109 protein-coding genes, 1 tRNA gene and 2 pseudogenes (2 of these 112 cut by a window edge) are annotated in these 114,573 nt (G+C 66.0%); 43 read left to right on the forward strand and 69 right to left on the reverse strand.

All coding sequences use genetic code 11. From position 1 onward, the window contains the following. Positions 1-157: the 3' end of an alcohol dehydrogenase gene (locus S58_RS20400; protein ID WP_015667265.1), read on the forward strand. It extends 902 nt beyond the left edge of the window; only the last 157 of its 1,059 coding nucleotides appear in the window; the start codon falls outside the window, past its left edge; the stop codon is at positions 155-157. Positions 158-665: 508 nt separating this feature from the next. Beyond that, on the forward strand, positions 666-3,140 hold the full coding sequence (locus tag S58_RS20405) for a hypothetical protein (protein WP_015667266.1): 2,475 nt from the start codon (positions 666-668) through the stop codon (positions 3,138-3,140). 10 nt (positions 3,141-3,150) lie between these two features. Here the strand turns inward: S58_RS20405 and gmk are convergent, their stop codons facing one another. The 7 genes from gmk to fabD all read right to left on the reverse strand — a co-directional run bounded on the left by gmk (position 3,151) and on the right by fabD (position 10,275). Then, entirely contained in the window at positions 3,151-3,810 is a 660-nt protein-coding gene (gmk, locus tag S58_RS20410) for a guanylate kinase (RefSeq protein WP_015667267.1), read from the reverse strand. A 3-nt stretch (positions 3,811-3,813) separates the two neighbouring features. Beyond that, entirely contained in the window at positions 3,814-4,701 is an 888-nt protein-coding gene (locus S58_RS20415; RefSeq protein WP_015667268.1) for a YicC/YloC family endoribonuclease, read from the reverse strand. 125 nt (positions 4,702-4,826) lie between these two features. Continuing rightward, complete coding sequence (gene mltG, locus S58_RS20420; protein ID WP_015667269.1) at positions 4,827-6,119, reverse strand: endolytic transglycosylase MltG; 1,293 nt, start codon at positions 6,117-6,119, stop codon at positions 4,827-4,829. Between the two features lie 267 nt (positions 6,120-6,386). Beyond that, entirely contained in the window at positions 6,387-7,652 is a 1,266-nt protein-coding gene (gene fabF, locus S58_RS20425; RefSeq protein ID WP_015667270.1) for a beta-ketoacyl-ACP synthase II, read from the reverse strand. A gap of 218 nt (positions 7,653-7,870) precedes the next feature. After that, the gene (locus tag S58_RS20430; RefSeq protein WP_006610957.1) at positions 7,871-8,110 is read right to left on the reverse strand and encodes an acyl carrier protein; all 240 of its coding nucleotides are present in this window, start codon (positions 8,108-8,110) and stop codon (positions 7,871-7,873) included. A gap of 436 nt (positions 8,111-8,546) precedes the next feature. Then, positions 8,547-9,284, reverse strand: a complete 738-nt coding sequence (gene fabG, locus S58_RS20435) for a 3-oxoacyl-[acyl-carrier-protein] reductase (RefSeq protein WP_015667271.1) — start codon at positions 9,282-9,284, stop codon at positions 8,547-8,549. Between the two features lie 34 nt (positions 9,285-9,318). Continuing rightward, positions 9,319-10,275, reverse strand: coding sequence for an ACP S-malonyltransferase (gene fabD / locus S58_RS20440; RefSeq protein ID WP_015667272.1), 957 nt, complete (start codon positions 10,273-10,275; stop codon positions 9,319-9,321). A 368-nt stretch (positions 10,276-10,643) separates the two neighbouring features. On the opposite strand from fabD, the gene rpsF reads away from it, so the two are divergent. From rpsF to rplI, 4 genes are all read left to right on the forward strand, one after another. Beyond that, positions 10,644-11,111 (forward strand): 30S ribosomal protein S6, encoded by a 468-nt coding sequence (gene rpsF / locus S58_RS20445; RefSeq protein WP_015667273.1) that lies wholly within the window; start codon positions 10,644-10,646, stop codon positions 11,109-11,111. 5 nt (positions 11,112-11,116) lie between these two features. Beyond that, the gene (rpsR, locus tag S58_RS20450) at positions 11,117-11,356 is read left to right on the forward strand and encodes a 30S ribosomal protein S18 (RefSeq protein WP_006610961.1); all 240 of its coding nucleotides are present in this window, start codon (positions 11,117-11,119) and stop codon (positions 11,354-11,356) included. Between the two features lie 132 nt (positions 11,357-11,488). Then, a complete protein-coding gene (locus tag S58_RS20455) occupies positions 11,489-12,439 on the forward strand; it encodes a DUF2232 domain-containing protein (protein ID WP_015667274.1) in 951 nt (316 codons plus the stop codon). A 48-nt stretch (positions 12,440-12,487) separates the two neighbouring features. After that, positions 12,488-13,081, forward strand: a complete 594-nt coding sequence (rplI, locus tag S58_RS20460) for a 50S ribosomal protein L9 (protein ID WP_015667275.1) — start codon at positions 12,488-12,490, stop codon at positions 13,079-13,081. A 58-nt stretch (positions 13,082-13,139) separates the two neighbouring features. On the opposite strand, the gene S58_RS20465 is transcribed toward rplI, so the two are convergent. Continuing rightward, positions 13,140-13,979 (reverse strand): hypothetical protein, encoded by an 840-nt coding sequence (locus S58_RS20465; protein ID WP_015667276.1) that lies wholly within the window; start codon positions 13,977-13,979, stop codon positions 13,140-13,142. A 211-nt stretch (positions 13,980-14,190) separates the two neighbouring features. Then, positions 14,191-14,610, reverse strand: a complete 420-nt coding sequence (locus S58_RS39055; protein ID WP_015667277.1) for a hypothetical protein — start codon at positions 14,608-14,610, stop codon at positions 14,191-14,193. Here S58_RS39055 and S58_RS20470 point away from each other — a divergent pair. The 3 genes and pseudogenes from S58_RS20470 (at position 14,542) to alr (ending at position 19,041) form a co-directional block, all read left to right on the forward strand. Beyond that, positions 14,542-15,544, forward strand: a pseudogene (locus S58_RS20470) (class I SAM-dependent methyltransferase). The gene S58_RS39055 and the pseudogene S58_RS20470 overlap by 69 nt on opposite strands. Before the next feature lie 743 nt (positions 15,545-16,287). Next, positions 16,288-17,793 carry a replicative DNA helicase gene (locus S58_RS20475; protein WP_015667279.1) on the forward strand — a complete coding sequence of 502 codons (1,506 nt, stop codon included), beginning with the start codon at positions 16,288-16,290 and terminating at the stop codon, positions 17,791-17,793. 45 nt (positions 17,794-17,838) lie between these two features. Beyond that, positions 17,839-19,041: an alanine racemase gene (gene alr / locus S58_RS20480; RefSeq protein WP_015667280.1), complete on the forward strand. Its 1,203-nt coding sequence runs from the start codon at positions 17,839-17,841 to the stop codon at positions 19,039-19,041. An 835-nt stretch (positions 19,042-19,876) separates the two neighbouring features. Here alr and S58_RS20485 read toward each other — a convergent pair. Beyond that, the gene (locus S58_RS20485; RefSeq protein ID WP_015667281.1) at positions 19,877-20,080 is read right to left on the reverse strand and encodes a hypothetical protein; all 204 of its coding nucleotides are present in this window, start codon (positions 20,078-20,080) and stop codon (positions 19,877-19,879) included. A gap of 566 nt (positions 20,081-20,646) precedes the next feature. Here S58_RS20485 and S58_RS20500 point away from each other — a divergent pair. Then, the gene (locus tag S58_RS20500) at positions 20,647-21,462 is read left to right on the forward strand and encodes a hypothetical protein (RefSeq protein WP_144058357.1); all 816 of its coding nucleotides are present in this window, start codon (positions 20,647-20,649) and stop codon (positions 21,460-21,462) included. A 279-nt stretch (positions 21,463-21,741) separates the two neighbouring features. Here S58_RS20500 and S58_RS20505 read toward each other — a convergent pair whose 3' ends face one another. Continuing rightward, positions 21,742-21,975, reverse strand: coding sequence for a cysteine rich repeat-containing protein (locus S58_RS20505; RefSeq protein ID WP_015667283.1), 234 nt, complete (start codon positions 21,973-21,975; stop codon positions 21,742-21,744). A 27-nt stretch (positions 21,976-22,002) separates the two neighbouring features. Between S58_RS20505 and S58_RS20510 the strand changes: the two genes are divergently transcribed. Next, positions 22,003-22,773 (forward strand): exodeoxyribonuclease III, encoded by a 771-nt coding sequence (locus tag S58_RS20510; protein WP_042340829.1) that lies wholly within the window; start codon positions 22,003-22,005, stop codon positions 22,771-22,773. A 60-nt stretch (positions 22,774-22,833) separates the two neighbouring features. On the opposite strand, the gene S58_RS20515 is transcribed toward S58_RS20510, so the two are convergent. Together S58_RS20515 and S58_RS20520 are read right to left on the reverse strand one after the other, a co-directional pair. Beyond that, on the reverse strand, positions 22,834-23,358 hold the full coding sequence (locus S58_RS20515; RefSeq protein WP_015667285.1) for a hypothetical protein: 525 nt from the start codon (positions 23,356-23,358) through the stop codon (positions 22,834-22,836). 166 nt (positions 23,359-23,524) lie between these two features. Further along, the gene (locus S58_RS20520) at positions 23,525-24,250 is read right to left on the reverse strand and encodes an alpha/beta hydrolase (RefSeq protein WP_015667286.1); all 726 of its coding nucleotides are present in this window, start codon (positions 24,248-24,250) and stop codon (positions 23,525-23,527) included. Positions 24,251-24,354: 104 nt separating this feature from the next. Here S58_RS20520 and S58_RS20525 point away from each other — a divergent pair, with 104 nt between their 5' ends. Next, the gene (locus tag S58_RS20525) at positions 24,355-25,341 is read left to right on the forward strand and encodes a helix-turn-helix domain-containing protein (RefSeq protein WP_015667287.1); all 987 of its coding nucleotides are present in this window, start codon (positions 24,355-24,357) and stop codon (positions 25,339-25,341) included. On the opposite strand, the gene S58_RS20530 is transcribed toward S58_RS20525, so the two are convergent. After that, positions 25,333-25,632 carry a hypothetical protein gene (locus tag S58_RS20530; protein WP_015667288.1) on the reverse strand — a complete coding sequence of 100 codons (300 nt, stop codon included), beginning with the start codon at positions 25,630-25,632 and terminating at the stop codon, positions 25,333-25,335. The two genes, S58_RS20525 and S58_RS20530, sit on opposite strands and share 9 nt — an antisense overlap. Before the next feature lie 246 nt (positions 25,633-25,878). Here S58_RS20530 and S58_RS20535 point away from each other — a divergent pair, with 246 nt between their 5' ends. The 5 genes from S58_RS20535 to S58_RS20555 all read left to right on the forward strand — a co-directional run bounded on the left by S58_RS20535 (position 25,879) and on the right by S58_RS20555 (position 31,485). After that, positions 25,879-26,604: a sulfite exporter TauE/SafE family protein gene (locus tag S58_RS20535; protein ID WP_015667289.1), complete on the forward strand. Its 726-nt coding sequence runs from the start codon at positions 25,879-25,881 to the stop codon at positions 26,602-26,604. A gap of 19 nt (positions 26,605-26,623) precedes the next feature. Further along, positions 26,624-28,123 carry a DNA repair protein RadA gene (gene radA / locus S58_RS20540; protein ID WP_015667290.1) on the forward strand — a complete coding sequence of 500 codons (1,500 nt, stop codon included), beginning with the start codon at positions 26,624-26,626 and terminating at the stop codon, positions 28,121-28,123. A 175-nt stretch (positions 28,124-28,298) separates the two neighbouring features. Continuing rightward, positions 28,299-28,925, forward strand: a complete 627-nt coding sequence (locus tag S58_RS20545; RefSeq protein WP_015667291.1) for a CvpA family protein — start codon at positions 28,299-28,301, stop codon at positions 28,923-28,925. 23 nt (positions 28,926-28,948) lie between these two features. After that, positions 28,949-30,472: an amidophosphoribosyltransferase gene (gene purF / locus S58_RS20550; RefSeq protein WP_015667292.1), complete on the forward strand. Its 1,524-nt coding sequence runs from the start codon at positions 28,949-28,951 to the stop codon at positions 30,470-30,472. A gap of 269 nt (positions 30,473-30,741) precedes the next feature. After that, complete coding sequence (locus S58_RS20555) at positions 30,742-31,485, forward strand: SDR family NAD(P)-dependent oxidoreductase (RefSeq protein WP_015667293.1); 744 nt, start codon at positions 30,742-30,744, stop codon at positions 31,483-31,485. 8 nt (positions 31,486-31,493) lie between these two features. On the opposite strand, the gene S58_RS20560 is transcribed toward S58_RS20555, so the two are convergent. From S58_RS20560 to S58_RS20580, 5 genes are all read right to left on the reverse strand, one after another. Then, positions 31,494-33,122: a hypothetical protein gene (locus tag S58_RS20560; RefSeq protein ID WP_042340012.1), complete on the reverse strand. Its 1,629-nt coding sequence runs from the start codon at positions 33,120-33,122 to the stop codon at positions 31,494-31,496. A gap of 204 nt (positions 33,123-33,326) precedes the next feature. Beyond that, a complete protein-coding gene (locus S58_RS20565) occupies positions 33,327-33,719 on the reverse strand; it encodes an ATP-binding protein (RefSeq protein WP_015667295.1) in 393 nt (130 codons plus the stop codon). Between the two features lie 343 nt (positions 33,720-34,062). Continuing rightward, a complete protein-coding gene (locus S58_RS20570) occupies positions 34,063-34,377 on the reverse strand; it encodes a hypothetical protein (protein ID WP_244440610.1) in 315 nt (104 codons plus the stop codon). A gap of 35 nt (positions 34,378-34,412) precedes the next feature. Continuing rightward, positions 34,413-35,654 (reverse strand): patatin-like phospholipase family protein, encoded by a 1,242-nt coding sequence (locus tag S58_RS20575; RefSeq protein ID WP_015667297.1) that lies wholly within the window; start codon positions 35,652-35,654, stop codon positions 34,413-34,415. Continuing rightward, positions 35,651-36,547 carry a DUF3313 family protein gene (locus tag S58_RS20580; protein WP_244440611.1) on the reverse strand — a complete coding sequence of 299 codons (897 nt, stop codon included), beginning with the start codon at positions 36,545-36,547 and terminating at the stop codon, positions 35,651-35,653. Before S58_RS20580 ends, S58_RS20575 begins: the two co-directional genes overlap by 4 nt. A 194-nt stretch (positions 36,548-36,741) precedes the next feature. Here S58_RS20580 and S58_RS20585 point away from each other — a divergent pair, with 194 nt between their 5' ends. The 3 genes from S58_RS20585 (at position 36,742) to S58_RS20595 (ending at position 39,945) form a co-directional block, all read left to right on the forward strand. Further along, positions 36,742-37,368, forward strand: a complete 627-nt coding sequence (locus S58_RS20585) for a TetR/AcrR family transcriptional regulator (RefSeq protein WP_042340014.1) — start codon at positions 36,742-36,744, stop codon at positions 37,366-37,368. Positions 37,369-37,436: 68 nt separating this feature from the next. After that, on the forward strand, positions 37,437-38,573 hold the full coding sequence (locus tag S58_RS20590) for an NHL repeat-containing protein (RefSeq protein WP_015667300.1): 1,137 nt from the start codon (positions 37,437-37,439) through the stop codon (positions 38,571-38,573). A 145-nt stretch (positions 38,574-38,718) separates the two neighbouring features. Next, positions 38,719-39,945, forward strand: coding sequence for an ABC transporter substrate-binding protein (locus S58_RS20595; protein ID WP_015667301.1), 1,227 nt, complete (start codon positions 38,719-38,721; stop codon positions 39,943-39,945). Between the two features lie 66 nt (positions 39,946-40,011). Here S58_RS20595 and S58_RS20600 read toward each other — a convergent pair whose 3' ends face one another. The 3 genes from S58_RS20600 to S58_RS20610 form a co-directional block, all read right to left on the reverse strand. Next, positions 40,012-41,280 carry a TCR/Tet family MFS transporter gene (locus tag S58_RS20600; protein WP_042340832.1) on the reverse strand — a complete coding sequence of 423 codons (1,269 nt, stop codon included), beginning with the start codon at positions 41,278-41,280 and terminating at the stop codon, positions 40,012-40,014. 82 nt (positions 41,281-41,362) lie between these two features. After that, positions 41,363-42,496: a helix-turn-helix transcriptional regulator gene (locus S58_RS20605; RefSeq protein ID WP_015667303.1), complete on the reverse strand. Its 1,134-nt coding sequence runs from the start codon at positions 42,494-42,496 to the stop codon at positions 41,363-41,365. Between the two features lie 232 nt (positions 42,497-42,728). Next, a complete protein-coding gene (locus S58_RS20610) occupies positions 42,729-44,477 on the reverse strand; it encodes a bifunctional protein-serine/threonine kinase/phosphatase (RefSeq protein WP_244440612.1) in 1,749 nt (582 codons plus the stop codon). A gap of 116 nt (positions 44,478-44,593) precedes the next feature. On the opposite strand from S58_RS20610, the gene S58_RS20615 reads away from it, so the two are divergent. Beyond that, positions 44,594-45,841, forward strand: coding sequence for a nitrate/nitrite transporter (locus S58_RS20615; RefSeq protein ID WP_015667305.1), 1,248 nt, complete (start codon positions 44,594-44,596; stop codon positions 45,839-45,841). Positions 45,842-45,901: 60 nt separating this feature from the next. On the opposite strand, the gene der is transcribed toward S58_RS20615, so the two are convergent. The 7 genes from der to S58_RS20650 form a co-directional block, all read right to left on the reverse strand. Next, positions 45,902-47,272, reverse strand: coding sequence for a ribosome biogenesis GTPase Der (gene der, locus S58_RS20620; RefSeq protein WP_015667306.1), 1,371 nt, complete (start codon positions 47,270-47,272; stop codon positions 45,902-45,904). 83 nt (positions 47,273-47,355) lie between these two features. Further along, a complete protein-coding gene (locus S58_RS20625) occupies positions 47,356-47,883 on the reverse strand; it encodes a hypothetical protein (RefSeq protein ID WP_015667307.1) in 528 nt (175 codons plus the stop codon). 59 nt (positions 47,884-47,942) lie between these two features. After that, complete coding sequence (locus S58_RS20630; RefSeq protein WP_015667308.1) at positions 47,943-48,596, reverse strand: tetratricopeptide repeat protein; 654 nt, start codon at positions 48,594-48,596, stop codon at positions 47,943-47,945. Positions 48,597-48,773: 177 nt separating this feature from the next. Beyond that, positions 48,774-50,366 (reverse strand): class I adenylate-forming enzyme family protein, encoded by a 1,593-nt coding sequence (locus S58_RS20635; RefSeq protein WP_015667309.1) that lies wholly within the window; start codon positions 50,364-50,366, stop codon positions 48,774-48,776. 154 nt (positions 50,367-50,520) lie between these two features. Continuing rightward, on the reverse strand, positions 50,521-51,345 hold the full coding sequence (panB, locus tag S58_RS20640) for a 3-methyl-2-oxobutanoate hydroxymethyltransferase (RefSeq protein WP_015667310.1): 825 nt from the start codon (positions 51,343-51,345) through the stop codon (positions 50,521-50,523). A 2-nt stretch (positions 51,346-51,347) separates the two neighbouring features. Continuing rightward, positions 51,348-51,935, reverse strand: a complete 588-nt coding sequence (locus S58_RS20645; protein WP_015667311.1) for an NnrU family protein — start codon at positions 51,933-51,935, stop codon at positions 51,348-51,350. A 202-nt stretch (positions 51,936-52,137) separates the two neighbouring features. Continuing rightward, a complete protein-coding gene (locus S58_RS20650) occupies positions 52,138-52,731 on the reverse strand; it encodes a hypothetical protein (protein ID WP_042340834.1) in 594 nt (197 codons plus the stop codon). Positions 52,732-52,892: 161 nt separating this feature from the next. Here S58_RS20650 and S58_RS20655 point away from each other — a divergent pair, with 161 nt between their 5' ends. From S58_RS20655 to S58_RS20665, 3 genes are all read left to right on the forward strand, one after another. Continuing rightward, positions 52,893-53,624 carry an aspartate/glutamate racemase family protein gene (locus S58_RS20655; RefSeq protein ID WP_015667313.1) on the forward strand — a complete coding sequence of 244 codons (732 nt, stop codon included), beginning with the start codon at positions 52,893-52,895 and terminating at the stop codon, positions 53,622-53,624. A 170-nt stretch (positions 53,625-53,794) separates the two neighbouring features. Continuing rightward, complete coding sequence (locus tag S58_RS20660; protein WP_042340835.1) at positions 53,795-54,652, forward strand: S1C family serine protease; 858 nt, start codon at positions 53,795-53,797, stop codon at positions 54,650-54,652. Beyond that, positions 54,649-55,026, forward strand: coding sequence for a response regulator transcription factor (locus tag S58_RS20665; protein WP_015667315.1), 378 nt, complete (start codon positions 54,649-54,651; stop codon positions 55,024-55,026). Before S58_RS20660 ends, S58_RS20665 begins: the two co-directional genes overlap by 4 nt. 45 nt (positions 55,027-55,071) lie before the next feature. On the opposite strand, the gene S58_RS20670 is transcribed toward S58_RS20665, so the two are convergent. From S58_RS20670 to S58_RS20740, 15 genes are all read right to left on the reverse strand, one after another. Further along, positions 55,072-55,602 (reverse strand): GDSL-type esterase/lipase family protein, encoded by a 531-nt coding sequence (locus S58_RS20670; RefSeq protein WP_042340018.1) that lies wholly within the window; start codon positions 55,600-55,602, stop codon positions 55,072-55,074. Positions 55,603-55,844: 242 nt separating this feature from the next. Beyond that, positions 55,845-57,464, reverse strand: a complete 1,620-nt coding sequence (locus S58_RS20675; RefSeq protein WP_015667317.1) for a peptide chain release factor 3 — start codon at positions 57,462-57,464, stop codon at positions 55,845-55,847. A gap of 136 nt (positions 57,465-57,600) precedes the next feature. After that, the gene (locus S58_RS20680) at positions 57,601-58,608 is read right to left on the reverse strand and encodes an inorganic phosphate transporter (RefSeq protein WP_015667318.1); all 1,008 of its coding nucleotides are present in this window, start codon (positions 58,606-58,608) and stop codon (positions 57,601-57,603) included. Between the two features lie 10 nt (positions 58,609-58,618). Then, positions 58,619-59,263, reverse strand: a complete 645-nt coding sequence (locus S58_RS20685) for a DUF47 domain-containing protein (RefSeq protein ID WP_015667319.1) — start codon at positions 59,261-59,263, stop codon at positions 58,619-58,621. Positions 59,264-59,407: 144 nt separating this feature from the next. Next, positions 59,408-60,376 (reverse strand): branched-chain amino acid ABC transporter permease, encoded by a 969-nt coding sequence (locus tag S58_RS20690; RefSeq protein WP_015667320.1) that lies wholly within the window; start codon positions 60,374-60,376, stop codon positions 59,408-59,410. A gap of 1 nt (position 60,377) precedes the next feature. After that, positions 60,378-61,241 (reverse strand): branched-chain amino acid ABC transporter permease, encoded by an 864-nt coding sequence (locus S58_RS20695; RefSeq protein WP_015667321.1) that lies wholly within the window; start codon positions 61,239-61,241, stop codon positions 60,378-60,380. Between the two features lie 77 nt (positions 61,242-61,318). Further along, positions 61,319-62,542 carry an ABC transporter substrate-binding protein gene (locus tag S58_RS20700; protein ID WP_015667322.1) on the reverse strand — a complete coding sequence of 408 codons (1,224 nt, stop codon included), beginning with the start codon at positions 62,540-62,542 and terminating at the stop codon, positions 61,319-61,321. A 45-nt stretch (positions 62,543-62,587) separates the two neighbouring features. Next, a complete protein-coding gene (locus tag S58_RS20705; RefSeq protein ID WP_015667323.1) occupies positions 62,588-63,334 on the reverse strand; it encodes an ABC transporter ATP-binding protein in 747 nt (248 codons plus the stop codon). Continuing rightward, positions 63,327-64,082, reverse strand: a complete 756-nt coding sequence (locus S58_RS20710; RefSeq protein WP_015667324.1) for an ABC transporter ATP-binding protein — start codon at positions 64,080-64,082, stop codon at positions 63,327-63,329. The genes S58_RS20705 and S58_RS20710 overlap by 8 nt, the downstream gene beginning before the upstream one ends. A 271-nt stretch (positions 64,083-64,353) precedes the next feature. Beyond that, positions 64,354-66,312 carry a S9 family peptidase gene (locus S58_RS20715; RefSeq protein WP_015667325.1) on the reverse strand — a complete coding sequence of 653 codons (1,959 nt, stop codon included), beginning with the start codon at positions 66,310-66,312 and terminating at the stop codon, positions 64,354-64,356. Positions 66,313-66,397: 85 nt separating this feature from the next. Beyond that, positions 66,398-67,645 carry a DUF1501 domain-containing protein gene (locus tag S58_RS20720; RefSeq protein ID WP_042340021.1) on the reverse strand — a complete coding sequence of 416 codons (1,248 nt, stop codon included), beginning with the start codon at positions 67,643-67,645 and terminating at the stop codon, positions 66,398-66,400. A gap of 2 nt (positions 67,646-67,647) precedes the next feature. Beyond that, positions 67,648-69,093, reverse strand: a complete 1,446-nt coding sequence (locus tag S58_RS20725) for a DUF1800 domain-containing protein (RefSeq protein ID WP_042340024.1) — start codon at positions 69,091-69,093, stop codon at positions 67,648-67,650. A gap of 140 nt (positions 69,094-69,233) precedes the next feature. Further along, positions 69,234-71,759 carry a M56 family metallopeptidase gene (locus S58_RS20730; protein WP_015667328.1) on the reverse strand — a complete coding sequence of 842 codons (2,526 nt, stop codon included), beginning with the start codon at positions 71,757-71,759 and terminating at the stop codon, positions 69,234-69,236. After that, complete coding sequence (locus S58_RS20735; RefSeq protein WP_015667329.1) at positions 71,759-72,202, reverse strand: BlaI/MecI/CopY family transcriptional regulator; 444 nt, start codon at positions 72,200-72,202, stop codon at positions 71,759-71,761. The genes S58_RS20730 and S58_RS20735 overlap by 1 nt, the downstream gene beginning before the upstream one ends. A 117-nt stretch (positions 72,203-72,319) precedes the next feature. Next, a complete protein-coding gene (locus tag S58_RS20740) occupies positions 72,320-73,021 on the reverse strand; it encodes a TetR/AcrR family transcriptional regulator (protein ID WP_244440613.1) in 702 nt (233 codons plus the stop codon). Positions 73,022-73,059: 38 nt separating this feature from the next. Between S58_RS20740 and S58_RS20745 the strand changes: the two genes are divergently transcribed. After that, positions 73,060-74,196 (forward strand): FAD-dependent oxidoreductase, encoded by a 1,137-nt coding sequence (locus S58_RS20745; RefSeq protein ID WP_015667331.1) that lies wholly within the window; start codon positions 73,060-73,062, stop codon positions 74,194-74,196. 175 nt (positions 74,197-74,371) lie between these two features. Here S58_RS20745 and S58_RS20750 read toward each other — a convergent pair whose 3' ends face one another. After that, positions 74,372-74,722, reverse strand: a complete 351-nt coding sequence (locus S58_RS20750) for an ArsC family reductase (RefSeq protein ID WP_015667332.1) — start codon at positions 74,720-74,722, stop codon at positions 74,372-74,374. Between the two features lie 218 nt (positions 74,723-74,940). Here S58_RS20750 and S58_RS20755 point away from each other — a divergent pair, with 218 nt between their 5' ends. Next, positions 74,941-75,141: a hypothetical protein gene (locus S58_RS20755; RefSeq protein ID WP_042340836.1), complete on the forward strand. Its 201-nt coding sequence runs from the start codon at positions 74,941-74,943 to the stop codon at positions 75,139-75,141. Positions 75,142-75,212: 71 nt separating this feature from the next. Here S58_RS20755 and S58_RS20760 read toward each other — a convergent pair whose 3' ends face one another. Continuing rightward, entirely contained in the window at positions 75,213-78,515 is a 3,303-nt protein-coding gene (locus S58_RS20760) for a DEAD/DEAH box helicase (protein WP_015667334.1), read from the reverse strand. 132 nt (positions 78,516-78,647) lie between these two features. After that, entirely contained in the window at positions 78,648-79,238 is a 591-nt protein-coding gene (locus S58_RS20765) for a hypothetical protein (protein WP_015667335.1), read from the reverse strand. Between the two features lie 108 nt (positions 79,239-79,346). Here S58_RS20765 and S58_RS20770 point away from each other — a divergent pair, with 108 nt between their 5' ends. Further along, positions 79,347-80,975 (forward strand): tyrosinase family protein, encoded by a 1,629-nt coding sequence (locus S58_RS20770; protein ID WP_042340029.1) that lies wholly within the window; start codon positions 79,347-79,349, stop codon positions 80,973-80,975. 29 nt (positions 80,976-81,004) lie between these two features. After that, a complete protein-coding gene (locus S58_RS20775; RefSeq protein ID WP_244440614.1) occupies positions 81,005-81,376 on the forward strand; it encodes a hypothetical protein in 372 nt (123 codons plus the stop codon). 15 nt (positions 81,377-81,391) lie between these two features. Here the strand turns inward: S58_RS20775 and S58_RS20780 are convergent, their stop codons facing one another. Both S58_RS20780 and S58_RS20785 read right to left on the reverse strand, forming a co-directional pair. Further along, complete coding sequence (locus S58_RS20780; protein ID WP_015667338.1) at positions 81,392-82,369, reverse strand: oxygenase MpaB family protein; 978 nt, start codon at positions 82,367-82,369, stop codon at positions 81,392-81,394. After that, positions 82,366-83,070 (reverse strand): glutathione S-transferase family protein, encoded by a 705-nt coding sequence (locus tag S58_RS20785; RefSeq protein WP_015667339.1) that lies wholly within the window; start codon positions 83,068-83,070, stop codon positions 82,366-82,368. Before S58_RS20785 ends, S58_RS20780 begins: the two co-directional genes overlap by 4 nt. 125 nt (positions 83,071-83,195) lie before the next feature. On the opposite strand from S58_RS20785, the gene S58_RS20790 reads away from it, so the two are divergent. Further along, on the forward strand, positions 83,196-83,567 hold the full coding sequence (locus tag S58_RS20790) for a hypothetical protein (RefSeq protein ID WP_015667340.1): 372 nt from the start codon (positions 83,196-83,198) through the stop codon (positions 83,565-83,567). A 2-nt stretch (positions 83,568-83,569) separates the two neighbouring features. On the opposite strand, the gene S58_RS20795 is transcribed toward S58_RS20790, so the two are convergent. Together S58_RS20795 and S58_RS20800 are read right to left on the reverse strand one after the other, a co-directional pair. Next, a complete protein-coding gene (locus tag S58_RS20795) occupies positions 83,570-83,797 on the reverse strand; it encodes a hypothetical protein (RefSeq protein WP_042340837.1) in 228 nt (75 codons plus the stop codon). Between the two features lie 79 nt (positions 83,798-83,876). Beyond that, entirely contained in the window at positions 83,877-84,956 is a 1,080-nt protein-coding gene (locus S58_RS20800) for an Acg family FMN-binding oxidoreductase (RefSeq protein ID WP_015667342.1), read from the reverse strand. Between the two features lie 51 nt (positions 84,957-85,007). Between S58_RS20800 and S58_RS37660 the strand changes: the two genes are divergently transcribed. From S58_RS37660 to S58_RS20815, 3 genes are all read left to right on the forward strand, one after another. Then, positions 85,008-85,256, forward strand: coding sequence for a hypothetical protein (locus S58_RS37660; protein ID WP_144058360.1), 249 nt, complete (start codon positions 85,008-85,010; stop codon positions 85,254-85,256). 851 nt (positions 85,257-86,107) lie between these two features. Then, positions 86,108-86,182, forward strand: a tRNA-OTHER gene (locus S58_RS20810). A gap of 315 nt (positions 86,183-86,497) precedes the next feature. Beyond that, positions 86,498-87,838, forward strand: coding sequence for a TROVE domain-containing protein (locus S58_RS20815; protein WP_015667343.1), 1,341 nt, complete (start codon positions 86,498-86,500; stop codon positions 87,836-87,838). Between the two features lie 65 nt (positions 87,839-87,903). Here S58_RS20815 and S58_RS20820 read toward each other — a convergent pair whose 3' ends face one another. The 10 genes and pseudogenes from S58_RS20820 to S58_RS20860 form a co-directional block, all read right to left on the reverse strand. Next, a complete protein-coding gene (locus S58_RS20820; protein WP_015667344.1) occupies positions 87,904-88,902 on the reverse strand; it encodes a glycerophosphodiester phosphodiesterase family protein in 999 nt (332 codons plus the stop codon). Positions 88,903-88,971: 69 nt separating this feature from the next. Continuing rightward, positions 88,972-89,454 (reverse strand): annotated as a pseudogene (locus tag S58_RS20825) (NADAR family protein); the annotation flags it as partial. Positions 89,455-89,466: 12 nt separating this feature from the next. After that, a complete protein-coding gene (locus S58_RS39355; RefSeq protein WP_277996590.1) occupies positions 89,467-89,595 on the reverse strand; it encodes a hypothetical protein in 129 nt (42 codons plus the stop codon). 305 nt (positions 89,596-89,900) lie between these two features. Next, complete coding sequence (locus S58_RS20830) at positions 89,901-90,497, reverse strand: hypothetical protein (RefSeq protein WP_042340838.1); 597 nt, start codon at positions 90,495-90,497, stop codon at positions 89,901-89,903. A 114-nt stretch (positions 90,498-90,611) separates the two neighbouring features. Further along, a complete protein-coding gene (locus S58_RS20835; protein ID WP_015667348.1) occupies positions 90,612-91,043 on the reverse strand; it encodes a hypothetical protein in 432 nt (143 codons plus the stop codon). Between the two features lie 860 nt (positions 91,044-91,903). Further along, a complete protein-coding gene (locus S58_RS20840) occupies positions 91,904-92,248 on the reverse strand; it encodes a Lin0512 family protein (protein WP_015667349.1) in 345 nt (114 codons plus the stop codon). Positions 92,249-92,321: 73 nt separating this feature from the next. Beyond that, entirely contained in the window at positions 92,322-93,092 is a 771-nt protein-coding gene (locus tag S58_RS20845; protein ID WP_015667350.1) for a DeoR/GlpR family DNA-binding transcription regulator, read from the reverse strand. Beyond that, positions 93,092-94,780 (reverse strand): ABC transporter permease subunit, encoded by a 1,689-nt coding sequence (locus S58_RS20850; RefSeq protein WP_015667351.1) that lies wholly within the window; start codon positions 94,778-94,780, stop codon positions 93,092-93,094. The genes S58_RS20845 and S58_RS20850 overlap by 1 nt, the downstream gene beginning before the upstream one ends. Further along, positions 94,777-95,784 carry an ABC transporter ATP-binding protein gene (locus tag S58_RS20855; protein WP_015667352.1) on the reverse strand — a complete coding sequence of 336 codons (1,008 nt, stop codon included), beginning with the start codon at positions 95,782-95,784 and terminating at the stop codon, positions 94,777-94,779. The genes S58_RS20850 and S58_RS20855 overlap by 4 nt, the downstream gene beginning before the upstream one ends. 12 nt (positions 95,785-95,796) lie before the next feature. Then, positions 95,797-96,804, reverse strand: a complete 1,008-nt coding sequence (locus S58_RS20860; protein ID WP_015667353.1) for an ABC transporter substrate-binding protein — start codon at positions 96,802-96,804, stop codon at positions 95,797-95,799. A gap of 287 nt (positions 96,805-97,091) precedes the next feature. Here S58_RS20860 and S58_RS20865 point away from each other — a divergent pair, with 287 nt between their 5' ends. Then, the gene (locus S58_RS20865; protein ID WP_015667354.1) at positions 97,092-98,477 is read left to right on the forward strand and encodes an ethanolamine ammonia-lyase subunit EutB; all 1,386 of its coding nucleotides are present in this window, start codon (positions 97,092-97,094) and stop codon (positions 98,475-98,477) included. After that, positions 98,477-99,262 (forward strand): ethanolamine ammonia-lyase subunit EutC, encoded by a 786-nt coding sequence (gene eutC, locus S58_RS20870; protein ID WP_015667355.1) that lies wholly within the window; start codon positions 98,477-98,479, stop codon positions 99,260-99,262. Before S58_RS20865 ends, eutC begins: the two co-directional genes overlap by 1 nt. Before the next feature lie 23 nt (positions 99,263-99,285). Here the strand turns inward: eutC and S58_RS20875 are convergent, their stop codons facing one another. Genes S58_RS20875 through S58_RS20910 form a run of 8 tightly spaced genes read right to left on the reverse strand, consistent with a single transcriptional unit; the run spans position 99,286 to position 107,677 of the window. Further along, entirely contained in the window at positions 99,286-100,005 is a 720-nt protein-coding gene (locus S58_RS20875) for an ABC transporter ATP-binding protein (RefSeq protein WP_015667356.1), read from the reverse strand. Next, the gene (locus tag S58_RS20880) at positions 99,998-100,753 is read right to left on the reverse strand and encodes an ABC transporter ATP-binding protein (protein WP_015667357.1); all 756 of its coding nucleotides are present in this window, start codon (positions 100,751-100,753) and stop codon (positions 99,998-100,000) included. Before S58_RS20880 ends, S58_RS20875 begins: the two co-directional genes overlap by 8 nt. Continuing rightward, entirely contained in the window at positions 100,750-101,751 is a 1,002-nt protein-coding gene (locus S58_RS20885; RefSeq protein ID WP_015667358.1) for a branched-chain amino acid ABC transporter permease, read from the reverse strand. Before S58_RS20885 ends, S58_RS20880 begins: the two co-directional genes overlap by 4 nt. Continuing rightward, entirely contained in the window at positions 101,751-102,623 is an 873-nt protein-coding gene (locus S58_RS20890) for a branched-chain amino acid ABC transporter permease (RefSeq protein WP_015667359.1), read from the reverse strand. Before S58_RS20890 ends, S58_RS20885 begins: the two co-directional genes overlap by 1 nt. A 10-nt stretch (positions 102,624-102,633) precedes the next feature. After that, positions 102,634-103,884: an ABC transporter substrate-binding protein gene (locus S58_RS20895; protein ID WP_015667360.1), complete on the reverse strand. Its 1,251-nt coding sequence runs from the start codon at positions 103,882-103,884 to the stop codon at positions 102,634-102,636. Positions 103,885-103,908: 24 nt separating this feature from the next. Further along, positions 103,909-106,284 carry a xanthine dehydrogenase family protein molybdopterin-binding subunit gene (locus S58_RS20900; RefSeq protein WP_015667361.1) on the reverse strand — a complete coding sequence of 792 codons (2,376 nt, stop codon included), beginning with the start codon at positions 106,282-106,284 and terminating at the stop codon, positions 103,909-103,911. Beyond that, the gene (locus S58_RS20905; RefSeq protein ID WP_015667362.1) at positions 106,281-106,820 is read right to left on the reverse strand and encodes a (2Fe-2S)-binding protein; all 540 of its coding nucleotides are present in this window, start codon (positions 106,818-106,820) and stop codon (positions 106,281-106,283) included. The genes S58_RS20900 and S58_RS20905 overlap by 4 nt, the downstream gene beginning before the upstream one ends. After that, positions 106,817-107,677 carry an FAD binding domain-containing protein gene (locus S58_RS20910; protein ID WP_015667363.1) on the reverse strand — a complete coding sequence of 287 codons (861 nt, stop codon included), beginning with the start codon at positions 107,675-107,677 and terminating at the stop codon, positions 106,817-106,819. Before S58_RS20910 ends, S58_RS20905 begins: the two co-directional genes overlap by 4 nt. A 272-nt stretch (positions 107,678-107,949) precedes the next feature. Here S58_RS20910 and S58_RS20915 point away from each other — a divergent pair, with 272 nt between their 5' ends. From S58_RS20915 to S58_RS20950, 9 genes are all read left to right on the forward strand, one after another. Next, the gene (locus S58_RS20915) at positions 107,950-108,588 is read left to right on the forward strand and encodes a TetR/AcrR family transcriptional regulator (protein ID WP_015667364.1); all 639 of its coding nucleotides are present in this window, start codon (positions 107,950-107,952) and stop codon (positions 108,586-108,588) included. A 474-nt stretch (positions 108,589-109,062) separates the two neighbouring features. Then, complete coding sequence (locus S58_RS20920; RefSeq protein ID WP_244440616.1) at positions 109,063-109,647, forward strand: DUF4255 domain-containing protein; 585 nt, start codon at positions 109,063-109,065, stop codon at positions 109,645-109,647. Further along, positions 109,625-110,695: a hypothetical protein gene (locus tag S58_RS20925; protein ID WP_015667366.1), complete on the forward strand. Its 1,071-nt coding sequence runs from the start codon at positions 109,625-109,627 to the stop codon at positions 110,693-110,695. The genes S58_RS20920 and S58_RS20925 overlap by 23 nt, the downstream gene beginning before the upstream one ends. A gap of 42 nt (positions 110,696-110,737) precedes the next feature. Then, positions 110,738-112,426, forward strand: a complete 1,689-nt coding sequence (locus S58_RS20930) for a phage tail sheath family protein (RefSeq protein ID WP_015667367.1) — start codon at positions 110,738-110,740, stop codon at positions 112,424-112,426. Positions 112,427-112,457: 31 nt separating this feature from the next. Next, a complete protein-coding gene (locus S58_RS20935) occupies positions 112,458-112,931 on the forward strand; it encodes a phage tail protein (protein WP_015667368.1) in 474 nt (157 codons plus the stop codon). A gap of 8 nt (positions 112,932-112,939) precedes the next feature. Beyond that, on the forward strand, positions 112,940-113,389 hold the full coding sequence (locus S58_RS20940; protein ID WP_015667369.1) for a phage tail protein: 450 nt from the start codon (positions 112,940-112,942) through the stop codon (positions 113,387-113,389). Between the two features lies 1 nt (position 113,390). Further along, positions 113,391-113,843 (forward strand): phage tail protein, encoded by a 453-nt coding sequence (locus S58_RS20945; protein WP_015667370.1) that lies wholly within the window; start codon positions 113,391-113,393, stop codon positions 113,841-113,843. Positions 113,844-113,846: 3 nt separating this feature from the next. Further along, entirely contained in the window at positions 113,847-114,011 is a 165-nt protein-coding gene (locus S58_RS38675) for a DUF5908 family protein (RefSeq protein ID WP_015667371.1), read from the forward strand. A 2-nt stretch (positions 114,012-114,013) separates the two neighbouring features. After that, on the forward strand, positions 114,014-114,573 hold the 5' portion of the coding sequence (locus S58_RS20950; protein ID WP_015667372.1) for a CIS tube protein. 148 nt of this gene lie beyond the right edge of the window; only the first 560 of its 708 coding nucleotides appear in the window; its start codon is at positions 114,014-114,016; its stop codon lies off the right edge, out of view.

The following is a 114,573-nucleotide window of genomic DNA, read 5'->3' on the forward strand; positions in this document are numbered from 1 at the left end:
CGGCACGCTGACCGAAGCGCACGAGCTGATGACGCTGGCCCGGGCCGGCAAGATCAAGCCGCCGCCGATGCGCGAGGAGCCGATGGGCGACGTCCAGAAATGGATCGAGGCGCTGCGCGCCGGTCACGTGGTCGGACGGGTGGTGCTGACCAACTGATTAGTCTCTCCGCGGACATCGCGGGCGGCAGCAACTCTGTCCGAGATTGCCGCTCGCTGCTCCATCGCGCGAAGCACGTGGCGATGGTGTCGACGGTGATGCCGCGAAGCGCTTGATTGAGCTGCCTGCCGATCGCCGCATGTCGTGGAGCCGCGCCCCGCGCCGCGTTGCCGTTCGGCGACGTCTGGCCAAGTGCCCGGTCGAGCTGAACTGCCGGGATCAGCGTTGCGACGTCGTCGCAATCTCCGATCATTTGTCCACAAACGCAACGGTTGTTAGTGCACGCCCCTGAACGCCGAGGGTGAAATACACGCCCTGCCCGCACTGATGTGGCCGATTTGGCGCGGGATCGCGGCCAAAGTCGCAACGCGACGCGGATCCTCTTGTGTGAAAAAAGCCGCACCCGGAGACGAAAGATCCGAGCCAGAATTAATCCGGAATTGCGGCTCATTGCCACCCAACTTGTCTCCGAGAACGCGCCGTTGCGTAAGCGTATCCGGAGTCATCAATGGCAAGCCGAACGGCAGGAGTTGCATTTGCCATTGCAACCGGATTCCTCGGGACGGTCGTGGTCCTGCTGCCGCGCGTCGTCATCGCCGCGGAGGAATGCCTCACCGAGCCGACCGGAGAGAAATCCGATGCGCAACGTTGGTATTATCGCTTCGATCGCGGCACCAATCGGCGGTGTTGGTATCTGAAGGACGCCAACGGCGGCACCCGCGACACCGCGGCATTGGCCCGCTCCACCCAGCAGCCCGCTCCTTGGGACTTTGCCCAGCCCGCCCCGCCGAAGCTGACGCCCCGACGCGCGGATGGCCCGGCCCCTCGCGCTGCTGCAGATGCGATGGCCGAGGCGCCGCAACCTCGTTTGCGGACCGACCTCGCCGTCAGGGGGACGCCGAAACCGCAAAATGTGGCGGTTACGCCGACGACCTTGACGGCCTCCGACGCCAGCCTGTCGCGTGGCCTCGACGCCTCCTCACCCTGGCCATCCTCGCCCCCGCCACAACCGGAGACGACCGCGAGCGATACGGCGCCCGCAGCCATGGCCGATGACGGCAATGCCGATGCGGACGCCAATCCGGCGTCCACGGGCGACGGCCAGGGTGCTGCCCCGTCGAAGACGACCAAGCCCGAAGCGCCGATCCACGTGCTGATGCTGGTGGTGATCGGCGCGCTCGCGATTTCAGGCCTGCTGGCCAGCGCGCTGTACCGGCTCAGCCGCATGGGGCGACGACGGCGGCGCAACGGGAGCTGGCACGGAGACGCGACACAAATCCGGCGCGCCCGCACCAAGCCGAGGGCCAAGGCGCCGCCGCCCCCAGCGCTGCGCGCGGGCCGTGGCAGCATGCCGCCAGCGCCGTCTCACGTCGCCTCCAGCCGCGGCGCTCAGCCGGCTTCCGCGCTCGACCTCGCGAGCGCACGGCTGTCGGCGTCGCAGCCGGAGCACGCGGAGACCCGTGCCTATCGCCAGGCACAATCCCAGGCCCCCTCGCCACAGCACCAGGATCATCCGGCCGTCGCCGCGCGCCGACGCGACCATGACGCGGCTGCGGAGATGCCCCGGACGCAGGCTACCGACGCCGTGTGGCAAGCGGTGGATCAGCTCTCAGATCGCGCCGCGGTCCGCCGGGCCGCACCTGCGGATCAGATGATTGCGGCCGACGTTCAACCGTCTCCAGCCACTCCAAGCGCGCCGGCGCCAGCGGCGCCGACGGCACAGCAACAACAGCAGATGGCTGCGGCTCAAATGGCTGCTGCGCAGGCCGCTGCCGCCAAGATCGCCGCGGCCAAGGTCGCCGCAGCCAAGGCCAACGCGGCCGCGGCTCCGGCTGCCCGCCAGGCTCCGTCGAACCACGCCGCAGCGACCGAGCCCCAGCAGGCCCAGGCCTGGCCTGCAACGCAGAGACCCGCTGCCGCCAATCCCGCACCTGCCTCGATGGCCGCACCGCCACCACCGCCTGTGCCTCCGACCCAGGATGCCGCGGCTGCCGCACCGCCCGCTCCCGTCGACGTCGGCGAAATCGTTTCCGCCCTGCGCAAGGCCCGCGCCAGCGATGCGACGTCCGCAGCCGGCGGCGGCGCTCCGATCGACGCTGCCAAGGTGATTGCGGCGCTGCTGGTTTCGCGCGCGGCCAAGCGGCAGACGGCACAACCTGCAACGACCGAGAGCGGCGACGCTGCGGCTGCAGTCGTGCCGTCCCCTGCAGCTTCGCCGCCCGCGACCGAGCCAACCGCATCTCAGGCCGCGCAGCAGCTGATGAATCGTTTGCGCGGCGGCCAGCTGGACGCGCAACCCACTCGTGTCACATCCAATCAGCCGACAGCAGCGTCAGCCGATCCTGCGGCTGCACTTGTCGAGGCGCTTCGGGCGCACGCGGCGCGGCAGCCGGCCTATCCGGCGGACGACCAAACGGCTGCGACCGAAGCTGCAGCCATGTCGAAGGCGCCCACTGCCGCAGACGACGACGAGCTCGACGATCCCGCGGCGGCCCTGATCAATCTCCTGCAGTCGCGCTTTTCATTGCCTGAAGACGAGCTCGATGCAGAGCCGTTTGACGACGAACACGAGGAATCTTCAGCCGAAGCGCCGCAGATCGTCGGATCCATGCATGACGATCCCACGGCTCAGCTGATGAGTCTGCTGGAATCGCGCTCATCGATCCCGGCCGCGCCGCCGGTCCTCGACAGGCCGCAGCCGCAGCACCAACAGCAGCCGCAGCAACGGCGGCAGCCTCAACAGCAGCAGTATCAACAGCAGCCGCAGCGACCGCCTCAACAGCAGCAATATCAACAGCCCCCGCAGCGACCGCAGCAGCAGCGGTCCCCGTTCGTCCCGTCGCAATTCGAGGACCCGGCGACCCCGCCGCTCGACTTCATTCCACGGCCTCAGGCGCTGCGACCGCGACCGCACAGCATTCAGCACGATGAGTCGCTCGACGGCATCCAGGACATCCTGGCGCGCCTTGGTCGACGGGCGTAGCGGGAGACGTTCAGCTCTCGAGCTGGCGCTGCAGTTCGCGCACGAAGGTCGTCAGTCCGGTCCGGCGCTCGCGCTTCAGGCGTTCGGCCTTCAGGATCGACTGCACCTCGGCAAACGCATCGTCGATGTTGCGGTTGATGACGATGTAGTCGTACTCCGCCCAGTGGCTCATCTCATGGCTGGCGCGGCTCATGCGCCCGCGGATGACCTCGTCGGAGTCCTGCGCACGCGTGTGCAGACGCTTCTCCAGGTCGGCGGCCGAGGGCGGCAGGATGAACACGCTGACCACGTCCTGCCGGGCCTTCTCGCGCAGCTGCTGGGTGCCCTGCCAGTCGATGTCGAACAGCACGTCCTGGCCGGCGGAGAGCGCGGCTTCGACGGGCGCGCGCGGCGTGCCGTAGCGGTTGTCGAACACGGTCGCCCATTCGAGCAGCTCGTTGCGCTTGGCCATGTCCTCGAACCGCGCGCGGTCGACGAAGTGATAGTCGCGACCGTCGACCTCACCGGGCCGCATCGGGCGCGTCGTCGCCGACACCGACATCCGCAATCCCGGCATGCGCTCGATCAAGAGGCGGGACAGCGTCGTCTTGCCCGCCCCCGAAGGTGATGACAGCACGAACATCAGGCCGCGCCGTTCGACCCCATCGAAGCTTCCGTCGTGAGCCGCCATGGATCACTCCAGATTCTGGACCTGTTCGCGGAACTGCTCGACCACCGTCTTCAGCTCGAGACCGATATTCGTCAGCTCGATGTCGTTTGATTTCGAACAGGTAGTGTTGACCTCGCGGTGGAATTCCTGGGCGAGGAAATCCAGCCGGCGGCCGACCGGCCCACCCTTGCCGAGCATCTCGCGCGCCTGCGCGATGTGCGAGGCGATGCGATCGAGCTCCTCGCGGACATCGGCCTTGGCCGCAATCAGCAATGCTTCCTGCGCCAGACGATCCGGGTCGAAGCGATCGGACGTGTCGAGCAAGGCCGCGACCTGCTCGGCGAGCCGCGCCTTGACGGCTTCGGGCTTGCGGCCGGGCGAAGCCTCGGCCTTCTTCGCCAGCGCCTCGATCTCGTCGACGCGCTGGTTGAGGATCTGGCCGAGCGTGTCGCCTTCACGGCGGCGCATTTCGATCAGATGCGTCAGCGCGGTCTCGAAGGCTGCCGTCGCGGCCTCCTTGGCGGCCTTGTCCTCGGCCTCGTCGCTCTCCGGCTCCGCCACCTCGATCACGCCCTTGATCGACAGCAACCCGTCGATGCTCGGCGCAACCGCGTCGATCCTGCCGGCGAGCGAACTCGCCATCTTGACGACCGCAGCCAGGACCTCCTCGTTGATCCGCACACTCGCGCCGGTCTCGGTGCGCTTGACGGTGAGATTCGCGTAGACGGTGCCGCGGGACAGCACCTCCGTGGCGCGCTTCTTGGCGAAGGCCTCGACCTCGTCCCAGCCTTGCGGCAGCCGTACCCGGACGTCCAATCCCTTGGCGTTGACCGATTTCAATTCCCACTCGAACGAGTAGGGACCGCTCGCCCCGTGGCTACGGGCAAAGCCGGTCATGCTCGACAGCGCCATTTCGTCAATGTCTCCGGCACATCAGGGAACGGGCGACAGACTCAGCCCCACCAAAAGTGCGCGAACCTTACGGCCTTTTGGCCAAATGTTAAGCCCGGTTCTGCGCGGCCGGCATGCGTGGAAAATTATTGTTGAACGACCGGCTGGCCCGATTGCGCCGCGCCCTGTCGACCGGCGGGTAAGGCGCCGCCAGGCGCGGCAGCGCCGCCGGATGCACGATTGGCGGGCGGCTTCTTGGCCCCTGCGGGCGCCCGGGGCGCCGCGCCCGACGCCGCCGGGTCCGCGGCGCCGCCCGCCAGAGCTGGCGGTGCTTCCTCGGGCTCGACGGTGTCGTTCTGGGTCTGCCGTTCCATCGCCCTGAGCTTGGCGACGTTCTTCTGGTGCAGGTCGTAGGTCTCCGTGAAGGCGTGGCCTCCGGTCCCGTCGGCAACGAAATAGAGATCGCGCGTCCGCGCCGGGTTTGCCGTCGCTTCCAGCGACGCCCTGCCGGGATTGGAGATCGGCCCCGGCGGCAGCCCCTCGATCACATAGGTGTTGTAGGGCGAAGGCTGGGTGATCTCGCTGCGCTTGATCGGGCGCCCGAGCGTTCCCTTGCCACCGACCAGACCGTAGATGATGGTGGGATCGGACTGCAGCTTGATCCTCTGCCGCAGCCTGTTCACGAACACGGCGGCGACGCGGCTGCGTTCATCGGGCTTGCCGGTCTCCTTCTCGACGATCGAGGCGAGCGTGACCAACTGCTCCGGCGTCCGCACCGGGAGGTCCGGACTGCGCCGTTCCCAGATCTCGGCCAGAACACGCTTCTGCGCCTGCTGCATGCGCTGGATGACCTGATCGCGGCTGGTGCCGCGCGGAAACTTGTAGGTCTCGGGCAACAACGTTCCTTCGCGCGGAATCTCGCGCACGCTGCCGGTGAAGATCTCGTTGTCCGACAGGCGGGCTACGATCTGCTCCGAGGTCAGACCTTCGGGAATCGTGACCCCGTGCTGCACGACCTTGCCTTCGACGATCACACCGATCACTTCGCGGAGCGAGGCATTCTTCTGGAATGCATACTCGCCGGGTTTCAGGTCGGAGCTGGCCTTCAGCGCGTACACGCCGCCGATGAAGATCCAGGGATTGACGTCGATCACGCCCTCGCGCGCGAGCACATCGGCGATATCGCGCTTGCCGGCGCGCTGCGGAATGTTGACGATCTTGTCGTCCTGCAACGGTCCGGGCGTTTCCAGGATCTGACGGCCGTAGTAGTAGGCCCCCCCCGCACCGATCATGGCCAGGATGAGCAGGGTGATGATCGCGTTGCCGACCACGACAAAGGGATTGCGCGCCCGGTCCGAGCGACGCGGCGGTGGCGGCACGCGTTCGGGCTCGAGCGCTGCGCGCGGACTGCGGGGCGAGATGGGCGGCCGTTCACTCATCGATGCAACCTTCAGTGCTGTCGCTCTCGTCGTGGCCGTGCGCACCCCACGCAAGCGACCTGAAGTCTACGCCCATCCCAACGAATCGTCATCGAATACGGCGAAACGGTGTTTTCACCGGGTCTCGCCGCCAAGCGCTCCATCTACAATCAGCGCCTTCGGCCCATCTGCGAAAGACACGCGAACTGTTGGGTTCTAGTGTGGCTGCAGTCGGAAATCCGCGTGACGAAGTGGCAACACACGGCAGCGGTATTCCGTCCTTCCGCACTAGCTCACCACGCGCCGCAGGACCACCGACGCATTGGTGCCGCCGAAACCGAACGAGTTCGACAACGCAACATTTATCTCGCGTTGCCGAGGCGCGTGCGGCACCAGGTCGATCGCGGTCTCCACCGACGGGTTGTCCAGATTGATCGTCGGCGGCGCGATGTTATCGCGAATCGCGAGAATGCTGAAGATCGCTTCCACGGCGCCGGCAGCCCCCAGCAGATGACCGATGGAGGATTTGGTCGAGGACATCGAGATCTTCGATGCAGCATTGCCGAGCAGGCGCTCGACGGCGCCGAGCTCGATCTCGTCGCCGACCTGCGTCGACGTGCCATGGGCGTTGATGTAGTCGAGATCGGCAGCGGTGATGCCGGCGCGCTTCAATGCCGCGCTCATGCTGCGGAAGCCGCCATTGCCGTCCGGCGATGGCGAAGTGATGTGATAGGCGTCGCCGGACAATCCGTAGCCGCAGACCTCGGCATAGATCCGCGCGCCGCGCGCCTTCGCGTGCTCATATTCTTCGAGCACGACCACGCCGGCGCCCTCGCCCATGACGAAGCCATCGCGATCCTTATCGTAGGGACGCGACGCCCGCTCCGGCGTGTCGTTGAAGCCGGTGGACAGCGCGCGCGCTGCGCAGAACCCGGCCATGCCGATTCGGCAGATCGGAGACTCCGCACCGCCCGCGACCATGACGTCGGCATCGCCGAGCGCGATGAGCCGGCTGGCGTCGCCGATCGCATGGGCACCCGTCGAACAGGCCGTGACCACCGAGTGATTGGGGCCCTTCAGCCCGTGCTCGATCGAGACATAGCCCGACGCGAGATTGATCAGCCGCCCGGGGATGAAGAACGGCGACACCTTCCGCGGACCGCGCTCCTTCAATAGGATCGCGGTGTCGGCGATGCCCGACAGGCCGCCGATGCCGGAGCCGATCAGCGTACCGGTCGCGCAGCGATCGTCTTCGGTTGCGGGATGCCAGCCGGCATCATCGAGCGCCTGGCGTGCAGCGGCCATGGCGAAGATGATGAAGTCATCGACCTTGCGCTGGTCCTTCGGCTCCATCCATTGATCGGCATTGAACGTGCCATCGGTGCCGTCACCACGCGGCACCTGACACGCCACCTTGGCGGGCAGATCGGAAACGTCGAACGTCTCGATCCTGCGAGCGCCGCTCTTGCCTTGAAGGATGCGCTGCCAGGTCGTTTCCACACCACAGCCAAGCGGCGAAACCATGCCAAGGCCCGTGACGACAACCCGCCTCATATTCGTTTCTCCAGACCCAACCTTGAGCGCAACCGGTCGGCTTACGTCCGTCACTTGCACCTCAGGTCATTGTTTCGAGCAACAACTCCTAGGCGCTGACGGAGCTTCCGCATCGTGCGCCGGGGGCCGCAGGCGGCAGCTGCGACGCCGCCAACAGCAAGAAACCGGTCGACCGCACGTGACGGATCGGCCGGTTTCGCACAACTCCCGCCTGAGCGTCAGCTCTTGGCGTTCTTCTCGAGGAACTTGGTGGCGTCGCCGACGGTCAGGATCGTTTCGGCGGCGTCGTCCGGAATCTCGCACCCGAACTCTTCCTCGAAGGCCATGACGAGCTCGACCGTGTCGAGGCTGTCGGCACCGAGGTCGTCAATGAAGCTTGCGTTGTCGACCACTTTCTCGGGCTCGACACCAAGGTGTTCGACCACGATCTTCTTAACCCGCTCGCCAATCTCACTCATCGTTCAACCTCGTGCTTGTTCCTTTAAGACCCGACCCCCGGATGATCCGCGTCACCCCGGCCGTTAAACTTCCTTCGCGATCGCGCAAAACCAGATTTGCCCCGCAGCGCCCCTTTACCGAAATTTGGCGGACAACTTGCGGTCCGAAAACTTCGGAAACGGGGCCACTCACAAACTCCAATCCACACACTCCATAAGGCCGGTACGCCTCCGATCCAGAGCGCTCAAACAGGAACCCGGATCAGCAGCACCAGCCGACGGAGGCCCGGCGAACGATGGCAGCTTGCCCCGCCAATATACAGGGTTTGGAAATCCTGCAATGGCGTTCTTCGTGCCCCCATCAGCCGCCCGGTTACCATACACCCGAATCATTGACCACACGGCCCACGATGGTCGGCGCGACGTCTTTTCGCCGCATTCCGAGCCGCGCAGGCGCCTAGATCATTGCCATGCCGCCATTGACGTGGATGGTCTGCCCGGTGACGTAGGCCGCCTCGTTGGAGGCGAGGTACACCGCAGCTGCAGCAATATCCTCGGGCGTGCCGAGTCTCGCCGCCGGCACCTTGGCCAGGATGGTCTCGCGCTGCTTGTCGTTGAGGGCGTCCGTCATCGGCGTCTTGATGAAGCCGGGGGCGATACAGTTGGCGGTCACGCCGCGCTTGGCATATTCCGCGCCGAGCGTCTTGATCATGCCGATGATGCCGGCCTTCGAAGCCGTGTAATTGCCCTGCCCCGGATTGCCGGTGACTCCGACGATCGACGTGATCGCGATGATGCGGCCGAAGCGCTTGCGCATCATCAGCTTGGTGGCGGCCCGCGAGAGGCGGAATGTCGCGGTCAGGTTGACCTTGATCACCTCGTCCCAATCCTCGTCGCGCAGCTGCACGAACAGGTTGTCGCGCGTGATGCCGGCGTTGGCGACGAGAATGTCGACCTGCCCCATGGCCTTTTCCGCAGCCGGCACCAGCGCCTCGACCTCGGCCGCGTCCGAAAGGTTGCAAGGCAGCACGTGCGCGCGGCTGCCCAGCTCGCCCGCCAGGGTCTCCAGCACCTCGCGCCGGGTGCCGGACACGGCGACGGTCGCCCCCTGCGCGTGCAATGCCTTCGCGATTGCATTGCCGATGCCGCCGGTCGCGCCGGTGACCAGCGCGGTCCTGCCACTCAGATCGAACATTTGAACTCTCCTCACTGCCGCTACACGCAGCCCATTACGCCGTTGCGGCGGCCAAAGCATCCTTGGCGCCGGCGATATCCGCCGGGCCGCCGACGGCGACGCCGACGGCACCATCCGCGATCCGCTTGACCAGGCCGCTCAGCACCTTGCCGGCGCCGATCTCGAAGAAGCGCGTCACGCCCTGGCCAGCCATATAGGCGATCGATTCGCGCCAGCGCACCGTACCCGTGACCTGCTCGACCAGACGACGGCGAATCTCGTCGGGATCGCTGATCGGCGCAGCCAGAACGTTCGACACCAGCGGCGAGGCCGGGGCCTTGATGACGACCTTCGACAACGCCTCCGCCATCACGTCGGCGGCCGGCTGCATCAGCTTGCAATGGAACGGCGCGGAGACCGGCAGCAGCATGGCGCGCTTGGCGCCCTTGGCGCGGGCAATTTCAACGGCACGATCGACGGCAGCCTTGTTGCCCGAGACCACCACCTGGCCACCGCCATTGTCGTTCGCGGCCTGGCAGACCTCGCCCTGGGCAGCCTCTTCGGCCACGGCCATAGCTGCCTCGTAGTCCATCCCGAGCAGCGCGGCCATGGCGCCCACGCCTACCGGAACGGCCTTCTGCATCGCGCGCCCGCGCGTGCGCAGCAGGCGGGCGGTGTCGGCGATGGTCAGGCTGCCGGCGGCCGCCAGCGCCGAATATTCCCCGAGGGAGTGCCCGGCCACGAACGCCGCGTCACGTCCGACCGAGAATCCGGCCTCGGCTTCCAGGACCCGCAGCGTCGCCATCGATACCGCCATCAGGGCCGGCTGCGCATTCTCGGTAAGCTGCAGGGTCTCGGCAGGGCCTTCCCAGATGATGGCGGTGAGCTTCTCGCCCAGAGCGGCGTCGACTTCGTCGAACACGGCGCGCGCCGCCGGAAAAGCCTCTGCGAGTGCCTTGCCCATGCCGACGGCCTGGGACCCCTGCCCCGGAAAAGTGAATGCTGCCGTCATGGCCGCTCCTTGAACGTTCCAAAATCCCTGGAATTCGGTAACTTTGGCCGGAAAGACACTGGCCAGGGCCGTGATGTCAAGCGCGTGACAGGCGCAATTCGACCACTTTCCCTTGCCTTGGCCCCGAAAACCGGTATATAGTGCCCCATCCGTGGATCCCGAGCCGGGAGCTGAACGGACGGTCCCAGCAAATTCACCGTGCTACTCCTGGATCACCATCTCCGGGATTTCCAGGCGAGTTTGATGTGGCAGGGCCAGTCGGCCCGTCGTCCCGTGTTCCCGCCTTCTGAGCTGACGTCTGCGAGTCCTTTCCTTGAGGGCTCGAAGGGCTTGACGCCGGGGTTCGCGCCAACTTGGAAAGGACAGCCATGCCGCTTTACGAGCATGTTTTTCTCGCGCGTCAGGACGCGAGCACCCAGCAGGTGGAAGAACTGACGGCACAGGTGACGGGCATCGTCGAAGGTCTCGGCGGCAAGATCACCAAGACCGAGAATTGGGGCGTTCGCTCCCTCACCTACCGCATGAACAAGAACCGCAAGGCGCACTTCGTGCTGCTCAACATCGACGCGCCGTCCGCGGCGATCGCCGAGATCGAGCGCCAGGAGCGGATCAGCGAAGACGTGATCCGCTACCTCAGCGTCCGCGTCGACGAGCTCGAGGAAGGCCCCTCGGCGATGATGCGCAAGGCCGATCGCGACCGTGAGCGCGACGACCGCGGCGGCGGCTTCCGTGGCGAGCGCGATGGCGGCGGTTTCCGCGGTGATCGTGGCGACCGCGGTGATCGTGGTCCCCCGCGCCGTCCCCGTGACGAAGAAACTGCTGCGGACGAGGAGTAAGATCAATGGCTGAAGCCCCCGCACGTCGTCCGTTCTTCCGCCGCCGCAAGACCTGCCCGTTCACGGGTCCGAATGCGCCGAAGATCGACTACAAGGACTCCAAGCTGCTGATGCGTTACGTATCCGAGCGCGGCAAGATCGTGCCGAGCCGCATCACGGCCGTGTCCGCCAAGAAGCAGCGTGAGCTGGCGCGCGCCATCAAGCGCGCCCGCTTCCTGGGCCTGCTGCCCTACGTCATTCGCTGATTGTCGGCATTGGATCGGCGGCCTCGCGCCGCCGGTTCGTTCTCCTGAGTTTTCATAAGGCTCCCGGGTCATCCGGCTGCCGATGGTTGGGGCGAGTGCGCCTCTAACCGCTCGAAAGGAGCGGGACAGCTGATGATCGGACTGCTTCTCATCGCGCTCGCGGCAGGTGCTGCCTCCGCCGTCATGTTCGCCTCGACGGCGTCGGGCGCGATGATTTCGCTCGTCCTTGCGCTGCTCGCTCCCGTGCCGCTGATGGTCGCCAGCATCGCCTGGGGCCGCATCTGCGCTGCCATCGGCGGCCTCGCAGCAACGGCTTGCGTGCTGGCCATCTTCGGCTTCGAGCGCGGTCTGGTCTTTGCCACTTCGGTGACGTTGCCGGCCTGGTGGCTCGGCCACCTCGTGCTGCTCGGGCGGCCGACCACCGCCCCATCCGGCCCGGACGGCGTCGAATGGTACCCTGCCGGCAACATTCTGCTCTGGATCGCGGTGATCGCCGCGGTGATCGTCGCGTTCTCCTTCGGCACGGACATGTCGGCGACGAATCAGGGCATGAGGCGGCTGTTGACGCGCGTGCTCGCCAACACCGTCACCGCGCCCGACGTCGTCGACATTCCCCGGCTGGTCGAGATGCTGGTCTTCATGGCGCCCCCGATCGCGGCGATGATCATGACGACGATCCTCACGCTCAACCTGCTGACGGCGGCGAAGATCACGGCGATTTCCGGCCGGCTGATGCGCCCCTGGCCGCGCCTGAGGGATACCAAGCTGCCGCTGATGACCATTCCCGCGCTGTTCGCGATCATCGGCTTCTGCTTTCCGGACGGGCTGATCGGCATGCTGGCGCGGATCGCCGCCGCGACGCTCCTGACCGCCTATGCGCTCACCGGCCTTGCGGTTCTCCATACCCTGACCTTGCCGATGAGAACGCGCCCGCTCTGGCTCGGCCTCGCCTACGCCCTGCTGCTCACCTTCATCTGGCCGGTGCCGATGCTGGCGATGATCGCCCTCGGGCTCGCCGACGCCGCCTTCGACCTCCGCCGCCGTTTCGGCCCGCGGCAGCCGCCGCCGTTGCCGGTGCCGTAAGAGATTCACCTCAACCAACCGTATCCGAACATCACAAGGAGAACATCGATGGAAGTCATTCTGCTGGAACGTGTCGCCAAGCTCGGCCAGATGGGCGAGATCGTGAAGGTCAAGGACGGGTTCGCCCGCAACTTCCTGCTGAAGCGCAAGAAGGCGCTGCGGGCCACGGCCGAGAACAAGGCCAAGTATGAGGGCATGAAGGCAGACCTCGAGGCCAACAACATCAAGGCCAAGGGCGAGGCGGCCAAGGTCGCCGAGAAGATCGACGGCCGCGACATCGTCATCATCCGCCAGGCCTCCGAATCCGGCCAGCTGTTCGGCTCGGTCTCGGTCCGTGACATCGTCGTGGCGCTCGCCGCCGACGGCATCACCGTGAGCCGTCCGCAGGTCTGGCTCGACGCGCCGATCAAGGCGATCGGCAAGCAGAAGATCACCATCGCGATCCACCCGGAGGTCGAGACCTCGGTCACCGTGACGATCGCCCGCAGCGCCGACGAAGCCGAGCGCATCAAGCGCGGCGAGGACATCTCGACCCGCCAGGAAGACCGCGACGCGGCCGCCGAGGCGATCGCCGCCGCCGGCGAGTTCTTCGATCCGGAGGCCCAGGACGAGGGCACCGCCGACGAGGCCGCTCAGCAATAAGCGCCCCCGACCACAGGCAGAAAAGCCCGGCTCACCGAGCCGGGCTTTTTTTGTCGTCTCATCGCGACGGTGACGATGGCACCGAAGGATCATCAGCACTGCTCGAGGGCACCGACTGAGTGGTGGTCGGTGCCGGCGTGACCGGCGGAACCGGATCGGAGCGCAGCGCAGGAGCGGCGTCGCTCGATCGCGGCGGGTCGACCCGCGGCGGCTCGGAGCGCGCCGCATTGTCGTCGCGCGACGCCGCAGGCCGGGTCGCGCCGGTCGGCTCGCTGCTCGTGTCCTCCGAGGCCGCGCCCTCCTGGGCCGGCTTCTTGCGCTTGCCGTGTCTGCCCTTCGTTGCCGGCGCCCGGCCTTCGCCTTCCGCGGCCGGAGCCCCGCCATCCCTGGCCTCCGGCGCCGCCTCGGGCTTTGCTTCAGCCGGCGCGGACCGTTCGGATCGCTTGGAATGATGGCCCGAGCGGCGGCGCGGCTCGGACGGATTGGCAGCGTCATCAGCCTGGGCAGGCTTGGCCTCGGACGGCTTGGCCTCGGGCGGCTCGGTCGCGGCCGATCGCGCACGGCGCTCGGACCGCGTCTCCTTGCCGTCCTTCCCGTCTTTGCCGGAATGACCCATGTAGCGGGCATCGGCTGCGCCGTTGGAAACCAGATAGTTGGCGAGCACGTTCGCCATCTCGGGGCTCGTCGTATAATGCTGCCGCAAGAATCCGGGCAGCGAGCTTGCCGACGTGTTCTTGGCAAGACCGCGCGGCGACTTGTGGCAGACCACGCACGTCCCGTTATAGATCTGAGACGGTGACTTGCCCGCGTCGAGATTCTCCTGCGCCGCAGCCCCGCCTGCGAACATCACGCAGAACACGGCCACCGCCGTCGCCAAATTGAGCGCTCGGCCCACCATCCTCATTCTCCAGCTATGGTTTCGCCCACGCGGTGCCGTCTCTGCCCAACACGAGCTGCCGTGTTCCTCGCGACCGGCGGCCGCCTTTTTAGCGAATTGACGAGGGAATGAAAGCGCACAGATGTCCCTGCGCCGAGATGTCCATCGCTCAATCTCATTCGCGAAGTAACCGCTTTGTGTCCCACCGAGTGGCACCGCATATGCCCGCTGACTAACATAGATTGATGACGAATGGGAACCTATCGGTGCTCCACGCGTCGAATGCGACGTCCGGGAAAGTCAGCATCTCACGGGGATAGCTCGTCAGGTGGTGTGGATGGACCGTTTGCTGCGTCGTCTCTTGAGCCGCTTCATCCGTCGTGGATCGATCAGCTTCACGACCGCCGATGGCGCGACGTTCCGCTGCGGAGATGGCACCGGGATGCCGATCGCGGCGAGGTTCCTGACCCATGCGGCCGAGCGCCGGGTCCTGACCAACCCTGAGCTCGCGCTCGGCGAAATCTACATGGACGGCTCCTTCATCGTCCAACAAGGCTCGATTGCCGACCTCCTTGCCGTCGTGATGGACCAGCCCGCAATCGTGCCCGAATGGGCGAAGGCGCAGTGGTGGCTTCGCCGCGTGATCCGTCACCTGCGCCAGCTCAACATCAGGCGGCGCGCGCCAGAACGTCGCCCATCACTACGATCTCGACAGCCGGCTCTACACGCTGTTCCTCGACGCCGACTGGCAATATTCCTGCGCCTATTTCGAGCACGCCGGCGCGACGCTCGAGGACGCCCAGTCTGCCAAGAAGCGCCATGTCGCGGCCAAGCTGCTGATCGACCGCAACGACCGCGTGCTCGACATCGGCTGCGGCTGGGGCGGTCTCGGGCTCTATCTCGCCGAGATCCTCGGCGCCGAGGTCACCGGCGTGACGCTGTCGAGCGAGCAGTTGCAGGTCGCCAATGCCCGGGCCAGGGACAGACATCTCGCAGGCTCTGCTCGCTTCCTGTTGCAGGACTATCGCGACGTGCCCGGCACGTTCGACCGCATCGTCTCGGTCGGCATGTTCGAGCATGTCGGCGTCGCCTTCTACAAAGCCTTCTTCCGCCGCTGCGCCGAGCTGCTCGACGATAACGGCATCATGGTGCTGCATTCGATCGGACGCTCGGACGGACCCGACGCCACCAACCCCTGGATCACCAAATACATCTTTCCGGGCTGCTACCTCCCGGCGCTGTCCGAGGTGTTGCCGGCGATCGAGCAGGCCGGGCTGCTGGTGTGCGACATCGAGATCCTGCGGCTGCATTATGCGGAGACGCTGAAGGCGTGGCGCGAGCGCTTCATGGCCCGCCGCAGGGAGGCCATCCAGCTCTATGACGAGCGCTTCGCGCGGATGTGGGAATTCTATCTTGCGGCGTCGGAGATGGCATTCCGCAAGCAGAACCTGATGAACTTCCAGATCCAGCTGACCAAGCGCCAGGGTATCGTTCCGATGACGCGCGACTACATCCACCGCGAAGAAGCCCGGCTGCGCGGCATCGAACGTCGTACCCGTCCGGCGCTGCGGATGGCCGGCGAGTAGCGCGCGAGGCGGCTGTCGATGCGCCAAACTCGGCCAGCATCGTGCGCCACCACATCCCCTTGCCGTTATGGATCCAGGGTCGGCGCCGCGACGGCGCTCACGGGGCCTCCCGGCTTCCCCGGGGCCACAAGGGAATGTCGAGCGGCGACCGTGCAGGATCCGTCGAGCACTCTTCTTCAGTTCTGCTTCGGCCTCAATCTCAAGCTGATCGGACGACGATCTACATCTCAAACACGAAATGCTGGCCATTCGTCTCAAATTTTCAGACAGAATGTGCAGTCTGTGAACTGGCTCACAGACCCCGGGAGAGTCCGGCCGTAATCTCCCGGCATGTCCCAGAGCCCGACCCGAGCCATGTTGGAACCCAAGACCGACTTCAGCACCGACTACGCGCTGATTGCCGCCGGCGTTGGCGCTTCCATCATCGCCCTGCTCTATCTGCTGCTGGTCTGACGCATCGCGCAGATCCGTCGGCAGCAGCCGCACGCTTCGGCGCGCCGGCTTCTCCTCGCGTCTCGTGACATTATGCCAGCGCGCGGCAGGTCTCGCACCGTGATTGCACCGGAGTTCCGCTCCATGATGCGCGGTCGCGCGCACGCCTGCTCTCGTCAAGCACAGCATCTGGCGAGTCCGGATTCATCCACCAGATTTAGCGGACGGTGAATAGCGGCCAGCTTTTGCTTTCGCTCAGGCCGCGACTGGCGCTTTATCCCCTCCCAATCAAAACTGCTAAACACGCGGTCATGGCACTTACCGATTCGAACGTCCTCAAGCTGGCTCCCGATAATGCGGCGCCGGCCTATCGCAGCGCTCCTCACAACATCGAGGCGGAGCAGGGTCTGCTCGGCGCCATTCTGGTCAACAACGACGCGTTCTACCGCGTGTCGGACTTCCTCGAGCCGAAGCATTTCTTCGAGCCCCTGCATCAGACCGTGTTCGAGACCGCCTCCAGCCTGATCCGCATGGGCAAGGTCGCGACGCCCGTGACCTTGAAGACGTTCCTGCCGGCCGATGTCGACATCGGCGGCATGACGGTCGGCCAGTATCTGGCGCGACTCGCGGCCGAAGCGACCACGATCATCAACGCCCAGGACTATGGCCGCACCATCTACGACCTGTCGTTGCGCCGCGACCTGATCGGCATCGGCGAGGACATGGTCAACGTCGCCTATGACGCGCCGGTCGACTTCGCGCCGCGCAACCAGATCGAGGACGCCGAGCGCAGGCTGTACGAGCTCGCCGAGTCCGGCCGCTATGACGGCGGGTTCCAGAAATTCTCGCAGGCGCTGACGGTCGCGCTCGACATGGCCGCCAAGGCGTTCCAGCGCGACGGCAAGCTGTCCGGCATCTCGACCGGCCTGCGCGACCTCGACGCCAAGATGGGTGGCCTGCAGCATTCCGACTTGATCATCCTCGCCGGCCGTCCCGGCATGGGCAAGACCTCGCTCGCGACCAACATCGCCTACAACGTCGCCCAGGCCTATGTTCCCGAATTGCAGCCCGACGGCACCTACAAGGCCGCCCAGGGCGGCGTGGTCGGGTTCTTCTCGTGCGAAATGAGCGGCGAGCAGCTCGCCACCCGTATCGTTGCCGAGCGCAGCGGCATTCCGTCCAGCATGATCCGCCGCGGCGGCATCACCGAGGCCGATTTCGAGAAGCTGCGCGAGTGCTCGATCGAGCTGCAGTCGCTGCCGTTCTATGTCGACGAAACCGGCGGCATCTCGATCTCGCAGGTGATGGCGCGCGCCCGCCGCCTGAAGCGCCAGAAAGGCCTCGACCTGCTGGTGATCGACTACATCCAGCTGCTCGCCGGCTCCGGCAAGCGCGGCAACGACAACCGCGTCCAGGAAATCACCGAGATCACCACCAGCCTGAAGGCGCTGGCCAAGGAGCTCAGCGTCCCCATCATCGCGCTGTCGCAGCTGTCGCGCCAGGTCGAGAACCGCGAGGACAAGCGGCCGCAGCTGTCCGACCTGCGTGAATCCGGCTCGATCGAGCAGGACGCCGACGTGGTGCTGTTCGTCTTCCGCGGCGAGTATTACCTGGCCGCCAAGGAGCCGCGCCCCGGCACCGAGGAGCACCAGAAGTGGCAGATGGAAATGGATATGGCGCTCGGCAAGGCCGAAGTGATCATCGGCAAGCAGCGCCACGGCCCCACCGGCACGGTCGAGCTGCACTTCGACGCCTCGGTCACCCGCTTCGGCGATCTCGCCCATGACGGCATGGTGCAGCAGAACCACGACTATTGACCGTGTGCGGTTGAACGGCGACGCTGCGGCGCGTAAAAGCGCCACATGAGTGTTCCCGAAAAGAAACCCGCCGAGCAGCCCGCCGCCGAGCCCGCGGTGCCGGCGGTTGACGACAGCCAGGTGCCCGCCTCCGCGACCGGCGTGCTGACCATCGATCTCGATGCGCTCGCCGCCAATTGGCGCAAGCTGGAAAAAACCGCGGTGCCGGCCGAATGCGCCGGGGTCATCAAGGCCGACGCCTATGGCTGCGGCATCCCCCAGGTGGCGCGTACGCTCGCCGCCGCCGGCTGCAAGACCTTCTTCGTCGCAACGCTCGGCGAGGCCAAGGCCGCCCGCGCCGCTTTGCCCGACACGGCCGCACTCTACGTGCTCGACGGCTTCTTCCAGAACACCGGCGACGACTACGCCGCGATCAACTGCCGCCCCGTGATCGGCGATCTCAACGAGCTCGCCGAATGGGACATGTTCTGCCGCCGCACCGGCTGGAAGGGCGGCGCTGCCATTCACGTCGACACCGGCATGAACCGGCTCGGCCTCAGCCCGATCGAGGTTCAGGGCATGATCCCGCGCATCCAGACCGGCGACCACGGCATCACCCTGGTGATGAGCCATCTCGCCTCCGCCGAGCAGATCAACAGCCCCTCGAATGCGCGCCAGCTCGCGGCCTTCCGCGAGGTCGCGAGCGTCTTCACCGGCGTGCCGGCGGCGCTCGCCGCCTCCTCCGGCATCTTCCTCGGCGCCTCGTTCCAATTCGACATGGTCCGCCCCGGCGCCGCGCTCTACGGCGTCAATCCGACACCCGAGGCCGACAACCCGATGCAGCCGGTCGCCGAGATCAAGGCCCGCATCGTGCAGCTGCGCGACCTCGCGCGCGGCGACACGGTCGGCTATGGCGGCACCTGGAGCGCGCGCCGGCCGACGAAGATCGCGATCCTCTCCGCCGGCTATGCCGACGGCTATTTCCGCGCCGCCTCTTCCAACGACGGCACCCGCGGCGCCGACGTCATCATCGCCGGCCAGCGCTGCCCGATCGCCGGGCGCATCTCGATGGACCTGATCGCGGTCGACATCACCGACCTGCCGCCGAAGGCCGCCCGCCGCGGCCACTTCGCCACTTTGCTCGGCGAAGGCATCACCGTCGACGAGCTGGCACATCATTTCGGCACCATCGGCTATGAAGTCCTGACCAATCTGGGACGGCGCTATCACCGGATCTACAAGGGTGGTGCGGCGCCGGCGGAGAGCTGATCGTCTGCAGCGGCAACCAATCGCGGTGTTACTCGCGCTGCTGCCTCCTCGACGTCATTGCGAGCGCAGCGAAGCAACCCAGGGTGGTGTGCGGGACTCTGGATTGCTTCGCTGCGCTCGCAATGACGGGTGGAAAGATATCGGCACATAATTGCGAAGAACCCCGCTGCCGTAGCCCGGATGAGCGTAGCGACATCCGGGGTCCCAGGCGCCGTCTCGGAGAACCCGGATATTGCTGCGCTCATCCGGGCTACGATCGGCGCTGCGCTCGCAATCACGGTGTCCGCACATGCGCCCTCGTTCTCGCGGCTTGAATCGCCCGAGGCTTGCATCTCGATTTCACCCTCTTCGACAACGAGGGCGCAGGGAATGCCGGGTGCTGGCCGCAACCCATGGCCCGCCTGCGAAAAAAATGCAGGCGGCAGGAACCACAGGTCCAGCCGGTCAACCGGCATTCCCTGCGCGATGGCCTTACGTCTTATGCGTACTCTCCCCGGGGATCGGCTGTCTTGCCCCCGTGACCGGCGGTCATCATCACCACCGGCGTAGCATCAGCGTCGAGATGCCAGGACCATACGTTTTCGACGTGCGCCCCGAGCCGTTCGTCCGCACGACATCAAGCCATGCTGCGACCCGAAGCACCCACCGCATCCCACCCCGCGTGTCATGACGATCGCGATACGCCCCTCGTGCCGAGGCGGGACGGAGGGAGAGAACCACATTTTTCGGAAAAACGAAAGATGATTATTTTTCGCGGGGAGACTGGACAGGGTGAGTCGCGTTGAGATGACTGACGAATTCCGCGTTTCGGCGCGCCCGTTGGGCTACGCGCTGGCTACGGTGCCTGGTCATGACGGATGTCGTTGGCGCGCTTCATCTCTCGCGCCAGATCGTCAACGACCTGCGCCAGGGAGCGGCCATCGCCGGCCGTGAGCGACTTTCGTATCTGCCGTGAGCTCCACAGAATCGCAGCAATGAACATGATGAAGGGAAGCCAGGAGACAATCAGGCTTATATACCATGGCACATCATTGGTCATACCCGAATCCTTCCCTACAATGTCTTTGATACGGCCGCCTGATTCAGATCAGCCGCGCGACCGGCTACGATCCTCTATCATTCGCGCGCTTCATCTCATCCGCCAGATCGCCGACGAGCTGCGCCAGCGAGAGACCATCGCGGGCTGTCAGAGACCTCTGAATCCAACGGGTGCTCCATACAACGGCTGAGATGAACATGATCAACGGCAACCAGGCTATGATAAGACTTACGTACCAAGGCACATCGTCATTCACACCCAACCTCCACGCATGGTCTCCGCCTCGGCGGACCGGATCAAGGTTATGATCCAATCATTAAAAAGTAGGCTGGCCGACAACGACAATCTGCACAATGAGCACGCGCAGCTGGGATGTTATACTTTCGGGGAGAGCAAGCGCCACCTAAGGAGAAACAACCGCCTCCACGACGTCATTGCGAGCGAAGCGAAGCAATCCAGAGTCCCGCACACCACCCTGGATTGCTTCGCTTCGCTCGCAATGACGGATTGATGGATATCGGCATACAGTTGCAAAAGCGCCCGCTGCCGCAGCCCGGATGAGCGACTTGTCCGCCGAAGCCCAACGGGCGAAGGCGGAAGCGACACCCGGGATCGCACGCGGCGTCTCGGAGACCCCGGATATCGCTGCGCTCATCCGAGCTACGACCTACGAGATCGGGCCCGATCGAAAGCCGCACGCCGAAATGGCTGCAACCGATCCGATCACGAAGGAAGAGTTTGAAGCAATCGTCGAGCAGATGCTGGTGGCTAACTCCAACGAAAACGGCAATGACGACAATAGGAAATTCAATCCCCCTCCACGCTGCAATGGCAGCCATCGGATCGATGAGCCAATTGCGGGTCTGGAAGATACTGACCTTCGGAGCTGGGAAATGAGTGAAACGTATAAGACACTCACTGACGCGAACGGCCGGTATTTCGATTGGCTCGAGGAACTCTGGGCGATGGAAGCTGAACGGAGTGCGAGAGACGGAGATACCCAGGAGTCGCTCATGCAACCCGTGTCGGAGTTGCAGTTGCCCAGACTCAGCTTCCTCGTCGCGTGCCTGGAAGCGATCAGGGGGAATCCTGATCTGATGAGCAAGATCGCCGACATGGCACGGCTTCATCCGACGCCCGATCAACTGCCGCAAGACGAGTCGTACGAGTTAGCTCATCTCGTTCGGATGTTCTTGACCTGGTTTGAGCTCAAGAGATCGGGGCAGACCCGCTACACGCCGTCGCCTATGAACCCCACGGCTTCGGGCGCTCTCTACGGGATTCTGTACGATCAAGAGCGGGGACACCTGCGGTGCTCAGACGCCGAAGCGATCCGGCAGGAAGTTCTTCCCGGCTTGTTCGTCGACGATTTGAGCAGGTAGCACGAGTTGTCGCTCCGCGGCAGCCGTGAGCGGCGACCAGCAAGCGTAGCCCGGACGAGCGCAGCGACATCCGGGGTCTCAAGACCATCGGAAATTTGCGGCGCGAGCGGCCCCGCATGTCGCTTCCGCCTTCGCCCGTTGGGCTTCGGCGGACAAGTCGCTCATGAAGGCGACAGGCGGCGTTCCCACTCGCGAGGGTTCGTCTTCAACGAGTGAGTGGGCCGGCCGGGGTGCCACTCCCGCTGAACGTCACCCGGATGAGCGCGACGATCCCCGCTTCTATTCCTTCTTCGCGGCGTCCAGCACCTTCTTGCACGCGTCCACGAGCTGGGCATAGTTCCGCATCAGGCAGGCGATGATGCGGCCGCCGCCGGGCAGCGTGTCGCTGCAGAACTTTGCGTAATCGGCCTGGCAGGCGGCGCGCTGCTCGTCGGTCGGCAGCTGCTGCGCACGCGCGGCATCGGCGACACCCAGTGACAGCGTGAACAAAATGGCCATTGCGAGCTTTGACATCAGGCCTTCCCTCGATTGCCCGGCATCATGAAGATCGCGACCTTCAACATCAACAACGTCCGGCGGCGGCTCCCCAACCTGCTGCGCTGGCTGCGCGCGGCCAGGCCCGACATCGTCTGCCTGCAGGAGCTGAAATGCCCGCACGCCGACTTCCCGGCGGACGAGATCGCAAAGGCCGGCTATGGCGCAGTGTGGCAGGGGCAGAAGACCTGGAACGGCGTCGCGATCCTTGCGCGCAAGGCCGAGCCGGTGTTGACGCGCACCGCCTTGCCTGGGGATCCACGGGATCACGACGCCCGCTACATCGAGGCCGCGGTGCGCGGCATCGTCGTCGGCTGTCTCTATCTGCCGAACGGCAATCCGCAGCCGGGGCCGAAGTTCGACCACAAGCTCGCCTGGTTCAAGCGGCTGCACAAGCACGCGGCCAAGTTCATCAAGGATGATCTGCCGGTCGTGCTCGCGGGCGACTACAACGTGGCGCCGACGCCACTGGACATCTACCCGACGAAGTCATGGGACAAGGACGCGCTGATCCAACCGAAGAGCCGCGCCGCCTTCAAGGCGCTGGTCGATCAAGGCTGGTGCGATGCGATCCGCAGCCTGCATCCGGATCAGCCGATGTTCACGTTCTGGGACTACAAGCGCAACCGCTGGCCGCGCGATGCCGGCTTGCGGCTCGATCATCTGCTGCTGAGCCCGCAACTCGCGCCGCGACTGAAGAAGGCCGGCGTCGATCGCGCCATGCGCGGCGAGGACGGCGCCAGCGATCACGCGCCCGCCTGGATCGTGCTGAAATGAGGTCCAGGCCGATTGCCAATCGATCAAACGAAATCAAATCACGCGAGCATGACGATCTCGTCAGCCGCGATCCGGCCAGATCTGCTCCAGCGTGGTCGAGCGCTCCGGCAGCCCCTCGGTCAGCATGGCCGTGCCGCCGCAGACCGGCAGATGCACCACGAGGCTCGCCGCATCGGGGACATCAGGCCGCGGCGTCACGTTCCACAGCATGATCTCCTGGCGCGTCCGCCGGATCTCCTTGAACTCGTAGCTGAAGGTCTCCGAGCCGCGCGGATATTCGCGCCAGACATTGCCTTCCTTGCGGAAGCTGCTCTGCGTGCCGCCGAAGCGATCGGCGTAGGACAAACAGGCGGGCAGGTTCAGCGTGTCGAGCACGGCCGCGCCGATGTTCGACGCGGCGGGGATGACGCTGTTCACCGCGCCGATCGCCGCGAACACCGTCGTCAGCGCGCCGGCCGCCATCGCGAGCCAGCCGGTCTTGGATACGCCCGGCTTCGCGCCGATGGCCTCGTTGGCAAGAACCTTGGATGCAAGAACCTTAGATGCAAGAACCTTGGACGACGACGTCAGATGTAGCTGGGCCATGACTGCGTTCTCCGATGTTTCCGCAGGGGATTGCTGACCAACCGGGTCCGTTCATCGGAGATTAATCTTGCAGGTCCAGCCCGCCGCGAATGTGAGGCGGATCACAACCAGGAATTTTCATCCGTCGCCACCACACGGCCAACTAACGGTCAGCGATGCTGCCCTGTCAGTCCCTCCCCGCATCCATGATCGCCTGCGCGAGCCGCACCGGATCGGAGAAGCAGAGCTCGTGACTGCCGGGCACCTGGACCAGCCGGAACAGGCCAAGCTTGCTCGACAGCCGCGGATGCCACGGCAGGCTGTGCGGCAGCGCCGTGTCCTCGGTGCAGTTGATGTAGGATTTTGCGATGGTCATCTCGGCCGGATTGGTGCCCAGCTTGATCGCATCCGTGAAGGTCTTGTTCGGGTGCGGATTGAGCAGCTCATAGCTGCGCGTCGCGGTGGCGAGATCGGCATCGTTGATGAAGACCTCGCGCCAGATCGGAAATGGCAGCACCACCGAGCCGTCGCCGCGCTCGGCGCTGACCGCGTCGAACAGCGCGACGTAGTGCGGCGGCACCATGTCGTTCAGGCACTCGCCGTCGTTGGGCACGAACGCATTCCAGTAGATCAGCCTGCGGATGCGGGCCGGGATACGATCGGCGACACCGGTGATGACCATGCCGCCATAGGAGTGCCCCATCAGCACGGCGTCGGTGATGTCGTGCTCGGTGAAGTAGTCGCAGATCGACTGGATGGCCTCGGCGAGGCCGGTGGTCTTGACATCGCCGGGCCGGTTGCCGCGGATGGTCGGCAGATGCACGATGTGCCCCGCCGCGCGGATGGGCGCCGCGACCGGCTCGAGCTCGGCGCCGGTGTGCCAGGCGCCGTGGACCAGGACGTAGGTTGACATGATGGAGTTCCTTTGCACTGTTGATGGCGGTGCAAGGAATGATGGCCGGACGGCGCCCGCCGCGCTTGGCTGCAACTGAACCCAATTGGTCTCGGAGTGAACCGATGCCGGGCGCGGAGCCGGAACGCCTGCGAAGCTGGAATACGGCGGCGGTGCGTCCGGCCGAGCAGTTCTCGTACTACCGCGAGGCGATCTGCCAGGCCTTCATGAATCTCACGCCGGAGCCGGCGCGCGGCATCGGATTTCCGGCCGACGTGCAGAGCGTCGGCGTCGGTGGCGGCGTGATCAACCGCGTCACCTTTCCCGAGCACATCGTGCGCCGCTCGTGTGCCGATATCGCGGCGTCGAGCCAGCGCTGCTTCTACCTCAATCTCAAGCTCGCCGGCCGCTGCACCATCCTGCAGGACGACCACGAGGTCAGCCTGTCGTCCGGGCAGGTCGGCATCTTCGACAGCGACCGCACCTTCAGGCTGCAGCATGACCGCGGACCCGCGCTCGGTGTGATCTCGTTCCGGGTGCCGGCGGAGGCGCTGCTCAGCCGCCTGCCCGCCATTGCGAACGTCGCGCCGGCCCGCGTCTCCGATGATCCCACCGTGGGATCGCTGATCGTCGAGACCGCGCGGTCGCTCAACGCAAACGCGTTGCGCCTGTCGGCTGATGATGCGACCGCCTTGTTCGGCGTGCTGCTCGATCTGGTCGCGCTGAGCCTGTCGGGCAGCCACGGCAAGGAGACGCGGGCCGCCGCCTCCTTTGCCGATGCCACCGCGCTGGCGCTGCGCCGCGCCATCCACGAGCGGCTGCGTGAGCCTGGCCTGACGGTCGCGACCATCGCATCCACGGTCGGGATCAGCGAGCGCTACGTGCACAAGCTGCTGGCCCGTGCCGGCACCAGTTTTTCCGAGCTGGTCATGGAGCGACGGCTCGACGGCGTCGCGCGCGATCTGCGCGATCCCGGCTCGGCCGGCCGCGACATCGGCGCCATCGCCTTCGACTGGGGCTTCTCGGATCTGTCGCACTTCTCCCGCCGCTTCAAGCAGCGCTTCGGCATGCGCCCGCGCGACTGGCGGGCGGCCGGGACCGGCTCAGACTGACAGACGCCTGGCGTTTGCGGCGACGTGCTCGCGATAGCGATCGACGATGGACGCTGGCGACGCGCCGGCCATGAGCTTCGCGGTGGCCTCGAGCGCGGCGACGACCTTCTCGGTCACCATCAGCTCGGCCTCCTCGTTCGCGTCGGTCTCGCAACGGGCGAATTTCTCCAGCCGCAGCCGGATCACCTCGCTCGCCTCGACCACGAGCAGTGCGCTCGCAAGCCATGGGAAGCTGTCCGCAAGATGCGGTTGGCCGTCCTCAGCGGAAGATGTCTGTTCACTGACCGTCATGTCGTGCGGGCTCCTGAAACCGACACCACGAATACCCTTCAAATTCTAATGATGATGACGCAGGATCACCGTCCTTTTCGATTCCATCCGAACCACCGGTTAACCACACGACGCAGCTATCACCTCCGTCATTGCGAGGAGCGAAGCGACGAAGCAATCCAGGGCCGCGCGCGTCGCCCTGGATTGCTTCGCTGCGCTCGCAATGACGGATGGAAAGATCTCGTCCGCGTCGCGGGAGATGACATTTTGGGCTTCCTGTTCGTGCTCGCGGTCGGCCTCGTCGCCGGCACGTTGTCCGGCATCGTCGGCACCGGCTCGTCGATCATGCTGATGCCGGTACTCGTCTATGAGTATGGGCCGAAGGAGGCTGTGCCGATCATGGCGGTGGCCGCCGTGATGGCGAACCTGTCGCGCATCCTGGCGTGGTGGCGCGAGGTCGACTGGCGCGCTTGTGCGGCCTATTCGGTCACGGGCATTCCGGCGGCCGCGCTCGGCGCGCGCACGCTGCTGGTGCTACCGTCGCATACGGTGGACATCACCATCGGACTGTTCCTGATCGCGATGGTGCCGCTGCGCCACGTGCTGGCGCGGTATCACCTCAAGGCCAACCTCTGGCACCTCGCGCTCGGTGGTGCGGTGATCGGATTTCTGACCGGCATCGTGGTCTCGACCGGGCCGCTGAGCGTGCCGCTGTTCCTGTTCTATGGGCTGTCGAAGGGCGCCTTCCTCGCCACCGAGGCCGCGAGCTCGCTCGGGCTCTATGTCTCGAAATCCATCACCTTCCAGCGCTTCGGCGCGCTGACGCCGGACATCCTGCTCAAGGGCCTGATCGCCGGCGGCTCGCTGATGGCCGGTGCGTTCGTCGCCAAGCGCTTCGTGCTGCACATGAAGCCAGACGTGTTCCGCGTGGTGATGGATGGCATCATGCTGGCCGCGGGCCTAAGTATGTTATGGAACGCCACCCACTCCTGACCGCATCGATTCTCCTGACATGGCCAAGACCACGCTCTCCTTCGTCTGCCAGAATTGCGGCGCGGCCTATTCGCGCTGGCAGGGCAAGTGCGAGGCCTGCGGCGAGTGGAACACGCTGGCGGAGGAAGACACCACGGGCGCGACCTCGGCGCCGGTGTCGCTGCGCTCCAAGCGCAAGGGCCGCACCTTCCAGCTGGAATCGCTGACCGGCAAGAGCATCGACGCGCCGCGGCTGTCGTCGGGGATGACCGAGCTCGACCGCGTCACCGGCGGCGGTTTCGTCCGCGGCTCGGTGCTGCTGGTCGGCGGCGATCCCGGCATCGGCAAATCGACGCTCCTGACCCAGGCGACCTCGATGATGGCACGCGCCGGCCACCGCGCGGTCTACATCTCCGGCGAGGAAGCCGTGGCGCAGGTGCGGCTGCGCGCCGAGCGCCTCGGGCTTGCCGATGCCCCGGTGCAGCTGGCGGCTGAGACCTCGGTCGAGGACATCATCTCGACCCTGTCGGAAGGGACCGTGCCGCGGCTGATCGTGATCGATTCGATCCAGACGATGTGGACCGATACGGTCGAATCGGCGCCGGGCACGGTCACCCAGGTGCGCGCGTCGGCGCAGAAGCTCATTCGCTTCGCCAAGAAATCCGGCGCCGCAATCATCCTGGTCGGCCATGTGACCAAGGACGGCCAGATCGCGGGGCCGCGCGTGGTCGAGCACATGGTCGATGCGGTGCTGTCGTTCGAGGGCGAGGGATCGCAGCAGTTCCGCATCCTGCGCGCGGTCAAGAACCGCTTCGGTCCGACCGACGAGATCGGCGTGTTCGAAATGACCGGATTGGGTCTGCGCGAGGTCACCAACCCCTCGGAGCTGTTCCTGTCGGAGCGCGATCTCGGCAGCCCCGGCACGGCGGTGTTTGCCGGCATCGAGGGCACGCGGCCCGTATTGGTCGAAATCCAGGCCCTGGTGGCACCGACCTCGCTGGGCACACCGCGCCGGGCCGTGGTCGGCTGGGATCCGAGCCGGCTGTCGATGGTGCTGGCGGTGCTGGAGGCGCATTGCGGCGTCAAGCTGTCGGGCCATGACGTCTATCTCAACGTCGCCGGCGGCCTGCGCATCAACGAGCCGGCGGCGGATCTCGCCGCGGCCGCAGCCCTGGTCTCCTCGCTGGTCAATGCGCCGCTGCCGCCGGATGCGGTCTATTTCGGCGAAATCTCGCTGTCGGGCGCGGTTCGCCCGGTGGCGCAGACCTCGGCGCGGCTGAAGGAAGCCGTCAAACTCGGCTTTGGCCGCGTGGTGCTGCCGGAACGGGCCCGCGGCGAGGCCGGCGGCGAGGCCGGGCTCAGTCTCAATACCGTCGGCGGACTCACCAGCCTGGTGGCCGACATTGCCGCACGCGGCACGCCCCGTGCCCGCCATGATACAACCCGGCAGGACGATGATGGCGGCGACCAGGGCCGCCGTGGACCGCGCCCTGCCGAAAAAAATGCCACACCAGCGAGATTCCGCCGCCAGGACGGCTAGGCGGACCGTGACGTTCGCGTGACTCGCCGCTATACAACGCCGCAACCGGGCCCGCGCACGGGATCGTGCCGCATCCGGACTTGCCGGGGAACCTCGCTCTCCTCCATCTGGAGGATCGCTGCTCCCCGTCGATTCGAAGCGAACCTTGGACCAGTGAAGCGGACCTGATCAGCCGATGCCGATAACGATCCTCGATCTCATCCTGCTCGGTGTCATGCTGGTGTCTGGGCTGCTCGCGATGGTCCGCGGCTTCATGCGCGAGGTGCTGTCGATCGCAGCCTGGGGCGCGGCCGCCCTGGTCACGCTTTATTCATTCTCCAAGCTGCTGCCGACCGCAAAGACCTATTTCAACAATGATACCGTCGCGAGCGTCGTCGTCGTCGCCGGTACTTTCGTGGGCACCCTGCTAATCGTCTCGGTGATCACGGTCAAAATCTCCGACATGATCCTCGATTCGCGCATCGGCGCGCTCGACCGCACCCTCGGCTTCCTGTTCGGGCTCGGCCGGGGCCTCCTGATCGTGGTGGTCGCCTTCCTGTTCTTCAGCTGGCTGGTGCCGGACAAGCAGCGTCCGGACTGGGTCACCTCCGCCAAGTCCCGCGTCGTCCTGCAGGGAACCGGGGATTGGCTGATGTCGCTCTTGCCTGATGATCCCGAGAACACCATTTTAAAGAAATTCAAGAAGAACAAGCCGGACGACGACCAGACTGACACCGAGTCGCCCGGAGTGGGCGGCGATGGGTACAGCAAGCCTGCCCGCGACAGCTTGAAGAAGCTGATCGAGAAACCCGCGGCCAAGTGAGCCAAGCCCAGAAGAGAGGCGCGATGGACCAGCACCACGATTCTTCCGGCGAAGCCCAAACAGCGGATCTGGACTTCGGACCTCAAGCCTATCTCAGAGACGACGACCTGGACGGAGACACGCTGCGCGAAGAGTGCGGCGTGTTTGGCATTTATGGGCACAATGATGCCTCCGCGATCACCGCGCTCGGCCTGCATGCGCTCCAGCATCGCGGCCAGGAAGCGGCCGGCATCGTCTCCTATGACGGCTCGCGCTTTCACAGCGAACGCCGCCTCGGCCTGGTCGGCGACACCTTCTCCCGCCGCGAGGTGATCGAGCGGCTGCCCGGCAACGCCGCCGTCGGCCATGTGCGCTACGCCACGACAGGCGCGACCATCCTGCGCAACGTGCAGCCGCTGTTCGCCGAATTGAATGCCGGCGGCTTCGCGGTCGGCCACAACGGCAACCTCACCAACGGCCTCACTTTGCGCCGCGAGCTGGTGCGGGCCGGCGCCATCATGCAGTCGACCACCGACACCGAGGTCATCCTGCATCTGGTCGCGCATTCTCGCCGCAGCAACTTCATCGACCGCTTCATCGAGGCACTGCGCGCGCTCGAGGGCGCCTACTCGCTGGTCTGTCTCACCAACAAGAAGCTGATCGGCGCCCGCGATCCCCTCGGTATCCGGCCGCTGGTCTATGGCGAGCTCGAAGGCTGCCCGATCCTGGCCTCGGAGACCTGCGCGCTCGACATGATCGGCGCGCGCTACATCCGCGACATCGAGCCCGGCGAGGTCATCGTCTTCGACGAGCAGGGCGTGCACAGCCACAAGCCGTTCCCGCCCAAGCCGGCGCGCCCCTGCGTGTTCGAATACATCTACTTCGCCCGCCCCGACTCCGTCGTCGGCGGCCGCTCGGTCTACGAGGTGCGCAAGGCGTTTGGCGCGCAGCTCGCGCGCGAGAGCCATCCCGATGTCGATGTCGTCGTGCCGGTGCCCGACTCCGGCGTGCCGGCCGCGATCGGCTACAGCCAGCATTCCGGCGTGCCGTTCGAGCTCGGCATCATCCGCAACCACTATGTCGGCCGCACCTTCATCCAGCCGACCCAGGCGATCCGCGAATCCGGCGTGCGCATGAAGCACTCGGCCAATCGCGCCGCGATCGAAGGCAAGCGCATCATCCTGATCGACGATTCGCTGGTGCGCGGCACCACCTCGCGCAAGATCGTGCGCATGATGCGCGACGCCGGCGCCACCGAGGTGCACTTCCGCCTGGCTTCGCCGCCGATCCTCTACCCCGACTACTACGGCATCGACCTGCCGGATCGCGGCGGCCTGCTGGCGGCGACGCATTCGCTCGAGGAGATGCGCGAGCTGATCGGCGCGGATTCGCTGGCGTTCCTGTCGATCGACGGCATGTACCGCGCGATGGGCGAGCCGGCCCGCGACCCCGCCGCGCCGAAATATGCCGACCACTGCTTCACCGGCAGCTATCCCACCCACCTCACCGACCAGTCGCTGGTCGAGCCAACCCAGCACCAGCTCTCGCTGCTGGCCGAGGCGAGCTGAGGCGGAATCCGAGACAGGCCGTAGCCCGGATGAGCGACAGCGTGCGCCCGCAAGGGCGCAGGCGTCCGCTCATCCGGGCTACGATCCTGTTCATGATAGCCCTGCATGGGCCTCCGGGCCCCTCCTGGGGCATGCAGGACTAGCCACGACCATCCAACTCCATCATAACGGCCGCGAATTATGGGTCCCGCCGCCGGGCGCGCACCGGACAACGCTTCGCGTTGCCGGGAAAGCGCAAGGCCGGGACGACGTCTGAGAGATTTGCGGCCATGACCCTTCCCCTCGCCTCCCGTATCGCCCTGATCACCGGCGCCTCGCGCGGCATCGGCTATGCGACCGCGCGCGCGCTCGCCCGTGCCGGTGCCCATGTCGTTGCCGTCGCCCGCACCCAAGGCGGGCTCGAGGAGCTCGACGACGAGATCCGAAAAGAGACCGGCAGCGGCGCGACCCTGGTGCCACTCAGCATGACCGACACCGACGGCATTGCCCGGCTCGGCGCCGCGCTGCACGAGCGCCATGGCAAGCTCGACATCCTCGTCGGCAACGCCGCCGTGCCCGGCCCGTCCTCGCCGCTCGGCCATATCGACCTGAAGCCCTGGAACGACGCGGTCGCGGTCAACCTCACCGCCAACTTCCAGCTGATCCGCTGCATGGAGCCGCTGCTGAAGGTCTCCGACGCCGGCCGCGCGCTGTTCCTGACCTCGGGCGCCGCCACCAAGGCCCCGGCCTATCTCGGCCCCTATGCCGCGACCAAGGCGGCAATGGAGACCCTGGCCCGCGTCTGGGCACACGAGACCGAGCGCACGCCGCTGCGCGTGAATCTGTTCAGCCCCGGCCCGATCCGCACCCGCATGCGCGCCACGGTGTTTCCGGGCGAAGACCCTGACACGCTCGACACCCCCGAGCAGGTCGCCGAATTCATCGTGCCGATGTGCGCGCCCGCCTGGACCGAAACCGGCAAGCTCTACGACTACAAGACCCGCACCCTGAAGAGTTTTCAGCCGCCGGCCTGAGCCGGTCGCTACTTCGCGCTGTCCGCGATCGCCAAGCCAATGGCTGCAAGCTCGTCGATCTGGCGCTCGACCTCGGTCTGGCGATCGGCAAGCTGGACGGCGACGACAGGCGAGATCGGCGTCATCTTCTCGACCAGAAGATCGATGGCGCCGGGGTCATTGACGCCGAGCCGGTCCACGATCCCGAGCATGGCGCGTGGATCGCCATTCCCGTCGATGCGCCACGTCAGCTCGGCGGCAAGGCTGACGTCGTTTGCGTCCAGCGGCGTCTGACGCTCCCTGACCAGCTTCATCACCTCGTCAAGCTCGCGACGGGCTTCTTTCTCGTTGTCGACCTGAAACCAGGCATTGGCCGCCTGCAGCAGGAGACTGACGTCCTGCGCCGCGCGCGCCTGCTGCAGCAGCGCCTCGATCGCCGGAGCGGCCACCGGTCCATGGCCGTCGTCGATGGCGCGACGGACCACATAGGATGTCGCGCTGCGGATCTCTGCCTCGCTGCCTATCTTGGCTGCGACGTCGAGCGCGCCCTCGATGTCACCCCGGCCGGCGCGAGCGAGCGCCAGATTGTTCAGGGCCGCCTGATGCGCCCACTGCTGCTTGGGATCGCCGACGGGCGACGCGAGCGCCGATAACAGCGCCTCCCGATCGAACCTTGTCGCAATATCATTGCGGCCGAGGCGGACGTATTCCTCGGCAGCGATGCTCTGCAGTCGGCTGCGATCCGAAGCGCTGCTGGTCATGTGAGTTGCCTCGTCCACCTCCTTATCGCGCGCGAGTCCGGCCAGCACCGGAATGAGCGGCATGAGAATATTGTTTCGTTTGGTCTCGTCCCTTCCGTTCAGCCATTGCCGCCAAGGCTCAACCAGCCTGGCCGCCAGCTTCGCCGTTCCCGCGGTCCGCAGCACACGCGCCAGCCGAATCACCGGCTCGGAGCGGTCCGCATCGTTTCCAGCGAGACGCGTCGCGGCCCGTTCCGCGGCACGCGCCAGATCGGCCTGATCCCCGCGGCTGCTCGCATCCTCGATCAGTTGCTGCCATGCATAGGCTTCGTTGGCGCGCTCGGCCTCTCGCCATGCGAGATCGCGCAGGCTCACGGCCACTGGGTATTTATTCGCGATGTCCAACAGCTCGCTGACGGATGATACGCCGGGGCGGCTCAGCAGACGCGCCGCGCGATCGATCTGGCCCAGCCGGGCTCGGAGACGACCGGCCTCTTGAATCAGATTCGCATAGTCGTCACGGGTTTCGGGTTGCGCGGAGGCCAGCGCGCGTTCAACCTCGTCGACGATCTTGGTTGCGCGTGCCGTCTGGCCTTTGTCCAGAAGTTGCGTGGCTACAGCAAGCAGGCCGCCCAGACGTTCCACCGCTTCCGTTCGCTCGTTTGCGACTTGGATCGCCCGATCGAAGCGGCCTGCCCGTGCGATCCAGTCGATATCCTCCCAGGGAGGCGGGTCGGCCGGATCGGAATGCACATAGTCGAGCGCGAGCTTGACATCGCTCAATGCCAGTTCCTGCTCGGCAAAAGCGACATGCCGGCGAAAATAGCTGTCGTCGGGCAGCGTTTTCGCGAACTTGAAGATCGCCGAGGCCAGACATTTGGGTGTCGGTGCCGCGCCACAATCGATGGGCTGGCTCATGGCCGCTACTGACATGCTCGAGCACAACGCCATGGCCGCAAGGCCGCACAACCACCGGAGCATGCCACTCACCTCCTCTGCAACGTGCGGAATTCATACCGCAGCGGCACGGGCCGGACAACGCGCGACCGAATGGGGGCGATCCGCATCCGCCAACAGGGTTCGCGGATCGCACGTACAATCATCGCAGCGAGATCATGAGGTTCAGCGCCGTGTCGTCATGTTGCTGCCCGCGGCGACCTCGACGAGATTGATAGCGCGCTCGGGACAGGCGACGACGCAGAGGCCGCAGGCGAGGCAGCGATCGCTGTTCGGCGTGTAGGCCGTCTTCATGCCGTGGAAGCGGACGCGCATCCTGCCGAGGAATGACATGGCGCGGAAGTCGGGCTCGCTGATCGGCGCGACATCGAACACATCGTAGGGGCAGACCTCGACGCAGTCGCCTTTGGCCTCGCATTTGTTGCGGTCGACGACCGGCACGAAGGTGCCGGGCTCGGCCTTGCAGCCGAGCCCGGGCCGCTTCGGATGTTGCGCGGCCTTGCGGACCTTGTCGGGATTGGTGCGCTTGGAGAGTGTCGGCTTGGTCAGGTCGGTCACGTTGTTGGCTCCTGGTCCATGCGCGTCAGGCTGCGGCCGTGGGGACGGGCGCATTGCCGGCGGGATCGCGCAGCGACGGGCTTCGGCTTGATCATCCGCTGATCATGCCCGGCAACTTGCAACACCCACCGCCGTCGTCCCGGCGAACGCCGGGATCCATAACCACCGGCGGTCGTGTTTGCGAATGAAGGCAACACAGACTGTCTGTCCCAATAGACATCACGCGGTATGGGTCCCGGCGCCAAGCGCGCAATCGCGCGCTAGGCCGGGACGACGGCGGAGAATGTGGTCGGCACTGTGACTCTCACGCGCGACGCTCCGGTGATTGCCGCTGCATCGCCATCTATTTCGGAGCAGGACTCGCCGCCGCAGGCTTTGCGGCAGCAGGCTTTGCGGCAGCAGGCTTCGCAGGAGCGGGCTTCGCGGCAGCCGGCACCTGGCGGTCGCGCACGGTCATCAGCTCATTGCGGAGCTTCTCCTGCTGATCCACCGACAGCACCGGGCGCTGGTCGTCATGCGGCACGTCGTTCACGGGCAGATAGTTGTACGTGTTGCCGAACTGCGTCGTATCGGACGGCGGCGTGGTGCCCGATGTCGCGCAGCCGCCGAGCAGCAACGGCATCAGCAGCGCAGTCGCGAGCCACGCGCGCGTGCACACGATCCGGAGCCTTCCGGCACTGCTGCGGCAACGGGTCATCGCGCGGCCGCCGCCATGGTGCGCGCAGGCAGCTGCGCCGTGATGCCGGGCTCGTTGGACTGCAGGCCCGGCAGGCTCTTCACCCAGGGATAGCCGCGGCGCCCCATCTCCTGGCCGCGGTCGAACAAGGCGGTCATGTAGCTGCGGTCGAACGGGCCGTCGGCCTTGACCTGGAAATCCGCCGGCACGCTGGCGAGGTTGAAATCGATGCTGTTGAACTTCGCCACCGAGTAGATGCGATAGATGTCGCCGATGCCCTGGTTCTTGATCAGGGTCGAGAGCGAGCGCTGCGTCACCGAGAGCACGTCGGCGCCGACGCTGTCCCATTGCGGATCGATGCGGGCGTTGCGGATGACATAGAGATGCGCGCCGCTCACGCTCCGCCGCGGACCACGGCCGGCCACGAGCCGCAGCACCGACGGGCCAATGAAGACCTGCCGGGTCACGCCGCCATCGACATGCAGCTCGTCATAGTCCCTGTCGCCGATCCGCACCTTGATGCGCACCGGCGCGAAGGCGCCGGGCACGGTCGCTGACGCCAGCAGCACCTGGCGGAACAGGTCGATCGCCTCCGGCGTGTCGGCCGCTGCGATCCGCCCCATGTCCCACAGCACCGGGCGTTGCGCATCGAGATTGGTGGTGCCGATCAGCAGCACCCTGCCCTTGCTGCTCTCGCGCGCGACGTCGCGGAGAAAATCGCGGTCGACATATTTCTCGATCAGCCGCGACAGCGGCGTGTTGTCGGCGAGCGCCTTGCCCTGCAGCAGGCCGGGAATGTTGACCGTGAAGATGTCCTTGCGCTCATAGGCCGTGAACACCTCGCGCAGCTTGTCATCGTGCTCACGGCCGAGGAACACGAACGGCGCGATCAGCGCGCCGGAGCTCACGCCGGTCACCATGTCGAACGCCGGCCGGTTGCCAGCCTCGCTCCAGCCGACCAGCAGCCCGGCGCCGAACGCGCCGTTCTCAGCACCGCCTGATATCGCCAGGAAGTTCAGCGGACGCGAGGCGGGAATTTCGGCCGATGCACGCTGCATCGAGGCCTCGGCAAAGCGCGGCGCTGGCTCATCGCCCCAATAGCGAACGTCGCGGAAGCCGACCGGGCTGGCGCTGACAGCCGCCATCTCGGGCGGTGCATTGCGCGGCATGATCGCCGCGCAGGCCGCGAGCTGCAGCGACGCGGCCAGCACGAGCAGGATGCGCAGTGTGACGGCGCGGATGGAGGTGGCGGGCTTCATCGCGAGGATTGCTGCTCCATGCTCGCGACCTCCGGTGAAGGTTGCGTCGGCGGCGCGGGCCTGGCCTCGTCGGCCCCCTTGTCGGTCCAGTCAGGCGGCAGGCCGAGGCCGGCACCGACGAAGCCCTTGAGGCCCGGGAAGCGTCCATATTGCTCGCATGCGGCATATTTTGGGGCGCCCCCCAGCTTGGCCGGAACACTCGCGACAGTCGGCAGAGATGGCAGGCCGCCGAACGGCGACTCGCCGGTCGAGACCAGCCTGGCGAAGTCGGCGCCGAACTCGGAGGCGAGGTCGTAGGCGTCGCCATCATTGGCCATCCGCGCGGTGGACACAGAGGTGGCGCCGCGTGCCCAGACCATCGCGGCCTTCTGAAAGCCCGCGAAGTCGCGCGCCTCGGCCTCGACCGTCAAGGTGCCCAGCCCGACCGGCAGCCGCGGCACCGGGACCGGCACGCCTGGCAACGCGACGCTCTTGGCGATCGAGGCCGCCTGTGACGCGGCCGAGGCCGTCGCATTGGTTGCGGTGGCATGGGTCACGGTTGCCTTCACCGTCAGATCCGCCTCCTCGCCCGAGGAGACGATGCGAAACCGCTCGCTCAGGCGCAGGCACATCTCGCGGTTGATGACGTTGGCGACCAGCTTCCGTTCACCCTCGTCGAGGCCGACGTCGGCACGCGGCGGAAAGGCCGTCGGCTCGATCCTGATCGTCTTGGCCTCGAGCAGCTCTTTCCTGTTGGCCTTGATCTGCGCACGCGTCACCAGGCCATTGGCTTCGGCGAGATGGTCATAGTTCTTGAGCGAGCCTGCCCGCTCGAGCGGTGCGCTGGCACAGCCGGTGGTCGCCAATACCAGGGAAGCGAGCGCCGTCCAGTTCAACGGAGCAAGACGCGTCATGCCAAGGCTGTTCATTGACCGCGCCCCCATTGATAGATAGCTCACTCTAATTATCTTTCACACGCTGCAGCGCTTGTCCAACTAAACTAGATCAAATTCTCTAGATTAGAGCGGCGCGAAATATTATTTTATATTACAAAGGGTTGGCGGAGCCGTACAAATGGGGCGAGAGTTGGGCGAACGGGACTAGCGCGATGAGGAAGGTCGATCCGGTCAAGCACGAGCAGAAGCGCGGGGAGATTCTCCAGGCGGCATTGTCGTGTTTCGTCCGGAACGGTTTTCACGGCGCCAGCACCACGGACATCTGTGCCGCGGCCAAGATCAGCCCGGGCCACCTCTACCACTACTTCCCCAGCAAGGAGGCGATGATCGAGGCCCTCATGCAGCGGGGCCTCAGCCGCGCAGCGTCGCAGCTGGAGGCGATCCTGGCCTCCCCCGATGTGATCGAAGCTCTGCTGAACGAGATCGAGAATACCAGCATCCATCGGCCGGAAGCCCAGGTGCTGAGCACCGAGGGACTGGCGGAGGCCTGCCGCAATCCTGATTTCGCCCGGCTCGTCCACGAGCATGCGCGCGCGATGCGCGCGATGCTGGTCGAGTTCCTCACCCGGGCGCAGCGCCGCGGCGATATCGACCCCGGCCTCGACCCAGAAGCCACCGCAAACATCCTTCTCGCCATCGTCGATGGCGCCCGCGCGCTGCCGATCCGCAATCCGGGCGTCGACATCAGGCAGAACACCGCTCACCTGAAAATCATGCTGACCCGGTTCCTGAAGCCGCGCGCAGCCGAGTCCCTGCCGGACGCGCTGGCCTCTGATTGACACCCTGACCGGCTCGCGATTGACTGCGCTCATAAGCGGATGACCGCAGCACAGACCGGGAGGATGCCATGACGCGAGCACGACGCGGACGCGCGACAGGGCTTGCCCGGGTCATCCTGCTATTCATCATTGCAGCCGGCAGCGCCCTGCTCCCTCGCACCAGCAGCGCGGCCGAGGTCCCGACCTTCGCCGTCGAGCCGTCATGGCCCAAGCAGCTCCCCAACAACTGGATCCTCGGCCAAGTCGGCGGCATCACCGTGGATGGCCAGGGCCACATCTGGGTCATCCACCGGCCGCGGTCGCTGACCGACGACGAGAAGGGCGCGGCGCTCAATCCGCCGCGCTCGAAATGCTGCGTCTCCGCGCCGCCGGTGCTGGAGTTCGATACCGACGGCAATCTGCTGCGCGCCTGGGGCGACCCGGGTCCAGGCTATGAATGGGTCGGCCGCGAGCACGGCATCGAGGTCGACGAGCGCGGCTTCGTCTGGATCGGCGGCAACGCCGACAACGACAATGCGATCCTGAAATTTACGCTCGACGGCAAGTTCGTCGCGCAGATCGGAGCGATCGCGCCGAGCAAGGGCTCGAACGACACCACGCAGCTCGGCAAGCCGGCGGAGACCGCGATCGACAAGGAGGCGAACGAGATCTATGTCGCCGACGGCTATGGCAACCGCCGCGTCATCGTGTTCGACGCAACGACGCTGGCCTACAAGCGCCATTGGGGCGCCTATGGCCATGTCCCCGATGACAGCAAGCAGCCGCCCTACGATCCCAAGGCGCCGGTAGCCCAGCAATTCGGCAATCCCGTGCACTGCGTGAAGATCGCCGACGATGGCCTCGTCTATGTCTGCGACCGCATCAACGACCGCATCCAGGTATTCAAGAAGGACGGCACCTTCGTGAAGGAGTGGTTCTTCGAGAAAAACACGCTCGGCAATGGCGCGGTCTGGGACATCGCGATCTGGCCCGATCCGAAGCAGACCTACCTGCTCTCCGCCGACGGCGAGAATAACGAGATCCGCATCATCAGGCGGGATGATGGCAGCGTGGTCGGAAGCTTCGGCCACAATGGCCGCAATGCCGGCCAGTTTCACTGGGTGCACGCGATGGCCGTCGACAGACAGGGCAACGTTTATACCGCCGAGGTCGACACCGGGAAGCGCATCCAGAAATTCAGGCTGACCTCGGACGCTCTGCGTTAACGCTTAAACTGTCAGCACAAAGCTTGGGCGAGCCTCCCCCCTTTTGGCGCATTGCCGCAACTCACAAGACGGGCTATCCAGGGTGACTAGACGGCAAAGGGCGCTCAAGAAGCCCCGCCGCGACACGACACCAGGGAGGACTTTGATGACGACGTCTCATGCGCGGCGGATTGCCGCGTTGCTTGCTGCCACCACGCTCAGCTTTGCCGGCTCCGCCTTCGCCGACGACAAGGTCGTCAAGATCGGCGTGCTCAACGACATGTCCAGCCTCTATGCCGACATCGGCGGGCCCAACTCGGTTGCGGCCATCAACATGGCGGTCGAAGACTCTGGCATGAAGGCCAAGGGCTGGACCATCGAGGTCATCAGCGGCGACCACCAGAACAAGCCCGACGTCGGCGTCAGCATCGGCCGGCAGTGGCTCGACAACCAGAAGGTCGACGTGATCATGGACACGCCGAACTCCGGCGTGGCGCTCGCGGTATCCAATCTCGTCAAGGAGAAGAACGCGGTCCTGCTGAACTCCGGCGCCGCGACCGCCGACCTCACCGGCAAGGCCTGCAACGCCAACACCATCTCCTTCACCTACGACACCTACATGCTCGCCAACGGCACCGGCAAGGCGCTGACCAAGGCGGGCGGCGACAGCTGGTTCTTCCTGACTGCCGACTACGCGTTCGGCCATGCGCTGGAGCGCGACACTTCGGCGGTGGTCACCGCCAATGGCGGCAAGGTGCTCGGCTCGGTCAAGCACCCGATCAACACCGCCGACTTCTCGTCCTTCCTGCTGCAGGCGCAGTCGTCGAAGGCCAAGGTCATCGGCCTCGCCAATGCCGGCGGCGACACCACCAACGCGATCAAGCAGGCCTCGGAATTCGGCATCGTCCAGGGCGGCCAGAAGCTCGCCGCGTTGCTGCTGTTCGTCAACGACGTGCATGCGCTCGGCCTGAAGGTCGCGCAGGGCCTGACGTTCACCGAATCGTTCTACTGGGATCTGAACGAGCAGACCCGCGCCTGGTCCAACCGCTTCCAGAAGCTGTCACCGAAGGGCACGATGCCGTCGATGACGGTCGCCGGCAACTACGCCGGCACGCTGCATTACCTCAAGGCGCTGGAAGCGCTCGGCGGCAATCCGCATGACGGCGCCAAGGTCGTGGCCAAGATGAAGGAGATCCCGACCGACGATCCGCTGTTCGGCAAGGGCCCGCTGCGCGCCGACGGCCGCCGCCTGATCCCGGCCTATCTGTTCGAGGTCAAGAAGCCCGAAGAGTCCAAATATCCATGGGACTACTACAAGCTGATCGCGACCATCGCGCCCGAGGATGCCGCCAAGCCGCTCGAGGCGAGCGAGTGTCCGCTGGTGAAGAAGTAACAGCGTAGACCTGAGACGAGACGGCGCGCCGCGCCGTCTCGGCCTCAAAGCGAGACCCTCATCCGTTCAGGCTGAGGGTTTTTCTTTGCCCGCGCGCAGCGTCTGCATGGCAATCCCGATCGCTATGATCAGCAGCGCGGTTGCCAGCAGAAATGGCGCGCCGGGCAGATGCACCGGCGCGGCGGCACCGATGAAATAGGCGAAGGTCAGCGTGAACAGGAACGGGCCTGCGAGCTGGGCCATGCTCTGCACGCTCGACGTTGCGCCCTGCAGCTGGCCCTGCCGGTCCGACGGCACCAGCCGCGTCATCAGCGCCTGGATCGCCGCCCCCGACACGCCCCACAGCGCCATCGCGGGAATGCCGAGCCAGCTCAACGTCCCCGTCGGCGCCAGGCCGAAGATCAGAAATCCGATCGTCCCCGAGCACAGCCCGAGCATCAGCGCCCCGCGTTCGCCCAGCGAGCGCACGATCAGTCCGACTGCCCCGCCCTGCACGATCATGGCGCAGACACCGACGATCGCCAGCGTCAGGCCGACCGTGCGCGTATCCCAGCCGTAGCGATAGGTCGCATAGAGCACGAAGGTCGACGGCAGCACGACATGGGCGAGCTGGGTGATGAAGTTGACGACCGACAGGCCGGCGAGCATGCGATCGGAGCGCAGCAATTGCAGCGCGCCAAGCGGATTGGCGGTGCGCCAGCGGAACGGGCTGCGCCGTTCGGCCGGCAATGATTCCGGCAGCACCAACAGTCCGTACAGTGCATTGGCGAAGCTGAGCCCTGCGGCCGCCCAGAACGGCAGCCGGGGATCGATGTCGCCGAGCAGGCCGCCGGTGGCGGGGCCGAGCACGAAGCCGGCGCCGAACGCCGCACCGATGCGGCCGAAGACCGCGGCGCGGCGGTCCGGCGGCGTGAGGTCGGAGATGTAGGCGAAGGCAGTCGAGATGCTCGCCGAGGTGACGCCGGAGATCAGCCGGCCGACGAACAGCCAGGCGAGCGACGGCGCCAGCGCCATCAGCACGTAGTCGGCGGCGAGGCCGAAGTTCGACAGCAGGATCACGGGGCGCCGACCGAACCGGTCCGACAGGCTGCCGAGCACCGGCGAGAACACGAACTGCATCAGCGCCCAGGCGGTGCCGAACAGGCCGAAGATGCGCGCCGCCTGCGCCGTGTCATTGGCGACGAAGCTTTCGATCAGCTTGGGCAGGATCGGCATGATCAGCCCGAGCGCCAGCATGTCGAGCAGGATGGTGACGAAGATGAACGCGACGACGCCGCGGCGTGGCGCCTGCGGCGACGGCACGCCGTCGGAACTCGTGAGCTCGGTGTCGACCATCAGGGCCATCGGTTTGCCGCTGTCCGGCGGACGCGGGGGCCGACTTATACACGGGCCACCGGGGCCGGCAATCCGACCGCGATCAACGAGACAGAGGCATGGCAAATCCCGCCGCGAGCTTGATGAGATCAGCCTGCCGCTCGGCCCCGGTCTTGATGAAGATGCGGCGCAGATGGGTCTTGATGGTGGTCTCGGCGACGCGGAGCAGGTTTGCGACCTCCGGAACGCCGCCGATATCGACGATGCCGAGCAGCACGCGCAACTCGGTCGGCGTGAGACGGTAAGCCCTGGCGATCAGCTCAGGGGATTGCACGGGCTCGAGCCGGGTCCGACGCAGGAAGATCGCAGCGCTCGCTTCGTACAGCTGCCCCGTCTTGCGGCGCGCGTGCGATGTCAGCGGCAGCAGATGGGCGACGTGATGGGTGCCGTCCTGCGCCGTCAGCAGCAGCGCAGCGCCATCGGTGCCGAGCGTCGCATCGCGGGTCCCGGCCCTGGCGATGAGGTCCTGCAGCGCTTGATCCACCCGGCCGTCGCGCGCGGCCAGGCGGCCGTCCCGCGTGAACAGCGGATCGCCCGCATCGAGCAATTGCCGGCCGGCCGCATTGGCGTGAACGAGCCGCCCCAGCGCGTCGACCAGGCTGACGCCGCACGTCATCCGCTCCAATGTCTGCGCGAACGCCGACGCCTCCGCCGACCTCAGATCGATCAGCCGTCCGATCTGCACGGCGCGGCGGATATGCGGCGCGATCAGCTGCATGCGCATGCGCGCGGCCTCATCCGTCAGGCCGTCGGCTTCGTAGCGGAACACGCCGAACAAGGCGGCGGAGGTCGCGGACTTGTCGATCACGGTCGAGATGAAATCGACCATGCCCTGTGGCGCGGCCCACTCGCGATAGAAGCGCGTCTCGCGCAGTTCGTCCTGCGGCATCAGATCGGAGACCGCGATCGGCTGGCCGACCTCGGCGAAATACTGCCCGGTCGTGGCCGGATCGAGCTTCACATATTTCTCGAAATACAGCCGGCAATAATGCGGATCGATGCCGGACTGGCACAGGACATCGCCGCCGCCGGCGATCGGGCTCTTGGAAAAGATCGACGCGACCTGGCCGCCGACGAAACGGCCGGCGCGGCCGACGACCTCGGGCCATAGCGACGGCTCGAGCGCCGCGTCGTAGATGTCTCCGATCAGATCCTGCGTCTCGTCGGCATGCGCCATCGCACCTCTCCACGCCTTGCGCCCATGCGGCCCGACGCCCACCCCCGCACGACCCACGCATACGGGGGCAGATGGCGGCGATCTTGGACGGGCACGACGAAACGCAGGGCCAAAGCGAAATTTCCAGGACACGTCCCGACCACATGGCGAGACGGGTCCTGGCTACGCGATGGCCGCGGCGGTGGATGTGCGCGCGATCACGCGGCGACGCCGAAAGCGCGGGCGAACGACGTCAATGCCTGATCCCGGCATAGACGGACACCGCAAGCAACAGCGCCAGCAGCGTCGAGACCATCTTCCAAAACAGCAGCGGATTGCGGTCGTAGAACGATTTCCGCTCGACCAGGATCGGCGACGCCCTGTCGGCCCCGTTTTCGAGCTCGAAGATCAGCTCGAACACATCGTTGTAGCGGTCCTGCGGCACAGGCGCGATGGCGCGGCCGATGGCGCGATCGAGCCAGGCCGGCAGGTCCGGCCTGATGCTGGACAGCGGTGTGGGGCTGCGAAACCGCGGCCGGGAGAACGGCTCGATCTCGCCATAGGGATACTTGCCGGTAAACAGACGATAGATCGTGACGCCGAGCGAGAACTGATCCGAGGTTTCGTCGGCCGGCTTGCCCTGAAACAATTCGGGAGCCATGAAGCTCGGCGTTCCCGGCTCGCTGATCACAGAGCCATTGGCCTCGCGCAATCGCTTGGCAACGCCGAGATCGATCAGCTTCACCGCGGTGGGCTGTCCCGGCTGCGACAGCGAGACGATGATGTTCTCGGGCTTGATGTCGCGGTGGATGATCTCAGCGCGGTGCAGCGCCGCCACTCCGCGGGCGACCTTCAGCGCGATGTCGAGACCGGTCCGAAGCGAAAGGCCCGACTTCTCACGCAGCAGGCTCTCCAGCGTCACGCCGTCATAGAACGGCGTGGCGAGATACAGCCGGGTCTGCCGCAGCGCCTTGAGCTGCAGCGTCTCGCCGACATACGGGCTGCGGACATGCGATCCGATCCAGAGTTCGCGCAGGAACGCCTCGCGCATCGGCCGGTCGGCGCCCTCCAGCGGCTTCGGAAACTTCAACACCACCGATCGCTGATCGGTCATGTCGGTCGCCTTGAGGACGCGGACATAGCGGCTGTCGCTCAGCATCGTCTCGATGCGGAAATCATCGACGATCTCGCCTTCGGCGGGCAATGCGAGGATCGCGCTGTCCCTCACCAGACGGTCGATCTCGCCGAAGGCCGGCGGCGGCAGCTCGAGCAGGTCGAGAACGATCGCGGTCGCGTTGTCGCCGACGCTGGTCGCGAGCGCGCGCTCGATCAGATCCCGGCAGGTCTCGGTCGGCGTCGCCCGGTGCATCAGCACCTCGCGCAGCACGCGATCCGACATGCTCTTGTAGACGCCATCGGTGCACAGCAGGAAGCGATCATGCGCTTCGGCCGGCTCATTGACGTAGTCGATGCGGAGCTCGCCTTCGGCACCGACGGCGCGGGTCAGCATGTTCAGCTGACCGGGTCCGAGCGCATGGTCCGCGGTCATCTGCTGCAGCTGGTCCCCGCGCAACCGGTAGAGCCTGCTGTCTCCGACGTGGAGAATGTGGATCTCCCGGCCGCGGCTGATCATGGCCGTGAAGGTGCAGGACATGCCCTTCAGGTCGTCGTCGCGACTGCCGACCGCATGGATCCAGCGGTTGATGGCCTCGAGACTTCTCACCGCGGCATCGCGCGTATTGCCCGACCGCCATGTCCCGACCAGGCCTTCGAGGAAGCCGCGGACACAGAGCTCCGCGGCGACGCGCCCGCCGCTGTTTCCGCCGACGCCATCGGCGATCGCGGCAATGATGCCGGAGTTCGGCTCGCGCAACTCGACGAGGCCCGCGTAGTCCTGATTGTCGGGCCGCTGCCCCGTGGCGGTTTCGAACGCGTGCTGCGTCACCAGACGCATCGAACTGCTGATGAACTTATTGGCGGGGTTGGCCGAATTGCTGGACAAGGTAACCCGTTCAGTTTCCGTGGAATCTTGTTTCGTTGCCCAAACTTCGGGCTCTATGAGCGAAAACTATGAGCACCCGCGGCGGCGGCGTCCATGATTAAAGCAGTTCCGGACAGGTGAACCGCAAAGACGATGTGCAGGCATTCGCGATGATCGACAAGGGTTTCTTCAAGGCCGGTCACGCCCCTACGCTGCTTTCCGCGTTCCTGTACTTCGACATGAGCTTCATGGTCTGGGTGATGCTCGGACCGCTGGGCGTGCAGATCGCCAACGATCTCCACCTCGACGCCGGCCAAAAGGGACTCATGGTCGCCGTACCGCTGCTCGCCGGTGCGCTGTTGCGGGTCGTCAACGGCGTCCTGGTCGATCGCATCGGCCCGAGAACGACGGGCATGATCGGACAGACGATCGTCATCGTCGGCCTGCTGATCGCCTGGCATTTCGGCGTCAGCTCGTTTGTTCAGGTCCTGGTGCTCGGCATCGTCCTTGGCGTCGCCGGATCCTCGTTCGCGGTCGCCCTGCCGCTGGCCTCGCGATGGTATCCGCCCGAATATCAGGGCATCGCGCTCGGCATTGCCGGCGCCGGAAATTCAGGAACGGTGTTCTCGGCGCTGTTCGCACCGAGCCTTGCCGCGGCGTTCGGCTGGACCAACGTGCTGGGTCTGGCTGTGATCCCGCTCGCGATCGCCTTCATCGTCTACCTGATCTTCGCCAAGGACGCGCCGAATCCGCCGCCCGCCAAGGGGCTGATCGAGTACCTCAAGGTGCTTCGCATCGGTGACGCCTGGTGGTTCATGCTGTTCTACAGTGTCACCTTCGGCGGCTTCAGCGGGCTGGCGTCGTCGCTGACAATCTACTTCAACGTCGACTACGGGCTCACCCCGGTGACCGCCGGCTATTTCACCGCGGCAGCCGTGTTCGCCGGATCGCTGGTGCGCCCGATCGGCGGTGCGCTGGCCGACCGGATCGGCGGCATCCGCGCGCTGACGATCATGTATCTGGCGGCGGCCGCTGCATTGATCCTGGCCAGCTTCCACCTGCCGCAGGCCTGGATGGCGCTGCTGTCGTTCATCGCCGGCATGCTTGCATTCGGCATGGGCAATGGCGCGGTGTTCCAGCTCGTGCCGCAACGCTTCCGCAACGAGATTGGCGTGATGACCGGCCTCGTCGGCATGACCGGCGGCATCGGCGGCTTCTATCTCGCCTCCAGCCTCGGCTTCTCCAAGCAGATCACCGGATCGTTCCAGCTCGGGCTGCTGATCTTCGCCGCCCTCGCCATCATCGCCGTCGTCGGCCTGACCATGATCAAGCAGCGCTGGCGGACGACGTGGGGTGCGGCAAACGTCAGCATGGCCAAGATCTGAGCCGGATCTGAGCGATGTCGCCAAGCGGACGACGGCGACCCACCGTCCGCATCGCGAGCTCTAGTTCGGCCGCTTGCGCTTGTGCGCGAACGGGTTGGCCTTTTCGCGCAGCGTGATGCGCACGGGCGTGCCCGGCAGCTCGAAGGTCTCGCGCATCGAGTTGGTGAGATAGCGCAGATAGGATTGCGGGATCGCGTCGGCGCGCGAGCAGAACAGCACGAAGCTCGGCGGCCGCGCCTTGGTCTGGGTGATGTAGTTCAGCTTGAGGCGGCGGCCGGAGACCGCCGGTGGCGGATTGTTGGCGATCGCCTGCTCGAACCAGCGATTCAGCGCCGCGGTCGGCACGCGCCGGTTCCAGACCGCGTAGGACTCGACGATCGCCTGCATCAGCCGGTCGATGCCCTCGCCCATCAGGCCGGACACCGCGACGATCGGCGCGCCCGCAACCTGTGGCAGCCAATGGTCGGCATCCCTGCGCAGCGCGGAGATCTGGCCGGGATTGCTGTCCATCAGGTCCCATTTGTTGACGGCGATGACCAGAGCACGGCCCTCGCGCTCGATCAGGTCCGCGATGCGCAGGTCCTGCTCCTCGAAGCGGTTCTGCGCGTCCATCATCAGCACGACCACCTCGGCGAAGCGCACGGCACGCAGCGCGTCCGCTACCGACAGCTTCTCCAGCTTCTCCTCGATGCGCGAGCGCCGGCGCAGACCTGCGGTGTCGAAGATGCGGAAGCCGCGGCCCTTCCACTCGATCTCGACCGCGATCGAGTCGCGTGTGGTGCCGGCCTCGGGACTCGTGAGCAGCCGCTCCTCGCCGAGCAGATGATTGATCAGGGTCGACTTGCCGGCATTGGGACGGCCGACGATGGCGACGCGGATCGGCCTGGACGCGCGCTCCTCGTCGGTCTCCTCGCGCTCCTCGTCTTCGTCCTCAGTAGGAGGCACCAGCTTGCTGACGGCGTCGTAGAGCTCGCCCATGCCCTCGCCATGCTCGGCCGAGATCTGGATGGGGTCGCCGAGGCCGAGCGCGTAGGATTCCATGGCGCCGAGCTCGCCATGCTTGCCCTCGCTCTTGTTGGCGAGCAGCAGCACCGGCTTGTCGGCGCGGCGGGCGAAATCGGCGAAGGCGCGGTCGGAGGGCGTCAGCCCGATGCGGGCATCGATCACGAAGAACAGCGCATCGGCAAGCGCGATCGCGGTCTCCGTCTGCTCCTGCATGCGCGCGGTCAGCGAGCCCTTCGGGCCCTCGTCGAGGCCGGCGGTGTCGATGATCGTGAAGTTGAGATCATAGAGCTTGGCCTCGCCCTCGCGGCGGTCGCGGGTGACGCCCGGCATGTCGTCGACGAGCGCCAGCTTCTGTCCGACCAGGCGGTTGAACAGGGTCGATTTGCCGACATTGGGCCGGCCGATGATGGCGATGGTGAAAGGCATGATGATCCGTGCGCGTGAGCGCGCAGCTTTAGCGCATCCGGCCGCAAAACCGAAACGGGCGATCTCGTGATCGGCGGACGGGCTTAACGGTTGAAGGAGCCGCTCGGAACCGGGGCCGGGAATCGGCCGCCGGACTGCTGCGCCGGCGCTGCGTCATCCTGCGGCGGCGCCGTGGTCCGGCGACGAACGATCTTCTTCGGCTTCGGTGCCGGCGGGACGGCCGCAGCGCCCTCCTCGACCGCAGCGGCTTCGCCATCCTGCGGATCGGTGGGCGCAGGATTGCTCACGGCGGCCTGCTGCCGGCCCTTGGCGCCCTTCTTGCCCTTGGGCTCCTCGGCCGGCGGTGCCGGCGGCGGCGCGGCCGCCTGGGCGCCCGGATCGTTCATCTGCTGCTGCTGGGCGCCCTTGTAGAGGTCCTTTGGCACGCCCTGCTCGAGACCGGGCACGCCCTCGGGGAAGACCGGCTTGCGGTCACCCGGCAGCTTCTTCTTCGTATCCAGGAAGTCGAGCATATCCGAGGGATCGAAGCTGCCGCCGCTGGCACAGCCGCCGAGAACGCCCGTGAGGGCGGCGAGGACGGTCAGGGCGATGAGACGTTGGGGCCGGCGCATGGGCGTCATTTCCGATCGTAGTCAGTTTCGCCGTCGCGTCGTTTCGCGACGGCTCACCATCAGCTCTTGGCGACGGCAGGCAGCAGCGCCTGCAGCGCCTCGGCGCGCGAGCGCAGGCCCGGCGGCGTTTCACCATCCATCGCAATCATGTCGAGCCATTGGCGGGCCGCCGCGGCGTCGTTGACCCTCCACGCCGACAGCGCCAGCAGCTCGCGGGCCGCGTGCCGGAACGGTGCGCTGGCCGCGGTTTCGCCTTCGAGCCGCTGCTTGAGATCGGCATAGGGCGCGGTGTCCGCCAGCAGGCCGGCGGCGCGCAGGCGCGCCATCGACTGCTGCTCGGCGCCAATGCTGCGGTCGGCGCCGAGCTCGTCATAGAGCTTCACGGCCGCCGCCTTGTCGCGCACGGCCGCCTCGGCCGCCTGGTGGAACCGGGCCAGCATGCGGTAGCCGGAGGGAGCGGTGGCCGCGACCTCGGCAAAGGCCTTCTCGGCGTCGGCGTGCTTGTTCTGCTCGGACAGCTCGATAGCCTTGTTGAAGCCCGCACCGGCCTCGGCAGCCTTCTGGCCCTCGACATACTGGTACCAGCGCCAGCCACCCACGCCGGCGATCATCAGCACGGCGATGGCGACGATAAAGAGCGAGTAGCGGTCCCACAGCTTCTTGAGCTGTTCCCGACGGACCTCCTCGTCAACTTCATCAATGAATTCAGACACTTAATGACATCCCGTCAGGTTCGCTGCGAGCTCGCGCGAATGGGTTTGAAGTGCCGCGCGAGCCGCCCATTGCCCGCACGCCGGCGCCGATACCGCATCGGTATGGCGGTGGCAAGGCGAGTCCAGCCGAATCAAGGCGTTACTCCCGGGTTCTGCCACAGCGACCGAAGGCGGCTATCACGCCGTCAAGGTCTCGCGCAACTGCCGTTTCATCACCTTGCCGTTGGCGTTGCGCGGCAAAGGGTCCGAGGTCACGGTCAGGGTTTCCGGGACCTTATAATCCGAGACCCGCTCGGCGCACCAGCTGCGCAGGGCCTCGGCGCTCATCGGCTCGCGGGTGACGACGACCGCATGCACCCGCTCGCCGAGCACCGGGCATGGCCGGGCGATGATCGCGCTCTCGACCACTGCCGGGTGGCTTGCCAGCACCGATTCGACCTCGGCCGAGTAGATCTTCAGCCCGCCGCGGTTGATCATGTCCTTCTGCCGGTCGAACACCCGGACAAAATTGTCGGCATCGACGGAGCCGAGGTCGCCGGAATGCCAGTAGCCGGCCGTAAAACTCTCGGCCGTGGCGGTCGGATTGTTCCAGTAGCCCTTGATGACCTGGCCGCCGCCGATCCAGATCTCGCCGATCTCGCCGCGCGGCAGCTCCCGCCCCTGCCCGTCCATGACGAGGATGCTGGCGCCCGGACACGGCAGTCCGACGCTGTCGATGTGGCGCGCGGTGAGCTCCGACGGCATCAGCGTCGCAGGCGAGGTGGTCTCGGTCGAGCCATAGGCGTTGACCAGCCGGAGACCCGGGATCTTGGCGGCCAGCCGCTCGATGGTCGCGACCGGCATCGGCGCGCCGCCGAAGCCGCCGATGCGCCAGCACGACAGATCATGGCTGTCGAAGTCGCGCTGCAGCAGGCAGAGATTGTACATCGCGGGGACCATGACCGTGTAGGTCACGCGCTCCCTGGCGGCGAGCTTCAGATATTCGCCGGCCTTGAACTCCGGCATGATGATCAAGGTGCCGGCGCAGCGCGCCATGCTGGTGATGTTGGCGACGACGCCGGTGACGTGGCCGAGCGGCACGGCGGCGATCGAGCGGTCGGCCGGCGTCAGCCCCAGGCAGGCCTCGTAGATCATCGAGGAGTGGACGATGTTGCAATGGGCGAGCATTGCGCCCTTCGGCCGGCCGGTGGTGCCGGAGGTGTAGAGGATCATCGCGGTGTCCTCTTCGGCCACCTCGACCCGAGCTTCATGCGCGGCATGATCGGCCAGCGCTGCAAAGCTGGAGCGCTGCGGATGATCGTCGACGGCGATGCGCCCTTCCAGCTCTGGCGTGTCCGCAGCGGCCGGCAGGCGGTCCGCCAATGCGGCCTCGTGCAGCAGCAGCCTGGCGCCGCAATCCTTCAGCACATAGGCGATTTCCGGCGTCTGCTGCCGCGTCGACAACAGCACAGTGATCAGCCCGAGCTTCGCGGCAGCGAACAGCGTGAGCACGAATTCGATGCGGTTGCCGAGCAGCAGCGCCAGCCGGTCGCCCGGGCGCAGGCCCCGTGCCTGCAGCCCGCCGGCGATCCGCGCCGCGGTCTCGGCGACCTCGCGCCACGACAGCCGCACCGCTCCGCAGACCAGCGCCTCGCCGTCGCCGTTGCGCGCGGCCGCCTCCTCGACCATGGCCCAGATGCCGGCCGGCCGGTCCTTGAACAGCGGAACCACGCGGTCGCCGAAACGCGCCTCACGCCGCAACTGCGGCGTGACATAGGTCGACCAATCCATGGCATTTCCCCGAGCTTGGCTTCTTGTCGTTGTTCGCCGCGATGCGGACTGGCCCAAGCATAACCATCGGACGATGCGCTTGGCTATCTCCGGCGGAGCCAGAGATAGGTGTCGTGCCGCCGCACCACTGCGGCAACCAAGCGCGAGAGGCCGGTCAGGTCTTGGGCTTCATGCCATACACATGTTCCGCCGCCGGGAAGGCGCGGGTGCGCACGTCGGCCGCGTAGCGTTCGACGGCCTCGTCGATCGCCGGACCGAGATTGCCGTATCGGCGGACGAATTTCGGCGCGCGCGGCGACAGGCCGAGCATGTCTTCCAGCACCAGCACCTGCCCGTCACAGGCGGCGCTGGCGCCGATGCCGATGGTGGGGATGGCGATCTGCTGCGTGATCTTGCGCGCCAGCGGCTCGGCCACCGCCTCGATCACCACCGAGAACGCGCCGGCCTGTGCGATCGCCGCGGCGTCGCTCTCGATCGCGGCCCAATCCGCCTCGTCGCGGCCCTGCGCGCGGAACGAGCCGAGCGTGTTGATCGATTGTGGCGTCAGGCCGACATGGCCCATCACCGGAATGCCGCGCTCGCTGAGGAAGGCCACCGTCTCGGCCATCCGCACGCCGCCCTCGAGCTTGACCGCGCCGCACTGCGTCTCCTTCAGGATCCGCACCGCCGCGTGAAACGCCTGCTCCTTCGACGCCTCGTAACAGCCGAACGGCATGTCGACCACGACCAGCGCCTGGCGTGAGCCGCGCATCACGGCGCAGCCCTGCAGGATCATCATCTCCAGGGTCACCGGCACGGTGGTCTCGAAGCCGTGCATCACATTCCCGAGGGAATCGCCGACCAGGATCACATCGCAATGGCGATCGACCAGCGCCGCGGTATGGGCGTGGTAGGACGTCAGCATCACGATCGGCTCGCCGCCCTTGCGGGCGCGGATCTCGGGAGCCGTCTTGCGGCGGACGGTCGACTGCACCGACATCGCTAGCCTCCGATGACGGGAATGCCGAGCACGACGGGATGGAACGCGAAGGCCAGCGCGAGATAGACGACGATGCCGACCACCACTGCAATCACGTCGTTGCCGACGCCGCCGACCGGGATCGGCGGTCCGCCGGCATCGGTGCGGCGCTTCAGCGAGATGCGGTCGAACACCGCCCAGGCCAGGATCGAGCCGAACAGGATGATGCCGCCGAGATCGCCATTGGCGAGCAGATGGCCGAACGCCCACAGCTTCACGCCGGCCAGCATCGGATGCTTCAGCGCGGTGTAGATGCGGCCGCGGATGTAAGCGGCGACCACCATGATCACGGCCGGCAGCATCAGCGCGAGGTTGATGTGCTTGAGCGCCTTCGGCGGCGTCCACACCTGGATCCAGCCGCCGCCATTGCGGTACTCGGCAAAGCCCCAGACGATCAAGGCGAGGCCGGCAAGGGCGACCACCGTATAAGCGAGCTTGTAGGTGCCCTCACCCAGCCGCGCGATGACCTGCGCGCGCGCCTCGCGCCGGGTCGTGAACACATGGGCGCCGAGAAACAGCACCAGCCCCACCACCATCACCAGAAGTCCCACGGCGTCCCCCTTCGCTTGCACACGACCTGTGCGTGGGCATCGGTATCATTTCCGGGGGCGGCCTCGCAACGTCGCGGCAGTTCAAGATCGGGCGCCGCAGCCCGCTCGTGGTCATTCCGGGAGGCTCGAAGCCCGAAGTCGGAATGACGGCCCGGATTGACGGGCTATGCGTTTGGAAGATGTGGCACAGCGGACAAAGCGATCACCGCTCCGACGTATTCTTCAGATCCCGGTTGTCGACATAGCGGATCGCGATCGGCCGCCCCGCCAGCGCGCCGCCGAGCCCTTTCGTGAATTTCAGCGGCAGGCAGGCATCGAGCGAGGCATTGATGGTCTTCAGATAGGTCGCACGCGTGTCGGCCGGGGCGCCTGAGGTCACGAAGGTCACGCGTGGCGGCGCGATCATCTCGCCGGTCCGCTTGAAGCTGAAGCGCACCGTCATCTGCATCCCGGCGCGGGCGCTGTCCTCCGGCGGCGGCGTCCAGCACGAGCGCAGCGCCGCGAACAGGTCGGCGATCGTGTCGAGATCATGATCCGGCTTCTGATACTTGGACTCCTGGTCCTTGGCGGGCCGGCTCTCGATCGTCACCTGCAGGTTCTGGCCGTAGGGATAGTTCATCTCCGGAATGCACGGCCACGGCCCGTAGACACTGCAGAACGATGGCGTGCACGGCCCCTCGTCGAGCACGCTGCACGGCGTGTGCGCAAACGGCACCGGATTGATCTGCTGGCGGCGCGCGTCGGCCGTGACCGGAGCGGCCACCATCAGCAGGAGGAGCACGACGACGCGGAGCATCAGACTCTCCGGATAGGACAAATCTAAGCTGGATCCGATCGCAAAATTCGCAAGCTCAATCCCGTTCACGTCTGCGCGTTCCCGCAGCCCGAACGGCCCTCGACCGTAACAGCGGAACTCGGCTAGAACACGGCAGGATGCGACAACAGACGGACGCAACGATGAGCCGCCACAGCGAGACCGTGATCAACGTCATCAATCCGAACATGACGGTCACGATGACCGAGCTGATCGCCAAGGCGGCACAGGCCAGCGCGAGCCCGACGACCAGGATCGTCGGGCGCACCGCGCGGTTCGGCGCCGCCTCGATCGAGGGCCATTACGACGAGGCGATCGCCGCGGTCGGTATGCTCAGGGAGATCGAAGCCGGCAATGCCGAGGGTTGCCACGCCCATGTGATCGCCTGCTTCGGCGATCCCGGCTTGCTCGCGGCGCGGGAATTATCGGCCGTGCCGGTGCTAGGCATCGCCGAAGCCGCGATGCATGCGGCGAGCTTCGTCGCCACCCATTTCAGCGTCGTCACGACCTTGTCGCGCACCAAGGTGATCGCCGAGCACCTCGTGCGCAACTACGGCATGGAGCAGCATTGCCGCAAGGTGCGGGCGGTCGACGTCGCCGTGCTCGATCTCGACAAGCCCGAGGCCAATGTGCGCGGCACGCTGCTCGGAGAATGCCAGGCGGCCCTGCGCGAGGACGGCATCGGCGCCATCGTGCTCGGCTGCGCCGGCATGGCCGATCTCGCGCACGATCTCTCGACCGAGCTCGGCATTCCCGTGATCGACGGCGTCGCCGCCGCCGTGCGTTTCGCCGAGGCGCTGGTCGGGCTGCGGCTGAAGACCTCCAAGCACGGCGACCTCGCCTTTCCGCTGCCGAAGATGCGGACGACGCTCTGAGTTCAACTGTAGCCCGGATGAGCGCAGCGACATCCGGGTTCAAACGCGCAGCTCGTGAGACCCCGGACATCGCTGCGCTCATCCGGGCTACGAGGGCGCAGCCTGCCCATCCGGGGAGTTCCGAAACGCCGACCGACGCTCCACATTGGGATCAACCAATGGAGCCGTTCATGTCCGATCTCTCTGCGCTATCCTCGGCGCTAGCCGCGACCGCGGCCGCCGCCGCGCCGTCTCTCGTTTCCGTTCATTCGCACCGGTCGCGCGCGTCGGGATTCGTGTGGAAATCCGACCTCGTCGTCACCGCCGATGAGGCGCTGGCCGATGAAGGCGAGGTCATCATTGCCTTCGCCGACGGCACCACGCGTCCGGCCACGATCGCCGGGCGCGACCACACCACCGATGTCGCGCTGCTGCGCTTCGACGGCAGGGACGTTTCCTCCACGCCGCTTGCCCGCGACGTGCCGCCGCTCGGATCTCTCGCCATCATCGTCGCTGCCGATCAGGGCACGCCGGTCGCGGCGCTCGCGATGGTCTCGAAGTCCGCCGGCCCATGGCGCAGCCTGCGCGGCGGCGACATCGATGCGCGGATCGAGCTCGACACCGGGCTGCGCCGCAGCTCCGAGGGCAGCCTCGTGCTCGACGCTAGCGGGCGCGCGGTCGGCATGGCCGTGCGTGGTCCCGGTCGAACGCTCGTGATTCCGGCCGCGACCATCGAGCGGGTCGCATCGAAGCTCGAGACTCACGGCCGCATCGCCCGCGGCTATCTCGGTGCCGGCCTGCAGCCGGTGAAGCTCGACGAGGGCGTCGGGGCCATGGTGATGTCGCTCGACAAGAACGGCCCTGCCGCTGCCGCAGGCTTGCGCCAGGGCGACGTGATCACCGCGCTCAACAATGCGCCGTTCAGCAGCATGCGCGGGCTGATGCGCGAGCTCGGCCCCGACAGTGTCGGCGCCGTGGTCGACGTGGCGGCATTGCGCGGCGGCGAGCCGATGCGGGTCGCGCTGACGATCGGCGAGAGGCCGGCGTGAGCGACACAGAACCAGCGCCGCTCACGATCGCTGTCGCGGTCGACGATCCCGTCCTGGCCGACCGGCTGGCGGCGCTGCTCGGCAGCGTCGCCGGTGTTCGCCTCGTGGTGGCCGGCGAGACCGCCGACGTGGCCCTGGTGACACCGCGTGCTGACGCCGCCGAGGTCGTGGATACCTTTCAGCTCACCGCACGCGAGCGCGACGTGCTGACGCTGATGGCCGAGGGCTGCTCCAACAAGGAGATCGCGCGCAGCCTCGGCATCTCCGTGCACACCGCGAAATTCCACGTCGGCTCGCTGCTCGACAAGCTCGACGCCACCGGCCGCCTCGATGCCGTGGCGCATGCGGCGAGACGCGGGATCATCGAGCTTTGATACGACCGGCAGCTGCGAGGATCGTCCCGCATCTGCCGGCCGCCATCATTTGCGCAGGCCGCCCATCACGCGCGGCAGCAGCGCAGCCGCCAGCATCCGGTAGCCGTCCGGGGTCAAATGCTGGCCGTCGACCTGATGCGTCAGGCCGCGGAGCATGCCGTTCTCGACCATCACGACCCGGATGTGGCGCTGCGCGGCCTTGGCCGTGATGGCGCTGATGTTGCCGCCGCGCTGGTCGCCGACCCCTTTGCGGGCATCGTTGCCGCCGGGCTGCAGCACCAGCACGCGGGTTGATCCATCGACCGCACTGTCGAAGCGGGACAGCATCCCTCCGGTCGTGTCGCCGTTGACGCCGGCATTGGCGACGCTGACATGCACGCCCTTGGCGTGAAGCATCGCCTCGAGCTGCGCCGGAAAGTCCTCGCCGCGATTGACGCCCTTGCCGTAGGTGTTGCTGGCGCCGAGCGCCACGACCTCGGCAGCGTCGGCCGCAGCTGCAATTGCCGACATCAGTCCGCACGCGGCCAACAGCCCGATCGCGGGTCGCCGGAGACGGCCGAAAGATATTGCTGACATTTCGCGCTCCCCCTGCCTGTCGCACGAGGAGCGTAACGCAGCTTCATCGCCCGGAAAAGACAGCTGCAGCCATCTCCCCGCGCAACAAGATGCGTGTGAGCAAGCGCATCTCTCTCCCCACGTCATTCCGGGGCGCCCGCAGGGCGAACCCGGAATCCATCGGGCCTCGTGCTCTGCTGGAAAATGGATTCCGGGCTCGCGACTGCGTCGCGCCCCGGAATGACGAGAGAGGGGGGCGCAGCTCACGTCTTCTTCTTCACGTCCTTGACGTTGGAGAACACGATGCCCTCGGCGCGCTCCTTGGTGTAGCCGAGATAGAACTCGTTCTTGGCCAGGAACACCGGGTCGCCGTCGACGTCGTCGGCGACGCCGGAATTGTTGGAGGCGACGAACGCCTCGAGCTTCTTCTTGTCGTCCGAGGAGATCCAGCGCGCCAGCGAGAACTCGGAGACCTCGAACTCCACGGGAAGCGAATATTCGGCATCGAGCCGCGCCTTGAGCACGTCGAGCTGCAGCGGGCCGACGACGCCGACCAGCGCCGGCGCGCCGTCGCGCGGCCGGAACACCTGCACGACGCCCTCCTCCGACATCTGCTGCAGCGCTTCCTTCAGCTTCTTGGCCTTCATCGCGTCGGTGAGCCGGACGCGGCGGACGATTTCCGGCGCGAAGCTCGGCACGCCGACGAAGGTCAGGTCCTCACCCTCGGTCAGGGTATCACCGATGCGGAGCGAGCCGTGGTTGGGGATGCCGACGACGTCGCCGGCGAACGCCTCATCCGCGACCGAACGGTCCTGGGCGAAGAAGAATTGCGGACTCGACAGCGGCATGGTCTTGCCGGTGCGCACCAGCTTGGCCTTCATGCCGCGGCTGAGCTTGCCCGAGCACAGCCGCGCGAACGCGATGCGGTCGCGGTGGTTGGGATCCATGTTCGCCTGGATCTTGAACACGAAGGCGCTCATGCGCGGCTCGGCGGCGTCGACCTTGCGCAGGTTGGAATCCTGCGCGCGCGGCGACGGCGCGTAGCGGCCGAGGCCTTCCAGGAGATCGCCGACGCCAAAATTGCGCAGCGCGCTGCCGAAATAGACCGGCGTCAGATGGCCCTCACGGAACGCTTCGAGGTCGAACGGCTTGCAGGCTTCCCGGACCAGTTCAAGCTCGTCGGTGATCTGGCTCATATCGAGATTGGCGTTGATCTTGCCGAGCTCCGAGATCTCGATCTGCTGCGCCGCGCCGGTCTTGGCGCCGCCGCCTTCGAGCAGGCGCACGCCGCCGTCGCGGATGTCGTAGGTGCCGATGAAGTCGCGGCCGCGGCCGACCGGCCAGGTCATCGGCGTGGTGTCGAGGGCCAGCGTCTTCTCGATCTCGTCCATGAGATCGAAGGTGTCGCGGCTCTCGCGATCCATCTTGTTGATGAAGGTGATGATCGGGATGTCGCGGAGACGGCAGACCTCGAACAGCTTTCGCGTGCGCGCCTCGATGCCCTTGGCGGCGTCGATCACCATCACGGCGGAATCGACCGCGGTCAGCGTGCGGTAGGTGTCCTCGCTGAAGTCCTCGTGGCCCGGCGTATCCAGCAGGTTGAAGACAAGGCCCTCGAACTCGAAGGTCATGACTGAGGTGACGACGGAGATGCCGCGCTCGCGCTCGATCTTCATCCAGTCCGAACGGGTGTTGCGGCGCTCGCCCTTGGCCTTGACCTGGCCGGCCAAGTTGATGGCGCCGCCGAACAGCAGCAGCTTCTCCGTCAGCGTGGTCTTGCCGGCGTCCGGGTGCGAGATGATGGCGAAGGTGCGCCGGCGCGCGACCTCGTCTGACAGAGGTGAGCGGGACGGTTGTTCGGTGGTGACGGCGGTATCGGACATGGGGCGGCGGGCGTCGTTTCGGGACCAGAGGGCTTGCGATGTCATGAAAAGGCGCGGGATCACGGCCGCCGCGCGCCCTCCATATAGGCGTTTTGCACCGCAACTCCAACCGGGGAGTTAACCGGTCCCGGCAGCGTCAGTGCCGAAGCACCGACACCAGCCAGAACGTCGCGGCCGAGACGATGGCCGAGGCCGGAATCGTGAAGATCCAGGCGTAGACGATCGATCCGGCCACGTTCCAGCGCACCGCCGAGGCGCGGCGGGCGGCACCGACGCCGACGATGGCGCCGGTGATGGTGTGGGTGGTCGAGACCGGCACGCCGAGGAAGGTCGCCAGGAACAGCGTGATCGCGCCGCCGGTCTCGGCGCAGAAGCCCTGCATCGGGTTCAGCTTGGTGATGCGCAGGCCCATGGTGCGGACGATGCGCCAGCCCCCCAATAGCGTCCCCAGCGCCATCGCCGTCTGGCATGACAGCACGACCCAGAACGGCACCGTGAAGTCGCCGCCGAGATGGCCCTGCGAGTACAGCAGCACCGCGATGATGCCCATGGTCTTCTGTGCGTCGTTGCCGCCATGGCCGAGCGAATACAGCGATGCCGAGGCGAATTGCAGGATGCGGAAGGCGCGGTCGACCGCAAATGGCGTCGAGCGCACCGAGGCCCAGGACACGATTGCGACCAGGATCATCGCCAGCACCAGTCCGACGAAGGGCGACAGCACGATGGCCAGGATCGTCTTCGACAGGCCGCTCCAGACGGCCGCCGAAATGCCGGCCTTGGCGATCCCCGCCCCGACCAGCCCGCCGATCAAGGCGTGCGAGCTCGACGAGGGGATGCCGGCCGCCCAGGTCACCAGGTTCCAGACGATGGCGCCGACCAGCGCTGCGAAGATCACCTGCGCGTCAACGATGGCGGGATCGATGATGCCGGTGCCGATGGTCTGCGCGACGTGCAGGCCGAACACGGTGAAGGCGACGAAATTGAAGAACGCAGCCCAGAACACCGCATATTGCGGCCTGAGCACACGGGTCGAGACGATGGTCGCGATCGAGTTGGCGGCGTCGTGCAGGCCGTTCAGGAAGTCGAAGGCGAGCGCGACGCCGATGAGGCCGACCAGGATCGGAAGGCCGAGATGAGCATCCACGGCGCAGCCCCTAGACCTGTTCGATCATGATCGAATTGATTTCGTTGGCGACGTCGTCGAAGCGGTCGGCGACCTTCTCCAGATGGTCGTAGATCTCGGCGCCGACGATGAAGTCCATCGTGTTGGCATTGCGGTGCTTGAGGAACAGCTCCTTCAACCCGATGTCGTGGAGGTCGTCGACGCGGCCCTCGAGCTTGGTCATTTCCTCGGTGATCGCGGTGATCATCGGCACGTTCTGGCCGATCGCCTGTAAGAGCGGCAGCGCCTTCCCGATCAGATTGGCACACTCCACCAGCAGGGTGCCCATCTCGCGCATGGTCGGCTCGAACTCCTTCACCTCGAACAGCACCACGGCCTTGGACGTCTGCTGCATCTGGTCGATGGCGTCGTCCATCGACGTGATCAAGTTCTTGATGTCGCCGCGGTCGAACGGGGTGATGAAGGTGCGGCGCACCGCGGTCAGCACCTCGCGGGTGATGTTGTCGGCCTCGTTCTCGAGCTGGCTGACGCGCTGGCAATGCTTGAGGATGTCGTCCCCGCCCTGAAGCATGTCCTGCAGCGCATGCGCCCCCTGGATCACCACCTTGTTGTGGCGGGCGAACAAATCGAAAAACCGCTCCTCCCGCGGGAGGACGGCGCGAAACCAGTTCAGCATGGGACGAGATTCCATCCATTCCGGAACGGGCCAGGGCCGGCCCGTCACAGAACTGTCATATCCCGGATCAAGCCCCGGCAGAAGCCGTGGACGGATCATCCACCGGTTTCTGAGAACCGGCAGATGCTCTTGCCAATCAATGGCTTACAGGGAGCGCTTGAACAGATGGGCGATTTCCCCGACCACGCCGCGGCGGAACGTCAGCACACAGGCGACGAAGATGGTGCCCTGGATCACCGTCACCCACTGGCCGAAGCCGGCCAGATATTGCTGCATGCCGACGATCACGAAGGCGCCGACGACAGGGCCGAACACGGTGCCGAGACCGCCGACCAGGGTCATCAGCACGATCAGCCCCGACATCGGGACTTCGACGTCGGTCAGCGAGGCATTCTGGGCAACGAACACCTTCAACGCGCCGGCAAAGCCGGCGAGCGTTCCCGACAGGATGAAGGCGAGCAGCTTGTATTGGTCCGTCTTGTAGCCAAGCGAAATCGCGCGCTGCTCGTTCTCCCGGATCGATTTCAGCACCTCGCCGAACGGCGAGTTGATGGTGCGGAAGATCAGCAGGAAGCCGGCGAGGAAGCCCACCAGCACCACGTAATAGAGCACGGTCGGCTTGGACAGGTCGAGGATGCCGAACATCCGACCCTGCGGAATACCCTGGATGCCATCCTCGCCATGGGTGAACGGCGCCTGCAGGTAGATGAAGTACAGGAGCTGTGACAGCGCCAGGGTGATCATCGCGAAATAGATGCCCTGGCGGCGGATCGAGATATAGCCGGTGATGACCGAAAGGACGAACGATCCGGCGATGCCGACGAGGATGCCGAGCTCGGGCGGCAGTCCCCACACCTTCAGGGCATGCGCACTGCAATAGCCAGCCGTCCCCAGGAACATCGCATGGCCGAACGACAACAGACCGCCATATCCGATCAGGAGGTTGAAGGCGCAGGCGAGCAGCGCGAAGCACAACGCCTGCATGACGAAGAACGGGTAGAGCCCGGTCCAGGGCACGATGGCGAGCAGCGCCGCCATGATGACGAACACGATCATCTCGTCGCGGACAGCGCGCGGAGTGATCGGCAGGGTCGCGTCGGTGATCGATGTCATGTCAGGCCGCCCGTCCGGTCAGACCCGTCGGCTTCACAAGCAGCACCAGGACCATCAGAACGAAGACCACGGTGTTGGAAGCCTCGGGATAGAAATATTTGGTCAGTCCCTCGACCACGCCGAGTGCGAAGCCGGTGATGATCGAGCCCATGATCGAGCCCATGCCGCCGATCACGACCACTGCGAACACTACGATGATGATGTTCTCACCCATCAGCGGACGGACCTGGTTGATCGGCGCCGACAGCACGCCCGCAAGGGCGGCGAGCCCGACACCGAGACCGTAGGTCAGCGTGATCATGCGCGGCACGTTGATGCCGAACGCCCGCACCAATGTCGGGTTCTCGGTGGCGGCGCGCAGATAGGCCCCGAGCCGGGTCCGTTCGATAAGGAACCAGGTGGCCAGACAGACGACCAGGGAGAAGATGACGACCCAGCCGCGATAGACGGGCAGGAACATGAAGCCGAGATTCATGCCGCCGCGGAGCTGTTCGGGGATCGCATAAGGCAGGCCGGACGAGCCGAAGAAGTTCTGGAACACGCCCTGGATGATCAGCGCCAGTCCGAACGTCAGAAGCAGGCCGTAGAGATGATCGAGCCCGGCAATCCATTGCAGCATGGTGCGCTCGAGGACCATGCCGAAGATGCCGACGATGATCGGGGCCAGAAGCAGCGCCCACCAATAGCCGATCCCGCCGATGCTCAGCAGGAAATAGGCGCAGAACGCGCCCATCATATAGAGCGCGCCATGGGCGAAGTTGATGATGTTGAGCATGCCGAAGATGACGGCAAGCCCGAGACTGAGCAGCGCGTAGAACGAGCCGTTGATCAGTCCGACCAGGAGCTGTGCGTAGAGGGCCTGCATCGTCTTGTTCTGTTTTCTCTCGGCGTTTCCCAGAAGATAGCGGCCCCGGCGACGTCAGCCGCCGGAGCCGCAGCGGCTCATTTCTTCAACAAGGCGCACGCGCTCTTGTCGAGCGGCGTGAAGGCCTGGTCGCCCGGCACCGAGCCGACCAGCTTGTAGAGATCCCACGGGCCTTTCGACTCCGAGGGCTTCTTGACCTCGAACAGATAGGCGGTGTGGATGGTGCGGCCGTTGGGCTGGATCTCGCCCTTGCCGAACAGTGCATCCTCGGTCGGAATCGACTTCATCTTGTCGACGACCTTGACGCCGTCATGCGGGTTCTCGCCGAGCGCGTCCAGCGCCTTGAAGTAATGCATCACGCCCGCATAGACGCCGGCCTGCACCATGGTCGGCGGCGCGCCATTCTTCATCCGCTTGGCGAAGCGGTCGGAGAAGGCGCGGGTCTGGTCGTTCATGTCCCAGTAGAAGGTCTCGGTGAAGTTCAGGCCCTGGGCGATGTCGAGACCGATCGACTTGACGTCGGTCAGGAACAGCAGGAGCGCGGCGAGCTTCTGGCCACCCTTGTTGATGCCGAACTCGGCCGCCTGCTTGATCGTGTTGGTGGTGTCGCCGCCGGCATTGGCAAGGCCGATCACCTTGGCGCCGGACGACTGCGCCTGCAGCAGGAAGGACGAAAAATCGGAGGTGTTGAGCGGATGCTTGACGCCGCCGATCACCTTGCCGCCATTGGCCGTGACCACTGCCGTGGTATCGCGCTCCAGTGCGGCACCGAAGGCGTAGTCGGCTGTCAGGAAAAACCAGGTCGAGCCGCCCGCCTTGACCAGCGCCTGGCCGGTGGTGTGCGCGAGCATGTAGGTGTCGTAGGTCCAGTGCACGGTGTTCGGCGAGCACTGGGCATTGGTGAGGTCGGAGGTCGCCGCGCCCGAATTGATGTAGACGCCGTTCTTCTCCTTGACGACGTTGTTGACCGCGAGCGCAACGCCCGAATTCGGCACGTCGACGATGATGTCGACCTTGTCGACGTCGAACCATTGCCGCGCGATCGAGGTGCCGATATCCGGCTTGTTCTGGTGATCGCCCGAGATCACGTCGATCTTCCAGCCCTTGGCGGTGAGGCCGGAATCCTCGATCGCCATCTGCGTCGCCAGCGTCGAGCCCGGGCCGCCGAGGTCCGCGTAGAGTCCAGACTGGTCAGACAGCGCGCCGATCTTGACCGTCTTGTCGCCGGCTGAAGCGATGCTGCCGCCCGCGAGCGTGAGCGCCGTGCCGAGCAGCAATGACGCGATGAATTTGCTTTTCATGGTCCCACTTTCCAGAAAGATTAAAAGTACCGCCAGCGGCGCCGGTCAGACGCCGAGATAAGTATGCAGCTTGTCCATGTTGGCCGACAGATCGGCATTGGCAAAGCCGTCGATGACCTTGCCGTGCTCGACCACGTAGTAGCGGTCCGCGACCGTCGAGGCGAAACGGAAGTTCTGCTCGACGAGGAGGATCGTGAACCCCTCCTTCTTCAGCCGCGCGATGGTGTGGCCGATCTGCTGGATGATGACGGGCGCCAACCCCTCGGTCGGCTCGTCCAGCATCAGGAAGCTGGCGCCGGTGCGCAGGATGCGCGCGATCGCCAGCATCTGCTGCTCGCCGCCGGAGAGCTTGGTGCCCTGGCTCTTCAGCCGCTCCTTGAGGTTCGGAAACAGCTCGAAGATCTGGTCGAGCGTGAGCCCGCCCGGCCGCACCACCGGCGGCAGCAGCAGGTTCTCGCGGACATCGAGGCTCGCGAAGATGCCGCGTTCCTCGGGGCACAACGCGATGCCGAGCCGCGCGATCTTGTCCGAGGTCATGCGGATCAGCTGCTGGCCGTTGAACGCGACCGAGCCGGTACGCTTGCCGATGATCCCCATGATCGACTTCAAGGTCGTGGTCTTGCCGGCGCCGTTGCGCCCGAGCAGGGTGACGACCTCGCCGGCATTCACGTTGAAGTTCATGCCGTGGAGAATGTGGGATTCGCCGTACCAGCTCTCGAGATTCTTGACGTCGAGAATGGTGCTGGTCGCAGCCGCCGCGGCGGGCTTGTTGGCCGTCATCACCTCAGGCATGTCCGGCCCCCAGATAAGCTTCCTTGACGCGCTCGTCCTTCGAGAGCTCCGAATAAGGCCCCTCCGTCAGCACCTGCCCGCGCGTCAGAACGGTGATGGTGTCGGACAGGTTGGCGACGACGCTGAGATTATGCTCGACCATCAGGATCGTGTACTTGGCGGAGATGCGCTTGATCAGCGCGGCGATCTTGTCGATGTCCTCGTGGCCCATGCCGGCCATCGGCTCGTCGAGCAGCATCATCTCCGGATCGAGCGCCAGTGTGGTCGCAATCTCCAGCGCACGCTTGCGTCCATAGGGCATCTCGACTGCCGCAGTATTGGCGAACTCGCTCAAGCCAACGTCGTTGAGGAGTTCGAGCGCCCGAGCGTTGAAGCGGTTCAGCACGCTCTTGGAGCGCCAGAAGTCGAACGACGAGCCATGCTGGCGCTGCAGGGCGACGCGAACGTTCTCCAGCGCCGTCAAATGCGGAAATACCGCCGAGATCTGGAACGAGCGGACCAGCCCAAGACGCGCGACATCGGCCGCCGCCACAGCGGTAATGTCCTGCCCCTTATAGAGAATCGTGCCCGCCGACGGCCTCAGAAACTTCGTCAGCAGGTTGAAGCACGTCGTCTTGCCGGCCCCGTTCGGGCCGATCAGCGCGTGAATGGTGCCCCGGCGGATCTTGAGCGAAACATCGCGAACGGCAAAAAACCCCGCGAATTCCTTCGTCAATCCGTGGGTCTCGAGAATGAACTCGTCAGCCAAACAGAATCCCCCCAAGCCCGCGCATACCGCGCTGGCCCTCGCTTCTTCCTGTACGGCGGCTCTGCCGGACGGCTGGACGATTCCTCGTCGCCACCCGCGACCGCTTCGCGGCGGAATATGCCGTCAATCGAGGGAGTTAGGCAAGGCGGAAAGCTGGGCAACGGCGTCGCAACCGGGCTGGCGCACCTGGCGTTGAGGCTTTTCGATTTTTCCCGCTGACATAGAACTCATCCGAGCATCGCAAGCTACGGACGCGCGGGATAGGATGCGATCAACTGCAGCGCGGCTGCTCGTCCTCGCGCTGGGACGACAGGTAGTTGGCGAGCAGCTGTTTGCCGGCCCTCACCTCGTGGCTCGATCCATCGAAGTCACGCCCGACCGGCTCGTAGCTGCCGCCGAGATGATGGGCGAAGAAGGCTTCCGCGATCGCGATGTAGGACAGGCGGTTCTCCGGCTTCTGGAAGCCGTGGCCTTCGTCGGGGTAGACGATGTAGGTCACGGGAATGCGGCGCTGGCGCATCGCGCAAACAATCGTATCGCTCTCGGCCATCAGGCAGCGAACGTCGTTGGCACCGTGGAAGATCAGCATCGGCTTTTCGATGTTGTCGACCTTGTGGATCGGCGAACGCTCCGCGAGCAGTGCCCTGCCCTCGGCGGTGCGCGGATCGCCGTAGCTGCGATACATGAACTCGGCGAAACCCGACCAGTAAGGCGGCATGGTTTCCAGCAGCGTCTGCAGATTGGTGATGCCGACGACGGGCACGGCACAGCAGAACACGCCCGGCGTGAAGGTGGCGGCGACGAAGGAGGCATAGCCGCCATAGGAGACGCCGGTGATCGCCACCCTGTCGCGCTGGGCAATGCCCTCCGCAACGGCCCATTCGACCGTGTCGATGAGATCGTCGTGCATGCGCCGCGCATGCTCCTTCTCGCTCGCGGCGACGAAGGCGCGGCCGAAGCCGGTCGAGCCGCGATAGTTCACCGACAGCACCGCATAGCCGCGATCGGCGAGCCATTGATGGTCGCCGCGATAGCCGTAGACGTCGCGGCCCCAGGGACCGCCGTGCACGACCAGAACCATCGGCAGAGGTTGCGGCGGCCGCTCGCCGACGATGTCGGCCGGCAGCGTCAAATAGGACACCAGATCGAGGCCGTCACGCGCCTTGGTCTTGATCGCATGCATCGGCGCCAGCCGGTATCGCTTCAGGTCGGGCCGCGCCGTGAACAGCTGCGTCACGGTGCTGCGGTCGCGATCATAGAGATGGAAGGTCCCCGGCTGTTGCGGCGTGGAGCTCATCAGCATCCAGCGGTGATCGTCGTCGGACTGGCTGGTGACGTGGAAGGCATGGCCGGGTAGCGCATCGCGGATCACCGCAAGATCATCCGCAATCTCCGGCGACAGCGCGTGCCAGGCCTGCCGTCCCGGATCGATCGCAGCCGCAACCGGGCACAGCGTCCGCGCGTCCCAGATCCATCCGGTCACGTCGGCCGCATCGCTCGCAAACAGCACGCGCTCCTCGCCGCTGCGCCAGTCCATCTGCACCAGCGCCGTCGTCTCGCGCTCCAGGCACGAGAACAGATGCAGCTGGTGTCCGGTGACGTCGAAGGTCCAGGCGCGCGTGCTAGCGCTCGCCTCATAGGGGATGTCGCACCAGGGCACCAGGAGGCCGTCCTCGATGCGCCACAGCCGCGCGCCGCCGTCCGGCGCGTTGCTGCGGGCATGGCGTGGCCGCAGCTGCCAGTCGAGTCCGACGAAATCGAGCTGCTGCGTGTTCTGCCAGATCAGGGTGCGGGCGCCGCTGGCGAGATCGAGCGTGTAGACGTCCGGGCTGGCGCGATCGCGGTCGTTCAAGGTCAGCGCGATCCTGTCCGGAGTCACGTACGACCAGAACGTCGGAATCGCCCGGACGCCGGGATATGGCGTGAGGTCGCGCACCTCGCGCGTCCTCACATCGACGACGAACAGATGAAAGTTCTCGTCGCCATTCTCGTCCTTCAGGAACATGATGGAGCGGCCATCCGGGCTCCATTCCTGCCACGCGATCGGCCGCCCCTTCGTCCGCGTCACCGGCTCGCCATCGCCGATTCGGTCCGACGGCGAGATCCACAGATTGAGCACGCCGTCGACCGGCGCGAGCCACGACAGAAGGCGCCCATCCGGAGACAGCCGCGCGTCGAGGAAGGTCGGATTGCCGAACAGAACGCGGCGGGGAATCAGGCCAGGGGCCATCGGCAAACTCATTCGTCAATTTGCATCGTACGGTGCGATGTGAAGATCCGCAGCAGGAGATCGACGCGACGATCGGCGCGCCGCGTCAGGTCAGGAGTCCCGTCATCGCCGCGACATCGGCGCTGCCGGGGAAGATGCGGGTGTCGAGCGCGGCATCGTCGACGCGCAGATGGTCCTTCAGCAGCCCTTTCAGCACGGCGCGCAGATCGGTGGTCGGCCGGAGATCGCGCTGCTCGTAGAGCTGAGTGAGCTTCAGTCCCGGCCAATCCGCGATCACGCGCCCGCCCTTGATGGCGCCGCCGGCGAGGAAGGCCACCGTGCCGGTGCCGTGATCGGTGCCATTGGTGCCGTTGATGTGCGCGGTGCGGCCGAACTCGGTGACCACGGCAACGACGGTCTCGCGCCATGCCGGACCCATGCCGGTCTCGATCGCCGCGATCGCGCCGTCGAGTGCGCCGAGCAGATTGGCGAGCTGGCCGGCGCCGGCGCCCTCGTTGATGTGGGTGTCCCAGCCGACGAAGCCGAGCGCACCGACCCGCGGACCATCCGTCCGTGCGAGAAAGCGCGCCGCGGCGCCAGCCGTATCCGCGAAGAAGGCGCGCACCCGCGCGAAGCCGACCAGCGCGGCCAGCGGCTCTTCCGCCATCGCAGCACCGGCTCCCCCCGTGCCACCGATCGCCGCGAGCTTGATCCGGGACTCCATCGCGGCCGCGAGCCTGGCATCGGTGTGCCTGTAGAGATCGAGCAGGCGCATCTGGGTGTCGTCGCTGGCCGGCAGCAATTGCTGTGGCGCCCAGGACAACACCGGCGCCCGTCCGCGCACGACCAGCGGAGTGACCGCGCCGATGCCGAGCGCGCGGCCGCCATTGGTGTTCACGCGGCCCTCCGAGTCCATCTCGACGAGCGCGCGATTGAGCCAGCCGGTATCCGCGGCACCAGGTCGCACCATGCCGCTCTCCAGCACGTCCTGCCCATCGAAATGCGAGCGGTCGCGATAGGGCGTGCAGGTCGCATGCACGATCGCCGCCTGCCCTGCCCCATAGAGCCGGTGCAGATTAGGCATCGCCGGATTGAGTGCAAAAAAGCCGTCGAGCGGTAGCGCCGCCGGCTTGCCGTCGAGCAGCAGCGCACGATCGCCGCGCAGGCCAACCCAATCGGGATCACCGACCGGCGCCACCGCGCCCAACCCGTCGAGCGCGCCACGCAGCACGATCACGAGCAGCCGCGGATCGCGCCCTTCGGCGCGCGCCAGACGCGGCATCTGGGTCCAGGCGAACAGCGCGCCGGAGCTGCGCAGCACGTCGCGCCGGCTCGGCAGATGGATTTGCTTCATGCTCACCTCCTCTGAAAATCCGCCGACATGAACAGCAGCACCAGCGCCTGCTGGCGGCTCTCGGCCTGCGCGACCGCCTGCTTCATCTCGGCCGAGACACAGGACTGCAGCACGGTCTCGGTGACGAATTGCGGATCGACCTGGCCGCTGATGCGCTCGGCGAAGACGTTGGCAACGTCGATGCGCCGCCCGAGGCCGTCGATCCAGCTCGGCTCGTCGTCGGCATAGCCCTTCGGCGACGACGGCCGCCAGAGCGGCTCGCCGAGCAGCCGCTGTCCTTGCGTGAAGCGCAGGCCATCGACCTCCGTGATCCCCGCGGCGCGCACCATGGCCACGCCCCATTCCGACGGCCGCCTCAGCTTGGTCGGCGGCAAAGTCCAGGCCGCGGGCGATGCGACAAGCGCCTTGGCCGTTTCCTTGAGATCACCAGCGGTGTCGCGAAACACCCGGGCCAGCTCGTCCACCAGCTCTTGAGGCGGCTGATCGGCGATGAAATGACGCGCCAGCTTGCCTGCCACATGGGCCGCCGTGGCGGGATGGGCGGCGAGATCCCGCAGCACGGCGCGTCCCTGTCCGACGCCTTCATCCGCATAGCTCTTCCCCAGCACCGTCTGCGCGCCCGGCTCGTGCAGGCGCGGGTTGAAGATGAACTCACCGCCACGCTCGGGATCGGCCCCCGGCGCGAGCAGGGTCCATCCGGTCAGGATATTGGCGAAGGCGATGACGTCGTCCTGGCCGTAGCCGCTGCGGACGCCGAGCGTGTGCAGTTCGAGGATCTCGCGCGCGAGATTCTCGTTGAGACCGAGGCTGCGGTTCAGGCCCGCGATCGAGCCCGCGCCCATCGACACCGTGTTGTCGAGATAGAACAGCATCGCCTGATGGCTCTCGGCCGCGAGCAGCAGATCGGTGAAGCGGCCGAGCACGTGCGGCCGGATCGCCTCGCGCTCATAGGCGCCCGACATGCTCTGGATCTTGTCGGCCGAGATGCAGAAATGGTTGGACCAGAACCAGACCAGCCTCTCGGCAAAGCCGATCTCGGCTGTCAGCGCCGTCTCGGTCCGCACCTTGGCCTCGTCGAGATAGAATTGCCGGCCCGGGTCCGGCACGGCCTCGGCCGCAGCCTTCACGTCCGCGTCGGCCTCCGCAGATCCGGCAGCTGCAGGCGCCATGGCCGCAGACGCGTCCTGCTGCCTCTTCGCCTGCTCGCGCGCCTTCTTCGCGGCCATCGTCTTGGCCTGCCGCCTGGCATTGGCCTCGTTGACGATCCGAAACGCCTTGGCCGCGTCGGGCAGCGCGGCGGCAGCCGCCGGGCTCACCGTGTGGCGGTCGAGGTCCTCCAGCAGCGCGCCCCTGGGATCCGAGGCGATGGCCAAGATCGAACCGGGCCGCGGTCCCATGCCGAAGCGGTTCAGCGCCAGCATCGCTGCAGCCTTGCCTGAGCTCACCACGGCCGCGCCCTTTCATGACTTTCTGTAGCGCTACAATACGTAGCACTTCGGGGCGAGAGACTCAAGCCGGGATTGTGTTCGCGAATTGGATCATCCGGCGCATCCGGCGGCTGCACGACACAGCCGCCGGCCTTGCGCGATCAGAAGGACGGCCCGAGCGCGATGCGGCCGATGCTGCCGTTCCTGGCGAGGCCGATGCGCCACTCGGCGGTGCCGTTGACGAAGTGGACCATGTAGATATCGCTATCGAGCGCGGTGACGCCCCGGAAGCTGAACGCCCTGATATCGCCAAGCCGGGACAGAATGGCCCGGTTCATCGACAATTGCTGCCGCGTATACGCGGCGACCTCCGCGGTCATATGCGCGTAGTCCGGCTCGCCGCGCACGATCGTCTCGATATAGCTGCGCAGCTTCGCCTCGCTGTCCGGCAGCGGCGCCGACCGCCGCTCGCCGAAACGATCCGCCGCCGCACCGGGCCCGGCGGCTTCGACCGTATGGAAGCGGGTGCGCCGCCCCGGCATGATAATCTCCAGGCAGCGCCCGGATGCATCCGCGACCACCCAGGGGCTGCCGATCTCGGTCGTGAAGGACGACGACAGGTCGTCGCCTACAGCCGCATGCGCGATCCGGTGGCCATGGTCGTCCAGCCGATGAAGCTGAACCTCCTGCCGGCTGGCATTGTAGACGGTGAGCCGGATCGGCGTCGCATCGGGCCGCGCGCGCAACGACGCTTCGCTGGCGCAGTCGAGCACCTCGCCCGGCGCCTGGTTGCCGTCGGGACGGAAGATGACGTCGTCGGCTTTGCCATCCGATGCCATCAGCACGCGGAACTCCGCAGTGCCATTGGCGAACTTCACGCCATAGATGTCGTAGCCGCCCGAACCGACGCCGCGAAAGAAGATCGTCTCGACGTCGCCCAGGGTCCGGAACGTGGTCTGCAACCAGGTCGCGTGCTGACGGATGTTGGCGGCCAGCGATGAACTCATGAGCGCGTAGTTCGGCTCTCCGCGCCTGAGATCCGCGATCCCGCGCAACACGGCATCGCGGCTGCCGGGCGTCGGGACCTGCTCCCGGAAACGCTCCGGCACCTCCGCGATGCGCCGCGCAAACGTCTCCTCGATGACCTTGGCCCTGTTCTCATCGATGCGCCGCGCCACCCGGGCGCCGAGCAGCGGATCCTGCAGCAGGAGACGGTTCACTTTGCCTTTGCCGTCGCGCAGGAACAGCACCAGATCGTCGCTCTTGCCGGCAAAAGAATCGGCGCAATCGGCCGTGACGTTGAAGCTGCCGCGTCCCGTCTCCGACAGTTGCAGGCCGCCCGATGCCGCACCGACCGTGAGCACGCGGTTGGCGTTGAGCTCGTACCAGCCGGCATAGTCGTCCCCTGCCGGCGTCTCCATCTGGGCATCGCATGGCGCGAATTCGGTGATGCGTGCCGCCTGCAGATCACGATCGAGCTGGTGCAGCACGAGCTCTCGGGGCGCGGGCTCGTCCAGCACGAAACTGAGCAGACCCGCATTATCGCCGTACGAATAGTGGCCGGGCTCAGCGGAGGCGAGCCGCAGCCGGCGCTGACCGGTCAGTTGACCATAGAGCGCATCTCCCTGCCGCGAGACGGCGAAGACGCCGCGGGCACCCGCCGCATAGAAAGCGATATGCTCCGCGCGAAGTGTGGGGCTGTTGAGCTCGCTCGGGCCGGGCACTGCCTTGGCCGAAGCCAGCTGCGTCCGCGTCGTGACCGCAAGTCCGGACAGCACCGCAAGCGGCATCACCAGCACAGCCAGCGCAACACGCCGGGCCGGCGCAATCTTCGGCAGCACGCTCGCCTCCGACAGGATGCGCTCGATCCTCGCCAGCACCGTCGACGGCCGCGCCATCTCCAGCGCCACCATGCGGCGGCGCGGCGCCTGCACGATGTCGAGCAGGATCTCGGCATAGGAGACGCGATCGTCCAGCGCCGCGATCGCGCTGGAGTCGCTGATCATCTCCGCGAGCTCGGCCAGCCGGCGATGATGCCACCAGGCGAACGGACTGAACCAGAACAGCGCACGGTTGACCGCCGCCAGCACCAGCACATGAAAATCACCGTTGGCGATGTGGGATGCCTCATGGGCGAGGACCGCAGCCTGCTTCTTCGCATCCCAGGACCGCCATTGCGCCGGCACCAGGATGGTCGATCCGATCGTGACCGGGCTCGCGATCGCCGCGCTCAGCCGCAGCTTCGGCGATCCCGGGAGCGGCTCGGCATTTCGAACCAGCCGCCACGTCAGGATCATGCCGATCGCGAGGCGCAGCAGCAGGAAGCCTGCGACCGCGAGATAGACCAGCGTCGCGACCATCAAAGGGGTAACGGTGGTCGCGGCCTCGCTCGGTCGCACGCGCGCATCGGCGGCATTGGCCGGCAAAGGTGCGGGCGTCGCGGCCGAGAGCACCGCTTCGTCCGGCAGCCAGACGGGCGGGCCGGCCGGCGCCGTGGCAGGCTGGACAGTGATCGTGACGGTGGTCCAATGCATGGCGAGCGGCATCGCCAGCGACGCCAGCAGCACGACCAGCCAGGCCGTCATTTGCAGTTGCGGATGGCGCACGCGGCATAGCCACAGGCCCAGTCCGACGACACTTCCCAGCAGGACGGTGCGAAGCGCCGCTTCCGCCAGAACAGCGAGCATCATTTCCTCCCGCCCGTTGACCTTCCGATTGGCTTGCCCAGCGACTTGGCCGGCGATTTTTCCGATGATTTGTCCGTCTTGGCCTTCGCGATCTGGTCGGCGAGCGCCTGCAACTGACGCTGGTCGAGCATCGCATTGTCGACCATCCCGACCAGCACTTCTTCGACCGAGCCGTTGCAGAACCAATCGACGATGCGCTGCACCGCCTTGGCGGCCACCCGCGCGCGCGGCTCGGCTGCGGAGTAGACATAGGTGCGGCCATCGACCGTGTGGGTCACATAGCCCTTGTCCTCGAGCCGGCGCAGCACCGTGCGCACGGTCGACTCCTTGAGCTTGCGCGACAGCTTCTCGCGAACGGATTCGGCCGTGACCGGAGCATGCTCCCAGACCAGTTGCATGACCTCGCGTTCGAGGTCGCCGAGTTCCGGGAGGCTCGCGTCCATGATCCGTCCTTGCGATTGCGATCTGTAGCGCTACAGATTGTCGCGCAATTGCCGGGTCCCGGCAACCGATTTCCGCGCGTCGCGGGATCGGCCTGCCGTCGTCCCGCCTCTTGCCAGCTATCGCAGGGTCGCGATGCCCGCCATGATCAGGTCGATGCCAGCAAGGAATTGCTCGCGGTCGTCATGCTCGCGCAGCTGCGCCGCAACCTGACGCACGAAAGGATACTCGGCAGGGTCGAGCTGTGCCCATCGCGCGGCAACAGTGGCGAGGAAGTCCGATCGGTCCGTCTCAAGCGGGACGAGCCGGGCGTTCGCGGCGTTCTGGCTGGCCACGCCGAGAATGTAGTTGACCAGCGCGGACGCAGCGTCGAACAGCCCCCGTTCGGGCACGCCGAGGGCCTGCAGCCGTCCGCCGATGCTCTCGCAGATCTGCAGCATGGCCGAGCGCCACGGCTCGCGATGGAGTTGGGCCCCGACCCAGGGATGGGCGTCGATTGCGTCGAACACTCCGAGGGCGATGGCACGGATCGCCTCGCGCGGCTCCGCGCCACTGATCGCGCCGGCCATCACACGGCCGATCACCTCGTCGGTGGCCGCTGCGAGCAGATCGTTCTTGTCGGCGACATGCCAGTAGATCGCGCCGCTGCCGGTCGCCAGGCGCGCCGCGAGTGCGCGAAAGGTCAACGCGCGTTCGCCGCCGGCGTCGAGGATCTCGATCGCCGCCGCGACGATGAGTTCTTTCGAGAGTGCGTCAGCGCGCCGCTGAATCCTGTCCGCCATAAGCCATCTTGACATAATTGGAACACCGTTCCAAGCCATCAAATGGAACAGCGTTCCATAGCGGTTTGAGGAAGATCATGACGACCCAGGCGACGATCGTCGGGGCAGGCCTCGGCGGCCTCACCCTGGCGCGCATCCTTCACCTTCGCGGCGTGCCCGTCGTCATCTACGAGGCGGAGCCATCGGCACAGGCCCGCACGCAGGGCGGACAGCTCGACATCCATGAGCAGGATGGTCAGGTCGCACTCAAGGAAGCCGGCCTGTTCGACGAGTTTCGCGCCATCATCCACCAGGGCGGCGAGGCTTTGCGCGTGCTCGATCGGCACGGGACATTATTGTTTGCGCAGCCGGATCACGGCAGCGGCGGACGGCCCGAGGTGCTGCGCGGCGACCTCAGGCGGATCCTGATCGAATCTCTGCCTCCCGATACGATCCACTGGGGAAAGAAGCTGATCGGGGTTGCGGCGCTCGGCGAAGGGCGGCATCAGCTGGCGTTCTCTGATGGATCGACCGTGACCACCAGTCTTCTGGTTGGCGCCGACGGCGCCTGGTCGAAAGTCCGGCCGCTGCTGTCGGACGCCACGCCCGCATACACCGGCACCACGTTCGTCGAGACCTACCTGTACGACGCGGACCGACGGCACCCGGCGGCGGCGGAAGCAGTCGGCGGCGGCGCGCTGTTCGCGTTCGCTCCGGGACAGGGTATCTTTGCGCACCGCGAGGCAGGAAGCGTTCTCCACGCCTACTTCGCGCTATATCGACCACTCGAGTGGATCGCCGACATCGACTTCGCAAACGCAAACGCCGCGACGGCGCGCATCGCGGCCGAGTTCGAGGGATGGGCACCGGCGCTCACTGCGCTGATCACCGACAGCGAGACAGCGCCGAATCCACGCATGATCTACGCGCTTCCCGATGGTCACCGGTGGGACCGGACGCCGGGGGTGACCTTGCTCGGCGACGCCGCACACCTCACTGCGCCAAACGGTGAAGGCGCAAACCTTGCCATGTTCGACGGCGCAGAACTCGCAAAGGCGATCGCCGCGTCGCCTGACGACGTCGAAGCCGCCCTCGCCGCCTACGAAGCGGCGCTGTTCCCGCGCAGCGAGGCCGCCGCCGCAGGCGCAAACCAGATCCTGACGCTTTGCCTCGACGACCGCGCGCCGCTCGGACTGGTCGACTTCTTCCGTGGCACGCCGCAGGAGAGCACGTGAGGGACGGGCCTCGCGTCAGACGGCAACCGTCGAAACCGGACAATTGGGGCACGATCGGAAAACGTGGCAATCGTTGTTTGCGCGCGACAGAGCCCAGCACGTTGCGCGGAGATCATGCGCCAACAAACAGGTAAGACATGAATCGATCGTCGTCCTTTCGGATGACGACCCAGCGTCAGGCCTTCACCTCCTTGGCATAGATCTCCGGCTTGAAGCCGACGAGCAGCTTGCCGCCGAGATCCAGCACCGGGCGCTTGATCATCGAGGGCTGCGCCAGCATCAGCGCGATCGCCTTGCTCTCGGTCAGGCCGTCCTTGTCGGCGTCGGGCAGCTTCTTGAACGTGGTGCCGGCGCGATTGAGCAGCACCTCCCAGCCGACCGCATCGCTCCACGCCGTGAGTGTCGCCTTGTCGATGCCGCCACTCTTGTAGTCGTGAAAGTCGTAACGCACACCATTGTCATCGAGCCAGGTGCGCGCCTTCTTCATCGTGTCGCAGTTCTTGATTCCGTAGATCGTGATGCTCATGGCAAGCGTCCTCAAACAATCGTGTCCGACCGCAGCGGATGTCTCATGTTGCGACAATCGGCCCCGCATTTTGCAGTGCGATTCACTCGCTTTTGATGCGGCAGACACCACTCGTTCCCCAGTCGGAATTCATGCCGAGCTTTGCCATGAAACTGTCGGGAGAGCATTACATTTTCTTCGCATCCCCGGCGTATCTGGCGCGCGAACAGGAGACCGCGATGGGCAAGATCATGGTACGTTGTCCGCAGACCGGCCGCAGCATCGAGACAGGGATGGAAATGGACGCCGCGCGCTTTCAGCGCATGCCCGTGTTCTTCTCACGCGCCTACTGCCCGCACTGCCGCATCTACCATGAATGGTTCGCCGCCCATGCCTGGGTCGATGAGACGCGCGACCGCGAGCGCATCGAGCTCGCCTGACTGAACACCCACATAACGTATGCCACGAGATTGTAGGCTGGCCGAAGATGGGCCGGCCCCGGAAGCCCAGCTCACGACAGCAGAGCGGCGATATCGTCCTCGGTGAGCGCCTTGCCGATATTGCCCTCGCAATCGAACAGTGAATCGGCCAGTGCCTGCTTGCGCAGCTTCAGCTCGCCGATCTTCTCCTCGATCGTGCCGGCGGTCACGAGGCGATACACGAACACCTTCTTGTCCTGGCCGATGCGGTGGGCGCGGTCGATCGCCTGCGCCTCGACGGCGGGATTCCACCAGGGGTCGTAGATAATGACGGTGTCGGCTGCCGTCAGGTTCAGACCGACGCCGCCGGCCTTGAGGCTGATCAGGGACACAGGACTATCTCCGTTCTGGAACGCCTCGATCGCATGCTTGCGATCGCGCGTCTCGCCGGTCAGGAGCTCGTAGCGGATGTCCGCCGCCTCGAAACGTTCCTCGATCAGCGCGAGCATCGAGGTGAACTGCGAGAAGATGATGATCTTGCGCCCCTCGCTGAGCAGTTCCTCGACCATCTCCATCAGCCGGTCGAGCTTGGCCGAGGGCCGCTCGATCTTGTCGAGCTTCACCAGACGCGGATCGCAGCAGACCTGGCGCAGGCGCAGCAGCGCTTCGAGCACGATGATGTGGCTGCGGGCAAGACCGCGCTCTTCGAGCGCCTTGCGCACCTTCGTCGCCATCGCCGCGCGGATCGAATCATAGAGGTCGCGCTGCTTGCCGTCGATTTCCACGGTCTCCACGATGTCGATCTTGGCCGGCAGCTCGGACGCGACCTCTTCCTTGGTCCGACGCAGCAGGAACGGCTTGACGCGGCGGGTCAGCGCCGCCGCCCGCATCTTGTTGCCCTCCTTCTCGACCGGCGTGCGCCAGTTGCGCGCGAACGCGGTCTTGTCGCCGAGATAGCCCGGGTTGACGAAACTCATGATCGACCAGAGTTCGCCGAGATGGTTCTCCATCGGCGTGCCCGTGAGGCAGAAGCGATGGCTGGCCTTGATCGCACCGAGCCATCGCGTCGTGGCGGCATTGGGATTCTTGATGGTCTGCGCCTCGTCGAGAATGGCCATGTGCCAGTCGCGTCCGAGGATGAGCTCATGGTCGCGCGCGATCAGCGGATAGGTGGTGAGCACGACATCGTACTCCGAAATCTGCGCGATCAGCTCCTTGCGAGCAGCGCCGTGGAACACCAGGACCTTCAGCTCGGGAACGAATTTGCGGGCCTCGTTGAACCAGTTCGTCATCAGGCTGGTCGGCGCGACGATCAGCACCGGCGTCGTCAGCGCGCCGCGCGCCTTCTCCAGCGCCAGAAGGGCCAACACCTGGACGGTCTTGCCGAGACCCATGTCGTCTGCGAGGACGCCGCCGAGATCGGCCTGCCGCAGGAGATCGAGCCAGGCGACGCCCTGCTGCTGATAGGGGCGCAGCGTGGCGGTGAAGCCGGCGGGCAGCTTCAATTCATCCTGCCGATGCTGCCGCACCAGATCCGCGAGCCGGCGCAGATCGTCGGGTCCTTTGAACGCGCCCGGATCGTGCGCCAGCAGCGGCACGAGCTGGGCACGGGACAGCTTGATCTTGCCGGACTTGTCGAAGGCGCCGCCGCTCAGCCGCATCGTCTGCAGCGCCAGCAGGACCGGCAGGAAACGGCCGGCCGCCAGCGCCAGATGCCGGCCGTCAGGCAGCGGCACATACATGTGCTTGGCATCAGCATCGGCGTCAGCCAGCGCGTCGAGGATTCCGGGTTGCGCGAGTAGACGAGCCAGCAACTCGGCGAGGTCATGCGGCCGGCCATCGACGTCGATCTTGAAGCCGAACTCGAACCAGTCGATTCCGGAGCCCTCGATCTCCATGTCGACGAGACCGGAGGACTCCGCCAGCCGATACGGAAAATCGTCGTCGATGCGGATCTCGAACCCCTGCTCGTGCAATGCGCCGAGCTCGAGATGGACGAACTGCAGCCAGCGGCCCTCATCCTCGAAGGTCAGGTCGCCGGCATGACCTCCATAATTGTAGGTCTGGACTTTCCTGAGCGGAACGAGGCCGAGCTCGGTCAGCAGCTTGGATGCCTTTCGCTCGTCGGCCTTGGCGCGCGTGACGAGATGCACCCGGCCGTCGTGGAATGCCTCGACCTCGGCGCCGCTGCCGGAGCCGTCGATCTCGATCGGCCCGTAGCGGAAGCCGAGCCGGACCGCGCCGAGCGGAAGCCCGCTGCCATGCTCACCGCGAAAGCCGTAGCCGGGATAGGGTCCGCGCAACAGGCGCAGGATCGGCGCGGGCTTGGCTTCGATCTTGACGACCTCGGTCGGTGGCGCCGGAAGATGAGCCGGATCGAGCGACGGCAAACGCCGGCTGAGATGGCGGCTGACTTCACCGATCAGCACCGATGGCACCACCGGCGCGCTCAGCAAGTGGTGTGCCGTGCGCGGTGCAATCCCGGGATCGACCTCGCCGACGATGCCGAGCGTCTCGTCGGCATAGACGGGCGCCTCGGCATGCAGCGCAAGGACTCCGTCAACGACGAGCCGTGCACCGATCCCCCTCCGCCCGACCGGCTGCCATTCGATGCGGCCGCTGCGCTTGTCGCCCCAGCGCAACAGCGGCCCGGTGTGGTCGTGCCAATAGGCCCTTCCGGTTTCGACGATCCGCTTCATCAGCGCGGCCGAGCCGATCCGGTGCGCCCACATGTTGCCGACATAAGCCTGTCCGCCAAGATGCGCCAGAATCTCGATGTCGCTGTCGCGATAGAACGCCGGCGCCCGCTCCGCGCCGCCCCCCACGTTGTCGACTTTCGAAAACACGTCGGCGAAGCTGTCGTCCTTGCGCAATCTCACCGACCACACCAACGCGACCGGAAACGGTGCCTGCCCCGCCTCCGTGTGAACCCGCACGCCGTAGATCAGCCTTTGCCTCACCTCGGCCGGGTACGTATCGCCGCGGCTGACCGTGCCGATCTTGGCCAGCCAGGAGACGATCTCCGGCGGCAGCACCAGCGGCTTCGCCTTGGCTGCGGCAGCGGTCTTGGCCGGCCACGTCTCGACCGGGCCCATGTCCGACGATTGCTCGATGGCTTCGAGCAACACCGCCGCGACATGCTTGCAGTTGTGCCTCATCGGGCAGGAGCATTCACCGGAGACGTTGACGCGGCCGTGCTTGTCGGGCTTCAGCAGGATCTCGACGTCGTAGGCCCATGCCTGCGACCCCTGCACGGAGGCAGCCAGCTCGCGACCGTCCTCGCTGATATCGAGATCGGCAACGCTTCCGCTGATCTGCAGAAGCTCCGCCTTCTGAAAGGCGGCGTGGCTGAAGAAGGCACGAACGTCCCGGGGCTTTTTGAACGGAAGCGGCATGCATGGCGAACCTGGCGCACGCCAGCAATGCGTACGCAGCACCCATGTACCATGATCAATCCGCTGGGATCCCTCTATCACGCAGCCTGTGGATATCTCTTGGGGACGAATGAGGGTCGATCACGAAATTCCTCATTCGTCGTTCGGATCGCTCTTCAGCGGCTTGTCGGAATCTCCCGGCAGCAGGCAGGGATACAGCTCGGTGAAGGTGAACTCGGTCGCACCGGTGGCGCGATCGAACCGCAGCACGACGTCGAAGCGCTTGCCCGACCAATGGGTAGGCAGATCGCCGGCGTTGCTGACCGGCAGCCGCGGCAGGATGTCCGAGATGATCGCCTTGTGCTCCCAGGCCACCAGCACGGTGCCGGACAGCGGCAGCAGCGCCTCGACCAGCGCCGCCTCCTGCCCCTTGGCGAATGACGTATTCGGCTTGGCGAGGCCTACGCGCGCAGCGAGTTCCAGCACGGTCTCGTAGGGACGCCGGCTGGGATCCGAGCCGGCATTGCTGCTATCGGGATCGGCCGCGTAAACAGCCTGCGGCGTCGGATAGGTCGCGCCGCCCAGTCCGCTGCCGAACAGCGCGGTCCACGCCCCTGCCCGCTCCCAGCCGAAGATCACCAGCGACTTCGAATCCGGCTTGCCCTTGTGGGTCAGGCCGGGGCCTGTCGCGTCGCCATCAGGCTTTTCGGCGTGGCGAATGATCAGCAGCGTCAGCGCATCCATCGGCTTCCCCTTATACGCGGTCATCATACAGGCACCACACGGAAATGCTACTTGAGATTGTAACTCAGCGAACGCATCATGCCGCTTTCAAATGGGGGATCATTTCAGATGAGCATGGGATTGCGACAGACACGCCGTACATTCATGGCAACGGCCGCGATGGCCGCAGCGGGCACGGTGATCTCGCCGGCGCCAGGCCGCGCCGCCGCAAAATATCGCCGCTACAGCGTCACGAGCCCCGAAGGGCAGAAGATGCTGGCGAGCTACGCCAAGGGCGTCGCAGCGATGCTGCAACTGCCGGCGAGCCATCCGCAGAACTGGTTCCGCAATGCGTTCATTCATCTGATGGACTGCCCGCACGGAAACTGGTGGTTCTACGTCTGGCACCGCGGCTATCTCGGCTATTTCGAGCAATCGATCCGCGCACTCAGCGGCGACGACAATTTCGCGCTGCCGTATTGGGACTGGACCGAGCTGGCGGAAATTCCGGCGGGCATGTTCGACGGCGTGCTGACGCCGACCGACAAGGCCTATCAGCCGTTCACCGCGAACCTCGCGGTCTTCACCTCGTTCATCAAGCCGACCCTGGCCGACTACTGGAACGGCCTGTCGAAAGACCAGCGCGGGCAGCTCGACATCCGCGGCTACAAGTCGATCGACGCCGTCTGGAACGACGTCACCGGCTTCTCGCCCTCCGCCAATGCCGGCATCTCCGGCAATGAGGCGTTCGCGACGACCTGCGCGTCGCGCTATCTGTCGCGCGACAATCCGAAGCTCGATGCCAAGACCGCTTATGACGTCTCGCCCTTCGTGATCATGGCCGGCCTGCTGCCGACCGACTTCTACAATGCCGACAACTATCTGAGCTTCACCAGCTCGAAGACCGCTTCGCACAACACCCAGCCGAACGGCACGACCAAGTTCTCGACCTTGGAAGGTCTGCCGCACAACAAGGTTCACAACTACATCGGTGGTGTCGGGCCGCTGGATCCCGGTCCCTACGGCAACATGACCAACTTCCTGTCGCCGGTCGATCCGATCTTCTTCCTGCATCATTCGAACATGGACCGGCTGTGGGACGTGTGGACGCGCAAGCAGAAACGCCTCAACCTGCCCTATCTGCCGCAGGGCAGCGACCTGAAGACCTTCTCCGACGAGCCGTTCTTGTTCTACGCGGACGGCAAGGGCGGTTATGTCGGACCGAGCAAGGCCGGCGACTACATCTCGACCGACCGCTTCGACTACGACTACGCGCCGGGCTTCGGCGAGGACATCGTCAATCCGCCGGCAGTCGCCTCGGCGCCGCAGGCCAAGCCGCAGCAGGGCTCGGTCAAGGCCAATGCGGGCACGGTGAAGATTCCCGGCGATGCGCTCGAAGCGCATCTGGCGGCGACGCGGCCGCAGCCGCTGATGGCGCAGATCACGCTGCCCCGCCCAAGCGGTTATTCGACCGTGCGCGAGTTCGACGTCCTGGTTAACGCGCCCGCCAATGTCACCCAGGTGACAGCCGACAGCCCCTATTACGCCGGCACGATCGCGTTTTTCGGCGCGATGATGCCGGGCATGGTCATGACCATGGATGCGACCTTTGCCGTGCCGCTGCCGAAGAAGCAGGAGGCGTTCACCGCCTTGCGCGCCGCACCCAACCAGCCGCTGAGCATCCGTATCGTGCCCTCGGGCGGCGTCGGTGCTGCGCCGGCGCTGAAATCCCTGTCGGTCGGACCGCTGCGCCCGTGACTGGCCGGCGCGCCGCGCTGCGGGTTTGCGTGACGCTGCTTCTGACTGCGGTGCTTCCCTTGTCGTCGTCAGCACAGGCGCCTTCTGAAGCGGTCGATCTGGTCCTGCCGCGGCCGCTCGGCGCCGGCGAGACTGCCGTCATCGAGATTCGCCTGGGCGCGCTGGCGCGTGGCCAGGAGGTCACGGTCACGACGGCATCCGGGATGCTGCTCGGGACGGTCTCGCCATTCGGGCTTCGCGCCGGCGAGGACGCCGGGACCTACGCGCTTCCGGTGCCGACGGACGCGATCGGCGGCGGGCGACTGACGATCCGCCTCAGCATCAGCCAGCCCGGCGGCAGCCGCGCGCCGACGCGGCAGGAGGTTCGCAGCGTCACGCTGAAGGTCGCGCCGCGACCATGACCAATCTCCGGCCGCTCAGTCGCTCCGCGCGGGGCTGGACCGGGCCTGCTCGAACGGGCTCGCCATGCTCGGCTGGCCGATCCAGCCGCGGTTGAGCAGCCGGGTGAACGGCGGGCATGCCTCGCCGCGGATCCGCGCCATCGCCTCCTGATAGGGGCCGACGGTGCGCAGTCTCTCCGGCAGCAAGCCGTAGGCGCGCGGCAGCCAAATGCGGGCACGCGCAGCGCTGCGGCGGTCGCGCTCTCCGTACGGCAGATCGAAGCCCTGCCGCAGCCGATCCGGCAGCATCTCGGCCGTCAGCGCGGTGAACCAGCGCGGCGGGCCGATCCATGTCGCCTCGCCCGCGAAGATGCGCCGTGCGATGTCGCGCGCGGCCGTGCTGACGGTGAGCGTGTCCGATTGCATCATCGCAGCGGTATAGGCCTTGAACGACGTCCAGTCCGGCGGCAGCGCGTCGCGCGGAATTCCGAACAGGGCCGCGAAGCGCATCGCCTCGCGCCAATATTGCTCGCGCTCGGCCTCCGTCAGCGGCGGCCGCAACAGGCCGTATGACATCATCGCCGTCTCCACCAGCGTGGCATGGACCCAGCGCAGCGCCTCGACGTCATTGGCGAGAAAGCGCGAGCCGGCCGCGAACGGCCCGACCGTCTCGGCCATCACGCCGTCGACGGCGGCATGACGCCGATACAGCCGGCGTGCCACAGCGACCGCCTGCGCGCGCGTGCCGAACACCATCGTGTAGACGATGCCGAACGTGCGGTGGAAGCGGCCGAGCGGATCGGCGAACACTTTCGACTGGCCAGCAATTCCGGCCGCCACCCAGGGATGGGCGAGCTGCAGCAGCAGCGCGCGGCCCGCACCGAGAAACAAGGCGGCCTCGCGATGCACGCGCCACATCACGCTGTCGGGCGGCAGCACGCCATCGCCCGCGCCAGCCGGCGCGGACAGCACCTCGTCCAGGCGGCGCTCGAGATCGGCCTCGCTGACGATCACGGCCGCTTCGGGATCTCCAGCCCGCGCTGCACGGCCGGCCGCGCCAGGCCGCGCTCCAGCCAGGCCGGAACGTGCTTCAATTCATCGAAGGCGACGAGCTCGCGCGCGCCGTAGAAACCGATCAGGTTGCGCACCCAGCCGAGGCTCGCGATGTCGGCGATGGTGTAGTCGCCGTCCATGATCCATTGCCGGCCGTCCAGCCGGGCTTCGAGCACGCCGAGCAGCCGCTTGGATTCGGCGACGTAGCGCTGCAGCGGCCGCTTGTCCTCGTACTCGCGTCCCGCGAATTTATGGAAGAAGCCGAGCTGGCCGAACATCGGCCCGATGCCGCCCATCTGGAAATGCACCCATTCGAGGGTCTGCCAGCGCCGCGCCGGATCGGCGGGGAGGAATTGTCCCGTCTTCTCGGCGAGATAGTGCAGGATCGCGCCGGACTCGAACAGGCCGAGCGGCTTGCCGCCGGGGCCGTCGGGATCGATGATCGCGGGAATCTTGCCATTGGGGTTGAGCGAGAGAAACTCCGGCGTCTTCTGATCGTCCTTGCCGAAATCGATCGCGTGCGGCTCGTAAGGCAGTCCGGTCTCCTCCAGCATGATCGAAACCTTCACGCCGTTCGGCGTCGGCAGCGAATAGAGCTGGATGCGGTCGGGATGCTGCGCCGGCCAGCGCGTGGTGATCGGGAAGCTGGAGAGATCGGACATGATGGCTTTGCTCGCGCTTTGCTCGTTGAGGCCTCAATCTAAGTCCGTGCGCGGCCGCCGCAAGTCCGATGCGGAACCGGTCGCGGCCGATGGTCTTATGGTGCTGCATCGTGCAGAAAGCCGGCATGCCGAGCTCGACCTACCAGTTGATCATGCAGGCGATGAGCACGCGCCAGCAGGTTCTGTGCATGTATGGCGGCTTCGCCCGTGCGATCTGCCCGATCATCCTCGGCCACACCGCAGGCCGCGAACGCGTGCTGGCGTTCCAGTTCGCGGGCGGCGCGAGCAGCGGCCTGCAATCGGGCGGTCAATGGAAGTGTTTCGATGTCGCTGACATGAGCGAGGTCGAGCTGCGCGAGGGACGCTGGCATTCCGGGCGCAGCCATCGCCAGCCGCAATATTGCGTCGCCGAGGTCGAGCTCGACGTCAATCCGGACAGCCCCTACGACCCGAAGCGATCGATCACGACGCCTCGCCGCCGCAAGCCCAAACGCTGATGTTACTGCGGCTCGCGCAGACGCACGCGCAACAGCGCCGGCAGCTTCGCCGTGGCGCCATGCTGCGCCAGCTTCGCCGCGACACGGTGCATCAGCGCCGAGGCGCCCTGCTTCGCGAACACCTTGATGCCGCGCGCGCTGAAATCGACCACGACCTCATGATGGCGCATGCCCTTGCCGCCCTTGACCAGGCCAAGGTCGCGCACCAGGCAATAGTGCCCATCGCTCATGCGTGCCAATCGGGTGTTCTCGAACATGCTTCGAAGCAATGCACCGAGTCGAGATTCCGTCAAGATTGACAGGAACGACTCATGAACTCAGCACCTCGCGAACAGGCCGCCGCGGTGCATAGGGCAACGTGGGGCCATAGCCGAAGCGCAGCACGATGTCCGGCCGCCTGCTCGTCCCGATCACGCGCGCCAGTTCGGGGCGCAAGGCGGCCACTTCGACCGGCTGGTTGATGAAGGCGAGCTTGAGACCGAGCCGTGTCGCCTCGAGCGCGAAGCGCTGACACGCCTGCCCGACCCTGATCCAGTGCGCGGGATCGGCCTGCTCGGCCGCGAACACGGCAAGACCGGCCGATGAGCCGATCTGGCGCGCATATTTGTCGTTCTCCGCTGCTGCGTTGAAGAGGTGGTCGAAGGCGATGCCGCCGAGCGCACTCGGCAATGAGGGATTGCCGCTCGCGGCCGCGAACAGGCCGTCCCCCGTCGCCATCGCGCTGCGCGGATTGAACCGCAGCCAGGACTTCAGCTCGCGCATGAACGCTACGTCGCGCATCTGTGCGTCGTTGCCGGCGACGACGAGATCACGGATGTTCGCGATCACGGTGCGATCCGTGATGAGAGCAAGATCGACGCCTTGCATGGCCGCAGCAGCCTGCAGCGCCGCGAGATCGCCCGGCGGCACGGCACGTCCGTCATAGTCGGCGCGTGTCGACTGCCTGCGAACGATCGCGGCCAACAGCGGATCGTCATGCGGCTTGGCGTTCGTAAAGCCGTAGCGCACGGTCTGTCCGTCGATGGCAACCTCGCCCGGTCGGCCGCTCGCAGCCGCTGCGATCGCGAGATTGGTGGCGGCGCAGCCGAGGCTGACGAACAGATGATGGTCATCCGGATCGACCACCGGCGTGCGCCGCGCCGGATCGGGGCGGATCTCGATCGCATCGCCGGTGACGCGAAACCGCCACGGCTGGGTGTTGTGGCCGTTGGCTGCGAGCGTCGCGTAGCGGATCACGTCGGCGATCTCGGGCGACAGCGGCGCGCGCAGCCGGCTGCTATACTCGTCATACTCGCGCATCGTGCCGGTTGCGGCGCGCCAAGTGCCGGCGCCGAGCGCCGCCGCTGCAAGCGCGCTGCCGCCTCCTATCAGGACCTGCCGTCGATTCATCACAATGCGCTCGCACTTTTTCGCCGCGATCTCGATGCGCTTACGATAAACATGCACCGCATTGGTGGGTTGTCGCAGATCAAGGCCGCAGCAGCACGCAAGACCGCCGGCACCACGCTGTTGACAGCACCAACAAAGCGGCGTATGTCCCGCGGCCTCGCGAACGACTGCGTTCGCGCTGATGCAAGAGCAACCAAGAGCCCGACGATGTCCTTCGACTACGAACATCTCATCTGCGTGTCCAACGGCTTTATGCCGACGGATGGCGCACGCCATGCTCGAGGGAGCGATCTTGCCTGACGCAAGATCAACAGTCCGCATCACACGGACCCTCCCGAGCCAGCCGCTCCGGAGGGTTTTTTGTTGCCCTCACGCGAGCACGCTGCACGGCGAACGAACGATAGTCCCGGCATCAACCGGACGGGAGACCCGGATCCCGGGGCTCGCGCAGGTGATGCGCGTGGCCTGAGCGCGCGGGGCCTGTCGGAGGGAACGAAGGCGTGATGCCGGATACCGATGACAGAGCAGGCTCCCTGGAGCTTGCAAACAGCGGCGCCGCACAGCGCCGCAGACAAGCTTTTTGAATTCCCGGCCGTTCGCGGCCGGGAGGTGCTGGTGGTGAAGATCACGGATCCTTCGCGCCAATGCGGCCATGAGCCGCCTTCGATCGATCGTACCGTGGAATCCGTCAAGCGAGATGGGTGAGTCGCGGGTTGCGGCAAGGCGCAAGCCAAGCCTGCGTTTCGATCGTCGTATCGCCGTGATCGCCCGTTCCCCAGCATGCCATCAACGCTGCTCGGCCACGTGACGCGGCCGGGCGTCCAACGGCGGTGGTGAAGATGCCTGTTACTTCGTTGAAACCGAGTGCCCTCCGGGGCAGCAACAGCATCGCCCATTCCCCGCCGAACTCATCCACGAGCCGTGGTGAAGACGACTGTTACTTCGCTTGCCACGCCAGAGGTCACGGGTTCGAATCCCGTCCGGCGGCTTGCCGGTAGCTCAGAGGTCAGAGCGCTGTCCGGTCCGCGAAAGTGGGACCGGGTCTCAGTCGTCGCCTGTTCCCGGCTCGTGATCCATCTCAACCGGTGACCGTCATCGAACGGACCGTCACCTCGTTACGGCGCAGCCCCCGCTGCGCCATCTTCTTCCACGCGCCGTGGTGAAGAGTGCTGATACTTCGACTGATAATCGAGAGGTCGTGGGTTCGAATCCCATCCGGCGTTCCATGCACCGGTAGCTCAGCGGTAGAGCACTTTCCGGTCCACGGAAGTGGACTGGATCTCAGCATTCGCCTGTTCCCGGCGCGTGGTCCATCTCGGTAGTGATCGTTTCCGACGAGGCGATCGCGGACCGGCCGGTGGTGAAGAGCGCTGTTACTTCGGGGCCACAAGGCTGGAGGTTCGACTCCTCTCGAACGAAGGGCTGATCTTCAGACCCGGTTCGAAGCTCGTCGGATCGAGCGTGTGGCTGCCAGCAATGGCAAGTCAGCCTCGCCCCTTCCCCGGCAATTCTATCCATCATCAACCCAAGAGGAGGCCACCATGGTCAGGCTCAACACGTTCCTGCGCGCCTTCACCCATGAGGGTGCGCCATCCCGACAGCTCCCGCCCGTCCAGGCGCTGCAGCGCACGCTGATGAGCTGCCTGCTGTGGGAAGACCAGTTCTACGAGGACGGGATCGCGATCGCCGATCGCATCAAGTCGCTCGTGCCGCAGGTCGAGCCGCGCGAGGTGGCTCAGCTCGCGGTCCGTGCGCGCGAGGAGATGAAGCTGCGGCACGCGCCGCTGCTCGTCGCCCGCGAGATGGCGCGGCTGCCACAGCACCGTGCGCTGGTGGCCGAGACGCTGTCGCGCATCATCCAGCGGCCGGACGAGATGACCGAGCTGCTCGCCATCTACTGGGCGGACGCTCTCGGTCCGCAGCAGCAGCGCAAGCGGCAGCCGGTCTCGGCCCAGGTCAAGAAGGGGCTGGCGAAGGCGTTCCCCAAGTTCGATGCCTATCAGCTCGCGAAGTATGACCGCGAGGGGCCGGTGCGGCTGCGCGACGTCCTGTTCCTGGTTCACGCCAGGCCCAAGGACGCCGCTCAGGAGGCGGCGTGGAAGCAGCTCGTCGATGGCGAGCTGGCCTCGCCCGACACCTGGGAGGTCGCGCTGTCGGCCGGTGCGGACAAGCGTGCGAGCTTCGAGCGGCTGATCGCAGAAAAGCGGCTCGGGGCGCTGGCGCTGCTGCGCAACCTGCGCCTGATGCAGCAGGCGGGCGTGCCGCGGGCAACCGTCGCGGCCGCGATCGAGACGATGCGGACGGACAGGATCCTGCCGTATCGGTTCATCACGGCGGCACGGCACGCGCCCGACTTCGAGCCTGAGCTCGAGCAGGCGATGCTGCGCGCGATCAAGAGCTACGCGCGGCTTCCGGGCCGCACGCGGCTGCTGATCGACGTCTCCGGCTCGATGTTCGCGAGCCTGTCCGCGAAGTCGGAGATGACGCGCGCGGACGCAGCGTGCGGGCTGGCGATCCTCGCCCGCGAGGTCTGCGACGAGGTGGAGATCTTCACGTTCAGCGACGCTGTCGTGAAGGTGCCGCCGCGCCGCGGCTTTGCGCTGCGCGATGCGATCCTCGGGTCGCAGCCGCATTCCGGGACCTATCTCGGTCGTGCGGTCAAGGAGGTCGACCGCAACGGCGACCGCTTGATCGTCTTCACTGACGAGCAGAGCCACGATCCGGTGCCATCGCCTCGGGCGCGCGGGACCATTGTCAACGTGGCGTCGTACCAGCACGGGGTCGGCTACGGACCCTGGACGCGGGTCGACGGCTTCTCCGAGGCCGTGATCGCCTGGATCGCGGCGCAGGAGGAGAGCTCGCGAGGCGCGCCCCTGCACTGACGACAACGGACCCGGACGCGCCACAGGCGCGCCCGGGTCTTCCTGCGACAACGTACGTTCGACAACTACTTCACTTGATCGCCTCGCGGAGCCCGCTTCAGCAGCGGCGCCACGGTTTCGATCTCATCGGTCATCACGCCTCCGTCGAAGTTCTCGGGCAGCCGGGCGATATCGTCGGGCGTATCCAGCCCGGCAGAGAACGACTCGCCGTGATAGGAGCCGATGACGAAGGCGCTGCTTCCGGCTCGTGCCATTCGCTGGAGGAATCGATCCGGCCAGCCCCAAAGCCAGGGCGCGACGTTGATCGGAGCCAGGACCAGCATGTTCCGGCACGCGGACGGAATCAGCCCCGTCCAGCCGTAGCCGATATAGCGAAGCAGGCAGCCCTTCAGCATGCCGCGCGACATCACCTTGAGATCCGGCAGCGCGGCCCTGAGCATCGCGATCGGCGCGTCGCCGCCATAGACCATCAGCCGGCTGCGTTGTGCCGCATCGATCTGCGCCAACGCCGCCGCAAGCAGCCGGCCTTCCGTGGGATCATTGCTCTTGATATTGATCAGAAACGACCTGTCCGGAAACGTCGCTAAGACCTCGTCCAGCGACGGCATCAAGCCGATGCCCTTGCCGCGAAACGGGAAGGTCTGGCCTCCATCGGCCGTGTACCCATAGCCGATGTCGAGGCGCCGCAGCTCCGTCATCGCATGCTCGCGCGTGACGCCCTTGCCGTCGGTGCGGCAGTCGAGCGTCCAGTCATGGAACACCGCGAAGAGGCCGTCAGTGGTCGGATGCACGTCGAATTCGACGATATCGGCGCCGGCGGCGAAGCTCGCGCGCATGGAGGCGATGGTATTCTCGAGATAATCATGAGTTGGCCGCAGCATGCGCGCAGCCGTGCAGGTATCGCCCGTCAGACCGGTGCGATCGAATTGCTGCGACACACCGCGATGGGCCAGGAGCAGCGGCCGCCCAGCCGTCTTCGCGACCAGCAGACTGGTGTTGTTGACGAACACGAAGCCGGCGCACAGCAGTGCGAGCAGGCCAGCGCATTTCCAGAATCTGCTCACGCGATGCCAATTCCGAGATGATTCGAGCCGAATTGCATCTTTGGCTGCTCAAGGCGGCAAGATTTCGCCCTAGCTTGGTTGCGTGTTCGGCGCATGGGAGCAGCGGAACACACTAATCAATCCACCGCTGTAATCGGGAGACCTCAACCGAGCCGAGCGCGGGCCTTCATCAGCGCGAAGCCCAGCAGGTTGAGGCCGGGCCAGACGGAGGGATCGCGCGCCCCGGGGATCGTCGGCTGCAAGGCCGATGCCCCAGATGCGATCGACCGGGCTCGCTTCGACCAGCACGGCATCACCGGTGGAGCGCAGCCAGTCCGCGAGTGCCGGGTTCTGGCCGAATTTCGCGACATTGCCGTGCACCGCCACCTCGAAGCGGTGGGCGGTCCAACGCGCATCATCGAAGCCGCGGACAGCCCGGCCGAGCTTCTTCGCCTGCGATGGACCAGGCGCTGCCAGAATGGCGTCGTGCGTCTCCTGATCACCGAACAACGCCGCCTTCTGCGCCATCATGTAATGCTCGGCGGTCGCATAGGCCCGCCCATCGAGCGCGAACGCAGCCGGCCACTACTGGCTGAGCACGTGCTTGCCGATCTCGTCCGTCCTGGCGGTGTGTCCCCAGAACAGCAGTAGCTCCGGCGTGCGACCGTCGGCGATTGCGGCCTTCAGAGATTCGACATCTTCGATTGGCATCACGACCACCATCTCGTTGCGGGCAGCGGCCGGGTGTGCCAGATTTTCCTGCGATGGACAAACTTGTCGTGCGTGAGCCACGACCCTTACGCTCCGAACGCGCGCAAAATTCGGCCGCTTTAGAATCGGAGGTTGACGGGGCTAGCCGAACTTCTCGGGGCGAGGGCGCGCCCGGGTCCTGACGCTCATCGGGCCCGAGGGCGAAACCGAGATCCGGGTGTCCTGAACGCAACCGGACAGCTCACGAGACTTGCCCCGCGCATCTCGCTCCGCAGCCAGGCCCACGCGCGCACGATGAAGCTTGCGCCTCAATCGCTGTCCTGCTGCGGTCTTGGCAGATCGAGGGCCGAGCGCAGCCGTCCCTGCCCCCGTCGATACAAGGTCGCGTAGCTCGCCGGCGCCAGCAGGTCCGGATGCGCTTCGAAGCCGTCGACGACCTTGTTGAAGGCGATCTCGCCGCAACCCGGTGTGGCGCAATCCCGCTTGTGTTTCGGGCAGGTGCTGAAATAGCAGAGACGTCCGAGATAGCGGTCGGTGCCGGGCGCGATCAGGAAGATCTCGACCTGATGGCCGACCGTGCCGGGCCCCGTGCCGGCCTTGTAGGCGGCGGCCAAGGCTCCATCGCGGGCCCTGCGGATGTCGCCCAGCCGATGCTGCGAGCTGATCCACACGGCGAGATCGAGATCCTTGCATTCGTGCCAGACCTCGACGCCAGCGCGGCGAAAATCGCGAAAGCGCGGCACCTCCTTCCACAGCGGCTTGGCCACCGAGCCGATCACCGCAATCGCCTCGATCTCCTCGAACGCAGCCAGCGCATCGGTCACGATGTCGGCAGCCCGGCGGAAGTCGTGCTGCTGCCGCAGGAGAATGTCGTTCTGCTGCTTGATCTCGGCGCGCGATACCATGTCATTCCGGTCGGCTGTGTGCGGACCAGCCTTCAACCAGGCCGCCTCCGCATCGAGACTGAGCGGGCTCAATCATCAATGACCTCGGTATCAGCCTCATTCGTGACGACGACATCAAACTTGGTCGCACCGGTCGAGGTCGTCTGGTTGCCCCACCTCGACCACACCGAGCTGATCCTCGGCCGGCCCTGCCAAAGCCACGGTCTGTACACTCCAGCTTCCATCGGCATTGTACGTCACGTTGAACGTCGTGTATCCGGGCGTCGCGTCGCACACCGCCGCGTTGATCGACGCGTTCGTGAAGTTCACGACGGTCCCGGCGGGATATTCCCCAGTCTGGACGTAGAAGATCATGACCGGCTGGCAGTCGATATCCATCAAAAATGTGAGATGAGCGTCCGACGTGGCGTGGGGCGGCGAAGCCTGGCTATCGAGACTATTCGCATAGACCTGCAGTTCACCCGAATACACCGCCAGCTGCTGAAAGATGAAAAAGTTCTGCAGGTCGAGGCTCTCGTTGATGACATTGATAGTAATGGTGGCCATGTTGATCTTCTCTCCGCCGATGGTTTCCCAAGTTCGCCTCGAGCCGCAACGATCCCGGAGGCAACAACAGCCTGACGCATCAGCCTATCTATAATACCTCTTCTTTAATACTTCTTTTGGTTGTGCGACCGGCAAGTCGGGTTCTATGTTGGCTCCACCTCTGCCCGACGGGCGACTCAAGCACCGATTTGCCGACAGCGGCAGGCTTTCACCGCGCTCCGCGTCGCCGTCGCCCGACGCACGGCGAACGGTCTTCCAGCAACGCCCTCAATGCGTTGGCGGTGACGAGGTCACGCAAGCCAAAATTTCACTTTCGTTTTTTCGGAATCTGTGAAACAGTGTGCCCATCCCGCCTCGCCATGAGGGGCGCTTCGCGGTCGTCACGAACGTGGAGGCGGTGATGCGACGGGCACATTGTGTCGCAGCATGGCTTTGCCGTGCGGACGAACGACAGGGTGCGCCGGCGAAATCGTGTGGTCCTGACCTCCCGACGCCGAGGTCAAGCCGGCCGAGATGATGATCGGCAGGCGACGGGGGCAATCAAGCCGGTCCCCGGGGAGAGCACGTATAAGCCGCAAAACCGTTGCGCAGGGAAGGCCGGAATGTCCGGCTGAGCCTGTGGTTCCTGCCCCGTGCACTTCTTCACGCACGGGGGCCGCGGGTATCAGCGGATACCCGGTCTTCCCTGCGCCCTCTGTTCGAAAGAGGGACATCGTTCGGACACCACCCGGGTGCGCAACGCATCGCGGGATCGCGATCGCACATCCCGCTGTTTGACATCTGCATCAGACACGCCCGCGCCGATGCAGGCGCCGGCTCAAACTGCTCAGAGCTACTTGCCGAAGCTCATTTGCCCAAGGCTACCTGCCATCGTCGAGATGCACCAGCACCGCGGCATTGGCGATGATGATCGCGTCGCTGCCGGCCTCGGCCGGAATCTCCAGCCCGCCCTTCACGGCGGTGACGGTTACCGTGCCGTAGGGCAGCTCCTTGGCGACCGCTGCGGTGTCGACGGCCTCCGGATTCGGCACGCCGATGGTGACGTCCACGAACATGTCCTGCGGCGTCTTGCCGACCATGCGAAAGAAGCCCAGGCTGGAATGGCGGATCGCATCCGACACCGCGCGCCTGGCGGCCTTGGTGGCATCGCGGCCATGGACGTCGACGCCCATGCCCATCTCGGTGATACAGCGGACGCGCGCCATGTGTGTTCCCTCTTATTGTGTGGTTGGCGCGCGACCTTAGCGCGCGCGATGCCAAGTGCAACCGCTGCAAGCCTCAGGCGATCACGACGTCGCCGACCACGCCGCGCAGTGCGCCGAGCGCGGGTTCCTCCGCGGCGCGCGCATCGGTGATCAGGCTGTCGATGCGCTCCGGCGCGCAATAGGCGACGCGGCTGGTCTGGCCGATCTTGCTGTGGTCGGCGAGGATCAGCACGCGCCTGGCGGCTGCCGCCATCGCGCGGGCGACGTTGGCCTCCTCGATGTCGAAGCTGGTCGCGCCGTAGCGGTGGTCGACGCCGACCGGCGACAGCAGCGCGACGTCGGCCTGGAAGCGCTGGATCTCGGCAACAGTGGTCGAGCCGAACGTCGCCGGCAGGGTGCTGCCGAGCTCGCCGCCGAGCACGATGACGCGGTTGCTGCGCTCACTCGGGGCGCCGCCGATGATGGTCGCGACCTCGAACGAGTTGGTGACGATGGTCAGGCCCGACAAAGTCGCGAGCTCGCGGGCGAGGATCGAGACCGTCGAGCCGACGTCGAGAAACAGCGTCTGGCCTGGGCTGACCATGCGCGCCGCCGCCTGCGCGATCCGCGTCTTCTCGGCCAGCCGCACGCGGGCGCGCACCGTGATCGGCGGCTCCGCCTCCGGCGCGATCGCGGCGACGCCGCCATGGACACGGCGAAGCTCGCCGCGCGCCTCCAGCGCCAGCACGTCGCGGCGCACGGTCTCGCGGGAGACGCCGAGATCGGTGGCGATGCGGTCGGTGGTCGCGCGACCGACGGTGGCGAGCAGCGCGCGGATGCGCTGATGGCGGTCCTCCTGCAGCATCAGCGACGTCCGCTCCGCGCCGCCAGCCATTTCAGCGACAGCTGCATCACCAGGGCGGCGGCGCAGACCACCGCCATGATGCAGGTCGAGAACGCCGCGGCCTGCGACACGAAGCCGGCCTCGTCGAGCCGCATGACGGAGACTGCGGCGATGCCGAGCGAGGGCGTGACCAGGAAGATGACCGCGGACAAGGTCACCATCGAGCGCATGAACAGGAAGAAGAACACGGAGACCAGCGTGGGCGACATCACGGGAACGATGACATTGGCGAGCACTTGCGCAGCGCCGCTGCCGAGGCAGGTCGCCGCCTCCTCCAGCGCCGGCGGCACTGCGCGCATGCCGGTCACCATCGTGAGGAAGCCCTGGGTATGGTAGTGATAGAAGTTGCACAGCGCGAGCAGCAAGGTCGAGCCGTACAGCACCGACAGTGGCGATCCCGCGATGTTGAAGGCGAATATGTAGGACAGGCCCAGCACGAGGCCGGGCACGCCGACCGGCATGACGGCGACGAGATAGACGATCTTGGCCGGCCACGACGGCAGCCGGCGCAGGCCATAGACCAGCGCGAACAGCAGCAGCGTGCCGAGCCCCGCGGCGAACAGCGACACCAGGAGCGAGGTCCACAGCGGCGCGTAGCCGCCGCTCAGCGTGATGTCGTAATGCTTGAGCGTAAAGCTCAGCCGGTACGGCCACAGCCGCATGAAGCTGGCATAGACGACGACGCCGATGACCGCGAGCACGGAGAGGGTCGAAAGGCCCGTGACGATGGACAGCGGGATGTCCCGCGCCGGCACGAAGCTCTGTTGCGGCGGCACCGCGCCCTCGGACCCGCCGCCGAACTGGCGCTGCGCCGCGACGCGCTCGATATAGACGGCGAGGCCGGTCGGCGCGAGCAGCAGCAGGCCGACCGCGGCGCCAATGCCGAACTTCATCTGCCCGGTGACCTGGTTGTAGATCTCAGTCGCCAGCACGGCATAGTCGCCGCCGATAACGGCGGCATTGCCGAAATCGGTGATGGTGACCGTGAACACGACGAAGCCGGCGCTGAGCAGGCCGAACTTCACGTTCGGCAGGGTGATGTCGACAAACTGCCGCCAGCGCCCCGCCCCCATCACCTCGGCGGCGTCGTAGTAGCGGGCGTCGGCATGGGAGAGCGCCGCTTTCAGGATCAGCACCGCCTGCGGAAGAGCATAGAGCACATCGGCGATCAGCAGACCCGGGAAGCCGTAGATGTCGATGCGCTTGCCGAGCATCCCGCTGATCAGCCCGTTGCGTCCGAGCAGGAAGATCAGTCCGAGGCCGAGCACCAGCGACGGCGCCAGCATCGGCAGCGCCAGCACCGCCGAGACGATGCGCGCACCGGGCACGCTTGTGCGGGTCATCGCATAGGCCTGCACGAAGCCGAGGATCAGGCAGACGGCGGTCGTGGCGATGCCGAGCGTCAGGCTGTTGAGCGTCGCCTTGAGGATGCCGGGCGTGCGCAAGAGCGCGAGATAGTTGGCAAAGCCGATGCTGCCGTCGTCGGCGACCAGGCTGCGCCACAGCATCATCGTCAGCGGGAAAACGAAGAAGATGAGCAGCGCGAGGCACGGCAGCGCGATGGCGGCGGCGATCAGCAGGCGATCATTGCCGGCCCGCCGCAGGCGAAAGCTGCTGCGCTCGCCGATCTCGACGGCAGCCAGACTCACGCGCGCACCCAGCCGCAGCCGGCGGCGTCGGCGGACACGGCAACCGCGGTGCCCGGCGTGACGCCGTCGACAGGACCGGTCTGCACCATCAGCTCGCGGCCCTTCCAGGCAACGCGGGTGCGGCTGATGTTGCCGAGGAAGGTGACGTCGACCACCCTCGCCTCGCCGGCGTCGAGAGGTTGAAGCCGGACATGCTCGGGACGCAGGCAGGCGAGATAGTCCGCATCGGCGCCATCAGGCCGCGAGGTCAGCAGCGCCGGCATCGCGTCGCGCACCCAGTCGGTCGGCAGCAGATTGCTGCTGCCCATGAAATCGGCGACGAACTTCGTCGCAGGGCGCAGATAGAGCTCCTGCGGCGCGCCGACCTGCTCGATGCGGCCGGCATTCAGGCAGACGATGCGGTCGGACAGCATCATCGCCTCCTCCTGGTCGTGGGTGACCATGATGGTGGGGATGCCGAGCCTGCGCTGCAGCTCGCGGATCTCGACGCGCAGGTCCGCCCGCACCTTGGCGTCGAGTGCGGACAGCGGCTCGTCGAGCAGGATCAGCCGGGGATCGACCGCCACGGCGCGGGCCAGCGCGACGCGCTGCTGCTGGCCGCCGGAGAGCTGGTAGGGCAGCCGGTCGGCCAGATGAGGCAGCTTGATCAGCTCCAGCAACTCGGCGACGCGCGCCGTGATCCTGGCGCGATCGACCTTTCGGATGCGCATGCCGTAGCCGATATTCTCGGCCACCGTCATATTGGGGAACAGCGAGTAGGACTGGAACACGATGCCGAAGCCGCGCTCACGCGCCGGCACCGCGCTGAGGTCCTGGCCGTCGAGCAGCAGCCGGCCAGAGTCCTGGGTCAGCAGGCCTGCGATGATGCGGAGAAGCGTGGTCTTGCCGCAGCCGCTCGGCCCGAGCAGGCAGACGAACTCGCTGCCCTCGACCTTGAGCGAGATGCGGTCGAGCGCGATGAACTCGTCGAACGTCTTGTGCAGGCGGTCGAGCTCGAGCGTCATGGCGGCCCCCGCTCAGCGGCCGATGCTGGTCTGCCAGTTTTTCAGGATGCCGTCGCGCTCCTTGGCCGAGCGGGTGAAATCGATCGGATACACCGCCTTGGCGACATCGGCCGGGAAGCCCGCGGTCTGCGCCGCCTTCGACGGCGCGGTGCCGGCGATGGTCACGAGCTCCTTGTAGCTGGTGTAGAGCGCGGCGGCCTTGGGCGACAGCGTCCAGTCGAGGAAGCGCTTGGCGTCGGCCTTGTTCCTGGCCGCCTTCATCAACCCGGAGGCCTCGAGCTCATAACCGGCACCGTCGGTCGGGATCACCATCTTGATCGGAAAGCCCTCCTCGATCGACTTGATCGCGGCGAAGGCGAGCGAGCCGCCGATCGCGAATTCGCCGCTACGCGCGGCCTTGCAGGGCCGCGAGCCGGACTTGATGTATTGGGCGACGTTGCCGTCGAGGGCTTTCAGGAACTGCCAGCCCTTCTCCTCGCCCTGCGACTGCAGGATGCCGGCGACCTGCATGTAGCCGGTGCCGGACGAGACCGGGTTCGGCAGCACCACCTCGCCCTTGTAGACGGGGTTGGTGAGATCCTTCCACGACGTCGGCATCGGCAGGTTCTTTGCCTTCAGCACCTCGGTGTTGACGCAGAACGCGGTGACATACCCGGTCGCAGCGAACCAGCTCGAATCGGCGCCCTTGGCGGAGGCCGGCAGCTTGTCGGCGCCCTTCGGCTCGTAGGGTTCGATGAGCGCAGTGATGCGTGGATCGAGCATGTTGGTGACGGCCCAGCCCCAGATCACGTCATGCTGCGGATTGCCGGCCTCGGCGATGATGCGGGCGCCGAGGTCGCCGGTCGACAGCCGGAGCACCTTGAGATCGACGTCGGGCATCGCGGTCTTGGCCGCCTTCACGTAGTCGGCGATCTCGTCCTCTTCCAGCGCCGTGTAGACCGTTACCGTCCCCGCCTGTGCCACGGCGCCGAGCAGAAGCAGAGCGAGACTGGCGGAAAGGCCTTTCAACAGCTGCGACATGATCCTGTCCCCCGGAGGTTGCGGCGCGGGCCAGATCCCGCGCGGCGGCCTGTGCATTTGAGTGATTATTTGCAAATTTGTGGAACCGCGTCTACGCTGATTGCGCATATGTCGTGCAAATCAGCAGATGCCTACGATGCAGGCATCGTCGGTCGGCAGTGCGCCCGCCTCGCGTGCTGCGCTTCGCGCACGCGGTTTGCAGGCACCAAAACGCGCGGGCGTTTGTTTGCGATGACGACACCTGCCGCTGGTAGTCACCCAGTGTGACGAGACAGGACAGAAGGCCGATGAGTTTTTCACACACGCTGGGCGGCACGATTTATCGCTTCAACGATCTCAAGACGCTGCTCGCGAAGGCGACGCCGTTGCGCTCGGGCGATGTGCTGGCTGGCCTCGCGGCGCAGAATGCGGCCGAGCGCGTCGCGGCGCGGATGGCGCTCGCCGATCTGCCGCTGCGTCACTTTCTCAACGAGACCGTCATTCCCTATGAGAGCGACGAGGTCACGCGGCTGATCGTCGACCAGCATGACGGCAACGCCTTCGCTGCTGTCGCGAGCCTCACGGTCGGCGCTTTCCGCGAATGGCTGCTGTCGGATGCGACCGACGCGGCGACGCTCGCTGCAGTGTCGCCCGGCCTCACGCCGGAGATGGTCGCGGCCGTCTGCAAGATCATGCGGCTGCAGGACCTCGTCACGGTCGCCGCCAAATGCGAGGTCGTCACCCGCTTCCGCTGCACCATCGGCCTTCCGGGGCGGATGTCGACGCGGCTGCAGCCCAATCATCCGCTCGATGATCCCAAGGGCGTGGCGGCCTCCATCCTCGACGGCCTGATGTATGGCGTCGGCGATGCCACCATCGGCATCAACCCGGCGAGCGACGACGTCGACACCATGGTGCGGCTGCTCGACATGATCGACGCGTTGCGTCTCGCGTCGAACGCACCGATCCAGTCCTGCGTGCTGGCGCATGTCACGACCGCGCTGAAGGCGATCGAGCGCCGCGCGCCGGTCGATCTCGTGTTCCAGTCGCTCGCCGGCACCGAGGAGGCCAATCGCGGCTTCGGCATCACGCTGTCATTGCTCGACGAGGTGCTGGCCGCAGCTGAAAGCCTGCAGCGCTGTCCTCCCGGCGGCAATGTGATGTATTTCGAGACCGGACAAGGCAGCGAGCTGTCATCAGCCGGACATTCCGGCGTCGATCAGCAGACCTTGGAGGCCCGCTGCTACGCGGTGGCGCGGCGCTACCGGCCGCTGCTGGTCAACACCGTGGTCGGCTTCATCGGCCCGGAATATCTCTACGACGGCAAGCAGATCATGCGCGCGGGGCTGGAAGACCATTTCTGCGGCAAGCTGCTGGGACTGCCGATGGGCTGCGACGTCTGCTACACCAACCACGCCGAGGCCGACCAGGACGATATGGACGCCCTGCTCACGCTGCTCGGCGTCGCCGGCTGCACCTACATCATGGGTGTGCCCGGCGCCGACGACATCATGCTGAACTATCAGAGCACGTCGTTCCATGACGCGCTCTATGTCCGCAAGGTGCTGGGCAAGCGCGCGGCGCCGGAGTTCGAAGCGTGGCTGGCTGCCACCGGCATCAGCGACATCAAAGGCGAACTGAGCTTCGAGCCGGCGCGGCTGATGCCCTCCCTGCCGTTGCTGGAGGCCAAGTGATGAGCGGCTCCGACGACAGCACGCCGGCAACATCGGCCTCAGACGATTGGAACTGGCTGTCGCGCTACACCGAGGCGCGCATCGCATTGGGCCGCTGTGGTCCCGGCGTGCCGACGTCCGCCCATCTCGGCTTCCAGGCGGCACATGCCGAGGCCCGCGATGCCGTGCTGAAGCCGTTCGACGCCGAAGGCTTTGCCGCCGAGGTCGCCGCACGCGGCTGGCCGGCGCTGGCCGTGCATAGCCGCGCCGCCGACCGCAGCATCTATCTGCAACGCCCCGACGCAGGCCGCCTGCTCTCGCCTGTATCAGAAGCGCTGCTGTCGGAGCCGCGCGCATCCGCCGACATCGTGCTGGTGATCGCCGATGGATTGAGCAGCCGCGCCGTGCAGGTCAACGCCCTGCCCGTGCTCGATCCGCTGATGCCGCGTCTCACGGCAAGCGGCCGGCGGCTGTCACCGGTCATCGTGGCATCGCAAGGACGCGTCGCGCTTGCCGATCACATCGGCGAGCTGTTGGGCGCGTCAGCCTCGATCATCCTGATCGGCGAGCGGCCGGGCCTGAGCGCCGCCGACTCGCTCGGCCTCTACCTCACCTGGATGCCGCGCCGCGGCCGCGTCGATTCCGAACGCAACTGCATCTCCAATGTCCGCCAGGGCGGGCTCGCGCCTGCCGATGCCGCGGTCCAGGCCGCCGAACTGATCGAACGCATGTTCCGGCATCAGGCGGCCGGGGTCGGCCTCGCCCGGCTGCCGCAACTGCCGCCGCCCGAGGGAGACGGCGTGTGATGATGCGGACGACAGGCGAAACATCACACCGCGCAATAGCGATCCTGAATGTCCTTGTCGGCCAGCAGGGCCGCGGCGCTGCTCTCGTGCACCACCTCGCCCTGGTCGATGATGACAGCGCGATCGGCGAGCCGCAGCGCCCATTCGACGTTCTGCTCGACCAGCAGCAGCGTCTTGCCCTGGTCGCGCAGCCGGCGGAACAGCACGCCCATCTCCTCGACCAGCACCGGCATGATGCCTTCCGACGGCTCGTCGAGCAGCACCATGCGCGGCCGCGCGATCAGGGCGCGGGCAATCGCCAGCATCTGCTGCTCGCCGCCGGAGAGCGTGACGCCCTCCTGGTCCAGCCGCTCGTTCAATCGTGGAAAAGTCTCCGCAATCTCGGCGAACGCAGCCCGCTCGTCGATCTCGGCCTTGGCTGCGACGAGCCCGAGCCGCAAATTCTCCCGCACCGACAGACCCGGCACGATGCGGCGCTCCTCGGGCACGTAAGCAAGACCGAGATGAAAGCGCCGATGCGCCGCGAGCGGCAGCAGGTCCTGCCCAGCGAAGCGCACGCGGCCCTCGGCCTTCGGCATCAGGCCCATGACGGTACGCAATGTCGTAGTCTTGCCGGCGCCGTTGCGGCCGACGAGCGCAACCACCTCGCCCTCGTTCACGCGCAGCGATATGCCGTGCAGGACATGGCTGGCGCCATACCAGGCCTGAACGCCGTCGAGCTCGAGCAACGCGGTCTCAGCCATAGCCTTCACTCTGTCCCAGATAGACCCGGCGCACGTCGGGGTTGGATCGGATGTCCTCCGGCTTGCCATCCGCAAGAAGCCGGCCATGGTGTAGCACCAGCACCCGCTGGCTCAGGCCCAGCACCATCTTCATCTTGTGCTCGACCAGCAGCACCGTGCGCCGCTCGGCCAATCGCTCGAGCAGCGCGACCATCTCCTTGGTCTCTTCCGGGCCCATGCCGGCGGTCGGCTCGTCCAGCAGCAGCAGCTCCGGCTCGGACACCAGAGCGATCGCGATCTCCAACGCGCGCTGCTGGCCATGCGCGAGAAATTTCGCCAGCTCGCCGCGCTTGCCGATCAGGCCCACAGACGTCAGCGCCGCGTCGGCGCGCTCACTCAGCTCGACCAGATCCGCGCGCTTGCGCCAGATGTCATAGCTCACGCGCATCGCCTGCGCCGCGACGCGGACGTTCTCATGCACCGAGAGGTCCGGAAAGATGTTGGTGATCTGATACGACCGCGAGATGCCCTGATGCACAAAGCGATGCTGCGGCAAGCCGTTCAACTCGCGGCCCTTGAAGCGCAAGGTGCCGCTGCTCGGCGACAGCGTGCCCGACAGGATGTTGAAGAACGTGCTCTTGCCGGCGCCGTTCGGCCCGATGATCGAGGTCAGCTCGCCCGCCGCGAACGCGACGGAGATGCCTTCGAGCGCGACGAAGCCGCCGAAGCGGCGGCCGATCCCGTCCGCGCGCAACAATTCGGTGCTCATCGCCGCTCCCTCGCCGCCGGCAGCGCGTCCAGGAAGGTGCCCCAGATGCCCTTGGGCAGGAACAGCACGAACACGACGAAGATGGCGCCGACGACGATCTGCCAATGCGGCGTCCACACCGAGACAACGTCCTCCAGGATCAGGAAGGTGGCGGCGCCGATGAACGGCCCGAAGAAGCTGCGGGCGCCTCCCAGCAGCACCATCATCACGATCATGCCGGAGGTCTGGTAGTGCAGGATGTCGAGCGGGACGATCGACAGATGCAGCGCCGACATGCAGCCGCCGACCGCGGAGATCGCGCCCGACAGCATGAACACGATCAGCTTGCAGCGCTCGACGTCATAGCCGCAGGCCCGCGCACGCTGCTCGTTCTCACGGATCGCTTCGATGACGGCGCCGAACGGCGAGTTGAGGATGCGCGACTGCACCCAGATCGCGAGCGCCGCGAGGGACATCAGGACATAGTATTTGTTGAGCGGATCGAGGAAGTTGATCTGCACTCCGAACAGATTGATGTGATCGACCGTAAAGCCGCGCAGCCCGTTCTCGCCGCCGGTGAAGGACGAGGCCTGCAGCGCGACATAGTAGACGAGCTGCGCCAGCGCGAGCGTCACCATCGAGAAATAGATGCCGCGGGTGCGCGTCGAGATCGTGCCGATCACTGCGGCGAGCACTGTGCTCGCTGCGATCGCCAGCGGCACCGCGGCGAACCAGGGCAATCCCCAGCGGCCGATGACGATGCCGGTCAGATACGCGCCGGTGCCGAAGAATGCGGCGTGGCCGAACGACAGCAGCCCGGTGTAGCCGAACAGCAGATTGTAGCCCATCACCACGACGCCGTAGATCAAGACGTTGACCGCAAGCGCCTTCGACGGCAACAGCCATGGCAGCAGCGCAAGTGCTGCGATCGAGACCAGCACGCGATGATCGGAAAGGATCGCGACGAGCCGCTGGGCTTGAGGAAGCGGCGGTGCTTCGCCGGCCGACTGCACCGTCATCACGCTCTCCCCTTGAGGCCGAACAGGCCCTGCGGCCGCACCAGCAGCACGGCGGCCATCAGCGCGAACATCACGATGGTCGCCATTTCAGGCGCGAACAGCGCGACCATGCTGATGCAGATGCCGACCATCAGTCCGGCGACGACGGCGCCGACGATCGAGCCGAGGCCGCCGATCACGGTGACGACGAAGGCTTCCGCCAGCACCAGCGTGCCCATCTCCGGATTGACGCTGCGCATCGGCCCCGCCAGCACGCCGCCGAGCGCGGCGAGGCCGACGCCGAGGCCGAAGATCGCGAGCCAGACCTTGCCGATGTCGACGCCGAGCACGCGCATGATCTGGGGATCACGGGCGCCGGCGCGGACGATGAGGCCGATTCGCGTCTTCTCGAGCATCAGCCACAGCGCCAGCAGCACGACCGCCACCAGCGCGATCACGAACAGACGATATTTGGGAAAGAAGCCGACGCCGAGATCGACGACGCCGATCAGCTGCGACGGCGTCGGAAACGGAATGCCGTCGCTGCCGAACACGATGCGCACACCCTCGACCAGGATGTAGCTGAGGCCGAAGGTGAGCAGCAGGGGATCATCGATCGAGCGGCCATACAGCCGCCGGACCAGCACGAATTCGATCAGCATGCCGAACGCGCCGACCAGTACGGGGGCGAGCAGCAGCCCCCACCAGAAGCTGCCGGTCAGCGATGCCAGATAAAGCCCGGCATAGGCGCCGATCATGAACAGTGCGCCATGGGCGAAATTGACGACACCGAGCATGCCGAACACGATGGTCAGGCCGAGCGCGGTGATCACCAGCACCGCCCCGAGGGCGATGCCGGAAAACAGCTGCATGATGATCAGCGAGAGGTCCATGCGATCGGGATCAGGTCGCGTGGCCGAGCTCGCCGCAGCTTCGCAGCATCTCGTCCGCACCGGGGTCGCTGGCCACGATCGCGAACAGATCGTTGTCGTTGGCCATGGCCGACTTCTTCTTCGACTCCAGCACCAGCACCGACTGCACCGACTGGTGGTCGCATTTGCGGTAGTGCTGCGGGCCCTTGGTCAGGTCGTATTGCAGTCCCTCCAGCGCCGCGACGACCTTGTCGGTGTCGGTGCCGCCCGCGGCCTGCATCGCCTGCAGTAGCGAGCCGACGCCGGAATAGCCGTAAGCGCCGTAGTCGGTCGGGATGGCGCCGCCATTGGCGGCGCGGTACGCCTTGTTGAACTCGGCCGCGGTCTTGTTCTGGGTTTCCAGCCCCCAGTAATAGTTGGCGCCGCCGACAACGCCCTCGAACACGTCGGGACCGACAGCCAGGCGCTGGTTGTGCAGGATCACGGGCACCACGATCTTCATCTGCTGCTTGATGCCGAAATCGACCGCCTGCTTGATCGCATTGGCCTGATCGCGGCCGAAATTGCTGATGCACAGCACATCCGGACGCAGCGACATCAGGCGCGGCATGAAGGTCGAATAGTCGGCGGCACCGAACGGATGCAGGATCTCGCCGACGCTCTCGGCGCCGATCGCGGCCTGGGCCCGCTTGAAGCCGCGCAGCATCTCGTGACCATAGGCATAGTCCGCAGCGAGATGCGCGACCTTCATGCCTTTCTTGATGGTCTGACGCGCCACCGCTGCCGTGGTCATGTGCGGGTTCAGCGCCTCGTGGAAGGTGTATTTGCTGAAATCCTTGACCTCGTTGATGGTGTCGGACTGGCTGATCGAGACGTAGATCACGCCTCGCGCACGGGTGACCTCGTTGACGGCGAGCTGGACCGCGCTGGAGAGCGCGCCGACGATGGCATGGACCTTGTCCTTCTCGATCAGCTCCAAGGTCCGAGTCGCGGCCTCGCCTGCATTGAGCTTGTCGTCGCGCACCAGGAGCTCGACCTTGCGGCCGGCGATGCCGCCCTTGTCGTTGACGAGCTTGACGGCCAGCTCGGCGCATTTGACCTGATCGCGCGCCTCGGCAGCGAACGGACCGGTCAGCGGCGTCGGAAAGCCGATGCGGATGGTGTCGTCAGCGGCGCGGCCCAGGCGCGGCATCGCCAGCGTGGCAATGCCCGCCGACATTCCCATGACAGCCGTGCGGCGGGATATTCCTGCGCGTTGCAGCTTCGTCTCGTAGCTTGGCATGATCTCCTCCCTCGTCTTGTTATATCAGAACCGATTGAGCGCTTTGAGCACACGCGCAGGCGTGATCGGAATGGTGTTGATGGATGCGCCGAACGGAGCCAGCGCATCATTGACCGCGTTGAGCACGCAAGCCGATGCCGCTGCCGTGCCGGCTTCGCCGCAGCCCTTGGCGCCCAGGATGGTGTCGGCGGTCGGTGTCTCCACATGGTCGATGACGATATCAGGCATCTCCATCGCCATCGGGACGAGATAGTCGGCCAGCGTTCCGTTGAGGAGCTGCCCGGTCTCACCATAACGGCATTCCTCGAACAGCGCAGCACCGAGCCCCTGCACGACGCCGCCGCGCAGCTGCTCGTCGACCAGCATCGGATTGATGATACGGCCGCAATCCTCGACGACGTAGTGCTTCAGCAGTTTGACGAATCCAGTCTCGACGTCGACCTCGATGGAGCAACCCTGGATGCCGTTGGTGAAGGCAAACGGATAGCCCTGCGGCGCGAAATGATGGCTGACCGTCAGCTGCGCCTGGGTGCCCGGCGGCAACGTATCCGATCTGAAATAGGCGATGCGCGCGATCTCGGCGACGGCCAGGCGCGGCTGCCGCGTGGCGACGCTCACCACCTGACCATCGACGATGTCGAGTGCGGCCGGCTGCTCCTGCAGCACCAGTGCTGCAATCTCCAGAATGTTCGCCTTGAGCCTGCGCGCGGCCTGCAGCGCGGTCTCGCCGCCGATGCCGGCGCCGCGGCATGCCCAGGTCGCACCGCCATGCGGGGTCACCTCGGTGTCGCCGGTGATGACCTTGACGTGCTCCTGGGCCACGCCGAGCTGATCGGCGACGATCTGGCTGACGATCGCCTCGGTGCCCTGCCCCTGTTCGGTGACGGAGATCGCACAGCGCACCTCGCCCGACGGCGTCAGGCTGAGGGTCGCGCCATCCTGCGAGGAAATGCGTGCGCCGCCGACGCCGTAGAACGCCGGGCTCGGATTTGTGATCTCGACAAAGGTCGCAATGCCGATGCCGCGATGAATGCCGCGTTGACGCAGCTCGGTCTGCTCGGCGCGGAGCGCGTCATAATCCATGAGATCGCGCAGCCGGCGCAGACAAGCCTGATGCGACAAGGCTTCGAATCTGTAGCCGGTCGGCGACGCCGTCGGATAGGCATCGTCGGGGATCACGTTCTTCGCCCGGATCGCAAGCGGATCGAGGCCGACCGCGCCGGCCGCAAGATCAACCATCCGCTCGGTGACCGCACAGGCGATCGGATGACCGACTGCGCGGTACTGGCTGGTCTGCACCTTGTTCTGAAACACGACCTCGAGCACCGCGCGATACGACCTGAAATCATAGGGCGCGCCGATCAGGCGGATGACCTGGTTGCCTTCGACCACGCTGGTGCGCGGATAGGTCGAGAAGGCGCCGATGGCCGTGGCATCGTGAATGTCCATGGCGAGGATCCTGCCATCGGCATCCACAGCCATCCGCGCCTGCACCTGGTGATCGCGCGCATGAATGTCCGAGACGAAGGATTCGATACGGTCGGCGACGTACTTGACCGGACGTCCCAGCAGGATCGACAGCCCGACCACCGCCATGTCCTCATGATAGACATGCAGCTTCATGCCGAACGAGCCGCCGATATCGGGCGCGATCACGCGCACGCTCGCTTCGGGGATGTTGTAATGACGGGAATAGAGATCCTGGAACTGATACGGCGTCTGCGTGGCATGGTGGACGATGAGCGTGCTGCCCTCGGGATCGTAGTCCGCGACGATGGCGCGCGGCTCCAGCGTGACCGGCGTATGACGGCCGAAGCTGAACTCCTGCTCGATGACATGCGCGGCCGACGCGAAAACCTCGTCGACCCCGCCGCTGTCGAGCTGGGTGCGAAAGCAGAGGTTGGACTGGCTCGCGGGATTGACCCGGGGTGCATCGGGCGCGCGCGCGGCGTCGAGATCGACCACCGCAGGCAGCTCCTCGTAATCGACCGAGATCAGCTCCAGCGCATCTTCGGCGAGCGCCCTGCTCTCGGCGACCACGGCAACGACGGCCTGCCCGGCCCAGACCACGCGATCGAGCGGCAGCGGCAGCTGCGGCTCGGAGGTCATGCCCTTGAAATGATCGAGCGTCCCGGTCCAGGGCGTGCAGATCTTGGCAAGGTCGGCGCCCATGGCCACGAGATGTACGCCCGGAAGTGCACGCGCGGCTTCGACATCGATGCCGATGATCCGTGCATGCGCGTACGGGCTGCGCAGGAAGGCTGCGTGCAGCATGCGCGGCAGCCGGATGTCGGTGACGTAGCGTCCGCGCCCGGCCAGCAGCCGCTTCGCGTTCGGACGCGGCACGGAGCGGCCGATATAGGAGTTCGGACGGTCGAGCGAGGTCAGCGGCGCGGTCATTGCGGCGTGCCCTCCGCGGCCCTCGCCGCGCGCGCCTCGGCCACCGCGGCGATCGCATCGACGATTGCCTCATATCCGGTGCAGCGGCAGAAATTGCCGGACAGCGCATCACGGATGGCCTCGCGGCTCGGCCGGGCGACATTCGAGAGCAACTCGTGCGCGGTCATCAGCATGCCGGGGGTGCAGAAGCCGCATTGCAGCGCGTTGCGACGATGAAACTCGGCTTGGAGATCAGCGATCGCGCCGCTTTCCGAGAGGCCCTCGATGGTGTCGATGCGCGCGCCCTCGGCCTGCACGGCGAACATCAGGCAGGCGTGGACCGCATGACCATCGAGCTGGACCAGACAGGCGCCGCAGGCCCCCATCTCACATCCGGCATGCGTGCCGGTCAGCTCGAGCTGATTGCGTAGACAATCGACCAGCGTGTCACGCGGGGCGACCTCGCACACGGTCTTGCGGCCGTTGACGACAAGACGGACGCGAACCGCCTCGTCGGGCTCGTCGATATCGATCGGCATCGTCGGATGGCCGCTCATGCCGCCTCTCCGATCCGCCCCAGGAGCCGGCCGAGCAGGACGCGCGCCAGATGAAGACGCATCGCAGGCGGAACATCGTCGCTGTCGGCAGGCGCAAGATCGTTGTCGAGGCCAGCCTGGGCTGCCACGATCCGATCGGCATCCATGCGGGCTCCCACGAGCGCCGCCTCCGCATGTCTGGCCCGGGTCGGGACATTGCCGACCGAGAAGAACGCGATGCGGATGTCCTGGATCAGATCGTTCTCGAACGACCCAACGATGCCGCAGCCGACCAGCGCATAATCGCCACGCCGACGCGCCAGCTCGTCGAACGCGATCCGCTGGTTGCTGCGAAACAGCGGAATGTGGACAGCGACGAGGAGTTCACCGGGCGCGAGCGCGGTCTCGAACAGATCGAGGAAGAAGTCGCCGGCCCTGACCCGGCGCCGGCCAGCGGCCCCGGCAATCTCGATCTCCGCATCGAGCGCCAGCACGACAGCGGGAAATTCGGACGAGGGATCGGCGAGCGCGACGCTGCCGCCCAGCGTGCCGCGATTGCGAATGGCGGGATGGGCAACGAACGGGGCCGCGGCGCGCAGCAGCGGCGCGAATTCGGCGATGAGCGGCTCGCTCAGCATCTCGCAATGCCGCGTCAAGGCGCCGATGCGCAGCCATTCGCCGTCGCGCCTCACGCCCCGCAGTTCGTCGATGTGGTTGATGTCGATCAGAATCCGCGGCGCCTGCAGCCGCAGGGCCAGGGCCGGAACCAGACTTTGGCCGCCGGCAATGAAGCGCGCCTCGTCGCCGCCGCGCGCGTGAGCGTCGAGCGCCTCTTCGACCGTCCTTGCACGAAAATAGCTGAAAGCCCTCGCTTTCATCCGTTTCCTCGCTGCGGGCTCATCAGCCCGGGATGCAGATTTGTGACCATCTGGTCTCAAAACAGTCGCACGGCCTTACCGTCACCGTCAACCACAAACGAACGATTGGTCACAAAACTGCTTTCGGGCTATCTAGGACACTCATCGCGGCAATCGATTTTGAGACCATGGCAAGGACTTCGAAGACAGCGAGCGCATCACGGCCGGCAAGCCGTGCCGGCCCTCGAAGCACCAGCAAGTCCGACGGCGCACCGCCGGCGAAGCGCCGCAACATGCGCGCGGCCGACCGCGAGCGGGTGATCGTGGACGAAGCAATCCGGTTTTTCGCCGAGCACGGCTTCGAAGGACAGACCCGGGAGCTCGCCAAGCGCATGGGTATCGCGCATTCGGTGATCTACCGGCACTTCCCCAGCAAGGAAGCACTCATCGAGCGAGTCTACCAGGAGGTCTATCTGAGCCGGTGGTCGCAGGACTGGGGGCCGCTCATCCGCGACCGCAGCCAGCCGCTGCAGGCTCGGCTGACGGACTTCTATCTCGACTACGTCGCCCGCGTGTTCGAGTACAACTGGGTCCGGATCTTCGTCTTCTCCGGCATGAAGTCGTTCGGCATCACCGGTCGCTATCTCGATCTGGTCCGTCGCGAGATCATCGAGCCTGCCGCGCTCGAGCTGCGTCACGAGCTGAAACTGCCGGACGCCGGGTCCTGCCCGCTCGGGAGCCGCGAGGTGGAAATGTTCTGGGGCCTGCATGGCCGCATCTTCTATCTCGCGATCCGCAAGTTCATCTACGAGACGCCGGTTCCGTCCGATCTCGAAGAGACCGTGCGCGATGCGATCCAGCTCTTCCTCGACGGCGCCCGGCCGATGCTTCCCAGAGTCCTGCAACAGCATCGACTCGACACGGCGTCATGATCCCGTCGTCCCAGAACAATCCTCAGGGCACTCGACGATGGATGCGCACGCCATGCATCACAATGAACGGCGTCTCGATGCAGGTTGCATGACACCGCCGCGCTCCAATTCGCTTCCTGCATCGGACGCATGACGCACGCCTGATCTTCATCCTGCCGGTCTGGTTCGCTTTGACCACCTCAGCCTGAGGTGGCATCGTGGCAACTTGACGCGTTGGGCGACAGAAGTTACCGTAGTTGAATATTGCGAACTTTTCTATTTGTTGTTTTCGACGCGAAACTCATTGAAGACCTGAACCACATCGACCGGTCCGCACACACAACCTTGACGACCATGCAGTGCGAGCCTCTGCGCCTGATCGAGCCGACGCGAGAACGGCTGTAAATATGACATCGCGATCCGATGGGTCGCGGTACCCTTCGCTACGTCGTTGCCGACCTGTTAGTTGCGGAGCGATACGTGATTGATCAAGCGATGATTTTCCTCCGCGATCTTCTCAATGCGCAGTTGATCGGGCCAGCGGTTCCCGGACACGCGGCTCCTGCCGAAGATGCCGTCATCTTTCTCGATGGCGACAAGACGGACCCGATATCCTTCCGAATGGGCGCGGTGACGACCATGCTCATCAATGTCGAACAGGAACCGATCCTGCGCGCGGCCAATCCGTATCAGCGGCTCGGCACCGACGGCACCGCCTATCGCGTCCAGCCCGACGTTCGCCTGAACATGCGCGTTCTGTTCGTGGCGCGCTTCAAGCAATATGAGCAGGCGCTGGCGCGGTTGTCGCAGATCATCGCCTTCTTCCAGTCGCATCCGGTTCTGGACCGGCAGACCACGCCGAACATGCCGGCCGGTGTGCCGCAGCTGGCGCTCGAGCTCGTGACCCTTCCGCTCAACGAGCAGAACGATCTGTGGAATGCGCTGCGCGCCGCATTCCAGCCCTCCCTGCTCTATCGCGTGCGCATGCTCGTCTTCGAAGACCGTCAGGAAGAAATGACGCGGCCGGTCTCCGGCCCACCCGAGCGGAGACTGGAACATGCCGTCGGCCCCTCTGTTTGACGTCCGTGTGACGCACGATTACTACGCCGACCTGCGCTGCGGCGATTTCGCGATCGTGCCGGCCGCGGCGACGGCGGCGGCCATGGCCCGGTTGCGGCTCACCTGCAAGAGCTTTGCCGACCGCATCCGCGTGTACGCCGAGGTCAACGCCGCAGGCGATATCATCGCCGCGGGCGCTGCGCCGCTGTCCCTCGACTTTGCCCTTCAGCCTCGCAACGCCGGCTATGCGGCGATCACGAAGCTGAGCGACCTTGGTCAGCAGGCTGCGCCCCTGTTCACCAATGACGGCGTCATGGCGGCAGATCCCATGCCGCTTCGTCTGACCACGCGACGCGCACAGGCGACCGAGAGCCACGTCGTCTCGGCCCCGGCGAGCGCGGAGCCGTTCACTCTCGCCGGCACGCCACTCGATGGCGTCACCGCTGCCGATTTCACGGTCAGCGGAGCCGGCGTGGTCAAGAGCGTGGCGACGGGCCCCAAGCGCATCACGGTCGATACATCAGCGCTGGCGCGGGACACGGCCTTCCAGATTTCCTACCCGGTGCGGGCGACGACGTCGCGCGGGGCGCTCGCGGATATCGCGCTCACGCTGGACGCTGCGCTGCTCACGCCCGCACCTGCGCCGCGCGCGTTCGTAGTGCCGCTGACCTCCGCGAACAATCGGTGGGCCTATTACGTCGTTACGGATTTTTCCGGCGACCTCTCAACGCTGACCGTGATCGATGCCAGCCCCGGCAACGGCCCGCGCGCGCTCACGATTGCCGATGCCGGTCGTGCTGAATTGACGGCGGCGACCGTCGGCACCGACCCGGTCGCGTCGGATCTGATCGGACGTTATCCCGGCCGCCGCGTGATGCGCCTGCTGTCGGATGCGCCGGTCCTCACGCGCGACATGCCGCTCGGCGCACTCGAGCTGCGCCTCACCAACGCTGCGCTGTTGACGCGCCTGCCCAATCCGCCGCCCGATCGTCTCGTGCTGCTGCAACCGGATGCGGCGTCGCCGCGCCAGATGGTCCGCTACCAGGTGCTATCGCTGCTGACGAACTGATTGCTTCCACCTCTCCTCACCACGTTCCGAAGGTGCATTGCCATGCCGATCTACAAAACCCCGGGCGTTTACGTCGAAGAGATCTCCCGATTGCCGCCATCGGTTGCCGAGGTATCGACCGCCATCCCGGCGTTCCTCGGCTACACTGAGAAAGGTCCGGCGATGGCCCGGGTCAGCTCGCTGCTGGAATACACCGCCACCTTCGGCGGTGCCAAGCCGACCGCCTTCGTCGCCTCGACGGCGACCGATGCGGCCACGGGACTGCCAACGATCGCGTTGACCGATCCGGCCGCCGCCACCGGCCCCAGCCCCGACCGGCTGCTCTATTACGCCGTCAGTCACTACTTCGCCAATGGCGGCGGCCCCTGCTACATCTTTTCTCTCGGCGACTACACGAGTTCGCTCGCCAAGGCGGACTTCCTCAAGGCGCTCAACCTTCTCGCGCTGGAGGACGAGCCGACATTGATCGTCCTCACCGACGCCGTTCTGCTCGCCGCGGGCGACTATTTCGAGATCGCCCAGGCCGCGCTGACCCAGTGCGCGCGACTGAAGGACCGCTTTGCCATCCTGGACGTCCCGAAGGGCGACATCGCAACATTCAGGAACCAGGTCGGCGTCGACTATCTGTCGTACGGGGCCGCCTATCATCCGTATCTGCGCACGTCGCTGAACTTCGCCGTCGACGAAAGCAAGATCCAGGTCAAGATCACCGATGCGCCGGTACCGCCGACCATCAAGGAGGTGCAGTTCCCCGCCAACGACGCCAACGGCATGATCGTCTCATTCCAGAGCAACGATCCGACGACGACGCCAAAGGTTCAGCTCGTCGGCGGCGACAACGCGCAGCCTGTCGACATCTCCATCGTCAATGGCAAGCCGACGCTCGTCGTCACCAACGTCGCCGGCGGCAAGACCGCCAAGCAGGTGGTCGATCGCTGGACCGCCGTGAAGGCCGGACTGCCCTCCGTCGGCTTCGACGTGAGGATGCTGGGAACCGGCGCGGCCGCGTTGCAGACCACGCCGGCCGGCGACGGCGCCGATCTCGTGAAGGTCGGAGGCGGTGCGCCGCCGACGCCTGCGCTCGGCGACATCAAGCTCAGCGATACCGCGCGCTACAACCAGATCAAGGACGCGCTGAGCCGCCAGCGCGTGACCTTGCCGCCGAGCGCTGCGATCGCCGGGATCTATGCCCGCGTCGACCGTGACCGCGGCGTCTGGAAGGCGCCCGCCAATGTCGGCGTGATGGCGATGGTCGGTGTCGACAAGAAGATGACGGATGCCGACCAGGAATTGCTCAACGTCGATCCCACCGCCGGCAAGTCGATCAACGCGATCCGCGACTTCACCGGCAAGGGCACCATCGTCTGGGGCGCCCGCACGCTCGCCGGCAATGACAATGAATGGCGCTATGTGCCGGTGCGGCGCCTCTTCATCACCATCGAGGAGAACACCCGCAAGGCTTCCGGCTTTGCCGTGTTCGAACCGAACGACGCCACGACCTGGCTGAAGGTCAGGGGCATGATCGAAAGCTATCTGTATTCGCTGTGGGAGCGCGGAGCGCTCGCCGGCTCGACGCCGGAAGCGGCCTATTACGTCAATGTCGGCCTCGGCAAGACCATGACGCCGCAGGACGTGCTGGAGGGCCGGCTGATCGTCGAGATCGGCATCGCGGCGGTCAGGCCCGCCGAATTCATCGTGCTGCGCTTCATGCACAAGCTGCAACAAGCCTGATCGATATCGACAGATATAAGGGAGCGCAGAGATGGCTGTCAGCGCCAGCGAAATCAAGGCCACCTATCCATTGCCGGTCTACAACTTCCGCGTCGAGATCGGCCCCAATGCGGTGGCGTTCTCGGAGGTGTCGGGACTGTCGATCCACTACGAGGTCACGACGTTCAAGGAGAGCCAGACCGGCGGCGGCAGCGCCGGTCCCCGGATCATCCACATGCCGTCGCAGCCGCAACCCGTGAACGTGACGCTCAAGAAGGGCGTGGCCCGCAGTGCCAGCGTCGCGGCGCTCTACAGCTGGATCAAGACCGTCACGCTCAACCAGGTCGAGAAGAAGGACGTCGTGATCAGGCTGTGCGACGAGCAGGGCAAGCCCGTCATCAGCTGGACGGTCATCAACGCCTTCCCGACCAAGCTCGATGGGCCCGCTTTCGATGCCAAGTCGAACGAGGTCGCCGTCGAGTCGCTCGAGCTCCGGGCCGACGCCATCACCATGACCGAGGCGTGACATCAGCAATGCCCGACGACAAGGCGACGCAGAAGTTGCTCTACCCGCTGCCTGGTTACAATTTCCAGGTCACGGTCGATTCGGACTCGGCGAGCTTCGTCGAGGTCGCGGGTCTTGCGAGTGAATACGAGACCGTGACCTACCGGCACGGTTTCAGCCGCTGGGAAGGCGAGGACGTGACGCGCTTTCCCAAGCGCAGCCATAGCACGGTGACGCTGAAAAAGGGCGTGATGCGAGGCGGCAACTTCCTGTCGCAATGGCTGACGGCCGATCCGCCGTCAGCGCGCGCGCTCGCGATCAGCCTTTGCGACGAAGCAGGCGCACCGGTCGTGGTCTGGCACGTCAAGGAGGCTATTCCGGTCAAGCTCGCCGCGCCGGGCTTCGACGTCAACGGCACGCAGATCGCCGTCGAGACAATCGATCTGCTCGCAAGTGGAATTTCCGTCGAGTATCTGTGACATGCCGGTCAAGGACCTCCCTCTAAGCTTCCGCTTCGGCGTGTTCTTCTTCGTCGGCGGCCTCGTGCCGAATCCGATCGATATCCGTTTCCAGAAGGTGTCGGGCCTGGGGGCCACCGTGTCGCTGAAGACGCACGCCGAGGGCGGGCAGAATCTCTACACGCATCGCTTTCCCGAGACGATCGGCTACCAGAACCTCGTGCTGGAGCGCAGCGCGCCGCTGATCTCCCCGCTCGACATCGAGTTCAACATCTCGCTGTCGCTGTTCAAATTCTCCGCCTCGAACGTCCTGGTGACGCTGTTCGACGACAGCGGTGCGCCGACGGCGGGCTGGATGTTCCTCAACACCTATCCGGTGCGGTGGGCGACGTCGGATCTCGATGCCGGACAAAACGGCGTCGTGATCGACACGATGGAGCTCGCCTACACCCGCATGCAGATCATGAGGCTCTGACCCATGCCCGTCGAGATCCGTGAGCTGATCATCCGTGCCGTGGTCGATCCCCACAAGGTCGACGAGCACAGTCCTGCATCGAATGCCCCGGCGTTCGATCGCGACGCGCTGGTGCAGGCCTGCGTCGACGAAACCCTGCGCATCCTGCGCCGCCAGAAGGAGCGCTGACGATGGGCTTTCCCGACTTGTTCAAGCTCGAGAAGCTGCAGATCTCCGCCTTCACCGATGCCAAGCGGCAGAAGAGCAAGGAAATCGACGGCTCGCCGTTCGTGGCGATGTTCAATCCGCAGACATTGAGCCAGACCAACAGCAATCTGTTCGAGCCGGGAAAGGCCGCGGGCGGCGCCGAGCAGGTCGCGACCTTCATCCGGACCCAGCCGAGCTCCATCGAACTGACCTTGCTGCTCGACGGCACCGGCGTCGAGGAGATGGGCCTCGTCAACCTGTTCTCCGACACCAAGAGCGTCAAGGACCGCATCGACAGCTTCCTCGCCATCGCCTACCAGCCGCAAAGCGAGACCCATGAGCCGAGCTATCTGAACCTGAAATGGGGCAAGTTCAGCTTCAATTGCCGGCTGACCACCGTCACCATCAACTATACGAGCTTCGAGCGCGACGGCTCGCCCTTGCGCGCCGAGCTCGTGCTGACGCTCACGGCCGATGACGACGTTGCAAAGCAGCAGTCCAAGCTCGCCTTCACCTCGCCCGACGTGTCGCATGCGCGCCTGGT

Origin of the sequence: Bradyrhizobium oligotrophicum S58 (assembly GCF_000344805.1) — a bacterium.
Lineage (GTDB): Bacteria > Pseudomonadota > Alphaproteobacteria > Rhizobiales > Xanthobacteraceae > Bradyrhizobium > Bradyrhizobium oligotrophicum.

Coding starts and splice junctions, on each gene's coding strand:
- S58_RS20405 (WP_015667266.1), top strand. CDS start 666: ATGGCAAGCCGAACGGCAGGAGTTGCATTTGCCATTGCAACCGGATTC.
- gmk (WP_015667267.1), bottom strand. CDS start 3,810: ATGGCGGCTCACGACGGAAGCTTCGATGGGGTCGAACGGCGCGGCCTG.
- S58_RS20415 (WP_015667268.1), bottom strand. CDS start 4,701: ATGGCGCTGTCGAGCATGACCGGCTTTGCCCGTAGCCACGGGGCGAGC.
- mltG (WP_015667269.1), bottom strand. CDS start 6,119: ATGAGTGAACGGCCGCCCATCTCGCCCCGCAGTCCGCGCGCAGCGCTC.
- fabF (WP_015667270.1), bottom strand. CDS start 7,652: ATGAGGCGGGTTGTCGTCACGGGCCTTGGCATGGTTTCGCCGCTTGGC.
- S58_RS20430 (WP_006610957.1), bottom strand. CDS start 8,110: ATGAGTGAGATTGGCGAGCGGGTTAAGAAGATCGTGGTCGAACACCTT.
- fabG (WP_015667271.1), bottom strand. CDS start 9,284: ATGTTCGATCTGAGTGGCAGGACCGCGCTGGTCACCGGCGCGACCGGC.
- fabD (WP_015667272.1), bottom strand. CDS start 10,275: ATGACGGCAGCATTCACTTTTCCGGGGCAGGGGTCCCAGGCCGTCGGC.
- rpsF (WP_015667273.1), top strand. CDS start 10,644: ATGCCGCTTTACGAGCATGTTTTTCTCGCGCGTCAGGACGCGAGCACC.
- rpsR (WP_006610961.1), top strand. CDS start 11,117: ATGGCTGAAGCCCCCGCACGTCGTCCGTTCTTCCGCCGCCGCAAGACC.
- S58_RS20455 (WP_015667274.1), top strand. CDS start 11,489: ATGATCGGACTGCTTCTCATCGCGCTCGCGGCAGGTGCTGCCTCCGCC.
- rplI (WP_015667275.1), top strand. CDS start 12,488: ATGGAAGTCATTCTGCTGGAACGTGTCGCCAAGCTCGGCCAGATGGGC.
- S58_RS20465 (WP_015667276.1), bottom strand. CDS start 13,979: ATGGTGGGCCGAGCGCTCAATTTGGCGACGGCGGTGGCCGTGTTCTGC.
- S58_RS20475 (WP_015667279.1), top strand. CDS start 16,288: ATGGCACTTACCGATTCGAACGTCCTCAAGCTGGCTCCCGATAATGCG.
- alr (WP_015667280.1), top strand. CDS start 17,839: ATGAGTGTTCCCGAAAAGAAACCCGCCGAGCAGCCCGCCGCCGAGCCC.
- S58_RS20485 (WP_015667281.1), bottom strand. CDS start 20,080: ATGACCAATGATGTGCCATGGTATATAAGCCTGATTGTCTCCTGGCTT.
- S58_RS20505 (WP_015667283.1), bottom strand. CDS start 21,975: ATGTCAAAGCTCGCAATGGCCATTTTGTTCACGCTGTCACTGGGTGTC.
- S58_RS20510 (WP_042340829.1), top strand. CDS start 22,003: ATGAAGATCGCGACCTTCAACATCAACAACGTCCGGCGGCGGCTCCCC.
- S58_RS20515 (WP_015667285.1), bottom strand. CDS start 23,358: ATGGCCCAGCTACATCTGACGTCGTCGTCCAAGGTTCTTGCATCTAAG.
- S58_RS20520 (WP_015667286.1), bottom strand. CDS start 24,250: ATGTCAACCTACGTCCTGGTCCACGGCGCCTGGCACACCGGCGCCGAG.
- S58_RS20525 (WP_015667287.1), top strand. CDS start 24,355: ATGCCGGGCGCGGAGCCGGAACGCCTGCGAAGCTGGAATACGGCGGCG.
- S58_RS20530 (WP_015667288.1), bottom strand. CDS start 25,632: ATGACGGTCAGTGAACAGACATCTTCCGCTGAGGACGGCCAACCGCAT.
- radA (WP_015667290.1), top strand. CDS start 26,624: ATGGCCAAGACCACGCTCTCCTTCGTCTGCCAGAATTGCGGCGCGGCC.
- S58_RS20545 (WP_015667291.1), top strand. CDS start 28,299: ATGCCGATAACGATCCTCGATCTCATCCTGCTCGGTGTCATGCTGGTG.
- purF (WP_015667292.1), top strand. CDS start 28,949: ATGGACCAGCACCACGATTCTTCCGGCGAAGCCCAAACAGCGGATCTG.
- S58_RS20555 (WP_015667293.1), top strand. CDS start 30,742: ATGACCCTTCCCCTCGCCTCCCGTATCGCCCTGATCACCGGCGCCTCG.
- S58_RS20560 (WP_042340012.1), bottom strand. CDS start 33,122: ATGAGCCAGCCCATCGATTGTGGCGCGGCACCGACACCCAAATGTCTG.
- S58_RS20575 (WP_015667297.1), bottom strand. CDS start 35,654: ATGAAGCCCGCCACCTCCATCCGCGCCGTCACACTGCGCATCCTGCTC.
- S58_RS20580 (WP_244440611.1), bottom strand. CDS start 36,547: ATGACGCGTCTTGCTCCGTTGAACTGGACGGCGCTCGCTTCCCTGGTA.
- S58_RS20585 (WP_042340014.1), top strand. CDS start 36,742: ATGAGGAAGGTCGATCCGGTCAAGCACGAGCAGAAGCGCGGGGAGATT.
- S58_RS20590 (WP_015667300.1), top strand. CDS start 37,437: ATGACGCGAGCACGACGCGGACGCGCGACAGGGCTTGCCCGGGTCATC.
- S58_RS20595 (WP_015667301.1), top strand. CDS start 38,719: ATGACGACGTCTCATGCGCGGCGGATTGCCGCGTTGCTTGCTGCCACC.
- S58_RS20600 (WP_042340832.1), bottom strand. CDS start 41,280: ATGGTCGACACCGAGCTCACGAGTTCCGACGGCGTGCCGTCGCCGCAG.
- S58_RS20605 (WP_015667303.1), bottom strand. CDS start 42,496: ATGGCGCATGCCGACGAGACGCAGGATCTGATCGGAGACATCTACGAC.
- der (WP_015667306.1), bottom strand. CDS start 47,272: ATGCCTTTCACCATCGCCATCATCGGCCGGCCCAATGTCGGCAAATCG.
- S58_RS20625 (WP_015667307.1), bottom strand. CDS start 47,883: ATGCGCCGGCCCCAACGTCTCATCGCCCTGACCGTCCTCGCCGCCCTC.
- S58_RS20635 (WP_015667309.1), bottom strand. CDS start 50,366: ATGGATTGGTCGACCTATGTCACGCCGCAGTTGCGGCGTGAGGCGCGT.
- panB (WP_015667310.1), bottom strand. CDS start 51,345: ATGTCGGTGCAGTCGACCGTCCGCCGCAAGACGGCTCCCGAGATCCGC.
- S58_RS20650 (WP_042340834.1), bottom strand. CDS start 52,731: ATGCTCCGCGTCGTCGTGCTCCTCCTGCTGATGGTGGCCGCTCCGGTC.
- S58_RS20655 (WP_015667313.1), top strand. CDS start 52,893: ATGAGCCGCCACAGCGAGACCGTGATCAACGTCATCAATCCGAACATG.
- S58_RS20660 (WP_042340835.1), top strand. CDS start 53,795: ATGTCCGATCTCTCTGCGCTATCCTCGGCGCTAGCCGCGACCGCGGCC.
- S58_RS20670 (WP_042340018.1), bottom strand. CDS start 55,602: ATGTCAGCAATATCTTTCGGCCGTCTCCGGCGACCCGCGATCGGGCTG.
- S58_RS20675 (WP_015667317.1), bottom strand. CDS start 57,464: ATGTCCGATACCGCCGTCACCACCGAACAACCGTCCCGCTCACCTCTG.
- S58_RS20685 (WP_015667319.1), bottom strand. CDS start 59,263: ATGCTGAACTGGTTTCGCGCCGTCCTCCCGCGGGAGGAGCGGTTTTTC.
- S58_RS20690 (WP_015667320.1), bottom strand. CDS start 60,376: ATGACATCGATCACCGACGCGACCCTGCCGATCACTCCGCGCGCTGTC.
- S58_RS20695 (WP_015667321.1), bottom strand. CDS start 61,241: ATGCAGGCCCTCTACGCACAGCTCCTGGTCGGACTGATCAACGGCTCG.
- S58_RS20700 (WP_015667322.1), bottom strand. CDS start 62,542: ATGAAAAGCAAATTCATCGCGTCATTGCTGCTCGGCACGGCGCTCACG.
- S58_RS20705 (WP_015667323.1), bottom strand. CDS start 63,334: ATGCCTGAGGTGATGACGGCCAACAAGCCCGCCGCGGCGGCTGCGACC.
- S58_RS20715 (WP_015667325.1), bottom strand. CDS start 66,312: ATGGCCCCTGGCCTGATTCCCCGCCGCGTTCTGTTCGGCAATCCGACC.
- S58_RS20720 (WP_042340021.1), bottom strand. CDS start 67,645: ATGAAGCAAATCCATCTGCCGAGCCGGCGCGACGTGCTGCGCAGCTCC.
- S58_RS20730 (WP_015667328.1), bottom strand. CDS start 71,759: ATGCTCGCTGTTCTGGCGGAAGCGGCGCTTCGCACCGTCCTGCTGGGA.
- S58_RS20735 (WP_015667329.1), bottom strand. CDS start 72,202: ATGGACGCGAGCCTCCCGGAACTCGGCGACCTCGAACGCGAGGTCATG.
- S58_RS20740 (WP_244440613.1), bottom strand. CDS start 73,021: ATGGCTTGGAACGGTGTTCCAATTATGTCAAGATGGCTTATGGCGGAC.
- S58_RS20745 (WP_015667331.1), top strand. CDS start 73,060: ATGACGACCCAGGCGACGATCGTCGGGGCAGGCCTCGGCGGCCTCACC.
- S58_RS20750 (WP_015667332.1), bottom strand. CDS start 74,722: ATGAGCATCACGATCTACGGAATCAAGAACTGCGACACGATGAAGAAG.
- S58_RS20755 (WP_042340836.1), top strand. CDS start 74,941: ATGGGCAAGATCATGGTACGTTGTCCGCAGACCGGCCGCAGCATCGAG.
- S58_RS20760 (WP_015667334.1), bottom strand. CDS start 78,515: ATGCCGCTTCCGTTCAAAAAGCCCCGGGACGTTCGTGCCTTCTTCAGC.
- S58_RS20765 (WP_015667335.1), bottom strand. CDS start 79,238: ATGGATGCGCTGACGCTGCTGATCATTCGCCACGCCGAAAAGCCTGAT.
- S58_RS20770 (WP_042340029.1), top strand. CDS start 79,347: ATGAGCATGGGATTGCGACAGACACGCCGTACATTCATGGCAACGGCC.
- S58_RS20785 (WP_015667339.1), bottom strand. CDS start 83,070: ATGTCCGATCTCTCCAGCTTCCCGATCACCACGCGCTGGCCGGCGCAG.
- S58_RS20790 (WP_015667340.1), top strand. CDS start 83,196: ATGCCGAGCTCGACCTACCAGTTGATCATGCAGGCGATGAGCACGCGC.
- S58_RS20795 (WP_042340837.1), bottom strand. CDS start 83,797: ATGAGCGATGGGCACTATTGCCTGGTGCGCGACCTTGGCCTGGTCAAG.
- S58_RS20800 (WP_015667342.1), bottom strand. CDS start 84,956: ATGAATCGACGGCAGGTCCTGATAGGAGGCGGCAGCGCGCTTGCAGCG.
- S58_RS37660 (WP_144058360.1), top strand. CDS start 85,008: ATGCACCGCATTGGTGGGTTGTCGCAGATCAAGGCCGCAGCAGCACGC.
- S58_RS20815 (WP_015667343.1), top strand. CDS start 86,498: ATGGTCAGGCTCAACACGTTCCTGCGCGCCTTCACCCATGAGGGTGCG.
- S58_RS20830 (WP_042340838.1), bottom strand. CDS start 90,497: ATGGTATCGCGCGCCGAGATCAAGCAGCAGAACGACATTCTCCTGCGG.
- S58_RS20835 (WP_015667348.1), bottom strand. CDS start 91,043: ATGGCCACCATTACTATCAATGTCATCAACGAGAGCCTCGACCTGCAG.
- S58_RS20840 (WP_015667349.1), bottom strand. CDS start 92,248: ATGGCGCGCGTCCGCTGTATCACCGAGATGGGCATGGGCGTCGACGTC.
- S58_RS20845 (WP_015667350.1), bottom strand. CDS start 93,092: ATGCTGCAGGAGGACCGCCATCAGCGCATCCGCGCGCTGCTCGCCACC.
- S58_RS20855 (WP_015667352.1), bottom strand. CDS start 95,784: ATGACGCTCGAGCTCGACCGCCTGCACAAGACGTTCGACGAGTTCATC.
- S58_RS20860 (WP_015667353.1), bottom strand. CDS start 96,804: ATGTCGCAGCTGTTGAAAGGCCTTTCCGCCAGTCTCGCTCTGCTTCTG.
- S58_RS20865 (WP_015667354.1), top strand. CDS start 97,092: ATGAGTTTTTCACACACGCTGGGCGGCACGATTTATCGCTTCAACGAT.
- eutC (WP_015667355.1), top strand. CDS start 98,477: ATGAGCGGCTCCGACGACAGCACGCCGGCAACATCGGCCTCAGACGAT.
- S58_RS20875 (WP_015667356.1), bottom strand. CDS start 100,005: ATGGCTGAGACCGCGTTGCTCGAGCTCGACGGCGTTCAGGCCTGGTAT.
- S58_RS20880 (WP_015667357.1), bottom strand. CDS start 100,753: ATGAGCACCGAATTGTTGCGCGCGGACGGGATCGGCCGCCGCTTCGGC.
- S58_RS20885 (WP_015667358.1), bottom strand. CDS start 101,751: ATGACGGTGCAGTCGGCCGGCGAAGCACCGCCGCTTCCTCAAGCCCAG.
- S58_RS20890 (WP_015667359.1), bottom strand. CDS start 102,623: ATGGACCTCTCGCTGATCATCATGCAGCTGTTTTCCGGCATCGCCCTC.
- S58_RS20895 (WP_015667360.1), bottom strand. CDS start 103,884: ATGCCAAGCTACGAGACGAAGCTGCAACGCGCAGGAATATCCCGCCGC.
- S58_RS20900 (WP_015667361.1), bottom strand. CDS start 106,284: ATGACCGCGCCGCTGACCTCGCTCGACCGTCCGAACTCCTATATCGGC.
- S58_RS20905 (WP_015667362.1), bottom strand. CDS start 106,820: ATGAGCGGCCATCCGACGATGCCGATCGATATCGACGAGCCCGACGAG.
- S58_RS20910 (WP_015667363.1), bottom strand. CDS start 107,677: ATGAAAGCGAGGGCTTTCAGCTATTTTCGTGCAAGGACGGTCGAAGAG.
- S58_RS20915 (WP_015667364.1), top strand. CDS start 107,950: ATGCGCGCGGCCGACCGCGAGCGGGTGATCGTGGACGAAGCAATCCGG.
- S58_RS20920 (WP_244440616.1), top strand. CDS start 109,063: ATGATTTTCCTCCGCGATCTTCTCAATGCGCAGTTGATCGGGCCAGCG.
- S58_RS20925 (WP_015667366.1), top strand. CDS start 109,625: ATGCCGTCGGCCCCTCTGTTTGACGTCCGTGTGACGCACGATTACTAC.
- S58_RS20930 (WP_015667367.1), top strand. CDS start 110,738: ATGCCGATCTACAAAACCCCGGGCGTTTACGTCGAAGAGATCTCCCGA.
- S58_RS20935 (WP_015667368.1), top strand. CDS start 112,458: ATGGCTGTCAGCGCCAGCGAAATCAAGGCCACCTATCCATTGCCGGTC.
- S58_RS20940 (WP_015667369.1), top strand. CDS start 112,940: ATGCCCGACGACAAGGCGACGCAGAAGTTGCTCTACCCGCTGCCTGGT.
- S58_RS20945 (WP_015667370.1), top strand. CDS start 113,391: ATGCCGGTCAAGGACCTCCCTCTAAGCTTCCGCTTCGGCGTGTTCTTC.
- S58_RS38675 (WP_015667371.1), top strand. CDS start 113,847: ATGCCCGTCGAGATCCGTGAGCTGATCATCCGTGCCGTGGTCGATCCC.